This is a genomic window from Sulfurimonas marina, assembly GCF_014905095.1.
GTDB classification, from domain to species: Bacteria; Campylobacterota; Campylobacteria; order Campylobacterales; family Sulfurimonadaceae; genus Sulfurimonas; species Sulfurimonas marina.
Genome location: NZ_CP041165.1, coordinates 634,386 through 749,728, shown reverse-complemented (window position 1 = coordinate 749,728; position 115,343 = coordinate 634,386). Strand labels below are relative to the sequence as shown.

The following is a 115,343-nucleotide window of genomic DNA, read 5'->3' as shown; positions in this document are numbered from 1 at the left end:
CAAGCACTAATTGACAATACACAAAAACATGTTGAAGGTGACGTAAGATTAAAACTTTACAAAGGGAATGTAATTGTTGTTGGTAGAACATCACCAAAAACACTATTCTCTGAAGCACACTCAACTTTTGAAGCTGATGATGTATATAACCAAAAAGATGCAGAAGGTTTCATTAGACTAAATGCACTTCGTTTTATCATCGAAGGTAAAGCAAGAAGAAATAAATAAAACAACTTACGGAAAGGAATAAACATGAGTATAGTTAGAATCGATATGAATTCTCCGGAATTTATCGCAGAGATGGAAAAAACAATCAAATTTACAGATAAAGTTAATGCTCAATTTGGTTGGGTTTATAACCCTCAAGAAGAAGTAAATGAAGGTGTGCAAATGGGTCTTGCACGTAATAAAATGATGTACGGAAAAAGATTCTGTCCATGTTTTATGGTTGAAGAAGTTGACGGAAAAGCAAGAAGTGTAGATGATCGTATCTGTCCTTGTAAACCGGCAATTGAAAAAGAGATCCCTGAAGATGGAAAATGTCACTGTGGAATTTTCTGTACACCTGAATTTGCAGCTCAACAAAGAATCGAACTGGGAATGGAGGAAGCTGCTCACACTCACTCGAGAGGCCTAACGGCTGAAGAATGTGAAGCACTGGTTAATAAAAGTGAATTAGATGGTGATGAACTAGTTGCACTTTTAGAAGCTCGTGATCTTGGTATGGTTAATTTTAAAATTGTTGACGTACGTGAACATATGGAATGGCAAATGGGTCACATCAAAGGTGCTGACAAATTAGTTCCAACAAGTAGCTTTTTCCAAACTTTAGATGAAGCAAAACTTGATAAAAATGAAAACATCATCCTTTACTGCCATGTTGGTAGCCGTTCAGCTCACGTTGCTAGAATTTTAACAGACATGGGATATACAAAAATAGGAAACTTAACACACGGTATCGTTTCATACCCTGGTGACATAGAAAGATAATCGGATGAAAGTATTACTTATCAAAGATGTAAAAAGCTTAGGAAAAGCGGGTGAAGTAAAAGAAGTAAAAGACGGTTACGGTAAAAACTTTCTTGTAGGGAAAGGGTTTGCAAAACCGGCTACACCTGAGATCTTAGCTGAACATGAAGCTGAACAAAAAAGATTAGCTGCTGAAGAAGCTGCAGAGATCGCACGTCTTAAAGAGATGGCTGTAAAACTTGATAAAGCAGAGATCATCATAACAAAGAAAATGGGTGAAAACGGTCACCTTTTTGGAGCCGTTACAAAAGATGAGATTGCTGATGCACTTCTTAAACAGCACTCTATCGAAATTGACAAAAAACACATTACAGACAAAACTGCGATCAAGAGTGTTGGTGAGCACTCACTTGATCTAAAGCTTGGTCACGGTATCCATGCTACATTACATGTAGATGTTCAAGGGGAATAACTAAACAATGTTTGATGCTACAACAATACTTGCCTATAAAGGAAAAGATAAAGCTGTTATCGGTGGTGACGGTCAAGTAACTTTTGGCGACAGTGTATTAAAAGGGAATGCGACAAAAATTCGTACACTCCATCATGGTAAAATTCTTGCCGGTTTTGCCGGAAGTACTGCTGATGCCTTTAACCTTTTTGATATGTTTGAAGAGTTTTTAGAGAATAAAAAAGGTGATATTTTAAAATCTGTTATTGAGTTCTCTAAAGCTTGGAGAAAAGACAAAGTTCTACGTCGTTTAGAAGCGATGATGATCGTTTTAAATACTGAACATATCTTCATTTTAACAGGAAACGGTGATGTTGTTGAACCTGAAGACGGTGAGATCGCTTCTATTGGAAGCGGTGGCAACTATGCCATCTCAGCTGCTCGTGCACTTAAAAAACATTCAGATCTTGATGAAGAGGAACTAGTAAAAGAATCTTTATCAATTGCTGCTGATCTATGTATCTATACAAACCACAATATTAAAACACTCATTCTAGAGGATAATAAATAATGGATATGACTCCTAAACAGATAGTCGAATATCTTGACAACTATGTTATTGGTCAAAAAAACGCGAAAAAAACTATTGCTTTAGCACTTCGTACAAGATACAGAAGAATGCAACTTGATGGTGAAATGCGTCAAGAGATTAAACCGAAAAATATTCTGATGATCGGTTCAACCGGTGTTGGGAAAACTGAAATTTCCCGCAGACTTGCAAAAATGATGAAAGTTCCTTTTATCAAAGTAGAAGCTTCAAAATACACTGAAGTAGGATTTGTCGGTCGTGACGTTGAATCTATGATCAGAGATCTGGTAGTAAATTCAATCAGTATTGTTAAAGCAGAACAAGAATCAGAGAATAAAGAAAAAATTGAAAACTATGTCCTTAACCGCATAGTTGAAAAACTCTTACCACCACTTCCAGAGGGTGCAAGTGAATCAAAAAAAGATGATTACCAAAGACTTTTAGAAGCTATGGAAAAAAGAGTTGAATCAGGTGAGATGGATGATAAAACAATAGAAATCGAACTTGACACTGCCTCACTTCAAGTAGAGTTTGCAGATACAAATCTACCACCGGAAATGATTAAAGCACAAGAATCGATTACTAAACTTTTTACATCGATCAATAAAGAGGAAAAGAAGAAAGAGCTCAAAGTAAAAGATGCAAAAATTTTACTTCGTCAGGAAGCTTCTTCAAAACTTTTAGATATGAATGCAGTTAATGCTGAAGCTCTTCGCCGTGCCGAAAACGGTGGAATTATTTTCTTAGACGAGATCGATAAAATTGCTCTTAATGAAAAGTCGCAAGGAAGAAACGATCCTTCTAAAGAGGGTGTGCAACGTGATCTGCTTCCAATCGTAGAGGGCAGCAGCGTTTCAACAAAATACGGGACTATTAATACTGACCATATTCTTTTTATTGCTGCAGGTGCTTTTCATGTAAGTAAACCGAGTGATCTTATCCCTGAACTTCAAGGACGTTTTCCTTTAAGAGTTGAATTAGAGAGTTTAGATGAAGATACACTTTATCAAATACTGACACAGACACAAAACTCACTTCTTAAACAATACCAGGCACTTCTCGGTGTAGAAGATATGGAACTGATTTTTGAAGATGAAGCTATTAAAGCAATTGCAAAACTTTCACACCGTGCTAATGAAACTGCAGAGGATATCGGAGCAAGACGTCTTCACACTGTTTTAGAGAGAATTCTCGAAGATATCAGTTTTGAAGCAGATCAATACGCAGGAAAAGAGTTTAGAGTAACTAGTGACCTAGTGCATGAAAAACTTGACATCGTTGTAGAAGACGATGATCTTTCTCGATATATTCTTTAAAGGAAACAGATGACAAAAGCGGGCTTTGTTTCACTCATCGGTAGACCGAATGCGGGTAAAAGTACCTTAATGAATTCACTTTTAGGTGAAAAAATAGCGATGGTAAGTCAAAAAGCCAACGCTACAAGAAAGCGTTCCAATGCTATAGTTATGCATGGTGATACGCAAATAATCTTTATTGACACACCCGGTTTACACGAAAAAGAGAAGATCTTAAATCAGTATATGCTGGATGAAGCATTAAAAGCGATGGGAGATTGTGATCTAATAGTGTATCTTGCACCTGTAACAGATTCGTTAGAACATTATGAAAAATTCTTAACACTCAACAAAAAAAACATTAAACATATTGTAGCTCTGAGTAAAATAGATCAAGTATCACAAGAGAAACTTTTTAAAAAGATTGCTCAGTACAATCAATTTGCAGATAAATTTGAAGCTCTCATCCCTGTTGCTATTCCTCGTCAGGTTGGTCATAAAGATCTACTAGATACAATTAGTAAAAACTTGCCGGAATCACCTTTCTTATTTGACCCGGAAGATCTTACAAGTGAACTTGTTCGTGATATCTATGCCGGTTTTATCCGTGAAGCTATTTTTGAGAATATCAGTGACGAAGTCCCTTATGAATCAGATGTAATTATAGACAAGATCTATGAAAATGAGGGTATCGATAAAATCTATGCAACAATCATCTTAGAGAAAAATTCTCAAAAAGGGATTATTATAGGTAAAGGTGGAGAGGCTATCAAGCGTATCGGTAAAGCAGCACGTGCAAAGATCGAAAAACTGAGCGGTCAACAAGCCTATTTAAACCTTCAAGTTGTAGTGAAAAAGGGATGGTCTAAAAATAAAAACTTTTTAAAAGAAATAGGATATGACGATGAAAAATAGATCTTTTTTTAGTGCTATTGTACTATTAATACTTTCTATTAATACCTTTGCATCTGATACTGACATTGTAACTAACTATAGAATTCATGGTATACAAGATATACAAAAAAGACTTGATGAAAAACTTGCTACAACACAATACTGGAAAGAGTATTTAGAAAATAAAGATACAAAATTCGGTTATTTAGAATCATACTGCAATGTACTCACTTGTAATAAAAAGAATTCAAAACTTTATATCTATATGAAAGATAAAAATTCCTCTACATATAAACTACAAAAAGAGTATGGTGCTTTTACAGGAAAAGCAAAAGGTGATAAAGTTAAAGAGGGAGATTTAAGAACTCCTGTTGGGATCTATAGATTAACAAAAAAAATAGATAAAGTTGATCCTTTTTATGGTCCATTGGCATTTGTAACATCATACCCAAATACATATGATAAGTATCGTAACAAGACAGGTCAAGGGATATGGATCCACGGGCTACCTATTGATCAGGAACGTGATGAGTTTACAAAAGGTTGTATAGCAATAAACAACCAAAATATTGAATGTTTAGATAAACATATAGATATAAAAAAAACAATACTACTTATTGATGAGTCTGATGTAAAAACAGATATACAAAAAAAGAACTTATCAATCATACTTTCTCAACTCTATGCATGGAGACTGGCATGGATATATAATGATTTAGAAAACTATCTAAATTTTTATGATCCTAGTTTTAAACGTTTTGATGGAATGGATAAAGAAAGATTTACAAAGTACAAAACTAGAATATTTAATAAACAAGAGGATAAAACAATTATTTTTACAAATTTAAATGTTATCCCTTATCCAGATACACAAAATGTTTACCAGATAACTTTTAAAGAAGATTACAAATCAAGCTCTTTCTCTTTTACTGGAGATAAGACACTAATTATAAAACTACAAGATCAAAAAATATCTATTATTACAGAGAGATAGATGAAACAGCTTTTTATCATCTATCTTTTGAGCTTTTCTTTTCTCTTTGGCTCAAATATACAACTTATAAAACAAGAGAATCCCGACTCAAATGCGACACTCTTAGTAATTGGCGGTATTCACGGGAATGAACCCGGTGGCTACTTCGCAGCTTCTTTGCTTGCTACACACTATAAAATAACTTCCCAAAATTTATGGATTGTACCAAACCTCAATCAAGAAAGTATTATCAATAACTCACGCGGTATTAATGGAGATATGAATAGAAAATTCTCATATATTCGTCCACATGATAAAGATACAGAGATAGTTAAAGAGATCAAAAAAATAATCTTGTCGCAAAATGTTTCTCTAGTACTAAACTTACACGATGGCCATGGGTTTTATAGAAAAGAGGATAAAGGAAGTATTTTTAATCCTAATGCATGGGGACAGACGTGTGTTATAGATCAATGTCAACTTAAACAAAATCAGCCTTTTGGTAATCTTAACGAGATAGCTATGCAGGTTAAAAACAACGTCAACCGAAAGTTACTAGCAAAGCATCATCGGTTTGATGTTAAAAATACAAAAACAAAATATGAAGATGAAGCTATGCAGCTTTCCCTTACCTACTTTGCAGTAACACATAACAAACCCGCATTTGCTATTGAAACAAGTAAAAACTTATCTTCTCTAGCACAAAAAGTATTTTATCAGCTCCTAGCAATTGAAGAATATATGAAAATAATGGGCATAACCTATCAAAGAAACTTTGAACTCACTATAGAGAATATAGAAAAAATCATTCAAAACTATGGTGTTTTAGCAATAAATAACAACTTTTTGTTAGATTTAAATAATATAAAAAAAATTTTAAGGTTTATTCCGATAAAATCAAGGAGTAACGATTTTAGTTTTTCCCATCCATTGGGAAAGATTAAAAGCTCAAAAGGGGTTTATCAAGTTTATATAGGTAACAAACTTATCACTAAACTTAAACCACAGTACTTTAAGGTTTGCCAAGAGAGTCCAGAAGGTTTTGAGGTTATAATAGATGGAAAGTCATCTTTTATTAAAAAAACTTCAAAATTTTTTGTATCTGACGATTTTAAGGTTGTAAAGATTAAAGGATATCGTGTAAATGTTATTGGTTACTCATCTAAACACAAAAAAGATGAAACTGATATCGTTATTACTAAAAAAGATATGAATAAGCTTTATTCTATCGATAAAAGTAATAATATTTACAGGATAGAATTTTATAAAAAAGATGAATTTTGTGCCATGATACTGGCACAATTTAGATAGGATTATAGTTTATGAGCACATCAGAACAACACACTTTCTCAAGTGTATTATCAGTTAATCCATATAAGGAAACTTACTTTAAAGGAGTTTCTAGTTTTCTAAGTGAAGAGAAAGCACCAGAATACTCGAAAGAGCAGTTGGTAATCTCTTACTTAAATACAAAAGAGTTCATCAATGCGCAAATTGAAATTAGTAAAAATATACCTGATGAAGATTTATATGATGCATTAAGCAACAAAGCGTATGATGAGTTAGCGCTTGATCAAGCTGTTGAGTATAAAATTCAGTATGTTGAGTCTTTTAGCAGTTTAGATGAGGAAAATCGTCACTTTCATGTTTTCATTGTTGATCCGCTAGATATAACAAACACATTTGCACCTGTTGTTGAGAGTGTTAAGTATATTGATGTAATTATTCCTGTTCCACTACTTATAAAATCTTTATATGTTAAAGAGATTGTTAACAATACAGGTGTCCATGGTTACATTTATTTTCAAGAAAATGATGCATTCTTAACAATATACTCAGAAAAAGAGTTTATATATACAAAATCTATAAAGTATTCATTTGTAGATATGCATGAAAGATTCTGTGAGCTCTATGGAGAGAGAATCGATTATGATGAATTCCTAAAGTTCTTTACACAGACAAATCTTAAAGAGTCAGAGAGTGAATATAAAACTTATATTATTAAACTCTATAAAGAGCTTTTTGCAAATATCAATGATATATTAACATATACAAAAAGAGCTTTCGAAATTGACAAAATTGATCATATCTATATAGGTTCTCAAATCCAAACAGTTACACAACTTGATGAGATGATAGAAGCTGAACTGAATATCCAGTCAAGTCAATTTAACTTTGATTACGGTTTTGAAAACAATGATACATATGTAGATCAACTTCATGCATTAATGCATCTATATTCAAACCTTTCACAAGAAGATAGATACAAATGTAACTTTACAGAGTATAAACGCCCTCCTCGTTTTATCCAAAGAGATAGTGGTAGACTGATCACAGTTATTGCTGCTTCTTTAGCACTAGCTTTTGCATATCCAATTACTTATTGGGTTTTAACATATGCTCAAAGTTTACAAAAAGATCTTTTACAGCAAAAGTACAATGAACTGCATAACACAAGAGTTACAAGAGAAGCAACTATTAAGAATAGACTAGCTGATAAAGAGAAATCTCTGCAACTATTAACAAAAGAGGAAACTGAATATAATGAGAAAAAGAATACCTTAATTAAGATACATGAAGTAAAAGTTGATTATCCAATGAAAGCTAAACTTTTAGCTACTTTTACAAAGGAGATGTCTAAGTTTTATGTTAAAGCAACTAAAACTTATTATCATGAAAAGGATTCTAAACAAATATTGACTATTGATTTGGCTGCAAAAACAGATAGACGTATCACTAGACTAGTTGAACATTTGACAAAAGTCTATGAGGGTAAATATACATTTGAATTAGAGGAAATTTTATTAAATACTGATTCTAAAATGTATCTTAGTGAACTAAAGGTGAAACTGCCATGAAGATAAATATTGAAGATTACTTACATAAAATAGACACTGCTTTTAAAGATAAGCCAAAAAGAGACATACAGATGATCTACGTAATGTTAGTTGTTGGTATTTTTGCTTTTTCTTATCTTTTATTTTGGGATAGTTCTTTTAAAGGCTTTGAGAAAACAAGAGCTAAGGTTGTGAGTTTAGAAAAGAAGATTAATACGGATGAAATGTATTTACAAAGAAATCCTGAATCGATTATTGTTAACCTTAATAATGAAATTAAAAGAATTGATCAAAAAACAGCACTTACAAAAGAGAGTAATAACTATATTAAAAGTAAAATTGAGACTATCTCTTTTTTAATATATGATGAACAACGTTGGGGTGAATATCTGGACTCTATTACAACTAATGCACAAAAGTACAATATGAAACTTAGTGAATTCACTAATAAGTACGCAAAAACAGGAAAGTCTTTTGGTCATGTATTAGATATATCTGTAAAAGGGACAGGAAGTTATACTAATAGCTTAAAGTTTATTAATGCACTGGAACAGAGTGAATTAGTAGTTGATTTACATGACTTTAGTATAACAGCCGAAGATAGAAAGCTCTATTCAGATTTAAATCTATCAGTTTGGGGGATTGCATACTAATGAAAAAGTCAATAATTACAGTCATCTCATTGTTTGTATCAACTGGACTTGCAGCAGATAATGTAATGATGAATACAAGTGAACTATCATGGGTAGATGAGCAAGTTGAAGCGATTAAACCTGCCCGTGTTGGAGCTAGAAATTCTTATCTTGGTTCGATGACAAATCCATTTGTTTTTTTAAAAAAAGGGAAAAAAGGGAAAACAATCAGTAGATCACGTTCATATAGAACTCCTACAAGAACCTCTACTCGAACAAGTTCTGAGATTTCAGCAAAAAGTTCTAAGGGGAAACTAGCCTTAGAAGCCATTATTAATAAATCTGCTTTAATTGGTGGTAAATGGTATAAAGAGGGACAGAGTGTTGGTGGTTATAAAATAGAAAGAGTGAACGATAAAGTAGTATTCTTGAAACAAGGTAAAAAGAGTATTGTGTTATCAACAAAAAGTAAACATAAAAGTTTAAAATTTAATAATAATTAGGGATTGGACATGAAACATATAAAAACATCAATTTGCGCAGCTTTATTAACAGCAGCATTATCAACAAGTAGTTTTGCTGATTGTTCGTATGAACTTTTTAGTATTAGCTCAGCTAAAAATACTAAAATAATGGATTTTGTTGAACAATTAAGTGATGAGTGTGGATTTAGTATAGTAGTTACCGATCCCTATGCAGAAAAGTTTCTAGAGACAAGTCTCAACAAAACAAATCTAAAAAACTTAACTATTGATGAAGTTTTAAATATCATACTTCATGAAAACAATCTTTCATATACACTTGAAAATAATCTGTTAAAAATCTCTTATCTAACGACGGAAGTTTTTAATATAGATTATATTCTGTCCCAAAGAAAAAGTAGTGGTAGTACAGATGTTACTTTAAGCTCTTCTTCTGCATCTTCAAGTTCAACAGGAACTACAAGTACGTCAACGAGTGGTTCTGGGGGCACATCTGCTACTGCTGATACAGGTATTAAAATCGAAAGTAGTGATGAAGTTAAATTTTGGGATCAATTAGATGAAGAATTTGTAAAAGTACTTAATCGTCCACATGACAAGTATCAAGCATCACATCCTGTTATTAATAAAAATGCCGGATTAATTACTGTCACTGCAACAAATAAACAGATGAAGCGTTTTAAATCATATTTAAAAAAGCTTCAAGACAAAGTACAACTACAAGTTTTAATTGATGTACAACTCTTAGCTGTTACAATGAATAAAGGGAAAACTACCGGTATAGACTGGAAACAACTTTATGCACTTCAAAATGTTGAATTAGGTGTACATCACCTTAATAACCGAAATGTTTCTGCATGGGATAGTGTAGATGGTACAAAACTCAATATTGAAGAGTCTGCTATTCCTGGTCCAGGTGTTGCAGACACAATTAAAGGAGCAGCAAGTTTAGTTAGTATTAAAGCTGGTGGTACTTTAAATGAAGTAGTTAAATTTTTACAAACACAAGGTGATGTTAATTCAATCTCGAATCCAAAAGTTTTAACACTAAATAACCAGCCGGCTTTAATTACTGCTGGTACTGAATTTTTCTATAAAATCAAATCAGCAACTAGTACAACAACCACTTCTACTACTACTGCTGAAGATGAGCAAGTTAATTCTGTTTTTGCTGGTGTACTTTTAACAATTACACCTGAGATTTCTAATGACAACACAATAACATTAAAAATCAATCCATCTTTATCAGAAACTACACAAGATATATCGATGACACCAAATACTGGTAGAGAGATGCCACCTGATTTAAATCGTCGTCAATTATCTTCAGTTGTCACTGTAAAAGATGGAAATAGAATTATTCTTGGTGGTCTAATTAATACAAAAAATACTCAGGAGTCTAATAAAGTTCCTATTTTAGGTGATATTCCTGTTATTAACTATCTTTTTAAATATGAAGAAACAATTAAACAAACTCAAGAGTTAGTTATTATTATTGAACCGCATATTATCCATAAAGATAAACAAAATATTTCTTTATCAGATTTAGGGTATGAAGGTTTAAGTAATGAGCTTTTAACTGCTCCAAGAACTTCAGCTATTACTAAAACAGGTAATTCTACAAAAAAATCTTCATCATCAAATGATGTAAAATAGTTAAGGTTTTAGATATATGAGTAGTATCTATGTTAAGTCAAGAAATGTTTTTCTAGATACTGTCAATGCAAATGATTACATACAACTTGATAGAGTCTCAACAATTTACCAATCATTAAAAGACTCTATCAAAAAACCTCTTAAAATGATTTTACTATTTGGTAAACCAGGCACTGGTAAAAGTATGTTTTTAACAAAACTTTATAAAGACCTCCTTGAATCACAAAATATCTATTTATATCAAACACCTATTATAGATGAAAGTGAATTTTATAAAACTCTTGCTCAAGATATTTTTGATACAAAATATAACGGTGAATTAAACTTTACTCAGTTTATGAAAATAGTAGCTTCAAAAGAGCTGAAGCATGTCCCTGTAGTATTATTGGATGAAGCACAACTTTATTCTGAAACTTTAATGGAAAAGATCAGACTTCTTTCTGATAGTAGAACTATAAAGTTTGTTATAACACTGCATAAGACAGAAAAAGAAGATTTAATTGCAAAGGAACATTTTCAAACTAGAATATGGGAAACTATTGAGCTTGAAAATGCTTCAAATGTAGAATTAAAAATTTATATTCAAAAAAAGCTGATGAAAGCCAACTGTTTTGACAGTGCAAATATGTTTACTCAAAAAGCAGTAAATAAAATTAGTTCATTAACTCATGGTAACTATAGAGATACAAATAAACTCATTTATGCCTTATTTGACATATATAGCACTTATGAAAAAAACAATCAACTTCAAGATATAAAAACAGACCAAATCTCTAATAAACTCATTGAAATGGCTGCAATTCATACAGGACTAATAGATGCTTAATACAAGAGATTTAGAAAGAAGGTGGTTAAAGTATAAAATCAAATCTTTTTTACCTCATACTGTAATTACAGTAAGTATTGTGATTATTACAATATCTGTTAGTGTATATATCTCTTCTGATCATCAAGAAAAATTAGCATCAAAAGAGCAAAAAAACATAACTAATACAACAGGTAAAACAATAGTTGACCCTATAAATGAAATAAAACCTAAAGTACAACAAACCATACCTGCAATAACTAGTGTTATAGATACAAAAGTTGAACCTATTGTGCAAATAGTTCCAAAAGAGAATAAAAAAGTTGTACTACAACCATCTTTAGACTTTATAAAAAATATGCAAGAGTCAACTGGTGGTTATTATAAAAGCACACCTCAAGAGCAGACGTTTAATACATCTTATGTTACTGAAAGTCCTAAAAAGAAAGTTATAAAGAAAAAAACAGAAACAACTACTGTAAACGTTGAAAAAATTGATATTGAAGAGAGTAATAGTGTTTCTAAAGAAGAAAATAAAATTGTTATAGCTAGAAAAACCAGTTTACAAGATATTAAGGATGCTGAAACAAGATTCAAGAAAAACAACAGTCCTGCCTTGAGTCTATTTTTAGCAAAACAGTATTATTCTCTTGGTGATTATTCAAAATCTTATAACTATGCGCTAGTAACAAATCAGCTTGATAAAGAGAATGAAGACAGTTGGCTTATTTTTTCAAAATCACTTGTTAAACTAGGTAAGGTACAGTTAGCAAAAAAAGCGTTAAAAGAATATATTAAATTTTCACACTCTAGTAATGCTGAACTTTTACTAGATGATATTACAACGGGAGAATTTAGATGAAAATACTTTTAATTATGTTTTTATCAATAAATATTTTTGCAAGTGTAAAGCAAGATATTTTAAATTTATATCAAAATCAAAAGTATGAGTCTGCGTGTAATATTGGTTTTAGTAATTTTAGAAATCACAATAGAGATGAAGAGTTTTTATCACTTTATGCTTTTTCATGTTTAAAAGCAGATTATATAGACAGGTTAGCTTTACCTATTGCTAAATTAAAGTTTTCAGCTGAATCAAGAGCTAACTCCGCTTATTTTTCGATAATACTAATGCAAAAAAAACTTTTGTATCATGCACTTGTAGATGATTACGAACTTTCAGAACTTAATCTTCCAACAACAGATTATATTCTTTCAAAAGTTTTTGAATTTTATGTAAATCTTGGTAAACATGATAGAAGAACACTCTATATTTTTGATGATCCAGATAATAAAAAAGTTTCTTACAAACTTTACTTACAAAAAGATTATAAAACATCAAAAATGGTCATAGAAGAGTATTATGATACGATGCTTGTAAAGCGTCATATATATTGGTAGAGGCTGAATATGGATAGAATTACAACCGACTTACTTGCCAACGGTTCAATAATGAAAGGGCAAGTAGATAGATTACTTGCAAAGGGTGTTAGTGAAAACTTAGTCCTTAGAGATATCACCCTTTCAGGGTTTATGACAATGGATAGACTTGTTCGTTTCATTGTCCAACAAGTGAGAGATGGAGTTTATGATCTTTCAATTATAGACAACTATGATTATATTCAAGAGTCTGTAGTCCTTGAAAAGTTAGCTCATGAACTTGACCTTATATTTGTGGATCTTGATTCAATTGATATGGATTATTATCTTACAGAACAAGTTTCACTCTCTCAACTACAAAAACATAATGCCATACCAATTTCACAAGATGAGATGAGTGTAACAATTGCTATTAGCGATCCTTTAAATATTGAAGCACAAGAAGCTATGCAAAGACTTTTTCCTCGTAAAGTTGTTAAAATTGCTCTTGCAACAAAAAAGCAGATCTCTTCATATCTTTATAAAATCGGTCTAAAAGATAGCGTTAAAGGGCTTGTTAAAAGAATTCGTGAAGAGTTGAACTCTATTAGTTCTTTAGAAGAGCAACAAGAAGCATCTTCGATCTTACAACTTATTGATGTTATTTTAAAAACCTGTATTAATGGTCGTGCAAGTGATATTCATATTGAACCTACTGAGAAAAACTGTGTAGTTCGTGGTCGTGTAGATGGTAGACTTTCTGAGATGTTTATTTTTGAAAAAGATATCTATCCACCATTAGCATCAAGACTAAAACTCCTTTCAAACTTAGATATTGCAGAAAAACGTAAACCTCAAGATGGTCGTTTTTCAACAGCTGTTGGTTCAAGAGAATACGATTTCCGTATATCAACATTACCAATTCTGTATGGTGAATCGATTGTTATGAGGGTTTTAGATAAACAAAAAGCTCTTGTACGACTTGAAGATGCAGGTATGGATCCTGTAAGTTATAATAAACTAATTAAAGGACTTAAAGCTCCATATGGAATTATTCTCGTTACAGGACCGACAGGTTCCGGTAAAACGACAACACTTTACGGTGCATTAAATGAATTAAGAAATGTAGAGGATAAAGTAATTACAGTTGAGGACCCGGTTGAGTATAGAATGAACCTTATCCAACAAGTTCAAGTAAATGCTAAAGTTGGTCTGAGTTTCGCCGATGCTCTTCGTTCAATCCTTCGTCAAGACCCTGATAAAATCATGATTGGGGAGATTCGTGACCAGGAAACACTGGAGATCGCTATTAAAGCTGCACTTACTGGTCACTTGGTTATCTCTACACTTCACACAAATGACTCAATTAGTGCTATTCCTCGTATGGCAGATATGGGAATCGAGCATTACCTCATCAGTGGTGCTTTAGTTGCTATCCAAGCACAAAGGCTAGTAAGAAAAATATGTCCACATTGTAAAATTGAAGATGAACTTTCCGCTTCTGTACTTGAGGAGATTGATGGAGTTGTACCTCAAGGAACAAGATTTTTTAAAGGGCAAGGTTGTAGAGAGTGTAATGATTCTGGCTATATAGGTAGGGAGATGATTGCTGAAGTTTTAAACATCTCAGAAGAAATCTCAACACTTATTGCAAAAGGGGCGTCAAAAGATGCTATACTTGAACAAGCAAAAAAAGAGGGATTTGTTAATATTTTCCAAAATGGTATACAAAAAGCTATTGATGGCATTACAAGTATTGAAGAAGTATTAAAGGTGGCAAAAGAATGAAGTACTTTGAAGCAACAGTATTAAAACACGGGAAAAAAGAGATTATAGGTTTATATGCAGAAGACAAGAAAGAGGCTATGAACTATGCTAAACTGAAGTTTACCGGTATTATTATAAAAATTTCGGAAGCTGATGAACCATTTGAAGATAAGTTTAGAAGACTTAAAAATGATTTTCTAAAAAACTATAGAAAAAAGAAAATCAAACCAGATTCTTTAATAGCTGCAATTCGTCAACTTGCCGTTATGACAAATGCTGGTATCTCTATCCATGACTCCCTTTCAGAAATTGCCAATGCTACTGCAGATGAAGCTTTAGAAACTGTTTTTTCAAAAGTAGCTGATGATATTAACTCTGGACAATCTTTATCAAAATCTATGCAGAACTTCCGTTTCGAATTAGGTAACCTTACCATTGCAATGGTACAACTTGGTGAAAAAACAGGTAATTTAGATGAAGCACTTTATGCATTAGCAGATATGCTTGAGGAGATTCGTTCTAATGTTGTCAAATTTAAAAAAGCGATGGCATATCCTAGAAATGTAATGATTGCGATGGCAATTGCATTTACTATCCTTATCTCATATGTTGTTCCTAAATTTAAAGAGATGTTTGAACAATTACATGCAGAACTACCATTACCAACACAAATTTTATTAAAACTTGAATATTTATTTAATAATTTTGGTCCATATATTCTACTTGGTCTATTTATTGGATTTGTTATATTTAGATATATGGTTAATAACTATGAACATATACGATTTAAATGGCATAAATTATTATTACGTACATATTTAGTTAAAAACCTTATTATGTTTTCAACATTAAGTAGATTTACACTTGTTTTTTCTGAACTAGTACGTGCAGGTATCCCTATTGCTGAGGCACTCGACACTGCAATTAGTATGATTGATAATCTTCCACTTAAACAAAAACTTTTATCAGTAAGAGTAACTGTTGAAAAGGGGGGTGCACTCAATAAAGGTCTTGAAGAAACTGGTCTATTTGAAAATATGATTATACAAATGGTTAGAGCCGGTGAAGATAGTGGTACATTAGATTCTATGATTAAAAAAGTAGCTGAATATTATAAAATGCGTTTTGATGCTATTATTGAAGGTCTAAGTGAAGCAATTGAGCCTATTATGCTCTTTATGATTGCCGGCATGGTAATACTTCTTGCTCTAGGTATCTTTTTACCAATGTGGGATATGGGAAGAGCTGTATCAGGAGGATAGAACTTTTACTACTCTTTTTAATTTTTCTAAGAGAGTCTTTAGATTCTCTTGAGAAGCTTTCAAAATATATTCTGCATCTGTCGTAAAATTTTTATCTACAATCTTAATATCTGCAGTTTCACACTCATACTCCAGCAGTCTTATATCTGCATAATCAACAGAAACTTTTTGTGTAAACTCTTTTTCATAAGGAGATAATTCTGCTTCGTTAATAACTTGATTTACAGCATCACTATACGCCCGAACCAATCCACCTGTTCCTAGCTTTGTTCCACCAAAATATCTCACAACAATAACAGCAATATTTATTAGTTCTTGTCCTTGGAGTACCATTAAAGAAGGCTTTCCAGATGTCCCTTTTGGTTCGCCGTCATCACTTGAGTGTTCAACCACTTGATCGTATTCATTTAAATAACGAAACGCCGTTACAAAATGTCTTGCTTTGGGATGTTCAACTTTGAGTTGTTCTAATGTAGTTTCATAAAGTTCGTAGGGAATAAGGTGAGCAATAAACTTTGATTGCTTCACCTCTAATGTGGAAGTAAAATGTTTTTGTATATACTGCATTAAGCGATATTTGTATATACCTTTTGAACATCTTCATCATCTTCAAGTCTTTCCAGAATCTTGTCGATATCAGCTTGTTGCTCTTCAGTTAATTCAACAGGAGTATTTGCCATACGCTCTAAAGTCGCTTTTGAAAGTTCAACACCCATACCTTCTAACGCTTCATTCATAGTACCGAAACTTGTATAATCAGCAGTAGCTAATACTACACCCTCTTCCTCTTCAAGTTCTTCTAAACCAGCATCAATTAGTTCCAGTTCTAATTCTTCAAGATCCATATCTTCTTTCATAGAAAACTCAAAAATTGCTTTACGAGAAAACATAAACTCCAGTGAACCGTTAGTTAAAAGTTCACCGTTATTTTTATTAAAGATTGATTTTACATTGGCAACAGTTCTTGTATTGTTATCTGTTGCACATTCAATAAAAATTAAAACACCATGTGGTGCTTTTCCTTCAAAATTAACCTCTTTCATATCTGCAAGGTCTTTTGCACTTGCACGTTTAATCGCCGCTTCAATATTATCTTTTGGCATATTTTCAGATTTTGCATTCAAAATAGCCGTACGTAGTTTTGGATTTAGGTCAGGATCGCTACCACCCTCTTTAGCTGCCATCGTAATAACTTTACCAAGTTTAGGAAACAATTTTGACATTGCTCCCCAACGTTTTAGTTTTGATGCTTTTCTATATTCAAAGGCTCTACCCATTTCTTTCCTTTTTTAAATCCAAATTATTTTTTGAAATTATATCAAATAATGTATAATATCACCTAAGGAATACGTATGAATTTTGCTTTTAAATTTAAATATCGTTTTTTTAATGCTTTTAGGGAACTTTTTGTCCATCATCATGGATCGTTAGAATTTCGGGCAAAAGTTTTTGCCCTACTTATTGCAGCGAATGAACAGGCACCGGATGAGAGTTTTGTAATTGTAAAAGATCTAGGGATGGATATTTATGAACAAGATGAGGCCCGTGCAAATCTTCTCATGCTGACAACAAGAGAGATTGTACAAAAAGTACAGAACAACAATGGCTTAGATATTGACAAACTTGTTTATCATATTCAAAAAGAGTTACACATTGTCCCAAGATATGCGAAAAAAATTGACATCAAAGCCCTTAAACCATTAGTAATTTTAACAAAAGATGAAGATACTCTGAGCTACCAAGAGAGAATATTAGAATTTCTCAGTAATTTAAAACAACAATACAAAGAAGAACATTAAAGGATATTTTATGGATATACAAACTAAAGCATTACATGTAGGATACGACAAAGATACGCAAGGAACCATGGCTGTTCCGATCTATCAAACAACAGCATATGAATTTCGTGATGTTGAGCATGCTGCTGATCTTTTTGCTTTAAAAGAACTCGGTAATATCTATACACGCCTAAACAATCCTACAACCGATGTTTTTGAAAAACGTTTTGCCGAACTTGAAGGTGGAGCTGCTGCGATCGCAACATCTAGTGGTATGAGCGCTATTTTTTACGCTTTTGCAAATGCTGCTGAAGCGGGAGATAACATTGTTTGTGCTAAACAACTTTACGGTGGCAGTTTAACACAAACAGCACATACTCTCAAACGTTTCGGTATAGAAGCACGTTTTTTCAATGTCCATAATCCAGAAGAGATCGAAGCCCTTGTCGATGACAAAACTAAAGTGATATTTTTCGAGTCTTTAACAAATCCAAGTATAGATGTAGCCGATATTGAAGCGATTGTTGCTATTGCAAACAAACACAATATTTTAACTGTTGTGGATAATACTGTTGCAACACCGATTCTTTGTCAACCACTTTCATATGGTGTAGATGTTGTAGTACATAGTGCTTCAAAATATACAACGGGTCAAGGACTCGCTATCGGGGGTATTATGGTTGAAAGTAAAAATATCCTGGAAAAACTAAAAGACAATTCAAGATACTACCATTTTAATGAACCGGATGAATCATACCACGGTTTAGTCTATACTGATGTTGGACTACCTCCGTTTTCACTACGTGCAAGACTCTCGCTACTACGTGATCTTGGAGCTGTATCTTCACCTTTTAACTCATGGCTATTTATTCAAGGGATGGAAACACTAGCAATTAGAATGAAAGAGCACTCTAACAATGCACAAAAGCTAGCAGAGTTTTTAGAGTCACATCCAAAAGTAAAAAAAGTGAACTATCCAGGACTAAAAAGCAATCCTAACTATGAGATGGCACAAAAATATTTCAAAGATGGACGTTCTAGCGGACTACTCAGTTTTGAAGTAGGTTCTTTAGAGGAAGCTACAAAAATAGTAAATGCTACAGAACTTTATTCGTTAGTAGTAAACATTGGTGATAGCAAATCGATTATCACTCACCCTGCTTCAACGACACACCAACAACTTAGCGCTGAAGAGTTAATTGCTTGCGGTGTACCGTCAGGACTTATCCGTATCAGTTGTGGACTTGAGAATGCAGATGATTTAATAGCAGACATGAAGCAGGCGTTAGAGGTTTAATTAAGTGACTTTTGATAGAATTACAGAAACAATTTTTTAAAGAGCGCAAAATTTGAGTTTAAACCTACAAACACATACGGAACATTTTACTAACCCTTTATACTTAGAAAGTGGCCGTATTTTAGAACCTTATGACATAACATACGAGACATATGGAACTCTTAATGAAGAGAAAACAAATGTAATTGTAGTTTGTCACGCGCTTACAGGTTCACACCATGCTGCCGGAATTTATGAAGGTGAAAGTAAAGCCGGTTGGTGGGATGGACTTATCGGTCCAGATAAAGCGATCGATACTAACAAATATTTTGTAATTTGCTCAAACGTGATCGGGAGTTGTTTTGGCTCAACAGGACCGATAAGTACACAACATCCTCACCACGAACCATACCGTTATAAGTTTCCGGTAATCAGCGTAAAAGATATGGTCAAAGCACAAAGAATCTTATTTGATCGCCTTGATATCCATAGAGTTGAAGCAATAATCGGTGGGAGTATGGGTGGTATGCAAGCTCTTCAGTTTGCTATTCACTACCCTAACTTTGCAAACAAGGTAATAGCTCTTGCAACGACTCATGCTACACAGCCATGGGCTATTGCTTTTAATAAAGTCGCCCAAGAAGCTATTTTAAAAGATCCCGAATTTCAACAAGGGTATTACGATCCGGAAGTTATCAAAGAACAAGGTCTTTCAGGTATGGCTGTAGGACGTATGGCCGGGCATATCAGCTTTTTATCTCATGAATCAATGAATAAAAAATTTGGCCGTGACTATAAACGTACAGATGGTCTTTATGAGCTTTTTGGAAAGTTTCAAGTTGAATCGTACTTAGAGTACAACGGCTATAACTTTACAAAGTGGTTTGACCCGCTCTCGTACCTTTACATCACAAAAGCGATTAATATCTACGATCTATCCCGTGGATTTGATTCCCTTAGTGATGCCCTTGATAAAGTGAGTGCAGACCTTCATCTGATCAGCTTTAAAAATGATCTTTTATTTAGAGATTTTGAGATGAAAGAGATTGCAGATGAGATGACAAAACTGGGCAAAAAGAATTTTGACTACTTTTGTGTTGAGAGTGATTACGGGCACGATGCATTTTTAGTTGAACTAGAAAAATTTGATAGATATATAACAGAGGTTTTAGATGGATAACGAACAACAAAGCTTTGAACTTAAATTGGAAAATGCAAAAAAAACTCTTGAAAAACTTATGAACCCCGAGATTACATTAGAGGATAGTGTAAAAGAGTATGAAGCAGGTATGAAAGAGTTAAGTGAAGCACAAAAGATGCTTGAAGATGCACAAATCAAGATCCAAGAGATCAAAAACAAATAATGAAAGCTGCCGTTTTACAACTAAGCTCGCAAGGACTTAGTTCTACAAAACTTTTAAACTACATCAGAATTGCCAATAAAAAGGGGGTAAAACTCCTTTTACTCGGTGAATATATATTAAATCCTTTCTTCAAAGAACTTTGCGATATGTCTGTAAGCATGATCAAAGAGCAATCTGAACAACAGATCAAGATCTTAAAAGATCTCTCAAGTACTTATGAGATCACAATTATTGCTCCGATTGTCTTGGTAAAGAAAAAACAGCTCTACAAAACAATCGCAAAATTTGCACCGAATTCCACTTCCTATTATCAACAACAGATACTTATCAACTATTCTCATTGGAATGAAGAGAAGTTTTTTGCAAATGAGATAGAGACAATAAAAGCTCCATTAACATTTAAAGTGGAAAACCTCAAGTTTGCTGTTATAAGTGGATTTGAACTTCATTTTGATGAGATATTTAAAAAAATAAAAAATAAAAATATTGACTGTATCTTGATGCCTAGTGTATCTACATTTGAATCGTATGAGCGCTGGAAAGCACTTATTCAGACACGTGCTTTTACAAATAACTGTTATGTTTTACGAGCTAATAGGATTGGAGAATACCAAGAAAAAGATTTCACATGGAAATTTTACGGAGATTCTGTTTTAGCATCCCCGGATGGTGAGATACTGACTCACTTGGGGAACAAAGAGGAACTAATGCTTGTAAAACTCTCCCACAAAGAAGTGGTTGCCTCTCGTAGAATGTGGGGTTTTCGTGATGCGGTCAAACGAAGAGAAGTTAAGATATAACTTTTTATGATATAATCACTTTTTTATGATAAAGGCTCAATTATGATGAAATACTTCCATCGCCAAGTACAACTATGGGGTGAAGAGACACAACAAAATCTACAATCAAAAAGAATCGCTATTATAGGTTCGGGAGGTCTTGGTTCCTCTTTAGCATTTGCACTAGGTGCAAGCGGTATTGGAGAGATCCATATGGTTGATTTTGATGAAGTAAGTTTACATAATATCCATAGACAAATCGCTTTTAAAACGGGTGATGAAGGAAAAAACAAAGCCCAAATCAACGCACAAATAATAGAGCAAAGATGCCCTTTCACAAAAGCTATTGCACATGATTGCGATTTTGCCGGCTGGGCAGCTAAAAATATAGAAGTGGACCTCATTATAGATGCGACGGATAACCTCCCTACTCGCGGAGAGATTAACACATATGCAAAAGAGAAAAATCTTCCATGGGTTTACGGAAGTGTTGAAGCGTTTCACGGACAGGTTTGTTTTATAGATGAGTCTTCATTTTCCGATGCATTCAAAATTATCCAAAAAACACCTGCAGGGATTGCAGCTCCAATAGTGATGCATATAGCTTCCCTTCAAGCAAATTTAGCACTACGCTTTTTAGCGGGCCTTTCAGTAAAAAAAGATATGTTATACTATCTTTACTTTAATGATGAAGGTGAGTTAATAACACAAAAGTTCACCCTGCCAAAATAAATTTTAAAAAGGCTCTTCTATGCCATTTACACCCAAAACTCCATATCTTACAGTTGACGGTATCGTTGAAATTTATAACGGTCTATCGGAGTTTCAAGGTATAGTTCTTATAAAGCGTAAATATGAACCTATCGGTTTAGCGATACCGGGTGGCTTTGTCGATATTGGTGAAACGGTAGAGGAGGCAGTAGTTCGCGAGATGAAAGAGGAGATCTCTTTGGATGTTGAGATCGATAAACTTTTAGGTGTATACTCAGACCCTGCAAGAGACAAAAGGTTTCACACCGTATCTATTGTTTTTGTATGCAAAGCTTACGGTATCCCTCAAGGTGCAGATGATGCAAAAGAAGCACATATCTATAAACTAGATGAACTACAACTAGATCAACTTGTCTTTGATCATGGGCAAATTTTAAAAGATTATCTCAAAGAGCATCATCATGAATAAAGAGACAGACACCCTTAAAGGTTTAACATCTCAAGAGGTTCAAGAAAAACTTGAACACTACGGCTACAATCAGCTAAATGAGAAAGAAGAGAGCTGGTATAAAAGACTGTTTAAAAGATTTTGGGGGCCTATCCCATGGATGATTGAAATCGCCGCCCTCCTCTCCTACTTTGCCCACAAATACGAAGACTTTATCATCATTATGATTTTACTATTTGTCAATGCCTTTGTTGACTTTTTTCAAGAATCAAAAGCGTTAAGTGCCATTTCCGTACTGAAACAAAAACTTCAACATCATGCCCTTGTTTTTCGTGATGATCATTGGCAGACAGTAGAAGCAAAAGAGTTGGTTCCCGATGATCTTATCAAAGTAAAGATCGGCGATATTGCTCCAGCTGATTTAAAACTGCTTGATAATGAGGAGTTTTTACTTGTCGATCAGTCTGCTTTAACCGGGGAATCTTTACCTGTAACAAAAAAAGGCGGTGAAGAGATCTATGCAAATGCAGTCATCAAACAAGGAGAGATGTTAGCAAGAGTAACCAATACCGGCTCAAACACCTACTTTGGTAAAACTGTTGGTTTAGTCGCTAAAGCACAACATGAACAAAAAAGCCATTTTCAAAAAATGGTTTTAAATGTAGGAAACTTTTTAATTGCCCTAACGATAGTGATGATCTTAGTCATCTTAGGTGTTGGATATTTTAGAGATGAGAGTATGAGTGAACTATTGATCTTTTCACTTGTACTTACCATCTCTGCTATCCCAGTTGCAATGCCTGCTGTTTTAACAGTAACTATGGCAGTCGGAGCCAGAGTTTTAGCAAAAAAGAAAGCGATTGTCAGCAGACTCTCGGCTATTGAAGAGTTAGCTGGCATGGATATACTATGCTCCGATAAAACAGGAACTCTTACCAAAAATGAGATGAGCCTCTCTCAACCATTTACTCTCCACGGTTTTACGGCAAATGAACTCTACTATTATGCAGCATTGGCAAGTATTAAAGAGAATGAAGACCCAATAGAAAAACCTATCTTTGCATATATTGATGATCATCACCTCAACGATAAGTTATATAATGCAGAGTTCATTAAACATATCCCTTTTGATCCCGTAAGAAAACGTATAGAAGCGACATATAAAATTGACGATAATACAATCAACATTATCAAAGGGGCGCCACAGGTCATCCTATCTTTAAGCGATATCTCCGGACATGCCAGAGACGCAGTAGAGGAACAGATACACCAGTATGCGTTAAAAGGTTTTAGAACATTAGGTGTTGCTTTTAAAAATAACGAGGATGAGAAATATACCTTTGTTGGAATGGTTCCTCTCTACGATCCACCACGTGATGACTCATTGGATGCTATAGCCCAAGCACTCGATCAAGGAATAACAGTTAAAATAGTTACAGGGGACAATATTGCCGTAGCACAATACATATCTTCAATACTTAGAATAGGTGAAGATATAGAAAACATCCGCGATCTAAAAGGTGAAAGTACAAAAGAGTACCTTTATCTATCTGAGCTTTTATCTCGATCGTTTATAAAAGTTCTTGAACCGAAAATATCAAATGCAAAGTTAGAGCACTTAGTACAAACTGTTGTCAATGACGTCAAAGATCAACTCCATCATCAGCTTCCTGCAGGAACAGTACAAAAACACGAATCCGAGATCATATCGCTCATTGAAAGTGCAAACGGCTTTGCTGAAGTTTTCCCTGAAGATAAGTACTTTATAGTTGAAGAGCTTCAAAAAGCAAACCATATTGTGGGAATGACAGGTGATGGTGTAAACGATGCGCCGGCACTTAAAAAAGCAGATTGTGGGATTGCCGTAAGTAATGCAACAGATGCTGCAAGAGCCGCTGCAGATATTGTCCTTACTGTACCTGGACTTAGTGTAATTGTAGATGCAATAAAACAGGCAAGAATCACTTTTGAAAGGATGAAAAGCTACACTATCTTTAGAATAGCAGAAACGATAAGAATTATACTTTTTATGACTTTAGCTATCGTTGCTTTTCAATTTTATCCCGTTACTGCCTTGATGATCATAGTGCTTGCCCTGCTTAATGATATACCAATTTTAGCAATAGCCTATGACAATACCAAGATTCAAAAAAAACCGATTCGTTGGGATATGAAAGAGTTACTAGTCCTATCTTCTTGGCTAGGGATCGCAGGTGTACTCTCTTCATTTTTACTGTTTTGGTATACAGTAACGGTTTTAAAACTTCCATTAGAACTGGTGCAAAGTATCTTTTTTGCAAAGCTGGTTGTTGCCGGACACGGGACAATATACAATACCCGTACAGATACATGGTTTTTTAAAAAACCCTACCCTTCATTAACGCTCTTTGGTGCTACGTTCTTAAGTAGAATTGTAGGAACCATCATAGCTGTATACGGCTTTGGACTCATGGAACCTATAGGATGGGAATGGGCTTTAGGTATGTGGGCATATGCAATGGCATGGTTTGTATTTAACGATATGGTAAAACTATCAGTACTCGATTTTTACCGTAAAAAGACTTTCCATAGTTCTCACACTTAACTATTTAAACTGTACGACGCTGTTACGACCTTTATTTTTAGCTTCATACAATGCTTTATCTGCACGTAACATTAAGTCATCTATTTTCTTGTCATTTGTAAAGTCAAGTGTGCTAACACCTGCACTTACTGTAAAAAAGAGAGCAGTATCCTCTGTTACGACTGCAAGTTCTTCTGTTCTTGTTCTAATCTGCTGAGCCAATATAGTTGCCGATTCCAAGTCTGTATTTGGACAAAATAGAATGAATTCTTCTCCACCTATTCTAGCTGCTATATCTGACTCCCTAACATGTCGAAGTTGTTCTGCAAAAGCTTTTAATACTTCATCTCCAACTGCATGCCCGTAAGTATCGTTAATATTTTTAAAGTTATCAAGGTCAAACATAATGAGACTCAGTGGTTGAGATTCTCTCTTAGCCAGTTGTATAAACTTGCTGCTCTCGTTAAAAAGTGCCCTTCTATTGTGCAATCCTGTCAATGAATCCTTATTTGCAAGTTTTTCAAGCTTATCTTTTGCTATCTGTAACTCTTGTGTTCGACTCTGAACCTTTTGATCTAATTCTTTGTTTGTCAGTTCAATAAACTCCAGTTTTTCCGTTTCTAATACTTTAATGCGGTAAGCCAAGGCTAAAGCAAAAAAGATCATCTCACCAAATGACCCTACTATAATGCCGTAACGGGTAAAAATATTAAACTCTAAAAGACCGTAAGCTGCAAGTGCAAAGAGTGTCCCCATAGATAAAAAACAAAATTGTGCTATTAAAAAATACTTAGCAATTTTGTTTCCGATCTTATAACTTTCATATCCTACAAAAAGTAAAAGAGGCAAGATAAAAGTTGAAAATGTATTCATAACAAACAAGCTACGAGCAGGATCAAACAACATACTAATTGAAAAAACTATATACAGATAGGCAACTACTTTTAGCAATTTTGCATATTGAGGTAACTGATGCTTTAGGTCTAAAAGAGAACGGGTAAAAAGCATTAAAAAAGCTTGAAAAAGCGGTATTGCCATCGAAAAAGCATAAAAACTAAATGTGGATTGAAAACTATCAAACGGAAAGACACCTATAGAGATCATCTGCCAGATAGCAAAACCACTGATAAAAAAGATGTAATAGAGATAGGAAATATCTCGAATAAAGAAAAAGATCCCTAAGTTATATAATACTAAGGCAAGAACAGCACCCAAGAAAAAGATATGAAACAACTTTACTAAATAGGAAAAATCATCAACACCCTCTTCATCAAAAAGGTGTATAGCTGTAAACATAGGATATTTTGAAAACATTCTTATGTAGACGGTTTTCTTCTCTTGAGGATTTAGCTCTATTGCCATCGTAGGTTTGACTATATCTTTTCGCTGACTTTGAGTTAAATACCATACTCCATAATGAAACTCAGTAAAACTGTTATCTGCATTGATAATGTACCCATCTACTTTATTTAGGTATGTCTCTGTGAAAAAAATGAAGTAGTTAAGTTTCTCTATTGAACTATTTTTTACCGTGAAACGGATCCAAAAAGCAGAGTCACTGTACCCCTTGCTAATATTACTTGTATATGATTGAAAAGTTGTTAAATTCTGAACATCAGAAAATGTCATCCCCCTTGATTTATCTTCATAGATCTCTAAAGGAAAATTACTAATCTTTTGCCCATTAGCAGTAATAGAAATATCTTGTGCATATATACTTATGATCGTAAAAAGAAGCAAAAAGAAAATACGCATTACCACTCTTTCTGAATTATATAGTAGTTATATACTTGATTATAGTAGGATTGAACTTAAAATTTTCTGCCCTATAAATAATCTTCAATATCATTTTTCAAAGGAACGGAATATGTATAAAGATAATTATTACTGCAAGGAGCGAAAAATGTATAGTAATTGTTCAGAAGAATATAATATGGTTGAGTTTGAAGATGAAAGAGTAAATCATTTTCTACATCATTTTGACGAATGCGATCTTGATACTTTAGAGTATAACTTTGAGTTTGATTGTATAGAATCTAGTACTGATTTTATCGAGGAGATTATATGGGAATAAACAAAAACATATAGTACTCTTTTCTTCAGGTTGATATAAAGGAGTACCTTTTCTTGAAGTTTTAACTCTTAAAAAGAGTGTTGAAATAAGAAACCTACATATTTTCCTTCAGTTGAAGACTCTTTAACTACAGGAGATAATATATACTGATCCGTCACATAAGCACCAAGTGCTGAACCTACAATATGCCACCCAGCATCTAACAACTGCCCTTTAGCATTTCTATACTCTGCATAATCTATAGCCTGTTGTATAACTACAATAATACTGCTACCGACAAATCCTATCATAGCTCTGTCTTCACGATACTCAGGGTAAAAACCATCAACAACAGCAACGATCCCACCAGCTGTAACTACTCCACCTACCGCATGACTAAATTCGCTATTGAAACTATCAGTAGCTTTTAGTTGTGTTATTAATAAAAATGAAGAAATAAAAATAAGTATTTTTTTCATGGAAAGCCTTTTTTCCAGAATTATACTCATCCTAACTAATAAGAAATTAAATTTTGAACTTCTAAGTCTTTTATTTAACCATCCAGTTAACAGACTTATTCTTTTTTAATTTTTTTAACTTCAATCTATCTAATGTACTGAGCTTTACCTTTTTCATTGTTGTGTCCTTTTTATTTTATGACATCACCATTTTAAAAAATATTCATTACTTAATTATTACAAAACATCTTTGCACCTTGACTGCTAACACTCCGCTAACGTAAATAACTTATACTTTCTCCACCAAATAAAGGAGAAAATTATGAAAAAAGTTTTAATGACACTAATGATTCTTGGAGCTATGGCTTCTAATGCATTTGCTCACCATATGGCGGAGTATGATGATGCTGGAATCTATATTCCAGAGTGGTCACCGCATTTATTGATGGAGTTCTAAGTTATAGACCTAGCGTCTTTTAAAATTTCATGGGGGATACTGCCATAAGTAGTATCTTCCTTATTCCCTCGAAAAACTTCTACATCTCGATACTTTACTTTTCTATTGCCGTAAAAAAAGCTAATTTATTAGATAACTAATTGCACATTTTGGCACAAATATGACACATCTGAATTTTTTATGTTGAAAAAATATTTATTTTATGGATTTTTAGTAGTGGTGGTGGACAGAGAGGGATTCGAACCCTCGGTACAGTTACCCATACGCATCCTTAGCAGGGATGTGGTTTCAGCCAGCTCACCCATCTGTCCTTTGGAGGTCGACATTATAATAAGGTTTATATAATATTTTGCTTAAAACTCGAAAGTTTTAAGCATTAAAGTTGTTCTAGTATTTTTTCAACTACTTCAGCAGGATTTTCGGCTTTATAGATCGGACGTCCAACTACTATGAAATCCACTCCGGCACGTTGTGCGTAAGCTACATCTGCGACACGTTTTTGGTCACCTGCATCTTCACCAAATGGACGGATTCCAGGTGTTAGTGTCATAAACTCTTTTGAAGTGATGTTTTTGATCGATGCACTCTCAAATGCAGAACAAACAACACCGTCAAGTCCACATTCATAAGCATCTTTTGCAAACTGGTCAGCTTTTGTCGCAATAGAGTTTTCATATACTGCTTGAAATTCATCTTCAGCAAATGAAGTTAATGCCGTTACTGCGAGTACGATCGGACGTTCATTATAAGATGAAAGTCTATCCATTACCTCTTTCATAGCACGACGCCCTGCACTTGCATGAACGTTAAACATATCAACACCCAGCCCCATAATCGACTCGGCAGCATCTGCCATAGTATTTGGGATATCGTAAAGCTTTAAATCTAAAAAGATTTTAAAATTTGGGTTGATATCTTTGAGTGCTTTTAAAAACTCTTCACCGTCACGAATGTAAGTTCTAAGCCCTACTTTGAGCCAAACATTGTAATTTTTGATTTTTTCAACTAAAGCGAGATTCTCTTCTTTAGAAGGAAGGTCTAGTGCTACACATAATTCCATTATTATTCTCATCGTCATAAATTTTATAAAATTATAACACTTTGGAGTTTTGTTACGCCTTATTTTGCTACAACCAATTAAGGATAGATTACTATAATGTCATCTATATATTTAAAACAAGGCTTCCAGATAACAATGAAACTTCTATATCAAAACAGCGATTTTGCAATTGTCTCAAAGCCTGCAGGAATGAATTTTCACTCGGAAGACGAGGCAGGTTTTGTTGTACTTGCCTCTGAGATGCTCGGATGTAAACTTTTTCCTGTTCACCGTTTAGACAAAATGACATCTGGACTTGTGATCCTTGCAAAAAGTAGTGAAGTTGCAAATAGTTTTTTAAAGCTCTTTGAATCACGCGAAATTGAAAAATATTATCTCGCTATCAGCCTTAGAAAACCTAAAAAAAAGATGGGAAAAGTTGTCGGCGATATGCAAAAGTCAAGACGCGGAAGCTGGAAACTACTTCATACTAAAGAAAATCCAGCGATCACCCGTTTCATCTCAGCCTCTTTAAATCCGGGTGAGAAACTTTTCTTGGTAAAACCATATACAGGAAAAACACATCAGATCAGAGTAGCTCTGAAATCTGTCGGCTCACCAATTGCAGGAGATGAGAGATATGCAGCTGCCGAAGAAGCTAAGAAACTCGATCGCGGCTACCTACACGCATATGCTTTGAGATTTGTTTTTAAGGGAGAATCTTATAGTTTCAAGCTACCTCCCGATGAAGGGGAGCTATTTTTAACTAAAGAGTGCAAAGAGCAGATAGAGTTATGGGATAACCCCGAAGAGTTATTTAAATAGTCGTTTTCAATCTTTTTGATAACTCTTGTTTTTGTTCAGGAGTTAAAACATTGTACATATTTTCTCGGAGTTGACTCCAACTATTTTTTCTTTCCATTTTGTGTCTCATTAACATTGCTCTGAGTTTATCTCTTTGCATACTATTTAGTTCTAAGTTCATCATCTCTGCTATAATTTTTTGATCATTTTTAGTTTGACAGCTTTTTTGATTTCCACATCCACCTTGTGAACTACAACATGTTGAAGATCCGAATACAGAAGATGTTAAAAATATGGTTAGAGCTAAAGCGATTATTTTATTCATGAAACTATTCCTTTACAAAATAGTACACAAAAAATTGTAAATAAGAGAGGGAAAAAGAGGAGTTTGGTTAAGTCTTATTTAGACTTAACCATAGTTTCGATTTTTTCAACTACTGAAGGATCTTCAAGTGTTGAGATATCTTGAGTGATCTCTTCACCTTTAGCAATTGAGCGAAGGATACGACGCATAATTTTTCCAGAACGAGTTTTTGGAAGTCCCGGAGCAAATACGATATCGTCACATACTGCGATGTTACCAATCTCTTGTTTAATGTGAGAGTTGATGATTTTCATCTCTTCAATTTCATCAGCTACACCGTTATCAGATTTTAATACAACATAAGCGAAGATACCCTCACCCTTAATCTCGTGTGGTTTACCAACAACAGCAACCTCTGCAACATTCCAGTGTTTTTTGATCGCAGCTTCAACTTCTGCAGTACCCATTCTGTGACCACTTACGTTGATAACGTCATCCGTACGACCAGTGATCGTAATATAACCGTCTTCATCGTAGATAGCACCGTCACCAGTAAAGTAAACAGCTTTGTCGTCTTTTTTAACGTCACCGAAGTAAGATTTGATAAATCTTTCAGGGTCACCCCATACACCACGGATCATTGATGGCCAAGGACGAGTTACACACATATAACCTTTTTCATTTACACCAACTTTTTTACCAGTTTCAGGATCTAAGATCTCACCCATAATACCCGGTAGTGGTAATGTAGCACAAGCCGGTTTAATAGGAGTAGCACCCGGTAATGGAGAAACGATGTGACCACCTGTTTCAGTTTGCCAGTAAGTATCCACGATAGCACACTTAGATTGACCAACTTCTTCATAGTACCATTTCCATGCCGGTGGATCGATTGGCTCACCAACTGTTCCAAGAACTTTAAGAGATGAGATGTCATATTTTTTAGGCTCATCTTCACCAGTTTTGTGTAATACACGGATAGCTGTAGGAGCTGTATAGAATTGGTTAATTTTATACTCTTCAACCATTTTCCATGGACGACCAGCATCAGGGTATGTAATAACCCCCTCAAACATTACAGTTGTCGCACCCATTGCAAGTGGACCGTAAACAATGTAAGTATGACCTGTAATCCAACCGATATCTGCTGTACACCAGTAAGTATCGTTCTCTTTTACGTCAAATACCCATTCCATAGTCATTTGTGCCCAAAGAATGTATCCAGCAGAGTTATGTTGTACACCTTTTGGTTTACCAGTTGAACCTGATGTATAAAGTAAAAATAATGGGTCTTCAGCATCCATAGGCTCAGCTTCACATACAGCAGACTTGTCTTTGATAAGTTCATTATAAGAGTAGTCACGTCCAGCAACCCATTCAACATCTTCGTTGTTTCTTTCAACAACTAGAACTTTCTCAACTACCTCACACCCTTCAAGAGCAGCATCAACAACAGGTTTTAGCATATACGGCTTAGTTTTTCTAAACGCACCGTCAGCTGTAATTACAACTTTTGCTTCAGCATCTTCGATTCTATCACGTAGAGCCTCTGCAGAGAAACCACCAAATACGATCGAGTGGATTGCACCAAGTCTAGCACAAGCCAGCATAGCAAATGCAGCTTCTGGAATCATCGGCATGTAGATAACAACACGGTCACCTTTTTTAACGCCAAAGTCTTCTTTTAAAAGATTTGCAAATTTATTTACTTGATAGTAAAGTTCAAGATAAGTGATGATTTGTTTGTCACCTCTATCACCCTCAAAAATGATAGCAGCTTTATTTTTACGAGACTCTAAATGGCGGTCAATACATTGGCTAGCAACGTTCAGTTTACCACCATTGAACCATTTTACAAATGGGAAGTTTGATTCATCTAGTACCTCATTAAAAGGTTCCATCCAATCCAGTTTCTCTTCTGCATAACGTCCCCAAAAACCTTCATAGTTTTCCATAGCCTCATCTTGAAGTGCTTGGTACTCACACATGTTTTTTATTCTTGCCGTTTTAGCGAACTCTTTGTTTGGTTTAAAAACCGGTTTAGTTTGAATCTCTGACATTTACAGTCTCCTTTATTTAGTTTGTTAATTTTAAATAAATCATTGCAGTCATGATCGCGTCATTAACTGCATTATGGGCTCCCATACTTGGTAAATCATAGTTTTGCATGATTGTATCGAAGCGTAAATCAATATTTCCTTGAGGTATTAAAGTAATTGTTTTATCAAAATATAATTCAGAAATCTCAACCATCTCGTTTGGTAGTTCTATACCTAAAAGCGGTCTTGTGTATCTGTTTATCATAGCGACATCAAACTCTAAATAATACCCAACTAATTTTGAACTTCCTATAAATTTTAAAAACTCTTTTATGGCTTCATCGCTCTCTTTAGCGTTGACTAAATCACAGGGACGAATACCATGAATTTCTATACTTTTTGCATCTATCTCCTTAGAATTTTTCAAGTAAACTTCAAATGTTTGCGATGTTAATATTTTATTGTTTTTTACTTTTACCGCGCCTATTGAAAGTATCTCATCTTTTTTTGGATCAAGCCCTGTAGTTTCAGTGTCGATAACAACAACTTCATCGTCGTTACTTTCACAAAATAAAAATGCAAAATCTTTATCTTTTAAGCGTTTAAAGTCTCTATATTTTTTAAAAGATCGCACTAAAGAGGTAAACATCAGCTCACCATCTCCAAATGAAAGTGGAATGAGATAAATTTTTTAAATTTGTTAACTATTTTCAAACTATCTTTTAACAGATCTTTTTGTACTTTGTCTAAAGAGTTTGGATCAAGGAAGTTATCCTCTTCCAAGTTTTTTGCATTTAGCATTGTTTTTAATCTAATAGAAGATAGTGTGTCAAAACTCTCAATCAGTTCAGATGCAAAATTTTTATCTATCACGCCTTTATTGTTTAATTGTTTAATTCTCTCTACTGTATTCGTATCTCTAATATGGTACTGCAACGACAAACATCGTATACCGTGTACCAATGCAAACAACCCTCCTTTCTTAATATCAAGTTTATTCGCATGATTTTTTTGCACAACAAAATTTGAAAATACCGATAATGGTGTTTCAAAATGGATTACCGCTTTTGCCATATGGGCAAGTACGTCGTCTCTTGCTTCAAATCTATGTCCTAAAAACTCTGTAAGCTGATCTAAAAGATCACAATTTCCCGCAACACATTTTGCATCTACAAAAATACTCATATTTTGTAAAGTAGCTTCATCTAAAGAGGAAGACCATGTATCTATTTGTTCTTTATATGCGTTTAGATCTTTTCTCCAAAAAGGGTTGCTAACCATCACATCCCCTTTACACGGAGGAAAACCTATACGAAGCAAATAAGAATTTAGTTTTAACATAGGCTCTTCAAACAGTTCAGCTTCAACATTTGAATCGATAATCAAAGCATTATCCTGATCACTTTTAAGCCCTTGTTCTTCACGCCCTTCACTTCCCATAACGATTAATGCACATTTTTCCCTTAACTCTTCTTCAACGCACATTTCAAAAACTTTTTTGTATATCTTTTCATTGAGAGCAGATACAAGTTTTGTAATGTAACGAACCTTTACACCTTTAGTTGTAAGAGCTAAGATGAGATTGCGTAAGTCTTTTTGAATATCTGTAAGATCCTCGATCGAGTTAGCACGATCGATCTGTACAGCTACAAGGTGTGAATGGTTTGCAAAGAAGCTTAATAGATCAAGTTGCTCCAGCACACCTACTATAGTGTTGTTCTCTTTTACTATGACACGTCTTACCTCTTCATGTGTCATAACCAAAAGAACGTTGAATAAAAAATCGTTTATATCTACACATACCATTTTCGATGATGCTATTGAGCGTATCGGCGCATCTACAGTTACGTCACCAAGAAGCACCTGCTCTTTTAAATCTGCATCAGTAACTACACGAGAAAGCTCTTCAACAATGATAATACTAGATTGTAATTTTTTTTGTTTTTGGAGTGCGTCGTGGATCGAAATATCTGGAGTAACTATGCATGCAGTATGGAGGTATATATCTGAAACTTTGGAAACTAAAAATGGGGTAAATTCACTGCTGCTATGATACTCTTTGAGTTGTTTATGGCGTGAGATAAAGTCTTGTAGAAAGTAGCCTTGGATCTTTTTGTTTTGCATGAGATCGAGGAAGTCCTCTTTTTTGATCTCATAGCATATGAGATCCTCGGTGACAACGAAGCGGGAGTTGGTTTTATTATAGATCAAGGAGTCGGCATCAAAGCTATCCCCCTTATTATAAATATTGTACAGTTCATTATCTATGTATTCTGCGACCTGCCCTTTTATAATAATATAAAAAGCGATACTCTCTAAATCCCGAGAGATTAGTAAGGTTTCTTTTGGATAATATGCAATATCTATCTTGGACATCAAATTGTCAAGTTCAAAGGAACTTAACAATTCGAAAGGATGGATAGACTCGATTAAACGTCTTTGATCTAATATACTCATTTTTTAATGCTCTACTGCACCCTCTGCACCAATTCCAGTTTGGCTTCTAATATATTGCGCTTCGAACATCTCTTGTTCATTTTTCGCATTTTCAGAATTATCTGTGATTGAGAAGAACCAGATACCAACAAACGATACTAACACTGAGAAAAGTGCCGGATATTTATATGGGAAAATTGCTTCTGCATTTCCTAAGATTTGTACCCAAACAATCGGACCAAGGATAACTAGGATAACTGCCGTAGCAAGACCTAAACTACCACCGATTACCGCACCGCGAGTTGTTAATTTTCTCCAGTACATTGAAAGGAAAAGTACAGGGAAGTTAGCCGATGCTGCAATAGCAAAAGCAAGACCCACAACGAATGCGATGTTTTGTTTCTCAAACGCGATACCCATAATGATAGCTACGATTCCAAGAACGATAGTTGCAATTTTAGAAACTCTCATCTCTTTCATAGAATCAACTTCACCTTTTTTAAACACAGATGCGTAAAGGTCGTGTGAAATTGCCGAAGCACCTGCAAGTGTTAAACCTGAAACAACCGCTAAGATAGTAGCGAATGCAACTGCCGAGATAAATCCTAAGAAGAAATCTCCGCCTACCGCATGACTTAAGTGAATTGCCGCCATGTTGTTACCGCCAAGGATCGGGCTTCCACCAGAGATCGCTTGTTTTGCTAAATCTAAATATTGTGGATTTTGGAATACCATTACAATCGCACCGAAACCGATGATGAACGTAAGAATATAGAAATATCCAATAAATCCAGTTGCAAAGAAAACAGATTTACGTGCTTCTTTTGCATCACTTACAGTAAAAAATCTCATTAAGATATGTGGTAAACCAGCTGTACCAAACATTAATGCGATCGCAAGTGAAATAGCTGAAATAGGATCACTTACAAGACCACCCGGACTCATAATAGCCTCACCTTTTACTTCAACAGCTTTTGCAAATAACGAACCAAATGAGAAATCGTAATGTGCCATAACAGCGATTGCCATAAATGTAGCACCAGATAATAATAGGAACGCTTTAATGATCTGTACCCAAGTAGTTGCAAGCATACCACCGAATGTTACGTAAAGTACCATTAGTACACCAACAAGAATTACCGCTACTTCATAGTTAAGACCGAATAAAAGCTGAATTAACTTTCCAGAACCAACCATTTGTGCGATCAGGTAAAGAATAACTGTTGCAATTGAACCAAATGCCGCCAATGTACGGATAGGTGTTTGACGTAATCTGTACGACGCAACGTCTGCAAACGTATATTTACCAAGATTTCTTAAAGGCTCAGCAATTAAGAAAAGGATGATTGGCCAACCAACTAAAAAACCGATAGAGTAGATAAGTCCATCGTATCCTTTTAAGTAAACAAGACCTGAAATCCCTAGGAAAGATGCCGCTGACATATAGTCACCCGCGATCGCCATACCGTTTTGAAAACCAGTAATTCCACCACCTGCAGTATAGAAATCTTTTGCAGATTTTGTACGTTTAGCAGCCCAGTAAGTAATACCTAAAGTACCACTTACAAAGATTAAGAACATTACGATTGCAGAAACATTTAAACCTTGTTTTGCTACCTCACCTTCAATTGCACCGCTTGCAAATACAGCGATAGACCCTAAAATTAAAAATAAAAAAGCTCTATTCATTACTTATCCCCTTTAACAGAGTTTTTCACTCTGTTTGCAAGTTCATCAAACTCACCGTTTGCTCTTACTGTGTAAATACCTGTAAGTATAAATGCAATCACAATTACAGTGATTCCAACAGGAATACCGATAGTTGTTACGCTATCACTACTTAACGGTTGTCCAAGTAATGACGGTTCAAATGCTATTGTTAAAATAAATGCAAAGTAAACTATTAACATTACAATTGTTAAAACGATTGCAAAAGATGTTCTTTTCTTTACCAATGTTTGGTAGTCCGGATTAGACTTAATCTGTTCAATTAATTCTTTATTCATCTTCTCTCCTTTTTTCTAGAAATTATAGTTTACTATAAATCTATATTCATTCCAACCAACAGTACCTATAAAATCTCTTGGAAAGTTTCCACGTAAACGTAACTGAAGGTTTTTCACTGCTTCTGGATAGTAAATAGCATCAAAACCGCTTTCAGTAGCTGTACGTGCAGTACCGTATCCACTATTGTCATCCATATCAAAAGATGCATAGTATGCAGTTGTTGATAAATTTACACCCATATCTTTAAAACTATATGTTCCAGCAACTTTTGTCGCTTTTGTTCCAGCTAAAAATTGGTGACGAGTTACCATACCTTGTGTATAAGCAGGCATACCACCCCATGGAGTGATAATAGATTTTAGTAATGCATTACCATTGGATTCTGTTGTTTGTGAATATGCAGCATATACATTAAATCCACCGAATTTAACACCGGCTTTTGCAGCACCATACATAGATGAAACTTCACCAAGTAGTTTATCGCCTATAGCATCTTCTCTAATAAACTGTGCTGCAACATATGGAGAATAACCATCAAGTTTCACACCATAATTAGCATCAGCATAGATAGCATTTAAAATATCATGAGCATAGTAATCCCATACTTGTACTTTAAGGTTTTCAACACCTGTATAAACAGCTGCAGCTACAGTTACACCTGCAGTTTTTTCATCGATAGCATATGTACCCATATTTACAAAACTACCAGCTTGGTTACGCGTATCTACAGCTGAGTAACCTGCCGTTACAGCTAAAAGTGCATTTGCTTCGTCTGCCGATGCATCATATACACGACCAAATGTACCCTGAGCAAACTTTGTAATATGTCCAGCTACGATTGTAGTATCTTTAATATCTGTATTTGTAACAATATATGCTTCAAACAAGTTTGGTAATGTTCTAGCATCATCACTGCCAGCTAAAGGAGTATCAAGTTTTTGACGACCACCTTTAAATGTAGTATTTCCACGAGTATATTGTAAATATGCTTCACCTAAAAGGTCATAACTACCATCATTAGGACCAAATATAGCTGGTTCTGCAACATCTGTCCATGTATCTAGTCTATTTACTGTATAAAATGCTGCACCGAAACTTAATCCTGTATAATCAGCTGTTTCATACTTTAGATGTCCACCTAAAGATAGACCACTACGATGTAAATCTTTATTTACATAATCACGATCGATTGCAAACATACGAATCTGTCCCCTTGCTTTCCCCTCAGAAAACATAGTGCTAAGATTCTCAGCCGCATCTAAACTTACACTTGAAAGAAGTCCAAGACTTACAAGTGATGTTGTTACTACTTTTTTCATTTAGTTTCTCCCCGTTAAACTATTCAACTCTAATGCTAAAGAAGAAAAATAGCATGAACGTAGCAAAAGGAAAATATTGGGAGATTTTTGGTTTTGTTTTTGTAGGTGTGTAAAAAAGTAACTAGTTTTTTTCGATCATGTAACCCATACCGCGAACATTTGTGACTATATCCTCTTTAAGAATCTTTTTTAGTCTGTTTACCTCGGCACGAATCGTAGCATTGTCAACTATTGTATCACTCCAAACATACTCTTGAAACTGTTCAAAGTCCACTACCAAGCCCCTGTTTCTCGCCAGTAGATCGATAATCTGAGTTTGTTTCTTTGTAAGTGTTTGCGGTTCTTGTTGAAAAAACAACGTTTTGTGTTTCTGATCGTAACTATAGTTTTTCGAAAGTACAAGATGTACATTCGGTGTTTTGGATGTTGCAACTATTCTATCAATTCTCAGTGCTAATTCTTTTAGATGGAAAGGTTTTTTAAGATAATCGTAACACCCTAAGTTGTATGCACGGGATATATCTTCTATATCTACCAGTGCACTTATATAGATAGTAGGGACATGAATCTTTAAAGCATGTAACTGTTCAAGAATAGTGAGTCCGTCAATTTGAGGGACGTTAATATCTAGGATGAAAAGGTCATAGCTGTTTTTCTGCATAGCATCAAATGCTTCCTGTCCGTCAAAAAAAGGCTCTACGACATGACCGAATGATTCTAAATACTCACAGATAGATTCATTTAACATCACCTCATCTTCTAATAAGAGTATTTTCATTATTCACCCATCACTTTAAATCTGAACTTAAAAGTATTTTGTTTTTCGTTTGAATCAATTACGATCTCAACTCCCTCTTCATCACATATATTTTTCACCAGCCTCAAACCTATTCCAAACCCTTTTTCACTTGCTATACTTTTGTTCTCTTCTCTGTAATACTCATCAAAGATCTTATCTACATCTTTTATAGGTTGAGAATGACTGCCTATAGAAAACTCCACATACTGAATCGTTTTAGTAAGTTTTATATCGACAACCTCGTTTTGAAAAGTATACTTGATCGCATTTGTAATAGAGTTATCTATAATACGTTGCAGTTTTGTCTTATTAAAAAAGATATACACATCTTCCACTTCACTCACGAATGAAAATGAAACTTTGGATAGGTGTGCGACTTCGGTAAAGAACTCTACCCTGCTTTTTACAAACTTATTTATGTCGATCGAAGCTTTCGGATAATCAACATGCTCTTTTTTTACCAGATAACTCAGATCATCATAGATATTAAAGATATTTTTTGCCGCTGCTTCCACTTTAGAGAGGTGTCTGTCTTTCTCATGTTCCATCTCATAAAGTTCTAAAGATGTAAGTATAACACTAAGTGGCGTATTTGTTTCATGTACCGTGTAACGTAAGAACTCTTTTTGTGCATTTAGGATGCGTTCTAAGTCTTGCGTTTTTGCTTTTACTTTATCTTCAAGGTTCAGATTTAGCTCTTTAAGTGATCTCTTTTGTTCATTGATAGTATCTACCATCTCATTCACATGCGTTCCCATTGTTTTAAACTCTTTAAAAAGAATCGTATTGGGATTAAGCACCTGATCGGTATGTGCGGCATCTTTAAAAAATGCCAGAAACGATTCCATATCGCGTTGCAGCAAGGTGTTAAAAATTTTATAAAATCCCAGCATGATCGCAAAAAGTATAAAAGCGAGGGTTGCAATTGCCAAGGTATTTTTGATCAAAAGTGATTTTAACTTCTCTTGAGCCAGTTCATAGTTGTATTCTTGTTCTATTCCCACAACTTGATCGTGGTGTTGTTTTGAAAGTGTTTTTTCGTAATCGTGGTAATTTTCTTTGATCAGCAAATATGCAAATACAATTGTAAAAAGCAATATAACCAGAGTTGTAATAATATTTGCTTGACGAATTGTTATGGCATTAAAGCGAAGTATCAGGTAGTTCTGAAACTTAATTAATAGTTCTTTCATAAAAGAATTATACAAAATTTATCAACTTTCACTATAATTTCAAAAAAATAAAAAGGCAATAATATGTTCGGAAGACAACTAAAAGAGTACGACTTAACAAACGTTAATGAGTTCCAATGGGCAAAAGTATCTACAAATAAAGGTGATATCTGGATCAAACTTTACCCAGAAGAGACACCAAACACTGTTGCAAACTTTGCACACTTAGCAAGTACAGGTTTTTACAACAACTTAAACTTCCACAGAGTTATTCCAGGTTTCATGGCACAAGGTGGATGTCCACACGGAACTGGTACAGGTGGACCTGACTGGGCTATCGCTTGTGAAACTGACAAAAACACTCACAAACACGTAAAAGGAACATTATCTATGGCTCACGCTGGACCAAACACAGGTGGTAGCCAGTTCTTTATCTGTTTCGTTCCTTGTCCACACTTAGACGGTGTTCACACTGTGTTCGGTGGTATCGAAGAAGATGACACTGCATCTATGTCTGTTCTTGACGATATTCGTATGCAAGACGAGATCAACTCAATTGAGATCTTCAAAGAAAGAGCGTAAGCTTTACTTCTTTTTAATGGGGCTTTTATAGCTCCATTTTTCTCCTCTTAATAATTTTCTACTTAAAATATTTTTTAAAACAATTCATCATCTTTCTTTATTATAAGATTTCAACTATAATTTCATAAATAGTTTGAAAGGTAATAATGCTAGTTCATATCTGCTGTTCGGTTGACTCTCACTTTTTCTTAGAGAAGCTCCAACATGATTTCCCGGAGGAAAAGTTAACCGGTTTTTTTTACGATCCTAACATCCATCCATATTCAGAGTATCAGCTGCGCTACCTTGATGTTCAGCGTTCATGTAAAAAGCTTGGCATCGATCTGCTTGAAGGTGAATACGACTTTGAAAACTGGATCGATGCTGTACGCGGACTAGAAAAAGAGCCTGAAAAAGGTGCCCGTTGTGAGGTATGTTTTGACAAACGCTTCATCACAAGTGCAAAAAAAGCGCTTGAACTCGGCGAAAAAAAGATCACTACAACTTTACTTGTCAGCCCGCTAAAATCCCAAGAACAGCTCAAACGTGTAGGCGATGATTTTCATGAAAAACACGGTGTTGAATTTATTGCCGTAGATTACAGAAGCGGAGGCGGTACGCAGGATCAATCCCGCGTGACAAAAGAGGAACAGCTTTATCGTCAAGACTACTGCGGTTGTCTTTTTGGTTTAACAATGCAAAGAGAGCAACAAGACAAACTGATGGATGAGATGTTCTCTCCAATTTCGGGACAAACTCTGCCTGCTTCGATCGAAGAGCGCTTAGAGATGTACAGTTACCGTAACGAACTCGAAGACAAAAGTATAGAATATAAAATCATCAAACAAAAGTTTTTAAACTATAGACAGTTCAACTTCAAGCTTATCAGTGGTAAAAAAGATGTTCTTGATGCTTATGCCCTCTCCTACTCTACACTTCCTAGAAAAAAAGCACAAGGGCGCATAGAGTTTGCAGCTCACAACATCCACTACTTTAACCGTGAAGAGATAAAACTAATCACTTTGGAGTTTTTCAATAAGCAAAATTCTACTAACTATAAAAGTGTAAAAGAGCTTATCTACAACCCTTTATCGTATGAACAAGAGTTAACTTTTAGAAAAGAAATAAACAATACCGACTACGATCTGAGTCCTATCATAGTGGTTGAAAACATCCCCGATACAAAACTCACCATACAACTTGATGCGACAACTTATGAGGACACAAAAGAAAAGATAATAATTTTATAATGAATTTTTAGGTAAAATATCCAAAATTATTATCTAAGGCTATAAAACTATGATTATGGATGTTGTAGAGATTCAAAACATATTACCTCACCGTTACCCTTTCTTACTTGTTGACAGAATTACAGAGATCGTAAAAAACGAATCACTTGTAGGTTACAAAAACGTATCTATTTCTGAACCGGTATTTGAAGGACACTTTCCTGGTCACCCGATCTACCCAGGTGTTATGATCCTAGAAGGTATGGCACAAGCAGGCGGTGTTTTAGCTTTCAAAAGTATGGACGATTTAAGTGAAGAGGAAGTAAAAAACAAAGTTGTTTACTTCATGAGTATCGATAAAGCAAAATTTAGAAACCCTGTAAAACCTGGTGACAGACTTGAATACAGAATCTCTGTTATCAAACACAAAGGTGCTATCTGGTTACTAAAAGGTGAAGCTTATGTTGATGGTAAGTTAACAAGTGAAGCTGAACTAAAAGCTATGATCGTAGATAAATAAGGTTAAAAATTGAGTAATATTTCCAAACTAGCAATCATCGAAGATGGTGCAGTTATCGGTGAAAATGTTGAGATTGGACCATTTTGCCACGTATCTAGCGAAGCTGTAATCGGAGATGGTACAAAAATAGCACAAGGTGCTTGTATCTATGGTAAAACGACAATTGGAAAAAACAATGAGATTTTTTCACACGCTGTTATCGGTTCAATCCCTCAAGATTTAAAGTTCGAAGGTGAAGATGTTGAACTAATCATCGGTGATAACAATACAATTAGAGAGTTTACACTTTTCAATCCGGGGACAAAAGGTGGCGGTGGTAAAACTATCATTGGAAACCATAACCTTTTTATGGGGTATGTACACCTTGGTCACGATGTAATCATTGGTAACCACTGTATCTTGGCAAATGCTGCAACATTAGCTGGCCACGTAGAGTTAGGTGACTATGTAGTAGTTGGCGGTATGACACCTATCCATCAGTTTGTTCACATAGGTGACTATGCAATGGTTGGCGGAGCATCAGCACTTGCACAAGATGTACCTCCATTTTGTATGGCTGAAGGGAATCGTGCAAGTTTAAGAGGACTAAACCTTACAGGTCTTCGTCGCCATATTGAACGTGATGATATTAATGCACTTAAATCTGCATATCGTGAACTTTTTGAATCTGGGAAACCGTTAAAAGACACTGCAAGTGAATTACTTGAAAGTACAGAGAACCATTATGTTACAGATCTATGTAACTTTGTTATCAAAACAAAACGTGGTATTCCATTCGAAAGGAAAAATTAATTATGATTCATAGACATTGTAGCTTTTGTGATGCAAGTGAGAGTGAAACAAATCCACTTATTGCCGGAAACGGTGTATATATCTGTAAAAACTGTGTAATCTCTGCATATAAAATAATGTTCGGTGATGAAAAAGAGTCTCTAGAGCATGAACAAAGTGAAGAGCTTGTAGAGGCTGTAGAAAAACTAATGACACCAAAAGAGTTAGATAACTTCTTAGGTGATTACATCATTGGTCAAGAGCGTGCACGTAAACTTTTAAGTGTAGCCGTTTACAACCACTATAAAAGAATCTTCAAAACAACAAATGTTGAAGATGACGATACTGAAATCGCAAAATCAAACATCTTGCTTATTGGACCGACAGGTAGCGGTAAAACATTAATGGCACAAACAATTGCCAGAGTTTTAAATGTTCCTATTGCTATCGCTGATGCTACAAGTTTAACAGAAGCAGGTTATGTTGGTGAAGATGTTGAAAATATCTTAACTAAACTAATCCAAGCAGCAGACGGCGATGTTGAACGTGCTCAAAAAGGGATCATCTTTTTAGATGAGATAGATAAAGTTTCACGTATGAGTGAAAACCGTTCGATTACTCGTGATGTTTCTGGTGAAGGTGTACAACAAGCACTTCTTAAAATCATCGAAGGTTCATCTGTAAACATTCCGCCAAAAGGTGGTAGAAAACATCCAAACCAAGAGTTTACAGCAGTGGATACGTCAAATATCCTCTTTATTTGTGGTGGTGCATTTGATGGACTTGAAGAGATACTCAAACGTAAACAAGGTGAGAATGTACTCGGTTTTGGACACGATAAAAAAACAAAAGATGAGAAAAAACCAACTTTTGATATGGTGGAACCTGACGATCTAGTTCAATACGGACTAATTCCTGAACTTATAGGTCGTCTTCCAATTATTGCATCGTTAAATGAGATCAGTGAAGATGATATGGTTCGTATTTTAACTGAGCCTAAAAACTCACTTATTAAACAATATATAAAACTTTTCTCAATCGATAATGTTGAACTTAACTTTGAAGATGATGCTCTTCGCGCTATTGCACAAAAAGCGATCAAACGTAAAACAGGTGCTCGCGGTCTTCGTGCCATTTTAGAAGAGGCTATGATCGATATCATGTACGAACTTCCTGAATATAGCGGGTATGAAGTACTTGTAACTAAAGAAGTTATCGAAAACGGTGAACAACCGGCATATATCAAAAAAACAACAGAAATATCAGCATAAGGTAAGAGAATGATTTTTAACAAATTTATTGGGCTTTTTTCAAACGATCTTTCAATCGACTTAGGAACTGCAAATACTATCGTTATAGCAAAGGGAAGAGGTATTATTATTAATGAGCCTTCAGTTGTTGCTGTAAAATCTGAGAAATATGGACAAAGCAGAGTTTTAGCTGTTGGACATGAAGCAAAAGAGATGGTTGGTAAAACTCCGGGGAACATCAGAGCTATCCGCCCTATGCGTGACGGTGTTATTGCAGACTTCGATATGACTGAAAAGATGATCAGAAAGTTTATCGAAAAAGCTCACGGAAGAAGTTCACTTATCTCTCCACGTATCATTATCTGTGTACCGTACGGACTTACTCAGGTTGAGAGAAAAGCTGTACGTGAATCTGCTATGAGTGCAGGTGCTAGAGAAGTTTACCTGATTGAAGAGCCAATGGCTGCAGCAATCGGTGCAGGTGTTGACATTCGTGAACCGCAAGGTAACTTAGTTGTTGACATCGGTGGCGGTACTACTGAAATCGGTGTTGTTTCACTAGGTGGTCTTGTACTTTCTAAGTCAATCCGTACTGCAGGTGATAAAATCGATCAAGGGATCATCAACTACGTAAGAAAAAAGTACAACTTACTTATCGGTGAGCGTGTAGCTGAAGAGATTAAAATCACTATCGGTACAGCGGTTACTTTAGATGAACCACTTTCAATGATCATCAACGGTCGTGACCAAGTTGAAGGGCTTTTAAGCTCAGTAGAACTTACATCTGACGATGCAAGAGATGCTATGAAAGAGCCTCTTAAAGAGATTGCAGAAGCACTTCGTGATGTCCTTGAAATCATGCCTCCGGACCTTGCAGGTGACATTGTAAATCACGGTATTATCTTAACAGGTGGTGGAGCACTTATCCGTCAACTAGACAAATATCTTTCAGATATTGTAAAAATTCCTGTTTTTGTAGCAGATGAGCCACTTTTAGCAGTTGCTCGCGGAACTGGTCGCGCATTAGAAGAGATCGATATCCTCCAAGAACTATTTGAGAATGAATAAATCTTCGATTGTATATTTTTTCATACTTATTGCACTCTTTGTGGGTGCATTAAACTACTCTTCAACTGTTCAAAAACCTTTTATTAGTTCACTCAACTTTATTAAAACATCTTACCACAATACAATCTCTTACATCGATAATAGTATAGACAGACACTTTTTTCAAGCGGATACGATTGATGAGTTAAAAGAGCAACTGCAACAATATGAGAACAACCATCTCGTTATGCAGGAACTTGCATCGGAGATCGATGACCTTTATAAAGCAAATGACTTTAATATGAGTGTAAATCCACAAGTACAACTTGTGCGTAGTATCTCTTACCAAAAACTTGGGAATCTTAACCGTTTATGGTTGGATGTTGAGGATTATAACAGTTCTAAGATCTATGGGCTTACTTATAAAGAGATGGTTGCAGGAATCGTCATTGAGCATGATTCTAAGCCTTTAGCACTTTTAAATAATGATATAAAAAGTGCTTACTCAGTCTATATCGGAGATGTAAAAGCTCCAGGTATTGCACATGGAAATAATGATGAATATATAGTAGTAAATTTCATCCCTGCATGGTTTATTATCAATGAGGGGGATGAAGTTGTAACATCAGGACTTGATAACATATTTTTCAAAGGTCTTAAAGTTGGAAAAGTTATCTCTATCAACCAATCTGAAGGGTATCAAACTGCAATTATTGACCCATATTACGATCCAAATGAACCAAACTATTTTTATATGATCAAGGTTGTAAAATGAGACACCTCTTCTTAGGCTTACTTTTATTTGTAAATATACTTTTTGCTGAAAAAGAAAAACAGAATGTAAGTATCGGCTTTGGTCCTTATGTACAGTCACAACCATATAAAAGTACATCAAATATTATTTTACCCTCACCTGTTATTTTCTTTGACAACTCACTCTTTTATGTAAGATGGTCAAGAGCAGGTATCTACTTTTTAGGTGATAAAGGTGAAGATTTTAAATGGGCATTTTCACTCACTGCACAGCCGAGAACTCTAGGATATAAACCAAGCGATTCTGAGATCCTCTCAGGGATGGATGAGAGAAAAAGCACTATTGAGGGCGGTTTGGCATTTAGTGCTAAATATAAAGACACTTATATAGAAAACATGCTTCTTCATGACCTACTCGGATACAATAAATCTTGGGTTAACAGAACAGAGATCGGGACAAAATACTCTGTAGCAAATATCAACTTTTATCCGAGTATTGTAATGTTATATATGAGTGATAAATTTGTAGATTACTATTACGGTGTAAAAGAGAATGAAGTAAATTTATCATTAAACAGACCTGCATATAAAGCTGGAAATGGTTTCGAATTTGGTGTTCAAACTTACATTGGATTTCCTATCGCAAAAAACTTTTCCGCACTTTTTAACTTCAGATACGATCTCCTTCCAAAAAGTGCCAAAAACTCACCTCTTGTGGCAGAAAATTACATCTATTCAGGTCTCGCATCTATTTTATACAACTTTGAGTACTAAAACTTCAAACCAGTTCATCAAATATTAAGTGCATATTGGCTATAATCTCTAAATTTTATATAGACTATTTTATGGGGTTAAAGAATGCCAAAACGCACCGACATTAAAACTATTTTACTTATAGGATCTGGACCGATCATTATCGGTCAGGCTTGTGAGTTTGACTACTCTGGAACACAAGCAGTTAAGACTCTTAAAGAGCTTGGGTATCGTGTAGTACTGATCAACTCAAATCCAGCAACTATTATGACTGACCCTGAGTTCGCAGATAGAACATACATTGAACCAATCAAAGAAGATATCATCGCAAAAATCATCAAAGATGAGAATGTTGATGCAGTACTGCCTACTATGGGTGGACAAACTGCGCTTAACGTTGCAATGAGTATGTATGAAAAAGGGATGCTTGAGGGTGTAGAATTTTTAGGTGCAGACCCTAAAGCGATCAGTAAAGGTGAGGATAGACACCTTTTTAATGAAGCTATGATTAAAATTGGTATGGATTTACCAAAAAGTAAAAATGCTTACAGTGTTGAAGAAGCAATTGAAGTAGCTAAAGAGATTGGATTTCCTGTAATCTCTAGAGCTTCATTTACACTTGCCGGTGGTGGTTCAGGTGTAGCATACAATATGGAAGAGTTTGAGAAGCTTGCTCAAGAAGGTATTTCAGCATCTCCAATCAATGAGATCGAAATTATGGAATCTATGCTTGGTTGGAAAGAGTATGAGATGGAAGTTATCCGTGACAAAGCGGACAACTGTATCATCGTATGTTCAATCGAAAACTTCGATCCAATGGGTGTACACACAGGTGATAGTATCACGGTAGCACCTGCACTTACACTTACAGATAAAGAGTACCAAAGAATGCGTGATGCTTCTTTCGCTATTTTACGTGAGATCGGTGTTGATACAGGTGGTTCAAACGTTCAGTTCTCAATTGACCCTAAAACTGGTCGTATGATCGTAATTGAAATGAACCCTCGTGTATCTCGTTCATCAGCACTTGCTTCAAAAGCAACTGGTTATCCGATCGCAAAAGTGGCAACACTTCTTGCAGTTGGTTTTACACTAGATGAGATCACAAATGACATTACAGGTACTCCGGCAGCATTTGAGCCAGTAATTGACTACGTTGTAACAAAAGTACCACGTTTTACGTTCGAGAAATTCCCAGAAGCACAAAGTACACTTTCAACTTCAATGAAGTCTGTTGGTGAAGCTATGGCAATCGGTCGTACATTTAAAGAATCTTTACAAAAAGCACTTTGTTCACTAGAAACTGGACTATGCGGTTTTGATCCTATTGATGCTGACGATGATTTTGTTAAACATGAAATCCGTCGTCCAAATGCAGACAGAATTCTTTACGTTGCAGAAGGTTTCCGTCGCGGTATGAGTGTTGAAGAGATGTTTGATACTTGTGCGATTGATCCATGGTTCTTATACCAACTTCAAGAACTGATTGAGTCTGAAAAAACTATGACTGATAAAGTTCTTTTTGAAGAAGAGGCTATGAGAATCGCTAAAGTTGACGGTTTCTCAGACAAAAGAATTGCTCAACTAGTTTCTCAAAACACTGATAACAAAGTTAGTGAAAACGATGTATTTGAAGCAAGAAAAAAACTTGGTATTAGACAAGAATACAATGAAGTTGATACTTGTGCAGCTGAATTTGAAGCATTAACACCGTATCTTTATTCGACAACAAACATTACAAAACTGCCTGCAACTACAAGAAAATCAGATAAGAAAAAAGTACTTATCCTTGGTGGTGGACCAAACAGAATCGGTCAAGGTATCGAGTTTGACTACTGTTGTGTTCACGCTGCATTTGCTCTTAAAGAGATGGATATTGAAACAATTATGTACAACTGTAATCCTGAAACAGTTTCAACTGACTATGATACATCAGATGTACTTTACTTTGAGCCAATTGATTTTGAACACGTTAGAGAAGTTATTGAGCATGAGAATCCAGATGGTATTATTGTACACTTCGGTGGACAAACACCACTTAAACTTGCTGATGGTCTTACAAAAATCGGTGCAAAAATCTCTGGTACACCTTCGGCTGTAATTGACTTGGCTGAAGATAGAGAACAGTTCTCTGACTTTGTAACCAAACACGGTCTTAAACAACCTGCTAACGGTTTAGCTAGTGCAAAAGAGCAAGCACCTGCAATTGCTGAAAAAATTGGTTATCCAGTTCTTGTTCGTCCATCATTCGTTCTCGGTGGTCGTGGTATGAAAATAGTTTATTCTGAAGCTGAATTAAACGAATATATGGAATTAGCTATTTCAGTTTCAAATGAAGCTCCGGTTCTAATTGACAAGTTCTTAGATCAAGCAATTGAGTTAGATGTTGACTGTATCTCTGACGGTAAAGAAGTTTATATCGGTTCTGTAATGCAACACATTGAAGAAGCTGGTATCCACTCTGGAGACTCTGCTTGTTCTTTACCACCTGTAAATTTATCAGAGGAAATGATCGAGAAAGTTGAAGCGCAAACAAAAACAATCGCACTTGGACTTGGTGTGTGTGGACTGATGAATGTTCAGTACGCTATCTACGAAGGTGAAATTTACTTAATTGAAGTAAATCCTAGAGCTTCTCGTACAGTTCCGTTTGTATCTAAAGCGACTGGTATGCCACTTGCAAAAGTAGCAACTCGTGTAATGATGGGTGAGACTTTAAGAAACTCACTTAACTACTATGACAAATACAACATTGTTGAAGAAGCAAACGGACTTCTTAGACCAAAACTTAAAGGGCATATCTCTGTTAAAGAAGCGGTATTCCCATTCCATAAACTTTACGGTGCAGACTTAGTTCTTTCTCCAGAGATGAAATCAACTGGTGAGGTTATGGGAATTAGTTCTAACTTCGGTATCTCATTTGCAAAAGCACAATTAAGTGCAGGAAATAAAATCCCGACTCAGGGGACATGTTTCTTATCTTTTGTAGATGCAGATAAAAAACAGGGTGCTGAGATTGCAAAAGGGCTTGTTCGCCATGGCTTTAAACTCGTAGCTACTAAAGGGACTCAACAAGTTCTTGAAGAAGCGGGAGTTGAGTGTGAAGTAGTTCTAAAAATTTCTGAGGGTCGTCCTAACATCGAAGATGCTATGAAAAATGATGAAATTGCAATGGCTATCAACACTTCAGATAATAACACAAGTAAAAAAGATGCAGTTGTAATTCGTCAAGAAGTTCTTAAAAGAAATATCCCGTATTTCACAACTTTAAGTGCTGCTCGTGCTGCAGTACTTGCACTTGACGAAATGAAAGATGATTCATGGTCAAAAGCAACAGCGCTTCAAGACTTTTTAGTTTAAATACAAAAGTTATACTGACACAAACCGACACTACCGTCGGTTTGTTATCTCAAGATTCTAATCGACTCGCTCATATCAAATCACGCCCAAATAATAAACCCTTTATAAAAGTCTACAACTCTTTAGAGAGTCTCAAGAAAGATGGAAAACGGGTTCCAAAAAAACAAAAAAAGTTGGTTCGCTTAGCAAAACAGACTACTTTTATTGTAAAAAATGAGGCGTTTAGAGTCGCTTCTTATCCTCTAAATTCAAATATTTTGCGACAACTCACTTGGACATTTTCCACTTCTGCAAATGAGAGCGGGAAAAACTTTGATCGGGAATTTTGTCAAGCAAAAGCTGATATAATAATAGAAGATCGAAACTCTTTAGAGGAAAAAACAGCCTCTAAACTGTTACGTATCAACAATAAAAAAATAAAGAGATTAAGATGAGTAAACTATTGCAAGCTTTGTTATCTGGAATGTTTTTTACATTTATTTTAGACTTTTTCCTCTTCTTAGGAATAAAACTTAATTACATAGATTATTATGAAATTGATCTATATTACAATATACTTTTTGCAGACAATCAAAGTGCAATACTTTTTTTTCTTTTTAGCCTTATTATCGGCTATATCACGCTTTATACAAATATAAAACTTGCTTTATACAGTGTCGGTTTTTTATTTGTACTGAGTTTTTCAACTTTGATTGCACCTATCGGTAAAAGTGTAGGAACATTTTTATTGGCAAAAGAGGATGTAACACTACAAACATCAAGGTTTTCATACCATGGAGATATTCTTTACAACGGAAGAGAGAAAGTTACATTTTTTGATAAAGAGCTCAATAAAATAATTATCTTAAACAAAAACAAAATAAAAGGAAAAATTTAATGAAACATATTTCATCTTTGGCCGGCGGTGTGGCACTTGGAAGTGCCGGAATACTTATGATGAGTGTCCTTAGTGGATGTTCACAACAACAAGAACAAGCACAAAATAAATTTTTAGTAATTGAACAACAAACTAACGGAAAATATATAGTTGTAGAGGAGATGCCGACAGATGGTCCATCTCGTGCAATTATACGCGAACGTAATGAAAATGGAAATGTTACAGAGCGCTTTATGAATGAAGCTGAAATGAAAGCACTTGCTGAACAAGAATATAATAAAGTACAAAACGGTACAAGTGAAACACTTCAAGATGGAGCCGGTAGTGCAGGAATGGGCTTAGCAGGAACTATCCTTGCAGTTGCAGCGGGTAGTCTGCTCGGAAATATGATTGGTAATGCTCTTATGAATAACAAAAGCTTTTCAAGAAATGCAGCTACAGCTAACAGAAGTGCTTACTCAAGATCAGCAACATCTAGTGCTACAAAATCGTCAAGTTCAAAAAAAAGCTTCTTCGGTTCATCATCTAAAACTTCTAGCTATAGTAAAACTAGCGGCGGATTTTTTGGAGGATAATTAATGGTACAACTTCAAAATGTACAACCGCTTGACGATACAAGCCTAGAAGAGCTTGGTTTCTCTTGGCATACTGATGTTGACGGTTCTAAATATGTAAGTGATAAACTTGTTGCAATTTCTCAAGAAGATGCAGAAAGTTACTATACAGCTGTTAATGAGATCTATGATATGTTTGTAGAAGCTGCTGAGTATGTAATTGAAAATGATCTCTTTTTTGAACTCGGTATTCCATTTAATTTAATAGATGTTATTAAAAAATCTTGGGAAAATGATGTACATTGGCATATCTACGGAAGATTTGATCTCGCAGGTGGAATTGACGGTAAGCCGATTAAATTAATTGAGTTTAATGCTGACACTCCAACTGCACTGTTTGAAACTGCACTGATTCAATGGGCCCTTTTAAAACAAAATAATCTTGATGAAGCAAAGCAGTTTAACAATGTCTATGAATCTATACAAGAGAATTTTAAGCGTCTAATTACACTTTTTGATGAACCTGAAAAGTTTGAAGAGTTTTATGATGGTTGGAAGATCCTTTTTTCATCGATAGAGGGGAATGACGAAGAGGAAGCTACTACTAAACTACTGCAGCAAATAGCAACAGATGCAGGGTTTGCAACATCTTTTGAATACCTTCAAAATGTAAAGTTTGATGAGAGTGGTATCTATGATGCAGATGAAAATAAATATGAGTACTGGTTTAAACTCTATCCGTGGGAAGATATAGCTATAGATGAACCGGAATTAGCTACTACACTTACATCAATTATGCTTAACCAAGAAGCTATTATATTAAATCCGGCATATACTCTAATCTTTCAGTCAAAAGGGATTATGAAAATATTGTGTGACCTTTTCCCTGATTCACCATATCTTCTAAAAACCTCTTTTGAACCATTAGGTGTTAAACAGGTTGAAAAACCGGTTTTTGGACGAGAGGGAGCAAATACAAGAGTTTTAGATAGTAATACAGAAGCTATTACACAAACAGAAGGACCTTATGGGAACTATAAAAAAGTTTACCAAGAATATGTTGAGTTCGCTCAAGACTCTCAAGGGGATAAATACCAAGCTGGAGTATTCTTTGCGTATGAGGCATGCGGCCTTAGCTTTAGAAAAGGTGGAGAGATACTTGACAATATGTCAAAATTTGTCGGACATATCATCAAATAATATACTTAATCCAGAGAAACTCTCTGGATAGTATTTACTTTTTACAAGCACCTACTGAAATGTTGTCCTTGTTTTTTTCTATAAACTTTTTACCAATACCTTTCACTTTTTCAAGTTCGCTAATATTTGTAAAACAATGAGCTTTTCTATAAGCAATAATTGAATCAGCTTTCTTTGAGCCTATCCCTTTTAACTGCATCAATTGAGACTTATCTGCATTGTTAATATCAACAGACGAAAATAAGAAACTAACCATAACTAGTAAACTAAGTAAAACCTTCATTTCATTCCTTTTAATTAAGATCGGTTTATTATAACTTAATTTACGAAATTTAACAAAAATAATTATTTATGTTAAATATTTTTTATCAATTTTTCTTTTAAGATCTTTTTTCCACTCTCAACACCCGGTTGATTGTAAGCATCAATATACATAAACTTCGCACATAATGATGTTAAAAGTTCATACTCATACATTAAAGCTGCAATTGCACTCTCACACATCCCGTCTATTGTAATCACATCACAAGGGATATCATTTACATTATTTATTGACTCTATTGTTGCATCAGCTTGTTTATTAATAAGTTTTGAAAACTCTAAATTATCAATATAATCTAATTCCTCTAAACCCTCTAGCTTAACAGGAGGAATTTTTAGATGGTTATAAAAATTTTCTACTTTTATAACTGTTACCGTTTTATCACGCTTACCTTCTATAATAAGCTGTAAAAATGAGTGTTGATCTATCGGTCCTATAATTCCGATAGGTGTTAAACCTTGTCTTGTGGAATTAATATCTACTTTTCCTAGAGATTCACCCCAAAGCTGGATATACCACTTGTTAAAACCTTCAAGTCTTGATGAGTAAGAGAACACTACATTGACGTTAAAACTGTTTTTATACTCAACTAAAAACCTTGCTTTGTTAATTAAACGCTTATAGAAGTTTCTTTTGTTAAAAAATGATTGGTGCACCATTTTTGCACCTTTTAAGAGATCGTCTATATTGATACCGACAATCGCCAATGGTAAAAGTCCAACAGCAGAGAAAACAGAAAATCTGCCACCTACATTTTTAGGAATCTCAAAACTTTTCATCCCGTTTGCATCAGCATATGTTTTTAGTTTTGAGTCATGCTCTGTAACTACAACACAGTTATTTTTATCGATAGATACAAGTGAATGGATATATTTAAAGATAGAGATAGTTTCAATAGTAGTACCAGATTTAGAGATAACAATAAAAAGAGTATCGTTGAGATCAACGTTTTCTAGTTTTGATTCTATGTCAATTGGATCGGTTGTTTCTAAAAAATAGAGTTTTTTAGTAAGCTCCTTAGAGTGTTTGAGGTACTTATAGATCGCATAAGTACCGAGTGTACTTCCCCCAATCCCAATCACTACAATATTTTTTTGTTTTACACCTTTAGCATACTCTTTATAAATACTAGGATCTTGCAGAGGAAGAGAATAATACCCTATCAATTCTTGTTCGTCTAATATATTATCAAAAATCTCTTCATCCGATATAGTGGGATTAAAATTGTGTCTATAATGCATCTTAGAGACCTTCTTTCTCTTTATTGTAAAAGTAGTTAGTAGCTTCGACAAAACCTTCTACACTTCCACAGTCAAACCTCTTTCCTTTAAATCTATATGCAATAACCATCCCTTTTTTAGCTTGTTCGCAAAGGGCATCTGTTATCTGTATCTCACCGTTTTTACCAGGCTTTGTATTTTGAATCATCTCAAAAATATCAGGTGTTAAAATATAGCGTCCTATTACAGCTTGATTTGAAGGTGCTTTATCATTATCTGGTTTTTCAACCATATTTGAAACCATAAAGACACCATCTTCAATCTCATTCCCTTCAATAACACCATATTTATGTACCTCTTCATTAGGTACCTCCATAGTAGCGACTATGCAACACTTATATTTATTGTAAAGGTCAACCATCTGTTTAAGAACTCCGTCACCATCAGGATTTACACAAAGATCATCTGCAAGAATAACTGCAAAAGGGTTTTGGAAACCTACTAGTACATTTCCTTTATAAATTGCATCACCCAAACCTTTCATCTCATTTTGACGAGTATATGTAAATGTACAATTTTTAATTATGTTACGAATCTCATCCAACATCTTCTCTTTAGATGAACCTTTGATCTGATGTTCTAATTCATAAGATATATCAAAATGATCTGTAATAGCACGTTTACCACGTCCTGTAATAATTGCCATTACATCACATCCAGCCTCCATAGCTTCCTCGACACCATACTGAATAAGCGGTTTTGTCAAGATTGGCAGCATCTCTTTTGGCATCGCTTTTGTCGCAGGTAAAAATCTTGTCCCGTAGCCTGCCGCCGGAAATAAACACTTTCTTATTTGATTCATATATACTACCTTTTTTCTAAATTTTTAGTTTAAATACTTTTGCACTTGGAGTGTTAATTACCATCTCATATAGCTCTTTATCATAGTTTTCCAGAACAAACAATTGTATGAATGTAGAGTTATATGTTGCTTCATCTACAATTAAAAACATGTTATATGATGCCATAAAAATAAGACTTATGTTTGATGTAAAATTAACCAATTTCGATTCTACATGTAATTTCTTATCTTGAGTATATGTAGTTTTTATAAATCTTCGAATAGGTAGGGTTTTATTTCCCAAAGTAAGTGTCAAGTTTGTTTTATTTAAAGAAATATTTTTTCCTAATAAAAGTTTCTCTCCACTATCCTTAAAATTGCTACTAGAATAAAAAAGAGGATGTTGCCCTTGTAAACCGTTCATTAAGTTAATATTCGAAAAATAAGTTACCGTTGGATAGATATTAATCATTCTAAACGGTAAATATAGATAAATATCTGTTGTTCTCTTTGGTAGTTTGATATCTTTTTCAAGCTCACTTAAAAAGAGATTTGTATTGTTAAATCCATAATCTATTGTCATTTGTTCAATATTTGAAAAGCGTGTTTGATTTTTATCACCTAAAAGTTTTTTCTCCGTATATTCTACATCTAAACGAGCCATCTTTGCAGCCACATCTTGAGGATTTGTTAATATAAAACTAACTGGGAAATTCACACTGCCACTATGTTTCGCACCATCAATAAGTGTCTGTGTATCTCCATAATATCTTATAGGGTACCCATAATCCCACCATGCTACAGTATAATCATTTGGAGATGTTAAACTATTTAGCTTCTCTAGTACCTTCACCTCAGCACTATTAAACACTGTTGGAATTTTATAGTTCTCTATATGTTTATAGTTTGGATATAAAATGGCCAATGTAAATGCAACTATAGAGAGATATTTTAATTTTTTTGTCGGCATTTTTGCAGCAAGTTCAGTAATTAAAAATGCTATACCAAATGCTAAAACAGGGACTGCATATACAGTAAACCTAAGCCCTCCAACATATGCTAAAAATCCAAGTCCTACAAGCGGTAATGAAAGAAGCATAATTCTGTGTTTAAAAAGCAGATATCCATATCCTAAAAAAGATACAATAAATACAATTACATTACCGCTTATACGATTAGCAAATGTTTCAAAAGGGATCTGTCCTGCTTCTCGAATTGTTTGTACAACAGTAAAAAAATGAAGTTGTAATCCTTTGTTTGCTACACTCACACTCTCTTTAAAAATATATCCTTTTAATTGTACCCATATAGGATTGAATCCCCCTGTTACAAAAAAAGTTGTAATAGCAGCTGCTAAAATATAATATACATATTTATCAAACTTTTCTTGTGTGAAGATATAAAACGATATTAATACTAAAGCAAGTCGTGTATAACCGTCTAGCCCCATCATAGCAAACATCATAATAGCAAGAAGTTTATAGTTAAAAATATTTTTTCGATCAAATACAAGTGTATATACAAGGATTAGACCAAAAAATGCAAACTCTAAAGAATAGCTTTGAGGATACCACCATCTATACACTAATATATCTAAGGCGGTTAAAAGCAGATAGATATTTTGGTCTGTCTTTACAGCCCAAATAATTGACCATAATAGAAACATAGGAAGAACAATATTTAGCATATCGGTATCATAATATCCTGCCATTGTACGGTTATAGTAACTCCATGCAATCGATGCTAAAAGTGCAGCTATTAGCCCCATTTCTAAATTTTTAAGTAGTTTTGCTATTAAAATAATAGGAATAACAATTAATGACGAGAGAAAAACAGGTAGATAAAAAATAATACTTTCAAAAGAGAATGGCAATATCTTAACAAAAAATGCAGTTAAAACTGCTGGTGCTTCTGTAACAGGGGTTTGATCAACATCTCTATAAGTTCCCCCAACTATATCTCTTGCACCTTCAGCCCATAAATAACCGTCATTTGTATTGATCATAAACTGTCCGTTAAAATGAAACGGTTCATACCCGTCAAACTGATATACCCAAATAAATCTCATAGCAATTGAGAATATATATGCTAAAACAATATAAAATATTGTTAACTTAGTCTCTTTTGATAATGTTTGCAATCTTATCCCTGTATGTAGAAATCTCTTGTATTCTATCATATTTGATAGCACCTTTGAGTAACAATTCATACTTTTTTACAAGTTCCTCTTTAATTTTTTCAATTTTTTCTTGTGTTTTTATTATTTGCAAAAGTTTTTCTAAAGTGATTATCCTAAACCTATCCATACCCCAATGTTTAAAGCTCAGCTGATCATCATGTCCTGCATATTTTGTTATAAGTTTTTTCTTAATTAAGACCACTTCATACTCTAATAAAATACGAAGCCAAAGATCGTAATCTTCACATACTTCTAAAGAAGTATCAAACAGACCTACCTTCTCAAACACTTGTTCATGAATAAGTACTGAAGATGGAGCAATATTACAATAAGACAAGTTTTCTGTAAAAATATCTTTTCCTATTTTTTGAAATTTTTTAGGAATCTTTATCTCTTGGTTATCTCTAATCCAAATCTCATCAGTATAACTCATCAATATTTCAGAATTTTGTTTGTGAAAATCAACTTGTCTTTGCAATTTTTCTTTCACAAAGAGATCGTCAGAATCTAAAAATGCGATCCATTCACACTTTGCATTTTTTATTCCTGTATTTCTTGCTGAAGAGACACCTTGGTTTTTTTGATAGATATACTTAATTTGTGGGAAGTCATTCTTTATTTGGGAAGTTTCATCGGCAGAGCCATCATCTACAACTATAATCTCTTTAGGCTGATATGTTTGTTCAAGAACAGAAGTTATTGCCCTTTTTAAAAAATTATAGCGGTTATAAGTTGGAATAACGACCGTTATATCCAACTACCAAACCTTAATCTCGTTATAGATACTGTCTCTCTCAACCGGTGTAAAACCGCTGTCTTTAATAAGCCCTACGAAATCATCAAGCTCAATCCCGTTTGCACTCTTCGCACCCGCAGCAGAGTTAATAGACTCTTTTTGGATAGTACCGTCAAGGTCATTTGCACCAAACTCTTGAGCAACAAGTGCCAAGTTCACCGTTGAAGTCACCCAGTACGCTTTTAAATTCGGTACATTGTCTAATACTAAACGAGAGATCGCCATAGTACGGAGCACTTCATCGGCAGTGATCGGATGCTCAATTTTCAGATAATTGTTTTCAGTCTGATATACAAGCGGAATAAAACAGTTAAATCCACCTGTTTGATCCTGCAGCTCACGAATACGCATCATATGATCGATTCTGTGTTCGCGATTTTCTACATGACCGAACAGCATAGTCACGTTTGATTTTTTACCGCGTTCATGCCATTTTTTATGGATTTCAATCCACTGATCGGAAGTTACTTTCCCTTTACAGATATAATCGCGTACCTTTTCATCAAAAATCTCGGCTCCACCACCAGGCATAGAGTCCACACCCGCTTCTACCATCATATCTAAGATCTCATCGTAAGTTTTACCATAATGGCGAGATAAAAAGTCAACTTCTGCGGCTGTCAATGCTTTTACATGAAGCTGTGGATATTTATCTTTAATCTTTCTAAAAATATCAAGGTACCACTCTATACCAGTATCCGGATTATGAGCTGAGACGATATGCACCTCTTTCACACCATCTTCAACGATCTTGTCTACGATTTCCATAATCTCTTCATGAGTCATAGTATAAGGGTTAGGATTTTTTCTATTTGCGGCATAAGCACAAAATTTACATACATCTGCACAAATATTTGTTGGATTTATATGACGGTTAATATTGAAGTATGTTTTATTGCCATGAAGTTCTTTACGTTTCTTATCTGCCATCTCACCGAGTATAAACAAATCTTCATCGTAAAGTTTTAGTGCTGTATCGAAATCTATTCTATCCATTTTTTTCCTTACCATTTTCTACTTTTTCTTCAAGTGTATTTCAAAATTTTTTTATTCTTTTAAGCCTATCTCGTGAGACTCAGACCGAAGGGAGGATTCGTCCTCTAAGAGATAGGGTTAAAAGAACTCCCGAGCAAGTATTTAAACTCCCGGAGCCTTCCACATTGAAGTCGTGATATTATCATCAACTAGCTTTAATTGTACTTCATAAGCACTTTGCCATTTTTCTTTTAGCTCGTCATAAACTTTTTTGTTCTCAAAATTCGGTGTCAAAGTTTTATCCCACTCTACTAACTTCTCAGACGCTTCCACCAAAGAGCTATAAATTCCCGCTCCAACACCTGCAGCCATAGCAGCACCAAGAGCAGTAGCTTCAGTCACTTTTGGGATTTTTACCGTATATCCCGTTACATCAGCGAGTATCTGTGACCAAAGAGACCCCTTACTCGCTCCACCTGCAAATACGATCTCTTTAAACTCAACACCGCTGAATTTTTTAATATTTTCCAAGTTAATGCTTGAAACTATCGCCGCATTTTCTTCTAATGATCGAAACATAGAGTACTTGTTTGATTTTTCACTATCAAGAGAAAGATTTAAAAAACTCGGAGATGCATGGTACCATTTTCCATATTTCATTTCATCTGAAAAGATAGGTAATATTCCATATGAACCCGCAGGGATCTCCATCGCTTTTTCTTCCATAATCGCATACACATCTTTTCTGCTTTTTTCAGCTTCCAGTTTTTCAAGATCGCAAAAAGCATCCCGAAACCATCGCATAATAAGCCCTGAAAAAAAAGTGATTCCCTCAGCTTGTGAAAGACCATTTACAACATGAGGATTGACACGTAATCCCATATCTTTAGGTGGTTTAACAGATGAACTAATGTTCACTACCTGCTGCCAAAAACTCCCGCCTAGAACTGCTACATCCCCCTTTTTCACTACGCCAAGTCCAGCTGTTCCAAGCTGCACATCACCCCCACCCATTACTACTTTAGTAGATTGGTCAAGTCGTGTTTGCTTTGAAGCTTCCAGTGTTACAGTGCCAACCACTTCACCAACTTCTAATACATGAGGAAAGATTGTATCTTTTAGACCAATTTCACTCGCCATATTGGCATCCCAAGTGCGATCTTGTAAACTAAAAATCCCTGTAGTCCCACCGTTACTTGGATCAGATGCGATCACACCTGAGAGTTTTGCAAGTATCCAATCTCCAATCATAGAGATAGAGGCAACTTTTTCATAAACTTCAGCTCTATTATTTTTCAGCCACAGAAGACGTGGCAAGGCACCGAGAGCAAAAGTTTGTCCACTTTCCTGGTAAAACTTCTCCTCTAAACCCTCGAAATTATTTTTCAGATACTCCACCTCTTTTGAAGCACGTGCATCAACATTTGCCACACCCCAAAGTTCATTACCTTCTTTATCATAAAGAACAATCCCCTCGCGCATACTTGTAGCACTAAGGGCTAATATATCTTTTGGATCAATAGATGAACAAGTGATCACATCTGAAATACACTCACACGTAAGCTGCCAGTTCGTTTGAAAATCAAAACTCATAGAGTTAGGTACACCTTCCTCTTCAAGATGTGTCCATTCTCTTTGAGAAACTGCGATCTGATTTCCTAAAGTATCAAAAAGTACTGCACGGACACTTCCTGTTCCGGCATCTATTGCAAGTAAGTATTTGTCCATATTATTATCCATTTTAGACTTTTTCCGTAATTTTTAGAATTATATTTAATAGGACAAATCCTCCCTTTGGTCTGAGCCTACGAAATACAATTCTAAAAACTACTACTGCTAGAGTTCTTAAATGATTACAATATAGCATTGAAAGAGATTTTTTTACAGACTCAGACCAACGGGAGGATTTGCTCTGTAAAAAAGTCTCTTTTAATGCGGCAAGAGTAAAAAAGCAAACTAGTTTTTTAGTTTAGCCTGCTCTAATTCCCAATACTCCATAGCAAAACTATCTTTTTCGCTAATGCTTACATAACCGCCTAACTTGTCAGCTTGTAATACCGCTTTCATAGTATGTTCAACTATATCATTAACGATATCAGCCTCTTTTTTCGTTGCTCCAAAAGAGATCACCGCTAAATTTTTGATAATCATATAATTTGGTGCAGGATTTAGCATCATCTCGCCATCTTCATAGCGCATATAATACTCTTCATACTCTTTTATGTAATTCTCAATTCCCGCTTCAAGATTTGTATCTTCCATCACAAGTGGGACACGTTTTGTACGAATTATATGCTCAGGTGTCAATACTCCACGAGATGCAAACTCTTTTAAATTCGGCTGTGAAGCGTAAAAAGATGCTAATGGTGATTGATTGATATTAAGATGAACTTCATACCCTTTGTATTTCGAAAATACTTTAGTAATTTTTGCAATATCACAACCACTGTGTTCGTAACTTCTTTGAATATCGAGTTCTGCATTTTCATCTAAAAATTCTTCCGCTTTTGTGACAGCTTCGATCATTTTATCGTAAGATTTTTTAGCATCGTTATCAAATGTAAAGATCCCGTGATTATGTAAAATAATCCCTTCAATCGAATCCCAGTCAAGTTCTTTTGTCATCTCATAAATCTGATGCGCTAACTCAAATCCTGGCATCACATAATCGACGATCAAAAAATTTGGATACAACTTTTCAATATACTCTTTACCTTTAACAGAGTTAGAGATAGTTACAACTGCATCTGCATGTGTGTGATCAACAAATTTGTAAGGGATAAGTGCATGTAAAATTGCCTCAACCGATGGGTTTGGCGCATCTTGATCCGTCATAGCTCTGCGTTGCAGGGTAACCATATCACTATCACTTAAACTCTCCAACTTCGCCATATCTAAAAGTGCGTCCATCTTAACAGGAGAAAAACCTTCTCTTTCAATATCCACAAGGTTCCAACCACTCCCTTTTACATATAACAGATCGTCCACTTTAACTGAAGTATTTCCACCGCCATGGAGTACAAGAGTGTCGTTTTTTCCTAAAAGGTTTGATGTATAAACTCTAAAATCTAAATCATCTTTACAATTTGAAGCGTTCTTTTCATTCCATAAATTTTTCATTTTTTATCCTAAAACCTCTAATTCATCTGTATATTTTTTTTCACAATACGGTTCATACGATGATTTGTACACAGCATAATGTGCAGAGGCTCTGTGCCCGTCAAGTGCTGCTTCATCCGCCCATGTTTCTATCGCCATAAATTTTCTTCTATTATTTTCATATTGTACGATCTCGTAAAAAACACAACCTTTTTCAGCTTTACTAGGTACTACCATTGCAGAGAGCAGTTCTTTCATTTTCTCTTCACAACCCTCTTTTGCTATAAATGTCACTCTTTTTGTAATTGCCATCTTTTTGTCCAATTTTTTAGATGATTATAGCAAAATTTGGTATATAATTAAAACCATGGATATATTATTACAGATTGAAAACATTATAGAAAACAATGGTTCAGACTTCGAACTTTCAAAACTTTTTAAACAGTACATAAAAGAATATAAGGACTCTTTAGATCAGCTTTTTGAAAAAAACCAAGGGAAAGATTTTCTTGTACGACATACAAAGAAACTTGATTCTATTATCGAACTAATGTACAAAACCGTACTCAGACGTACATTTGGAAACTATCTCCCTATGAAAAGTTCTATCCCTATTGCCGTTGTTGCACTGGGAAGTTACGGGCGGGAACAACTATGTGTCCACAGCGATATCGATCTTTTGATCGTCTATGAAGATGTTCATGGCTACAACACTGAACTTATCATTGAAAAACTTTTCTATTTGGCTCTTGATGCAGGGCTTAAACTCGGACACCGTGTACATGAGGTACAAGATCTTTTCAAAGCTTCAAATGAAGATATTACAATCAGAACTTCTTTAATGGAATCACGCTTTATCTGTGGTTCCTCTTTTACTTGGCATGCGACAACGCGCGAACTTCAGAAGATGAGACTCTACCAGCAAAAAGAGTTTATATTAAATAAGATAGAAGAAGCACAGGCTAGAAGAAAAAGGTTCTCAATCTCAATGGAACCGAATATCAAAGAGGGTGTCGGCGGACTTCGTGATTCACAGCTGATCTATTGGGTAGCTAAAACCATTTACGGAGTCGAATCTATAAAAGAGTTAAGCGGTGAGCTATTTACCGAGGAAGAGTATAGAGAGTATCGAATCGCTATTGAACTGCTTTTTAGAGTAAGAAGTGCCCTGCACCTTATAACAGGGAAACAAGAAGACACACTTAGACTTGAACATATACCACAAGTGACAAAACTTTTAGGATTTTCAAATCAGAAAAAACTTTCAACTAAAGTGCTTGAAGCAGGTTGGCGTGTCAATAACTTTACTCAAATATTTGTGAAAAAAATGGTACGTAGTTTTATCTACGATAAGCATAACATTACAGAGTTCCGAAAATGTAGAATTCAAAAAGGTATCTATAAACGTGAAGATAGAATTTTTGCATCATACAATCTCAAACCGAGACCTATAAATGAACTTTTAGAGTTACTCATTAATTTAGAGGATCAAGACTATAAATTTGATGCCGGTTTTTTAAATCAGTTTACCTATACTACTATTTCCCATCCACTCAGACAAAAAACATATACCCTGATTAAAAAGCTTTTGAAAAAAGAGCATATCTATTCATTTTTAAAACTTTTTTATGATGCGGGAATACTGCATGAACTGTTTCCTAATTTTAAAAAAGTACTGCATCTTCCGCAATTTGACGGCTATCATCATTACCCTGTAGATCTACACTCTGTAAAATGTATAGAAGCACTTGAAAATATTAAAGAGCCTTTTATCAAAGGTTTATATGATGCAATGGATGAAAAAGAGAAGTTTTTACTTAAAATAGTTGTCTTTTTACACGATAGCGGGAAAGGGAGAAAACAAGACCATAGTGAAGTGGGAGCGAAGCTTGTAGCACAATTTGCAAAAAAAATGCAGCTTGACGGAGAAGACACTTCACGTGCTATTACACTTGTGAAACACCATATACTTATGAGTTCCGTTGCTTTTAAAGACAATATCCATAATGAAAAAACACTTTATAAATTTATGTCAAATGTAGGTGATGAAAAGAACCTCAAACTTCTTTATGTGCTTACATATGCAGATATAAACGGAGTTGACGGAGTTGGAGGAAAAACATATACGGCTTTTAGTGCAAAACTCCTTTATGAACTCTACACGAGTGCTTTAGAGGTTGCACAGAACAAAGAGCGTATTACAGATGCGAAAAAACGTATTAGTATAGAGAAAAAGGTAAAAAATCTCGAAGAGTTTAAAACACTTCCAAGAGTGTTGCAAAATAAAATCCTGTCTGTTGTTTCTAACCTGTTTTTCTTTAAAAATACACCGCAAAATATTATAAAAATAGCACAGCAAGCACAAGAAACAAAAGAGTATACATATAATATTAAAAATGAGAACTCTTTAACTATCGAGATATTTAGAAGAATTCCTTTGAATGTAGGCTATTTACTCTCAACACTTTCACATCTTGATGTTGCTTCAATGGAGATTTTCACCCTTTTTGATAATGTCAAATATTTTAAAATTGATTTTAAATACAATGTTGATCCAACCATAATTGAAGATATAAAAACGATGGTTGAGGATGCTTTCGATATGTCTAAAGAGGTAAAACTACGCGATATAGAGATTAAAAAAAGTGATATTACTATCGATTTTGATCATTCTCTAACCGATGCTGAAATCAATATACAAACCAAAAATCAGATCGGACTTCTTGCCTACGTGATGCATAAATTTGAGCAACTAAACATTAATATCGTCAGTGCAAAAATACATTCGAGTAAATTTAAAGTTAGAGATAGTTTTTTAATGGAAAAACAAAATAATATATGTAATAATGCTGATGAAATTTACAAATTTTTAACAAAATAAGTTTTTTAGGGTTGTACATATGTGTGGAATAGTTGGATATATAGGAAAAAATAATACTAAAGAGATTTTATTAGACGGTTTAAGAGAACTTGAATACAGAGGGTATGACTCAGCAGGAATAGCAGTTTTAAGCGATGGTGAATTTAATAACTTCAAAGCGGTAGGCAAGCTTGTCAATCTTGAAGAGAAAACAAAAGATTTTAAGACGGAACATTTTGCAGTTGGAATTGGACACACAAGATGGGCTACACACGGGAAACCGACAGAGTTAAATGCACACCCCCATTTAGGTGAATGTTCTTATGTCGTTCATAACGGTATTATTGAAAATTACGCAGAGCTCAAAAAAGAGTTAGAAGCTGAAGGTGTAAACTTTTTAAGTCAAACAGATACGGAAGTGATCGTACACCAGTTTGAAAAAAACCTCAAAACTGCCTCATCAGAATTTGAAGCGTTTGAGACAACAATTTCACAGCTTCAGGGTGCTTATGCTATTTTGCTTGTAACAAAATCAAAAGAAGATACTATATTTTTTGCAAAACTAGGCTCACCTATGCTTGTAGGAAAAAATAAAGATCATGAAAAATATTTTGCATCTTCAGATACTCCTTTAATTGGCCATTGTGATGATGTAAACTATTTTGATGACGGTGATTATGGGTATGTAACACCTGATGAGATCAAGATTTTTAATAAGAATAAAGAAGAAAAACAACCCCATTTTACTAAACTACCAACAAATAAACTCTCAGCCCAAAAAGACGGCTATCGCTTTTTTATGGAAAAAGAGATCTATGAACAAAGTAATGTTATTACAGATACTTTACTTGGAAGACTTGGGACTGATGACATTATCTTTGAAGAGTTAGACCCGGAACTCTTTAATGGAATTAATGAAATCAAGCTCTGTGCTTGTGGAACAAGTTACCATGCTGCTCTTTCAGCATCATATCTTTTTGAGCGCTATGCAAGAGTGAAAACTTCTGTAGAGATAGCTAGTGAATTTAGATACCGTGAACCTATCATGACAAAAGACACTCTTTTTGTTGTAATCTCTCAAAGCGGTGAAACTGCAGACACGTTAGAAACATTAAAAATGGCGAAAAATGCCGGTTTAAAAACACTTACTATATGTAATGTTGACAACTCTTCTATGGTAAGACTTTCAGATGCAACAATTTTAACACGTGCCGGTGTTGAAAAAGGGGTTGCATCAACAAAAGCATTTGCTACACAAGTTACAATTTTTTGGATGCTCTCACTTCATTTGGCAAAACTTAGAAGCACTATGGATAATGGGGAGATAATAAAACAGATTGAGCTTATTCGTCAAATCCCTGGTGCAGTAAAAGTTCGCGACGAGATTCATGAAAAGATCAAAAGACTTTCAAAAAGGTATCTGCATGGACACGGATTCTTCTTTATAGGAAGAGATATTTTCTATCCATTAGCGCTTGAAGGTGCTTTAAAATTAAAAGAGATCTCATATCTTCATGCAGAAGGTTACCCAAGCGGAGAGATGAAACACGGTCCAATTGCCCTTGCAGACCCTGAACTTTTTACAATTGCGCTACTACCTGAACATATGTTATATGAAAAATCAAAAAGCAATGTTGAAGAACTCAGTGCACGAGATTCAACAATTTGTGCTATCAGTCCGTTACAATTTGAAAAGGCTGATGACTTTATTGCCACAAAAAACCACGAATCTTATATGTTAGAGTTTTTTGAGATGATGGTTGTGGTACAATTGCTTTCATTAGAGGTTTCTATAAGATTAGGTAATGATGTAGACATGCCTAGAAACCTCGCAAAAAGTGTTACAGTGGAGTAAATTGTATGGGAACAAAGTTTAAGTTATTATTTATAGTTACAATCATGTTGCTGGCATTAGCTATTGCTACAATAGTAAATGTATCTCTGAACTTCAGAGAATACAGTATTAAAGGTGCTACCGAAAAAGCCACTATGACAGCTGCTATTGTTAAAGACGGTTTGACTGCTCATATGGTAAACGATATGATGGATAAACGTCAATATTTCTTAGACCAAATCTCCAATAACCATAGTGAAGTAAAATCACTCTGGATTGTACGTTCACCTCAAGTAACAAAACAATATGGTGCAGGCTTCCAGAGTGAAACACTTCGTGACGATATAGATAAAGAGGTTTTACAAAGCGGTAAAATAGTTCAAACTATTCAAGAGGGAACGGATTCTATTATCTTAAGAGTTTCAGTTCCATATGTAGCAACCACATCTCAACCAAACTGTTTACAATGTCACAATGTACAAAGAGGTGAGACACTGGGTGCTATCAGTATGGAATTTGACATTACAAACATGCGTAATGCAGGTATGGTAACTATCCTAAAAATTCTTGCTATTAACCTTGGATTTATTGTAATCGTACTCTTTTTACTAAATCATTACGTATCTCCGTATATGAAACTTTTCTCAAGTATGCAAGAGGGTATTACAAAAGCTTACAGCGGTGACTTTACACACAAGTTTTTTACAAATGTAAAAGGGGATGCAAGACATATTGCAGAGCAGCTCAATACTCTATTTAGCAAAATGCAAGAAACATTTGGAAATATCAAGTACAATCTTTCTACATTTATCCCTCAAGGGTGTGTAGCTTCAAAAGATCCTCTGCAGGAAGCAAAATCTATTATAGGTGAGCTTTCTGATATATATAAGTTTAAAAAGACCATAGAGTTGGATATTGATAAAGAAACTGTATATAAAAGAATTATTGATGCTCTAGAGTATAAATTTGATATTCATGAATTTGCATTTTATCAGGTTAATCAATCTTCTCACGAGAGAAAGCTGATCTATTCATCAACTGATAAAGCGATGTGTAGTGATCATGTAAATCATAATGCGAACCTATGTCGTGCATTTAGAACACAATCAGATGTAATTTCTACAGAGTATATAGATCTTTGTCAAGCATGTCATAAACAAGATGGTTTTTATGTTTGTATCCCATTTAGTATTAATGATGAGTACAGTATTGTACTTAACATTGCTGCAAAAAATGAGAGTGAAGTAAGTCAAATAAATGCAATGACACCAAGTATTAAAAACTACTTTGAAGCTGCAAAACCTGTAATTGAAAGTAGAATTCTTACAGCTAAACTACGTGATACCTCTTTAAGAGATGGGATGACAGGTTTATACAATAGAAGATTTTTAGAAGAGTTTATCGATCAGGTAATCTCTCAAGCAAACCGTAAAGATGAAACATATACGGTACTAATGCTTGATGTTGACTTCTTTAAAATGGTAAATGACACATACGGACATGATCTAGGTGATAAAGTTATTGTAGAGCTTGCTAATGTTCTCAAAAAAAGTATTAGAGAAGCTGATTTAGCGATACGTTATGGTGGGGAAGAGTTTTTAATACTACTTCACAACGCAACGTCTGAAGGTGCTTTAAATGTTGCCCAAAAGATCCACCAGTCGTTTGCTGCACTTACTTTTGAAGTTGGTATGGGTGAAACAATGAAAAAAACAATTAGTATCGGTATTGCAAAATATCCTAGTGATGCTGACAGTATATGGAAAACAATCAAGTTTGCAGATACTGCCCTTTATGAAGCAAAAAATACAGGTAGAAATAAAATAGTAGAGTTCCAAGCAGATATGTTTAAAGGGGAAGATTTTTAATCTCTCTCCTCTCTCTTTCTCTAACTGCTTTAAAACAGTTTACCATCTCCCATAAACAAAAGTCATTTACTAACTTCCTACCCATACAAAGTATTACAGAAGTATTGTTTTAGAAAATTAAAAAGTTGTGATTTCAATATTTTGATTTATATATAAAAGAAGAAAAAAGTAGTAGCATGTAGCTGTCACCTTAGTGACAACCACATCCTGTTCCGCAGCTTCCGCCACTTGATTGTTGTGGTGCAGCTTGTGAAGCTCCGCCAGTTGAACATGCACTTACACCTGGAGGTGTAGTTGGTTGAACAGCAGCGTTATCTACACCGCCTTTTTCATTGATATCTTCAATGAAAGCCCAGATAGACTCAGCAGCTTTCATATAACGTTTTGCACTTTCACTCTCAGGTGCTACAAAACTTACAGGTTTCCCTTCATCACCACCAGTTCTAATAGCTGGCTCGATTGGTACTTCAGTAATTACTTCAGTATCGAACTCTTTTGCCATTGGCTCAGAAGTCCCTTTACCGAAAATATCGTACTCAACACCAGTATCAGGTGCAATGAATCCACTCATATTCTCAACGATTCCCGCTATTGGAATGTTAAGTTTTTTGAACATATCAAGTGAACGACGAGAGTCATCTAATGATACAGTCTGTGGAGTTGTTACAGTTAAACCGGCTGTTACAGGTACACTTTGCGCTAAAGTAAGCTGTGCATCACCTGTTCCCGGTGGCATATCGATAACTAATACATCCAGTTCTGACCATAAAATGTCACGTAAGAATTGCTCGATAGCCTTCATAATCATAGCACCACGCCAGATTAAAGACTGTCCCTCTTCCATAAGTGAACCCATAGACATCATCTCGATACCATAAGCTTTAATTGGAAGAACTTTATTCCCGTTTACTTCAGGTTTCACATCAGATACACCAAGCATACGAGGAACGTTTGGACCATAGATATCTGCATCTAAAAGGCCAACTTTTTTACCCATTTTTGCTAATGATACAGCAATGTTTACAGATGAAGTAGATTTACCCACACCACCTTTACCAGAACTTACCATTAGGAAGTTTTTCACTTGTGGAGCGATGTTTTTACCACGAGATGAAGACTCTCTTGGCATTACAGGCGCTTTAATGTTTACATTTACATTTGCTGCACCTGCTCTTTTTAGCTCTGTAGTAGCTTCATCAGTAATTTGTTGTGCTACTTCAGGAGCTGATGAAGTGATATCAACAGTAAAGCTAACATCACTTCCGTTAATTACAATATCTTTTACAAAACCAAAAGTCACGATATCCTTAGTAAAACCCGGATACATAACTTTTGAAAGTGCTGATTTTACAATTTCTTCAGTCATTCTATTTTCCTTTAATTTAATTTCATTAAATTTAAGGGAACCTTTTTATTCCCTTTTATACGCCAAAGGAAGTAATTCCTTTGCCTACGCTAACGCTGAGTTCTCCTCGGCGGAGAGCCCTCGGCACTTTGTGCCTTTGTGCCACGTTTGTGGCAGATATTTTAGTTACCTAGTGAGCTTCCGCTAATTTCGCTTCCTCAGCAATTTTTGCGATCGCTTCAGGATTATCCATAATATCTTGTGTGATTTTATAAGAACAGAATTTCGGTCCACACATTGAACAGAATTCTGCTTCTTTAAACACATCCTGAGGAAGAGTTTCATCGTGGTACTCACGAGCTCTTTCAGAGTCAAGCGCTAATTCAAACTGTTTTTCCCAGTCAAACGTATAACGTGCATCACTCATCTCATCATCAACATCTCTCGCACCTTTACGTCCGCGAGCAATATCAGCAGCATGAGCTGCAATTTTATAAGCGATAATACCTTCACGAACATCATCCGCATTTGGAAGACCTAAGTGCTCTTTTGGAGTTACATAACATAACATAGAAGCACCGTGCCATCCACCAACAGCAGCACCGATTGCAGATGAGATATGGTCATATCCAGCAGCAATATCAGTTACAAGCGGTCCAAGAATATAGAAAGGTGCCTCATGACAAAGCTCTCTTTGAATCTTCATATTACGTTCAATTTGGTTGAGTGGAACGTGTCCAGGACCCTCGATCATAACTTGAACATTTTTCTCCCAAGCACGAAGTGTAAGCTCACCAAGAACTTTTAACTCCCCTAACTGTGCATCATCAGAAGCATCAGCTAAACAACCCGGGCGAAGTGAATCACCAAGAGAAAGAGACACATCATATTTAGCACAGATATCTAAGATATCATCAAATGCTGTATAGAAAGGATTCTCTCTATGGTAGTGCATCATCCAAGCAGCCATAAGTGAACCACCGCGAGATACGATACCCATCTTACGTTTTGCAACTTTCGGCATAGTTTCAAGTAAGAAACCAGCGTGAATAGTAAAGTAAGATACACCTTGTTTTGCTTGACGCTCTAATACTTCAAGCATAACTTCAATTGAAAGGTCTTCAATCTTATTATTAACATCGTGTAAAATTTGATAGATAGGTACTGTTCCGATAGGAATCTTAGAGTTCTCAATAACCGCTTTTCTGATCTCATCAAGATCCCCACCAGTTGAGAGGTCCATTGCAGTATCTGCTTTATAGTGCTGTGATACTTGAACTTTTTCTATCTCACCCTGAACATCTGATGCTATTGCAGATGAACCTATGTTTGCATTGATCTTACATTTAGCTGCAAGACCGATAGCCATTGGTTCTAGTGCAGTGTGATTCACATTAGCCGGGATAATAAGCCTTCCACGAGCTATCTCACTACGAACTAGTTCAGGAGACAAGTCTTCGATTTTTGCGACATATTCCATCTCTTGTGTAATAATGCCTTTTTTAGCGTAATACATCTGTGTACGAACAGAATCATTCTCACGCTCTTTTACCCATGAAGATCTCATAACTTCTCCTAAAAATTTTTATATATAGTGGAAATATAGTCAAATAAAGTTAATTTAACCTAAAAAAAAATGTAAAAACCATCGAATAATCTTCTACTTTAAGATTTAAAAAGTTTTTGATCTGTATAATTTCGTAACACTTTTAAACATCAGGAGACTTTTTGTCTAACTTGACACTTGTATTACTTGCTGCTGGAAACTCGACCAGATTTGAGATGGAAGTTAAAAAGCAATGGCTGCGTATTGAAGATAAACCGTTATGGTACTATGTTGCACAAAATTTTGAAAAAACACAAAATTTTTCAAAGATAATTATCGTTGCTTCAGATGAAGATATTACATTTATGAAAAATTATGCTTCATACCATTTTGTAGTAGGTGGTACAACAAGACAACAATCACTAAAGAATGCGTTATCTCATGTTGATAGTGAATATGTTTTAGTAAGTGATATTGCTAGAGCATGTGTAAGTGAAGAACTTTTAAACAACATTATTAAGAATCATACTGACGCAGATTGTATTGTTCCCTATCTTAAAGCGACAGATACTATAGTATATGATAATGCTACTATAGATAGAGATAAAGTTAAACGCTTACAAACACCGCAACTCTCAAAAACAGAAGTTTTACGAAGTGCTCTTGAAACAGAAGAGGAGTTTACTGATGAAAGTAGTGCTATCGTTGCACACGGAGGTTCAAGAAAACTCATTTTAGGTGATGAACAAACACATAAGATCACTTATATTGAGGACTTGAACAAAATACCGTGTTTAGAAGCACCATCAAATGATATTTTAACTGGAAATGGGTTTGATGTTCATGCTTTTGATGATAAAGGTGAAATGTGGCTAGGCGGAGTAAAAATCGATTCCGATTTTGGATTCAAAGCACATAGTGATGGAGATGTAGCGATACATTCCCTTATAGATGCCCTGCTAGGTGCTGCCGGAATGGGAGATATCGGAATGATGTTTCCAGATAATGATGATCAATATAAAGGGATAGACTCTAAAGAGTTACTCAGAAGAGTTGTGACAAAAATAAATAATTTTGGCTATGTAATAGTCAATGTTGATCTCACTATTGCGGCACAAAAGCCACGTATAGGTTCATATAAAGATAAGATGAGAGAAACTCTTGCATCTGTTATGAAAATTGAAAAGTCTAAGATCAATGTAAAAGCGACAACGACTGAAAAGCTTGGATTTATAGGAAGAGCTGAAGGTGTTGGCGTTTGGTCAAATGCAAATTTAAAATATTTTAATTGGAAGATATAAAGTGAAGATATTAATTATAGAGAATGAAGTATATTTAGCACAAAGTATAGCGACAAAGCTAGGTGAACTTGGACATGTATGTGAAATGTGTACATCAACAAAAGATGCGATTCGTGGCAATAATTACGATGTAGTCCTTTTATCTACCAATATCAATGGTCAAGATTTTAACCCTGTTATTGAAACATTTAAAAACTCTATCGTTATTTTAATGGTTTCATACATTAGTAACGATACAGTTTCTAAACCGTTAAGTGCAGGAGCAAAAGATTATATTTTAAAACCTTTTATGATCGAAGAGCTTGTAAGAAAGATAGACCATTATCAAGATTATGAAAGATTGAAAAAGCGTAATTTAGCATATGAAAAATATCTTGACTATACATTTGCAAATGCTAAAAATGAAATCTCTTTGGAAAATGTGGAACTTCCGCTCTTTATCTCTTCAAATTTTCAAAAATATGCAGATGCTTTTGCATTTGAATATGCTAAACAACAGAACCTACCTATACATTTTGTAACACTTAGTGATCCAAAAGCGTTAACAGAGATCGAAAACCTCCCACAAAACAGTATAATTTATCTTATAGATTATCAGGCTTTGAAGAAAACTGATAAGAAAAACTTTTGTGAACTGATAGCGGATAAAAAAGCGATCATATCTTCAACAGATAAGATCGATGAAGTTGAGCACAGAATTATTGAGATAAAAAGTGAGAGTAACGTATTTGATAAGAATGAGATACTCCCAATTGAAGACTATGTAAAATATATAGTATTAAATTATCAAGATAAGTACCCTGACACTGAACTTTCTAAAAAACTAGGCATCAGTCGTAAAAGCTTATGGGAGAAACGTAAGAAATATGACATCATCAAGAAAAAATAAAACCCTATATATTGATAAAGAGGCTGCTTCAGCATTAGAGTTGGTAAAAGACGGTTTATTACTACCGGTTACAAAACTAATGAATGAAGCTGAATCTAAAGAGGTTCTGCGTACAGGACTTATTGATGGTAAAACTTTCCCTTTCCCATTTATTTTAGCTCCATCAGGGAAAAAAAATGAAGAGGTGATCAAGTCACTAAAAAAAGGTGAAGAGGTCCTAATACTTTGTGACGGTGAAGAGTATGCAACATTAATAGTTGAAGAGTTCTTTGCGATCGATCCAAAAGAGCGTGTTAAACAAATCTATGGTACAGATGATCCTTCACATCCTGGTGTTATGACTACATTTAAAAGACTTGGAAATTTTGCTTTATGCGGTGAGTATGAAATCATTAACAAAAAACCGAATGAATCTAAAGAGAGTATTGAAAAAGCAAAAGAGTTACTCGGTGCAAAACATGTAACTTCACTGGTTATGGGAGCTAACCCACTTCACCGTGCACATGAGAAACTGATTCGTCAAACATTAGAGAATACAGATCTTTTGGTTATATTCTTACTGAAGCCTTACGATAATGCAAACCTTAGTTTTGATATTAGAAAAGAGGCACTTGAGTACTTTATAAACAACTATCTTCCAAAAAGTAAGGTTATCATCGTACCTTTAGAAAACAGTTATATTTTTGCAGGCTATAATGAGATCATCATTGATGCTATTGTTGCAAAAAATTATGGATGTAATAGACTAACAATCGGGCGTAACCATGCCGGACTTGGAATGTTTTATGATTGTAATTCAAATAAATCTATTGTAGACAGAGTAATGGGAATCGATATAGATATTACTGTTGCAAGTGAATATGTTTACTGCGATCAATGTAGAACACTTGTAAGTAAAAACACATGTCCTCACGGACAGCATCACCAGATCTCTTACCATGCAGATTCGATTTTAGAGATACTTGAGTATGGACTTTTACCGCCTGCGGTACTTATAAGAAAAGAGATCTCTTCGTTTATATTATCGAAACTGTTTGTCAACCGATTTAAAAATCTTGAAAAACTCTACTACGATACATTCCCTGTAACAGGGCTTCTTGAAGAGCATACGGAAAAAGATTTTTATCTTGAACTGATGAAACTTTATCAAACAACTTCACTTACATAAGGAATTTAATGAATTGGTTTTTTTTAACCTTAGGTTACAGTGGACTCTCTCCTAAAGCACCCGGGACTGTCGGTACACTGGTATCACTCCCGTTAGGTATGCTCATACTTATCTATTTTGGAGCAAGTACACTCTTTTTAGCTACTCTTTTAATCTCAGTAATAGCAATTAAAGCGATTAACAGTTATGAGGAAAAATCGGGTATACATGACAATCAAAAGATTGTAATCGATGAACTTGCAGGGATGTGGTTTGCACTCTCAGTAGCACCGGCTATGAGTGTAGCTATGCCGGAAGTTATAAACCTTGAAAACGGTTTTCTAATCCAGTCACTACTTTCATTCGTACTCTTTAGATATTTCGATATTACAAAGCCTTCAATTATAGGTAAAATCGATAGAGAAGCAAAAGGCGGTATTGGAGTTATGGGTGATGATATTATCGCAGGATTCGCAGCAGGAATCACTTCTGCTCTGCTTTGGCAGGGATGGCTACAAGTAGCAACTCTTTTCTAGAGTTGTTACTTATATAAACATTGGATCGTCAGTCGGTTCGATCTCTTCAAAATCTTCTATAATTTGCTCAAACATCTTTTTTGTTTTTTCAGCTTTTACAACATTCTCTTCAAATACAGTTTTTGATGCAGGGAACGCTTCTGCAAGTTGATTATAGATTAAAATACGTCCGTTGATATGTTTATTGATCTCATCAAACGCTTGTCTTAAATAATCTTTTGACGTAGTATGTCTAAAAAGAGCTCTTACCATTTTTAAACGCTCTTTGATTGGAAGAGATTCATCAATCCCTTCTGCAACTCTTTTGATATCTAAACGTGAAAGATATACACCGCTAATTACAGGTGCTAACAGTTTTTCAGTTAATGCATCAACAAACTGTGGAACAGGTTCTTCATCCTCTTTATCTCCGATATCGGGATTTTGAGCACCATTTTGTTCAGGTTCAAGTGAACACTTCTCTTGTACAAACTTGTCAAATTCTGCTCTTAAATCAGCTAAATCTTCATGATTCATGTTTTTTCCTTTACTTAATTAAACTATACGCTTTTTTTGTTAATTTATCTAACAAATCATCATAACTTGTATATGAACCATTAAGTTCATCCGCACGTTTTTTAAGTGCCGAGAACTGCTTTGTATTTTTCATATCAAAATTATTTTTTCCAAGTTGCTTGATCATAGAGAGATCATTCATACTTGAAAAATCCAATACTGCATCAAAATCTGAAAAATCAACTTCTAAATCAGATGCAATTCTATTTATATCAGCATCACTAATATCAACCTCTTGTGTAAAAGCTAAAAGCTCTTCAAGACTATCGTTAAAATAGCTCACGTTAAATCCGCATGCTAAAAAAGAAAATGCTTTTGCATAATGGTTTGTACCGATAATTGCAATTTTTGAAGCATATAAATCTTTAAGATGTTCCGTTAGCACGCGCATAGAGAAAACATCACCTCTAAGTGTTTCACCTTCACGGTAGATAATGTCACACATTCCACTACGTTTTGCAATCGATGATGCATTATCGACTATCTCTACGACATCTGTAACATATTCGCTTGAGATTACGGCACCGTTTACATGAGATTGCTTCATATTACTCACAGTAAAATAAAGATCATCCTCGCGAATATTCATAGGGATCATCATCACATCATCGTTGTTCTCTTTGAACATCTTGTTGATGATTGCAGAAAATCTACTTACCCCTGCATGTTCACCGATATAACCAAACAATTTTGTTTGGTTAGATATTTTATTGTCATTATTCATCATAATTCTAATACTTCTCCGTAATTCCCCATAATTCTCGGGCTTCTTCATCTTCACATTTACATCTGTAACACAGTTTTTCATCACCTGTCGTACTAAAGATCACATTACATTCATTACATCTTTTTACATTAAAACCGATAAGGTTTACCACTTCAGGTTCAAAAAACTCTTTTACTTTATAAGAGCTTGAAAGTGTTATTGCATCAGGGGCACATACATCATGACATATATGACACTTAATACACAAAAATGGATCAAAGTCGATCTTAGAGTTTTTAACATCAGAACTCAGTGCACCCGTAGGACAAACTCTATAACACATTTGACATGCTGTACAAGCCTCTTCATCCATCAACTTCTGAGAAGTAAAACTAACTTCTGTTGCATCGATTATATGAAACTGTGAAGGTTTTGGCGCTCTTTTAATCGCAGTAAAAAAGATCTTTCTTTTTTCCGGAATGATTTTTTTCTTTAAAAGTGCAATATCTGTTTTTTGCAGATTATGCTCCACTAGTTCATCAGTTGCTTTTTGCACCTCATCTTCAAAAGACTTTCTTGCCTTAGCAACATTTTTCAGGTTTAACGAGTTTAAAAACTCTCTACGATCAGCTGTATTTTGTTCAGCATTTTCATACTTAACATCTTCCATGGAGATGAGGGCATCACTCTCCATCGCTTCTAGGATATATGTAGCTTCTTCAAAGTTTGCTTCTATCTGTGCCTTACATGTAGAGGCAATTTCACATTCACTACAATGCCCCATATCAAATACAAGTTCTTTTTTAAGCACTGCTAGAGAGATGATATGCTCAACACTCAGTGCTGCTATACATGGAACGTTTTTACGACACGATAAAAGAGGATCTTTTTCCTGTACAAAATCAAAGAAAAAATCCGTTGGAGAAAACTCATCTAATGTAAGTGCTTCACTTGGACATACTGCCCCGCAAGCTCCACACGTTACACATTCTGAAAAGTTGATCGCAGGAAGTGCCTTGCCCTTTTGTACAACTATAGCATTAGTCGGACATACCACTTCACATCTATCGCACTCACTATCTATACTCAGCGAGCGAACACATAAACCTGCATTTAAGTTAATCATACTATGCGTGCGTCTCTTTTGTTAAGTATTCGTTATCACTTAAGATAAACTCTAAAGCCATATCTGCAGCTTCATAATAAAGCGGTGTTCTTGATTCATACTTCATATTGATTAAGTACATCGGTGCCCATTTAATAAGGTGCTTGTTTAAAAAGTCATGCTGTACACGTCTAAGCTCAGCTACTGCTTCTTCATCACCCTCTTCAATCGCTTTTAGTTCTGCTTTTGCAAGATGATGCATAAACTCTAACTCTACACCGATATGATCAGATGAAACAGTACGTGCAGTTTCATAGTCAACCATAAAGTCATAAGCACTATACATATCAGTTACCGGGTTTGCACCGCCCGTTTCTATCATTTGATCTTCACGTGTGTAAAACGTTTCATAAGGGATCAAGTGTAAAATAGACAGGTTTACAAAATCAGGATTAATATGCTCATCCAGAAGCGTTTTTTCATCCATAGTATTGAATGGTTCCCACTCTTTTAAAACCGGGAAAAACTCTAAAATATTTTCATCATTTTTGATGATGTTAAGAGTCTCAAGATCTAATTCTTGTAGTAATATACGTGATAATAAAGCATAAATATTTATTCTTGCTTGTGTTTCTTCCATAAATTCTCTTTAGCTAATAAATTTTCGAATTGGAGATTTTATCATAAAATACTAAAATAAAGATTATTTATTTTTCTTGATATACAGAGAGCGATGGAAACGCGAATTCTAAGGAGTTTTCCTCAAGTATCTTCATAATTTTATGCATCACATCTTCTTTAGTTTTCAACCAATCTTCCCACATTACAGACTTAGAAAAACAATATATTAAGATATCTATACTCGAAGCTGAAAACTGATCCAAATAGACGAGTAGATTAGTTTTCACACCTTCTAAATCATCTTTAGAAACAAGCTTTGTCATATCCTCTTTTTTGTATTCATACTTTGTATTTGGCGTAGCTATATCTGGATGTGCTAACAGCATCTCTTTAATCTGTGCAACTGCCCTTTTAATATCATCTGATTTTGAACTGTACTTCACACCGATATTCATCTTTATTCGTCTTCCAACTTTACGCTTATTCCAGTTTTTAACATCCTTTGAAGCAAATGTGCCGTTTGGTATAGCGATAAGTGCATTGTCAAATGTTCTGAGCGTAGTAACTCTAAGACCAATCTCAACAACAACACCCTCTTTATTGTCTACAGCGATCCAGTCCCCTTGTGAGAACACATCTGAGAATAAAATCGATACAGTTCCAAAAAAGTTAGATATTGTATCTTTAGCTGCAAATGCTAATGCAAAACCACCGATACCTAGTCCTGAAAGAACAGTTGTTAAGTCAACTCCGGCAAAATAGAGTGCAAGCAAGATACCTATAATTAGGATTACGAAGTTAATAATCTTAATACTTACGTTAATTATGTCTTTTTTGATATTTTTACTTGTCGTATCTATAGAACGGAGTTTAATCGTTGCAACCCTGTTTACTATTATATAGAGGATGTAGGTTGCATAAAAACTATAGATAATATTAAACCCTCTTGTTAAATAATCAATCGAACTAAAATTATTATAAAGGTATATTAATAAGTTGATGTTGATAACAATAAAGAGACTATCGATAGGTTTAATAAGTTTTACAACAATACGTTCAGAGTACTCTTTCAAATATTCAATATGTAACATAATATTTCGCAGTGCAAATAAAGCAACTTTTCGTAAAGTATATACAAAAATGCTCAAAACAATCATCATGAATAGTTTAGTAACATCTAAACCATATTTTTCAAGTAGCTCATTTACAGGTTGAAAAAATTCTAAAGAGTCTAAAGTATATACCACTTCTATTAAATGATATTTCTCATATTTATTCAATCCGTACATTTTCTCTTTAAGACGGTAAAGATAAACTATAATATCTCTATTTAACTCTAAAAGTGCATAATACTCTTTAACATTTGCCTGAAGATCGACAACCACATTTGAATCTGCTGTCCAAGATAAATACTCTTTATAGTTGGTATCGTCAATTTTTAAGATCTCTGCTTGATTTTGATTAACCAGTGTAGTTAATTGATTTTCAAACGACTCAAGGTCTGGTTTATTTAAAGCGTACAGAATATCTTTTAACATTTTGCCTTGAGAGCGTAAGATCTGATACGATTTTAACCGTACTTCATCTCTGAGAACTGCTGTGCTATTTCCAGCACGCTTATTAATTGTAATGATCTTTTGTAATGAAAAAATCTTTTGCTCATATTTCGCGAACTCTTTTATATATTTGTTTCTATCAACCAGCAACGTTGTTAAAACATTGTTATAAAGTCTATTTTCATCTTGTAATACCTGTTGTATTTCCTCTTCAGATATATTGTGCTCATTCATTTTATAATAGTTTTGTAGTTGTGCATCTATAAAATTAGAATAAGATGTAGCAAATAAACTACTCGAAAAAATGACTAAAAATAAAAACAGTGTTTTCTTCATTCGCTCTACCTAGATCCCCTCTGCGATCATCGCATCAGCAACTTTTTTAAACCCTGCGATGTTAGCACCGTCAACATAGTTCCCCTCAACGCCGTAATCTTTAGCAGTAAGAGCTACCCTTTTACAGATCATCTGCATCGTATCTTTGAGTTTGTTATCCACTTTTTCAAAACTCCATTTACTCATTGAGGCGTTTTGACTCATCTCAAATTCACTTACAACTACTCCGCCGGCATTTGCAGCTTTTGCAGGAGCAAAACAAAGTTTATGTGACTGTAAAAGCTCTATAGCTTCGGGAGTCGAAGGCATATTTGCGCCTTCTGTAACACTTATACAACCATTTTCTATCAGGTTTTTAGCATCAACTGCAGTAAGTTCATTTTGTGTAGCACAAGGGAATGCCGCATAACAAGGGATATCCCAAACTGCATGACCACCTTCCGGATATTCATCAACAGGAATATATTTCGCTTCAGAGTGCGTTTCTAAATATTTTTCTAAAGAGAGACGTTTCTCCAATTTAATCTCTTTTAAAAGCTCTAGATCAACCCCTCTAGAATCGTAAATAGTTCCGCTTGAATCTGAACAACTTACAGGAACTGCACCGATGTCATATAGCTTCTCAATTGCGTGCAGTGCAACATTTCCTGCTCCGCTCACTGTACATATTTGACCTTTTAAAGGCTCTTTATTCTCCATCTCTAACATTGTTTCCGTAAAGTAAACTGCACCGTAACCCGTTGCTTCTGGACGCATTAAAGAACCTCCGAAAAAGAACGGTTTCCCTGTTAGTACACCTTCATATGTAGAGGTGATCTTTTTATACTCTCCAAAAAGATAACCAATTTCACGAGTACCTACACCGATATCTCCTGCCGGTACATCCATACGCGGTCCAATATATTTATGAAGCTCAATCATAAATGATTTACAAAACTTCATAATTTCAGAGTCGCTTTTTCCTTTTGGATCAAAGTCACTTCCACCTTTAGCTCCACCTATCGGTAAACCTGTTAAAGAGTTTTTTAAAATCTGCTCAAATCCCAAGAACTTTAAAACATCTTCATTCACCGTTGGATGAAAACGAAGTCCCCCTTTATAAGGCCCTAATGCATTATTAAATTGCACACGATAACCTGTGTTTACCCGAACTTGATTATTATCATCAAGCCATGTTACTTTAAACTGTATGATTCTATCTGGGACTACCAAACGTTCCAAAATTGCATGTTGTGAGTATCTGCCATCAGACTCCAATAACGGAGCTATAGAGTATATAACCTCCTCCATAGCTTGATAAAAGACATTATTTCCCGTACTGTTAGACTTTTTAAATTTGTTTATCTCTGTCTCAGCAAAGCTCATTATTCCACCCTTGAATTAGTAAATGTTTATTAATATTTTTTATGCTGGTAATTGTATCACAAAAGAGATTTTTTTTTGAAAATTAAAGCTCTTTTAATCTAAGAATCGACCTCTATGTGATAGAATAGCGACAATAAACGTAAAAAGGTGGAATTAATATGTTCAAAAGTTTAAGTATTAATCAGAAAATGAACTACCTTATTGCTATAGCAACATTTGCAATTTTAGCTGCAACAGCATTTGTATTTTTTGCTATGAGCGATATAGACAGTGACTATGAAAAACTACACAAGAGTTCTTTAAAAGCTGGTTTATTAACACTTAAAATAGAAAAAAACATGAACTATGTAAGTAGAACAGATAGAGCTGTTATGCTTGGAGGTGATCGTGAAAAAGATCTGGAAAAACTACGTACGACTATCGATAATATCAAAAAAGATTTTGAAGAACTAGATACACTTTTAGAAAATGACAGTTCTTATGAGTTATCTGTAAAAGCAAAAGATTCAACACTTTTATTTTTAAACAATGCATATAAGATGGTTTCTTCACTGACTCCTGAAGAGATTAAAAATTCTAAAGCTGAAATCTATGAAAAATATAGACAAAATTTAACACCTTATGCAGAAAAATCTAGAAAATATTTTAAAGAGCTTGCAAAACTCAGACAAGATGCATTAGATAAAGATTCAACAGATATGCAGACAAAAATATCTTTTTACAAATATTTTGTCTTTATCGCAGGGATTTTTGTCGGTTTAGTTGTACTGGTTGCAGCTGTATTTATAAGAAAATCGATCACTTCTGGTATAGAAACATTTACCGATTTAATTACATATTCGGCAAACGGTGATTTCTCACACAAGTGTAACATTGCTGCAGACGACAAAACAGAACTGGGTATTATGGGAAGTCATCTGGCTGAACTGTTAGATCATGTTGAGAAACTTATCAGTGAAATCAATATAACAATCACAAATGCATCAAAAGGTGATTTCTCAAAACCTATCTCTTCTGAAGGTCTTAAAGGTGAGTTTATTTTAGCTATAGACAGTGTTTCGCAAAGTATCGACTTTATGAAAGAACAGCACCAAAAAGGAAAACGTGATGCTCTGAACTCTAAACTAAGTGTGAAAAGTACTCAGGTTACAGAGTCATTAAGTCTTATCCAAACAAACCTACAAACAAATATAGAGAACTTAAAAGCTGTAACTTCATCAACGAAAAACGCATCTAATTTAGCAAATGATTCACGTGACAATATCACTGCAGTAGTTGAAGACTTACATACACTTCATCAACAAGTTACTACAAATAACGGAAGTATCGAAGAGTTAGCTTCTCAAACAAGCAGTATTACTACAGTTATTGACCTTATTACAGATATTGCAGATCAGACAAATCTTCTTGCACTTAATGCAGCTATTGAAGCTGCTCGTGCGGGGGAACACGGTCGTGGATTCGCAGTTGTTGCCGATGAAGTAAGAAAACTGGCTGAACGTACTCATAAAGCTACTAGCGAGATCTCAGTATCTATCAAATCTTTACAACAAGGTATGAATGAGATTCAGGAAAGCTCTGAAGCTATGAAAGTAACAGTAGATGAGTCAACTGAAAAAATCGAACAGTTTGAAGATACATTAGTAGAGTTAAGCTCTAACTCTTCAAAAATTGTTGATCAGTCTTACCATATGGAAAATAGTATCTTTATAGTACTTGCTAAAATCGATCATATCCTTTATAAAGCACGTGCTTACAACTCTCTAATGACACTGACCAAAACTCTGAACCCTACAACACATCATGAATGTAACTTAGGTAAATGGCATGATAATGAAGGAAAACGTAGATTTAACTATACGGCGTCTTACAAAAAATCTGAACCTGTTCATGCAATAGTTCACGATAAAGCGAATGTAAACCTTCACTATGTTGAGATGCCAAATCCAGAAAAAGCAGTGCTAGATCACGAACAAACTATTATAGAGAACTTTGAGAAAATGGAAAGTGCATCGCATGAACTATTTGATCTACTCGATAGCATGCTTATCGAAGCACATGGGAAAGATGTAAATGAGATAGAGGCGTAAACCTCAAATTTTTTCTCTATTCCCAGTCTTTATATTTTGACTGGGAATGCTTATCTTTTTTATAACGTCTGGCATTTTTACTTTTATCTAACTGATTTGAAGCATAGGTAATCTCTTCTTTAATTTTTTCAATATCTGCATCACTATCTTTATAGGCAATTATCTTTTTTACCAATGTTTGCAGATCTTGCAGTTCACCTTTATAAAGCTGTACCTCTTCAACTCGATTTAAAAGCTTGAGTCCGTTATCAACTTTTTTTACAAACTTCTCTTTTGATAAATCATCAGAGTTTGCAAGATATGAATTGATACTTTTATGAAATCGTTCCAATGCTCTTATATACCGTAGTCTATTTGCATTGTCTATCGCTTTTTTAGAGGCTGCCATTGTATTCCTATTTGTGTTAAGTAGTTATAATTATACAATTTTATTTTGGAGAAAAAAATTGAAAAGAATTTTCTTATTTATAGCTCTTCTTACACTCCCTTTATTTGCTGAGTACAAAAGTGAGTACATTACTAAAAAATTACTTGATTCTAAAACACCTATCGTAGATATCAGAACTCCACCTGAATGGAGAGAAACAGGTCTATTAAAAGGTGCTATTCCTATTATGTTTTTCGATCAGCGTGGGGGATATAATATAGACAAGTTTTTAAAAGAGCTCAATGCTAAAGTTGATACGTCAAAACCTTTTGCAATTATTTGCCATACGGGAAGCCGTACATCAATAGTAGGTCCATGGATGTCTCAAAAATTAGGCTATAAAGTGATCAACCTTCAAGGTGGGATGGATTATGCTACAAGAGGGTTAAAACTTATAACATATCCATATAAAAAATGAAAAACTTTTTTAAGTTCTTATTTCATTTTACACTGCGCGTAGTGATTACTTTTGCAGTGTTGGGTTTCCTTATCTTCTTATTATGGGGATTTTTGTATCTCATCTTTTATTAACAACTCAAGAAGAGGTCTCTTCTTGATGTTGTAATTCATCCAAATAATCAGACATAGGGTCATCAGGATCGTTATTTACAACCCCTGCAAGACCAATCACATTCAAATGCTCTTTATCTGCATATACTTTTGAAACGTTATCCCAATTTATATGTTCCCAAAAACCTTCAAGGTACTTTAGACGTTCATTTTTATAATCAAGATAATATGCATGTTCCCATACATCACAAGTTAGAAGCGGGGTTTGGGAATGAACGATAGGTGTGTTGGCATTGGACGTATTTACGATTCTTAAATGTTCATGCTGGTCCATGATCAACCATGTCCATCCCGAGCCGAAATTTCCAACTGCAGCATTTAAAAATTCCTCTTTAAACTTTTGCATACTGCCAAAAACATCAGATATCTTTTTAGCAAGTGGATCTGAAGGTGTTGTTTTTACGGGAGAAAGACAATTCCAATAAAAGTTATGGTTGAATATCTGTGCCGCATTATTAAAAACGGCACCCTCAGACTGCAAAATAATATGCTCTAAACTCATCGTTTCGTACTCAGTACCCTCGATCAAACTATTTAGCTTATTGACATATCCTGCATGATGTTTTTTATGATGGAAAAGAAGTGTTTGCTCCGATAAAAAAGGTTCTAGAGCATCTGATTTATACGGTAAAGCCGGTAGTGAATGTTTCATAATAGACCTCCACAATGTATCTCTTAGAATCATTATAGCCTATTTTGTACAAACTTCAAAAAAGGGGAGTAAACTCTCCCTATAGTAATGATTTTATAACGTTACTCACACCTTGGTGTAGGTTGTAGTTCGCTATTGGAAAATCAAGTGCTTCATTTTCTAAGTTCACACTATATTTACTCAAGTAAGTTCCAAGTGTTTCAAGATCGATTGGAATATATTTTTTACAATCCTCTTCACTTAGTTTTGTTCTAAGTAGTTGATTCGCTTCATTTGATTTTGCTATAGTAAATACCAACATCTTTAATGACACAAAGTCACTCCATTCTAAAAACAATTCAGGTGTTAAGACCTCTTTTTTTGCACCTTGCGGATCAAATAAAATCCCCTTATCTCTTAAAGGAATAAGTACCGATAAAACCGCACTTGTAAACGGTCCAACCTTCTCTTTCCAAAAAGGAGACTCATTTCTTGTATCTAACTCTGCAATGATCGCAGATACGATCTCCTCAAGTGTAGCTGCTTCAAATAATCTATATGTTTCCTCTTTCATATCAGCCTCATTTTTTTTGTAATAATACTATTTTTATATATAATTACCCAAAAATTTGGAGAATAATTTGATATTAAATAAAAGTTTTATAACCAACATCTCTGCAATAGTATTAATCGCATTATCATTTGCCCCGGGTTTAGAACCTCTTCTCTCTTCAGGTTTACTCTTTACGGGTCTTTTTGCACTCTCAGGTGCCGTTACCAATCAACTGGCAGTTCATATGCTTTTTGAAAAGGTACCTTTTCTCTATGGTTCAGGGGTAATTCCACTCCATTTTGAAGCATTCAAACTTGCTATAAAAGAGCTTTTAATGGAGCAGTTCTTTACAAAAGAGCAGTTAGAAAACTTTTTTCAAAATGAGGAAAAGAAGATTGATTTAACTCCAATCATTGAGGAGAGTGATTTTTCACCTGCATATGATGCACTCACAAAGACTGTAATGGACTCACCTTTTGGCGGTATGCTTGGTATGTTTGGAGGAGAAAAAGCCTTGGAGGGGCTTCGTGAACCTTTTACAAACAAACTAAAATCGGCAATAATTACGATTGTCTCTTCTGAGAGTTTTGCACAAACACTTGATAAACATCTTCAAAATTCATCGTTAAACGAAGATATTTTAAACTCTATTGAAATAGTGATCGATACAAGGCTCAATGAACTTACACCGCAAATGGTAAAAGAGCTTGTTCAAAAGCTGATACGTGAACATCTTGAGTGGCTTGTTGTATGGGGTGGAGTTTTTGGAGGAGTTATAGGGCTTATCAGTTCTTTTGTACTATAAAAGTTTATACAACTTTTATAGTCACTTCATCACCGATCGTTAAAATATCACCTTTAACAATCTTCGCTCTTTTTCTTGTTTCAAGCTCACCGTTTCTAAATACATACTCATGAGCTACGAGTTGTTTAGCTTCAGCTCCGCTGTCTACCAAGTCTAAAAGTTTGATCAGTTTATACAATTCTATATACTCATCCATTAAAACATATTCTATCAATTATTCTACCTTTTAAAATCTTTTTACATAACCGTGACAATACGGTTTTTTCCCTTTTCTGTCATAATAGTCTTGATGATACTTTTCAGCCTCATAAAACTCTTTTTTATCTCGAATAGTTGTAGCGACATCATACCCTTTTAACTCTAAAAGATTGATCAATTTTTGCACTATTTTTCTCTCCTTTTTATTTGAGACAAAAATAGCCGAACGGTACTGCTTGCCAATATCTGGTCCTTGCCCATCTTTTTGTGTCGGATCGTGGATCTCAAAAAATAGTCTTGCCAAGGTCTCATAGTCAACCTGAGTTGAATCATAAGTAACTTCTACGATCTCAAGATAGCCGCTATCTCCACGAGAAACGTCTCTATAGCTTGGATTGGGCTTTTCTCCACCCATATAACCGGACACTACACTAAGTACCCCTTTTTGTTTTTCAAGATAATACTCTACTCCCCAGAAACACCCTCCGGCAAAATATACTTTTTTGATCGTACTCTGAGTAGCTTTTTGAAAATCTAAAGAGATAGAATTAACACAATATCTTCTGTTTTTCTCTGTAAACCCTTCCCCTTCAAAAACATGTCCAAGATGTGCTCCACATCTTGCACATAAGATCTCCACTCTTCTACCGTCAGCATCTTTTACTTTTTTAACAGCTCCTTCGATCGCATCGTCAAAGCTTGGCCAACCGCATCCACTGTGAAACTTATCTGTAGAGTCAAAAAGTTTTGCACCGCATTGTTTGCAATAATATGTTCCATTTTGATCAAAATTATAATATTTTCCACTAAAAGGTCTCTCCGTACCCTTATAAATTATTATTGATTTTTCTTTTTGTGTTAAAGGTTTTAGTTGTAATTTCGGTAATTTTTCTACTTCGTTTGCAGCTGCAATACTTGTATATACTACCAATAAAAACGTCATAAAAAGGCGCATTATCAATCCTTTTGAGAATATATTATAATCTGTTAGTATCATTTTGTAACAAATTTTACACTTATTTAGATTAAGTATTGTAAATAAAAAAAAGTTATATTATAATTTTATAAATTGTGTTATCACATAATAATCATTTTTTTTTGATATAGGAAGTGTAAAGATGAATACTAAAGATAAAATACTAGTTGTTGAAGATGATGAAATAACTTCACTTAATCTCAACATATCTTTACAAAAGCATGGCTACAGTGTAGTCGGTGTATGTGATAACATTGAACAGGCAAAAATTAAAATTTCTACTCATCGTCCTAGTGTAGTTATTATTGATATCTCTCTACAAGAGAGCGATGATGGAATTGAACTTGCCAAATATATAAAAGAAAATTACAACATTCCATTTATCTACCTCACTTCTTACACGGATGATGAAATCATTACAAGAGCAAAGGTTACAGAACCTTATGGATATATAGTAAAACCTTTTGACCCAAATTCACTTCATGCTACCATTCAAATGGCTCTGTTTAAATTCCAGGTAGAGAATGAGAGAAAAAACGATATCGATACACTTAAAGTCGATAAAATGAATCTCGAAAAGATGCTTTATGCAAAACGCTCTTCTGATGAGCCTATTGTCCCTTTTGGAGACAACTATCACCTTGATATTAGTATCTGTGAAACATTTTATCAAGGCAAAAAATTAAAGCTTACAAAAAAAGAAAACGCATTTTTAAGACTTTTAGTTGCACAGCTCGGTTCTGTTGTAACGTTTGAACAAGCTGTTAACTATGTATGGGAAGATAAAGGTGCTACAGAAAACAGTGTCCGTACGCTTGTCTGGAGACTAAGAAACAAGCTTGAAACTGATATCATTAAAAATGCTTCCGGAATCGGCTATTATATTGAAGAGTAAAACAATTTTATAAAATTTTTATCGCTTCTATGGCTTCTTTTATTTTTATGAAATTCTCTTCATAATCATATGAAGCATCTTCCTTTTTTGCCATCTCTTCCATTTCACTTGCTGTCTTTTGTAAGAACTCTATTCTAAAGTTACCACTAGAACCTTTAATATTATGCGCTTTTTTTGCTATCGTATAAAAATCTTTGTCTTTTATAGCCTCTTGTAGTTCCGGGAGAACCTGCTGCATTTTACTAACAAAGAGATCGAGTAACATTGTTAATTCATCAATACTTAACATCAACTCTTTTGTCAGCGCTTTGGAGTCTAAACCAACTATCTTGACATCAGGTACCCTATTGCTTGTCTCTGATGATAAATGAGTATAATCGGGTTCTAAAAATGTATCAAAAAGATTTTCTAAATCTTTTAATACTATAGGTTTTCCTAAAAATGCATCATATCCATGGAGAAGCCCTTTTTCTCTTGCACCTTTTAAAACATTTGCCGTAAGTGCTGATATAGGTGTATGCTCTAAAGAGTTTTCTTTTTCAAACTCTCTTATCTTTTCAACCGCTTGCGTGCCATCCATTTTTGGCATCTGCTCATCCATCAAAATAAGGTCATAATGATTGATTTTGTACAACTCTATAGCATCAAGCCCATTATTTACAATATCAAACTCTAGTCCGTATTTTGAAAGTATTATTTTGATGAGTTCCTGATTAGCCTCATTATCCTCAGCTACTAAAATTTTCCCTTTAAAGTGTTTAGAGATTTTCTTTCTGTGTTCTAGGTATTCCTGAGGATATAAGAGCTCCTCAAAAGCGACTTTTAGTTTTTCACAATATAGAGGGAAAGAGATAGTATTTACATGCATATAATTATCATATATGTCACACTCTTGAGAAACGATACTAATAAACTTTTTATCAGACTTTATAATCTTACTCATCTCTTCTGAAATTAACTCTTCATGTAAAAATATACATATGTCGTATTCCAGGTCTAAAGAGTTAACTATAGCGATATCCATATTAAAAACCTCGGCATAGTTAATAAATGATTTGTGTTTATAGTTAAGAGAATAATTTTTTGCATATACAGCAATTTTAAAGTTTTTAAGTTTCTCCACCTCTTCAAAAAAGAGGTGCTGGTCAGTATGAATGTCAACCGGGATCTCCATCCAAAAACGACTTCCCTCGTCCATTTCCGATTCTACTCCGACATCTCCACCCATAAGCTCTGCTAACTGACATGATATGGAGAGTCCAAGTCCTGTTCCGTCACTTCTACTCTCTTTTGCAAACTGAGCCTGTCCAAAGGCTAAAAAGATATTCTCTTTATCCTCTTGAGAGATTCCTATACCGTTATCTTCAACAGAAATTTTTAAGACCTTGTCTCTACAGTTCGCTTCTATATGAATATGTCCGTCTACAGGTGTAAACTTAATAGCATTACTTAAAAAGTTAGAGAGTATTTGTTTTATTCTTAATATATCCCCTTCTAACTGAAGTGGTATTTTTGGATCTATAAATGAAGTGATCGTAATATTTTTCATCTTCGCACTTGCAACAAACAACTCCATTGTATGCGAGATCTCATCATGCAAAAAGAACACTTTTGGTTCAATATGGAACTCTCCACTTCTAAGTTTTGAAAAGTCCAAAATATCGTTAATAATACTTAAAAGGTTCTCTCCGCTGTTTAATATAATGTCTAAATAGTTTCTATGTTTTTTGGGAAGCTCATCCTCTAAGAGCAAATTTACAAAGCCGAGGACTGCGTTTAACGGTGTTCGTATCTCATGTGACATGTTCGATAAGAAATACTCTTTTGCCTGTGAAGCGACAAGAGCTTCTTGCCTTGCATCAACAAGTTTTTGAAAAATCACATCTGTATAGTATTTTAATATACCGCGGAAGTTTTGGTCAAAAATATAAGAGATTGAATCGAAAACCTCTTTCGAATTAATCTTAGCATCGTAAGAGAAATCGATCATTGAGCGTCTAAAGTGACTGCACAGCTCAAAAAGCTCATCAGCACTGATCTCTCTGTTTTTTAAGTAAGCTAAGAAATCCTGCATAACAGGACAGTTTCCTATTTGTACTTCTCCGGAGATTACACCCATAAAGTAGTCAAATACACCACTCCCGTATGTTTCAATAAAATAGTCTTTATCTATTTCGTGAAGTTGTAAAATCTCTGTAGGAGTTTCATATGCAACCCATTGTTGCAATATATTATACTTTGACTCAGAAAACTTGTCTTTACATTTATGTAGTGATTGAATATTTTCAGGCATATCCATTTCTTTAATATCTTTATTTTACGAAGATATAAGAAAGTGTCATCACTGCAGATAGTTTTACCATTGCGATAAATGCCGTTCCTAAAATATTACCTATTTGACAACTTGTACATGTTTTATATTTTAACCCTTCATATCTACCGTAAACGATGTATATAAGAGTAACTATCCCTATAAAATAAGATGTATATAGTTCATATTGCCAAACATCAGATAATATTTTCTTATCTTCTATAAAGAATGATATTAAAAAAACGAAAAAAAGTAAAGCGATAGTAATATTAATAAATTTTATAATTTTATCTTTGAAAAACGTTGTAGGACAATAGTTCTCATACCCTATATCAGAACCAAATTCCAAACTTTCTTCAAATCTTTTCTTTTCCTCTTTTGAGAGCTTATTTAAAAAAGTCGAACCAAAAGTATAGTCAATTTTTCTCTGCAGTGTAATTGCTAAATCATCTTCAGCTTTTAAAACTTGGTTTTCACCTGCTCTGTTTTGATATATAACACTTATCTTTTCATGGCGCACTACATTGGCACTTAAATCATCATAATATGTTGTTTTCTCTTGAGTAGTAACTTCACCGCTGTGAGCGATCACTTTAGGATTTATAAGTTCTAAAAAACTACCATCTTCATTTTTTAAAACGATTACATTTAAATAACTTCCTATTTGAAAAGCAGATAACGCCTTTAAATTATTTTCATTTATAGTATCTTTAAGATCATCTATTAAGGAAAATAATTTCTCATCAAATACACGTACATTGATTCCATACTCAACACTCAGCGGAGTTGGATATTTTATTAACTCTTTTACCATCTTTAACTTTTAAATTTTCAACTGCTATCTAAGCCAAATATAGCTTAGATAGCAAATATTTAGTGACTTTTGCTCACTACAATTAGCATCTTAATATTGATAACTAAAAACCTAAGAAACTGATAAATAACACATGTTCTCATAGCTCTTGCAAACTTACCGGGAATCATAGTTAAGTTAAAGTCTCTACTTTTTCCAAAGTTTTTTTCTTCATGTTTCATTCTATACTCCTTCTATTATTCTGGGATCATTGTCCAGCCCGGATTGAGCTTCGCTTTGTAAATAAACATATAGTGAAGAATATGTTTAATCCAGTGACCTGCAAGACCAATTTCACCAAACGTATAGTCTGTATCACGTCCTGTTCCAGGATATTTTTCAAAGTCAGGAACAACAGGATAAACAGTCATAGCAGCTGCTTGTCCGTCAAACCAACCTTTACCAGCTGATGCAACACAAGCTGCACCCATTTCAGCCATAGAAGCTTCATGTAAGTGAGCACCTTCACCTTTAGTGATAAGGTCACATACAGAGTGTGCTACCGCTTTACCGATGATACCTGCAGGCATACCAGTTCTTGGTGGAGTTGGATTGATCGGAGTTCCATTTGGAGAACTCATAGGCTGAGAAATAAGGTGTGGTGGCGCAAATGCGATACCAGCAGCAAACATATTTGGATATGTAGGGTTTTGGTAAGTTCTTGGCCAGTCACTTGCTTTCCACTCAGCATAAGGCTTAGCAGTATAATCAGCATCAACTTTCATAAATCCGTTTGGAGCAAATACTACATCTGTAATATCTTCACCAGCTTTGTTGTATGCTTTTAGTCCTACACCTGCAAACGGTGGGATAAGCATTGCAAAGTCAAACTCTTCTTCACCAGTGCTTCCATCAAGAAGTTCATAGTCAAGTTTTCCACTTTCAATGTTTGATACGTGTGCACCAATTAACCATTCAACACCTCTTTCAGCATATAATGATTCAGCGAAAAGTTTAGAACTTACTACATAACCGCCAACTTTCATATGAAGTCCACCCATTCCAAAGTCACCTAAGAATGACTCGTTTGAGATCCACTTCATATCTGCCATATCACGAACACCGGCTTTATTTAACTCATGCTCAATATTGAAAATATATTCAAATGCAGCACCTTGACATGTACATAAACCGTGACCTGTTCCGATTAAGAACTTTTGACGCTCACCGTTTTTCATCTTTTCGATACATTTTGCCAGTTCTTCAGATGCATGAACTGCATGATCTGCCGTACATACAGATACTGTATGCTCTCCAATCTCACTTCCCTCACCAAGACCCGGAGTTGCTCCAAAGTTAAGTTTTGGACCAGTAGCATTGATTATATAATCATACTCTACATCTTCAGACTGACCAACTTTATCTTGTCCTGTATATTCAACAGTTACAAATGGCTTATCACTTGTTTCGCTTCCTTCAGGGTTGATAGAAACAGCTTTTGCTTGCTTATATGTGATACCCGCCTTTGCATAAACCGGTGCTAATTCAAAAGTTACTTCCTCTTTTGACATCTCACCAACACCAACCCAAATGTTTGACGGAATCCAGTTCCATTTTGCATTTGGAGTCACAACCACAACCTCGTGTGCTGAACCTAACCATTTTGCGGCGAATGTAGCTGCAGTATGACCTGAAACACCACCACCTAGTACGACTAATCTTGCCATAAACCTTCCCTTTTAATAAGTTCTAATACAACTTTAACAGAATAAAATCACATTATTATCACAATAAAAAGCTTAATTTTTTCTATATCGTAAAGTTATACTCTACATAATTTTTTTTAAATTCCGAAAGTATGGCACTGATGAAGTATTATTAATTTGAAAAACTTATTTTACTTTAAAATTTTACTCACAATCTCAAATGTATTTTTTGATATTCCTTGTGTAGAAACGATACATTCTAACGTCGCTTTCATCAATTTTTTGTTAGATTCAATCATTTTTGGGTAGATTTTAAATGCACCTGAAAGAGCTGAGGCCATCTGAGGATTAATTTTATCTATCTCAATAATCTTATCACTTAAAAATTTATACCCATATCCGTCTTTAGCATGAAAGTATTTATAGTTTCTTGCAAAAACACCTATTAATGAGCGTACAAGATTTGGAACTTTTTCATCATACACCTCATCATTTTGCAGTGCCATCACTCGATCAAGTACACCCTCTCTCGGTGAAGCTGCTAAAAGTGCAAAATATTTATTCATTACAAGTGTGTTGTTTTTGTACCTGTTATAAAAGTCATTAAAAGCTATTTCACTTAACTCTGCATCAATTGACTCTAAAACATCAAGTGCTGTAATTCTATCTGTCATGGTTAACGAGTGTTCATACTGTTCTTTAGCTACAGCAGCTATCTCTTTTGACTCTAAAGCACTTAAAAGAGATAGCACTCTGTTTTTCAATGCACGTTTAGCAATGCTTTTACTATCGAGAGCGCTATTTAGAGGTTCATGGTTTTGAAAATAAAGTTTTAACAATTTCGCCTCATACTTTTTAGCAACTTCATAAGAGAGTTTATCTTTTGCCTTATATAATGGTTCAAAATCTACCACATCTTGTTTTTGCATCAGTGTAGAGATTGATGGAAGCTCAAGTAAAAGTGCTTTATATGAAAGATCAGTATCTAACTCCAACAGAGCTCCAAAAGCTTCTAAGTATTCACTTATGTCACTCTCAATATCTTCCATAAGTTTAAAAAGTATAGAGATAGCAAACTCTTGTGCAGCTTCATACTTTGTAAAACTGTTTGTATCATGCTGCATTAAAAATGCGAAATCAACATCTTGGTGTTTGATGATAACAGGTGCTGAGAAATCTCTGTTAATTGAGAGAACCGGTTTCTCTTCAAAACCCTCGAACATAAAAGACTCACTCTCTTTTGAGATAATAAGCATTTTCTCCTCGGCTACTGCACCTGTTTTGTCCATAAGAGCAATCTTTAATGGAAAGTACATAGCTTTTTGCAAAGAACCATCTACTTTATTTGGAACGTTTTGTGTCAATGTTAAAGTATATTTGCCATCTGCATAGTTCTCTTCCACTTCCAAACTTGGTGTCCCGCTTTGATCGTACCATAGTTTAAAATGCTCCAGATCAAACTCTCCATATTCTTTCATAGCCCATAAAAAGTCATCTGTCCTTACCGCTTGACCGTCAAACGTTTCAAAATAAAGGTCTGTCGCTTTTCTATAGTTCTCTTCACCTAAAAGAGTATGAAGCATTCTGATAACTTCAGCACCTTTTTCGTATACCGTTGCAGTATAGAAGTTATTCATAGAGATATATGACTTTGGCTGAATCGGATGAGCCGTAGGAGATGCATCTTCTACAAACTGACGCTCTCTTAACGCTTTCACATCTTGTATGCGTTGTACTTCACTAGAGTTCATATCTGCCGAGAAACACTGATCACGAAATACAGTAAGTCCCTCTTTTAGTGTAAGCTGAAACCAGTTTCTACACGTAATTCTGTTTCCGGTCCAGTTATGAAAATACTCATGTGCGATCACCGATTCAATTCCCATAAAGTTTGCATCTGTTGCAGTATCTGCATCTGCAAGTACATATGCAGAATTAAATATATTTAACCCTTTATTCTCCATAGCTCCCATATTAAAACTATCTACGGCAACGATATTATAGATATCAAGGTCATACTCACGACCGTATTTTTCCTCATCCCACTTCATAGCATTGATTAAACTTTTCATTGCGTGGTCTGCTTTATCGCTATTGCCTTTATCTACATAAATATTTAGCTCAACATCATTCCCGCTGGCAGTTACAAAACTGTCTGTTATAAAGTCTAAATCTCCTGCTACAAGGGCAAAAAGATATGAAGGTTTTGGATGTGGATCGTGCCAAGTTACCCCGTGACGTGTGTTAAAACTTTCATGACAATGGACCTTGTTTCCATTTGCTAAAAGGATCGGGTACTTCTTCTGATCTGCAATTACAGTCGTTGTAAAAATACTCATTACATCGGGACGATCGAGGTACGGTGTAATTCTACGGAACCCTTCAGGCTCACACTGTGTACAGAAGATATCTCCAGATTTATAAAGACCTTCTAGTTCCGTATTTTTTTGCGGATAGATTCTGTTTCTGATCTCTAGAGTAAACTCCTGTGGTACATTTGAAATAGTAAGCGTTTCCTCATCATGTGTATAACGATCACTTCCAAGTACCTCACCGTCAAGAACCACCTCTTTAAGCTCCAGTTCCTGTGCATCTAAAACAAGGTCTGCACTTTCATCAAGCTTTTCAAACTTCATAATATTTGTTACATTAGTTTCCTCTTCAAAAAGCTCAAATGTAAGATTTACACTCTCAATAGTAAAACTCGGTTTTTTATAATCTTTTAAAAATATCTCTTGTACTTCGTTACTCATTTATACTCCAATTAAATTCTTTTAGTAAATTTGTAAATGTATCATCTAAATCTGCTTTTAAAGTGATTACTTCTCCACTATAAGGGTGCACAAATTGCAAAGAGCAGCAATGCAATAATAATCTATGCACATTGTATTCTTTTCGGATAAACTTGTTATGCTCACCTCGTCCATATTTCGTATCTCCCAAAATATGATGAGAAATATGTTTCATATGGCGACGGAGTTGATGTTTTCGACCTGTTTGTGGATGTAGTTCTACTAAAGAGTAGCGAACAGTATCATACTTCCCGACACTAACTTGCAGCTCTATTTGATCAAGAGCTTTATACTCCGTAATCGCCTCTTGTGCCTCTTTATCCTCTTTTGCATCCTTATCTGCAATCTTATCCAGCTTCTCTTTGAGCGGATAGTCGATAACACCGTCTTCTAGATAACCACGGACTACTGCTATGTAAGTTTTTTGAGGAGAACGTTCTCGGAACTGTTCATTTAAAAGGCGAGCACTCTCTTTATCTAAGGCAAAGAGTAGTACTCCGCTTGTAGGTTTATCAAGACGGTGGATCGGATAAACCCATTGCCCTATTTGATCACGTAACATCTTCATCGCGTAATAGATCTCGTGTCTATCGATCATAGACTTGTGAACCAAAAGCCCGCTGGGCTTATTTATAGCTACAAGATGCTCATCTTGATATAAAATCTCTAAAGTATAGTCTTTAAACAATTAGCGTGGATCTCTTTTTGTAGTTTTTCTTTTCTTTGCACGTTTAAGAGATGTAGCTGTTGTTTTTACAGCCTCTTTTTTTGTTTTTACAAAACGTTTCTCTTGCTTTTTATGCTCAGATTTTAGTTTGACTTCATCAATATCTTTTCTTCTAATGTTTGGGTCAGGCTCAAAACCTTCAACTGTCTCTTTATCAATCTTTTGACCGATCAGCTTTTCAATATCACGAATTTCATACTTTTCATATACATCAAGTAAAGATATAGCCTCCCCTTCACGCCCTGCACGACCTGTACGACCTACACGGTGTACATAATCTTCCGGAATAGATGGCAGTTCATAGTTAATTACATATGGGAGTTCTTCAATATCAAGCCCACGAGAAGCTATATCTGTGGCAACCAGTACACGGAACTTCCCTTCCATAAACTGCTTTAAAGTTTTAAGACGGTTTGCTTTTGTTTTATCGCCGTGAATTACACCAGTTTTGAGACCATCTTTTTCAAGCTCTTCGCCTAAAATATCTGCACTTGCTTTTGTTCTTGTAAATACAAGTACTTGAGGATAGTTTCTTGAGCCTATCAAGTACGCTAACAGTTCGGCTTTTCTATTTGCATCAACAAGATAAGCAACCTGATTGATCGTATCTACCGTTGTATTTTTCTTAGCCGTTTCAATAAAAGCGGGAGATGTAAGAATCAGTTTTGATAATTTTCTTACTTTTTCTGAAAATGTTGCCGAGAACAGAAGTGTCTGATGTCTTTTAGGAAGCAGTGGATGGATAGCTTTAATATCTTTGCTAAAACCCATATCCAGCATACGATCGGCTTCATCAAGAACAAAAACTTCAACATCATCGAGTTTAAGACCGTTTTGTGTTAACTCCAACAAACGTCCCGGAGTTGCCACGATCACTTCAGCCCCACCTTTTAGTTTTGCAATCTGCTTAACGATATCTTTTCCACTAATGATAGCTTCACATTTAATATCCATATATTTTGAATACGCTGTAATATCTTCATAAATCTGTACACTTAACTCTCTTGTCGGAGAGACGATAACTGCGCGGACACCCTTGCTTGTATCTTTTTTTCTTAATTTTTGGAGCAATGGAAGTGCAAATGCTGCCGTTTTTCCAGTTCCCGTTTGTGCTGTTGCAAAAAGATCTTTCTTTTGTAAAACTAATGGGATAGCTCTTTGTTGTATTATTGTTGGTTCAGTATACCCAAGATCGTTTATAGCATCTAACAGAGGCTTAAAAACTCCTAGTTTTTCAAATGACATTTTTTACCTTTTTTATTGACATGACATAGATATATCTTTTATAATATTTTAACATAATAATACTTTAGTATCTTCTAACAAGTAAAAAGTGATAGATTTGTGATATAATTTACAAGATATAAGTTCCAATAAAAAGGTAATACAATTTTAAACACTCATCATAATATTTCTATCATCACTCTTATAAAATTTATATTACCGTTTGCTTTGATCTGGTCGATTGTCAATTTATATTTTGATCAAGTTTTTGCAGCTAGTATTACACTGTTTTATCTCATTGCCTCAGTTGTAACTCTTTTAATTTACAAAAAAACTCGTAAAGAAAATACCCTTATAAGAGTCCAAATGATTTTAATGCTCTTACTTCCATTCATTATGATGTGGAATTTAGGCGGCTTTGAAAATGGTAGTAATACTATGATTTGGGCATTTTTATCACCTATTATGGCCTTACTCTATACAGAGAAAAAAGAGCCCTTTTACTGGCTCATGGCATTTTTAGTTCTTCTAAGCCTTTCTGTTTTACTTGAACCTATTCTGGCAAAGCGAACTATTACTTACACTTTAAAAGAGTTTCTATTTCTAATAAATACTTCTGCTGTACTCTCAGGAATATATATACTTTTAAAATATTTTATAAATCAAACAAAAACCGATGTAAATAACAATATCTCTTTTTTACAAAGTTATAAAACAACAATCGATACAAACCTTGTTGTTACCAAGACTGACCTTGATGGAAACATCACTTTTGCAAATGAGAACTTTTACAAAATTTCAAAATACAATGCAGATGAAGCACTAGGTGCTAAACACAATATAGTACGCCATCCGGAAACTGATCCAAGTGTATATAAAGAGATTTGGAATACTATTTTAGAGAAGCGTACGTGGCACGGCCAACTCAGAAATCAAGCAAAAGATGGTTCAACATACTGGGTAGAGACTGCTATTTCACCGATATTGGATAAAGATAACAATATAGTAGAGTTTATTGCAATCCGTTACGATATTACAGAGATTATACAAAAGCAGGAAACACTCACAAAACTACTTTACACAGACACTTTAACAGGTCTCAAAAACAGAAAAGCACTTTTTAGAGATAAAAATGAGAATGTTCAACACTCATTGGTGCTTATAAATTTAGATAAATTCAGCCAGATCAACAATCTTTACGGCGAGGCTTTTGGAGATAAAGTACTTATAAAGTTTAGCAAGTTTTTACTTGAAGTACTCGAACAACGAGAGAGCTGTGATCTTTACAGACTCGGTGGCGATGAATTTGTTATTCTCTCCGAAGAGCGTGATCCTGTAGTTTTACAGAACAATATCACAAATCTTATCCAATACCTTCATGAAAGACCTATAACAATAGAAGGACAGGAGATAAGCCTTGGTATCTCTGTAGGAATTTCCCTGGAAGACAATAAGTCTCTTTTAGAATCATCAAGTATGGCTTTAAAATCTGCAAAACGAAACGGAAAGCACATTGTACTTTATTCAGATTCTATCTCTCTCAATAAAGAGTATGAGAACAATCTTAAATGGGTCAAAGAGATAAAAGAGGCTATAAAACACAATAGAGTGGTTTTATATTATCAAGCGATCAAAGACAATAAAACAGATACCATATTCAAGTATGAAACACTTATTAGACTACTTGATGAGAAGGGGAATGTTGTCCCTCCACAACAATTTTTAGAGATTGCCAAAAAGTCAAAACTCTATAAAGACTTAACAAAGATCGTGATTAATAAAAGTTTTGAGTATTTCAAAGATAAAAAGTTTCACTTTTCAGTAAATATTACAATAGAAGATATACTCGATCCTGAAATTAACAAGTTTATTATCAATGCACTGCAAAAATACAACGTAGGACCGCAAGTCTCATTTGAAATAGTTGAGACTGAAAGTATTGAAAAATTTGAAGTAATTGAACAGTTTATAAATGATGTAAAATCATATGGAGCGAAAATCTCTATAGATGACTTCGGTACAGGATACTCGAACTTTGAGTACCTTATGAAACTGCAAGCCGACTACATAAAAATTGATGGTAGCATCATTAAAAATATAGTCCATGACAAAAAGTCGGCACTTATCACTTCTATCATAGTTTCGTTTGCAAAAGAGATGAATATCAAGACGATTGGTGAGTTTGTTGAAAATGAAGATATTGAAAGAAAACTTAAAGAGTTAGGCGTTGATAAATCTCAAGGTTATTTTATAGAAAAACCTAAAGAAAAATTATAAAAATCTGAGTATAATTAAACAAAAATTATAAGTTTAACTATATGCTCAGAAAAACGCTCAAAAAAACAACGAAAAATAAAAAATTAAACGACTTTATAAAAAAATATAAAATCCCGCCTGAATACCTTTCAGGCAATAGAAAAATGATCTCCCGAGGAGTTTTTCTAGGACTGTTTATAGCCTTTATCCCCATGCCTATGCAGATGGCTGCCGTGCTTTTATTTGTCCCTTTCTTTCGCTTTAATGTCCCAATTGCACTTGCAATGTGTTGGTTAAGTAATCCTTTTACAATGCCCCCAATGTACTATATAGAGTATTTAACAGGTTCATATATTTTAGGGATAGAACCAAAGCCTGTTGAGCTGACACTTGAATGGTTTTCAGAAAATATAGACGATATCTTTATCCCTCTTTATTTCGGGACTGCTCTGTATTCTGTTATCGGTTCAACAGTTGGATATTTTGTAGTGAACCATTTCTGGAGAAGTTCGGTTCATAAAGAGAAAAGCTCTCGTAAGAAAAAGTAACCAACTCCACTAATCCACACTAACATTATAGTTATGTGTTTATATAAAAATGTGTTTTTACTCACTTTGTGTCGAAAAAGGGCCATTGCGAGCGTAGCGCCCAAGAAACCGCCCAACAATGAAAAGACATGAAGTTCTCTCTCGCTTATTCGGGATGCTTTCGTTTTTATAGAGCGATACTTATCAAAACTATAGATCAAAAAAGCGAGTATATTTATAAAGATAAAGTAGACAAAGAGTACCTCTTTGATCACTTTTTACAACTTCTCAGCATCAGGTAAACTCCCAATACAATAAACGGTATACTTAAGAGTTGTCCGGTTGAAAGTAGCATATCTGCAGCATAATCAGCTTGTCTCTCTTTTACAAATTCCACTAAAAATCTTACAATAAAAACAAGTGTTAAAAACAGACCAAATAAAAATCCATCTTTCAACTTATCGCGAAATTTTATATATATGCTAAAGAGTACAAGTCCGATCAAAAGATAAGAGAGTGCTTCGTATAGTTGTGCAGGATGGCGAGGAAGCTTATCAACTCTGCTAAATACGATTGCCCAAGATACATCACTCACTTTTCCCAAAATTTCAGAGTTCATCAAATTACCCATACGGACGAAAAATGCAAAGAAAGCCGTAGGGATGGCAATTTTATCTAAAAACCATAAGAGGTTTAGTGAGTGTTTTCTCTTGTAAAGATAGATACCTAAAAGCGCACCAAGACCTCCACCGTGAGAAGCTAAACCGCCTTTCCAAACATAAAGTATCTCTATTGGATGTGCTAAATAGTAATCAGGTTCATAAAACAGACAGTGACCGAGTCTCGCACCAATTACGATCCCAATCACTACATACAAAAACATACTATCAAGCTCTTGAAGCTCTTTATTCTCTTTTTTGTATATCCATTTCATTATCTCTAGACCGACAAGGATTGCAGCGGCAAAAAGTATCCCGTACCAATATACCTGCATCCCTCCAAGAGAGAGTGCTACCGGATCAACACTCCAGATGAGATGTTCCATTATTTTTTCAGAGCCTCAGCGATCAGTTCAATAGGGTTTTTAAATACAGTTTTTTCATTTCCTGAATAATCCATAGAGGCATTGATCTGCATACGACATGCACTACACTCGGCACTAACAACATCTGCACCCGTTTTTTCAATCATAGCAGCTTTTGGAGCACCCGCAGCTTTTGCAAAATGATGTTTTTCAGTCTGCATCGTAATACCACCGAAACCACAACATGCATTTGGATCACTCATCTCCACAATTTTATAATTTTTAGAGATCAGGTTTCTAGGTTCTTGATACACACCCTGCATCTTTCTCGCATGACACGGATCGTGATAAGTTACAATTCTTGTATTTTGTTTTTTCTCTTCTAAAATTTTCTCTAGATCTGTATGATTTTGGAGCCATTCAGTAGCCATATATACTTTAGACATTACAGATTTAGCACGTGCTTTCCAATCAGGCTGATCGTGAAAAAAGTGCTCGTAGTCAATTTTTAGCATTGCACTACAAGTAGCTTCAGGAACGATGATAGCTTCTATATCATCACCTAAAGACTCAAAGTATCTGATATTGTGTTTTGCATTATAATCGACCGTATCGAAATCTCCAGTGAAGTATGCAGGAGCTCCACAGCACTTCTGATCTTTGGCCAAGAATGCATCGATCTCTAACACATCTAAAATCTCTAAAAGTGAATCCCCTATAGATCTATAGTTATAGTTTGCTAGACACCCGATAAATATAGCTACTTTTCTTTTACCGCCGTTATCGATGTTTTCAGGGTACGCGTTTAAAAATGATGTTTTTCGTAAACTAGGTAAAAGTCTATCAACTTTTAACATCGGTAGATTGAAACGCGACTTCATAGAGTCTATATCTGATTTGATTTTAAACCCACATGTTTGAAATGCCCAACCGAGTTTAAAAGCGAGATCGTTTAACCAACGGTGACGTAACAGTAAAAAGAAAAGTTTTTTATACCATGCAATACCAAATTTTTGTGCTATATCTGCACGAGCTTGTTCGATCACCATATCAGTTGGAAGTGATTTTGGACAAACATCTACACAGTTTGTACAAAGAAAACAACTCTCAAATATATCTTTTGCAGTTTTATCAAGTTCTAAATGCCCGCGTTTATACGCACCTAAAAGATCGATGAAACCACGAGGTGATGTTACCTCATCAGCATTTACTTTATGGATTGTACAAACAGGGATACACTTCCCGCACTTAACACAATCATCAGCAGTTTTGTCGAAATTAAATATCTCGTCTAATTTTTTATCTACACTCACACTCTACACCGTTTTTGAAAAAGTTTTTTTACTGCCCGCATGTTGATGCATATATGCATCAAACGGCATTGCAATATTTCTGATCAGTAATGTTCCCGTTTGAGAACATGCAATTTTATCATCATCTATCGTTATAAGATCTTCAGAAGCAAATCTTTGTAGTTCTTCTAAGGCATCTTTAAAATACTCTTTGAAGTTGATATTGAACTCAGATTCAAAGCGTTTTATATCAAGTTTAAAGTTACTCATAAGCTCCATGATCACGTACTGGCGGATCATATCATCTTCATTTAACATTACACCGCGTTCAAAAGGAAGTTTTCCTGCATCGATCGCTTCTTCATAAAGTTTCATATCTTTATGATTCTGTGCGTAATAATCAACCCCTTCACCGATAGATGTTAATCCAACACCTATTAAATCTGCCCCACCTTTAGTAGTGTAGCCCTGGAAGTTTCTATGAAGCTCCCCTTTCTCAATAGCCTGGAAAAGCTCATCTTCAGGTTTTGCGAAGTGATCCATTCCAACCATTTTATAGCCGTGACTTGTCAGGTAATCGATCGTATATTGCATAATTTGAAGTTTTTCATCCGGCTGAGGGAGTGTCGTTTCATCTATTTTACGCATAGTCTTTTTCAGCCAAGGCACATGAGCATAGTTAAATACCGCGAATCTATCCGGATTTAATGTAAGTGAAAGTTCCAATGTCTCTTTGAAAGTCTCTAAGTTTTGAAAAGGTAGTCCATAGATTAGGTCTACATTTACAGAGACCATATTGTATTTACGTGCCAAATCCATTGCATTTTTCGTAATATTATAGGGCTGAACACGGTGTACGGCTACTTGCACTTTTTCGTTGAAATCCTGAATACCGAAACTCACACGGTTAAATCCAGCTTCACTCATTACACGCATCTGATCTTCATCGATATGGCGAGGGTCTATCTCACATGAGATCTCGGCATCATCTGTAAAATTTGGAAAGTATGATTTAATCTCGTCGATTACTACTTTTAATTGTTCCGCAGAGAAAAATGTAGGCGTACCGCCTCCAAAGTGCATCTGAATCACTTCACGTTTCATATTAAGATGCTTTGAGAGGATCTGTAGTTCACGCTTTAAGTACTCGATGTAGCGCAGCATCTTCTCCTCTTTAGAAGTAAAGACAACATTACATCCACAAAAATAACATGCATTTTTACAAAACGGGAGGTGGAAGTACAAACTTAAAGGGCGAGAGTCATCTTGATTTTCCAACTTTTTAATATACTCATCGTAACCAAAACTATCGCTAAACTCCAAAGCTGTCGGATACGAAGTATATCTCGGTCCCGGTTTTGAGTATTTTATAAATTTTGCAAAGTCTAATGACATTTCTTCCCCTCTAGTTTCATCTTTGTATAAGTTTTTGGAAGGTAAAAATAAGAGGCTCAGACCGCAGGGAGGATTTGTCCTCTTATTTTTGCCTTTCGAAAACGGTAATTTATCCGCGATTATCTCCAAAAAAGACTAATAAACCTATTAAATAAAACTCTACCCTTCTATAATCTTCTCAAATTGCTGCATCATCTGCTTTAACTCTTCGATCTCAAACAACTCAACTTTTTCACGTAAATCTTTTGCAAACTCTTCCATAAAACTCATTTCAAGTTTATGTGCTTCCTCCTCTAAACGCTTAGCAAAACTTTCTATTAAAGAGAGGTCGTTTGTAGTTTTTGCATCTTCAAATAACTTTATAACTTCTTTAGGAACTTTTTTAATAAAACTTGCGATCTCCTGCTCATTTTGCGATGAAGAAACCTCTATCTCTTTTTCTTTTGAAAGTTGATTCGTATGACTCAAATATTTAGAAACTACCAAATATAGCTCTTTTTTTGCTACCGGTTTTCTTAAATAATCATCGAAACGCTGCTCTTTTAATTTCTCTATATCACTTTGCATAATAGATGCAGTGAGTGCGACAACTGGAATATCAAACTCCTCTTTGATCATCCGTGTAGCGCTGTAGCCGTCAAGTTTCGGCATGCGAATATCCATAAAAATTAAATCGATTTTATTCTCTTTTACTTTTTGCAAGGCATCTTCACCATCAACTGCTTCAACTATCTTAATCTTAGTCCCTGAGAAACTCTCTTTTACCAGCAGTCTGTTTTCGGCTACGTCATCGGCAACTAATATTGTCGCTTCATTAAACTCAATATTACCTATATTTAAATCTTCTTCATCTTCAAGTTCTTCATTTCCCATAGATGCAATTGGAATGTTTTTTAGTATCAAAATAAAAGTTGAGCCTTTGCCAACTTCACTCTCAACCTCTAAAGTTCCATCCATTAAAAGTGCAAGTTTTCTACAAATGGAAAGACCTAATCCGGTACCACCGTACTTTTTAACATCTTGATTCTCCTGCTGTTCAAACAGATTGAAGATCTTTTCCTGAGCCTCTTTTTTAATGCCAACTCCACTATCACTCACTCGAATAATAAGATTAATTTTACTTAAATGTCCCTCTACTGGCTCTACATCTGCATTTACTTTTACAAAGCCATTATCGGTAAACTTCATAGCATTTCCGAGCAAATTGATTAGAACCTGCTTTAAACGGACTCCATCAACTATAAGTGCTTCAGGAAACTCTTTCTCTAGCTGAAGCTCTAGAGCGAGTCCCTTTTGTTCCGCCTGTAATCTGAAAAGCCCCACACTCTCTTGTAGCACTTGATGCAGATCTGTTTTTTTCTTTACAATCTCCATTTTCCCAGACTCTATTTTCGAGAGGTCTAAAATATCGTTAATGAGTACCAGTAAAGTTTGTCCAGATGTACGGATTGTTTTAATAAATGATTTTAGTTTTTTATCTTCGATCTGCTCATCTAAAAGTTCAGTAAAACCTAAGATAGAGTTCATTGGAGTTCGGATCTCATGACTCATGTTTGAGAGAAAACTCGATTTTGCTTCATTTGCACTATTTGCTTCATTCATCGCTTCTATCAGTTTTTTATTGAGTTCTTTTAACTTCTCTTGTGCTTCTCTTCTCTTTCCTACCTCCAAAGAGAGCTTTCTATTCCAAAACAATGATGCAAGGATCAGAACTAACAGAACTCCGACTATCTCTAAAATAGTGGTATAATCGATCTGTTTATCATACTTTACATCTACCCATTTGTTATATATTCTGTTTTTCTCTTCAGGTGTAATAGAGTCTATTGCCTTATTAAAGATCTCTATTCCTAAAGGATCCCAGTCATTTCGTAAAGCCATACGGAACTTAAGATTGTACGGAGTAATCCCTGATATTTTTAAGTTTGAAAAACCTTTTTTTTGTATATAGTTGCTTGCTATGGGCAAGAGATCGATATAGACATTTGCTTTAGAGTTTACAATGGCTTTAAAAGCTTGTGTAAGATTATCAACCTCAACATAGGTGATCTGGGGATGTTCTTTTCTCAAAAGTTCATTTATGGCATACCCTTTCACCAGAACAACTTTTTTATCGTTTAACTGCTGTATATCCGTAATAAACTCACTATTTTGCTTTGCTACAAAAACCAAAGGCATATCGATATAAGGCTTTGTAAAGTTTACTACCTTTTCTCTTGAAGGTGTTTTGGCTACACATGTGTAGAGATCAGCTTTTCTTGAGTTGATAGCCTCAACACTTTGTGACCACTCTTTTGTAGGGATTCTAACAAAATTTAAACCTGTTTTTTGTACGATTAGTTCCATATAACTACTTGCTATCCCTGAATATTTTTGATCATTTTTTGAAAGAAACTCTACAGGTTCCCAAAAATTATCAATTACATAATGGATAGTACTGTGCTCTTTGATCCATGCTTGTTCTTTTTTTGTTAAGTTCAGTAAACTTCTTCCCGTAAAATCAGCACTTTTGCTCCATTTTGATTTTATAGCCTGCATCTCATTTTCTTCTACATCTGCAACAGATTTTTGGATAATGTTAAACAAGGTTACGTTGTCTTTATCAATAGCAATACTTACAGAAGTACTAAACTCTTTGAGCTTCTCGACAATGTGTAAATTGTTTAAAATATTTTTATTGATTATGTAAGTTCCAACTGCAAGATTACCTATATAAGCATCAGCTTTACCTAGTGAAACCCATTCTAAGGACTCCTCATTTGAAGAGGATGGAATAATTTTAATTTGCGGATATTTTTCTTGTAGCCATTCATGTATATAAGAAGATCTATTTATCGAGACTGTTTTTCCTTTAAGGTCCTTAATCGTATGGATATTTTTACCGTTCTGTGTAATAACAACCATAGGTACATTCAAATAGGGTGTTGTAAATTTAAAATACTTTTTTCTATCTTCTGTTTTTACGGCACATACAAGTCCATCATATTTTTTTTCTTTTGCATTTTGAAGTGTTTTTGCCCATACCTCAGACTTTATACGAAACTTTAAACCGCTTTTCTTCTCTATCAGACGAATAAAGTCTTCAGATAAACCGCTATGCCGATTGTGTGCATCAACAAAATCAAAAGGGGGCCATCTATAATCACTCCCCAATATTACGATCGGATGTTCTTTTATATACTCTTTCTCTTCTTGGGTAAAAACTACATTAGCCCATATTTGTGTAGATAATACAACAAACAGAATGTAAATTTGAAAGAACAGCTTCATTACTCTTCTTCTACAATTGCTCTGAAACTTTCTATGTTATTTTCAAACAGTTCGGTCAGATACGGATCAAACTGTTTTCCTTTACGATCTGTAATATATTTAACTACCTCTTCAAAACTCCAGGCATCTTTGTAAACCCGCTTATGTGTCAAAGCATCCAATACATCGGCAATAGCAACAATCCTTGCATAGATATGAATTTTCTCCCCTACAAGACCTTGGGGATACCCTGTTCCATCCCATTTTTCATGGTGTTGGTGGGCAATAATGTCCCCTGCTTTGATCAATCTTCTTTGAGAATGTTGTAAAAATTTATGCGCATTCGTGGTGTGTTCCTGCATAATTTTAAACTCTTCTTCAGTGTAACGACCAGGCTTATTCAATACTTCATGGGGGATAGTTACTTTTCCGATATCGTGAAGCGGTGAAGCGAAGTAAACATCATTTATCTCCTCTTCACTGAGTGCACCGTGAAGCGTTGCTAAAAGTTTTGAAGCATCTGCAACTCTTTTAATGTGCCTTCCTGTTTCATCTGAAGTTGATTCCATGAGTTCCGTTAAAAGATAGATTATCTCTTTTTGTGTTTGTTCAAGTTCACTCAAATATCTTTTTTCACGTTCTACAATTTTTACGTTAAGGTCAAGGTTATTTTGTTTTAAAACTTCTTTTGCATGATACAACTCTAAATGGGTTGTAACTCTTGCGATTAGTTCTTCTGAATGGAAAGGTTTTGTAATATAATCTACAGCACCGAGTTTTAGCCCTTCAGTAATAGAATCGACATCAGCTTTTGCAGTAAGAAAGATAACGGGAATATCTTGTGTACGAGGATCAGCCTTTAATTGTTTACATACTTCATATCCATTCATTTCAGGCATCATAATATCTAACAAAATAAGGTCAAACTTTTTAGTTGTTACAACATCCAAAGCTTCTTTGCCATTTAGAGCGAAGGAGAAATTATAGTTATTCTCTTTGAGAATATTCATAGCTACTTTAATATTATCGCTGATATCGTCTACAATTAAAATATTATAAACTAACTCCATTAGATCACCTCTTATTGCCATAAATTATAGCAAAAAAACATATAAAGTATATATTTATTAACTACTGTTTCATCTCTCCAGACAACCTCTGATAAACATCTGAGTTTTCTAAAAGTTCCTGATGTGTACCGTGCGCTACAATTTTTCCTTTTTGCATCACTAAAATTTTATCGGCATGCTCAATTGTAGAGAGTCTGTGAGCAATTGTGATCGTAATTTTATCTTTCGTATACTCATTCAGTGCAGCTTGAATTCTTTTTTCCGTTTCATTATCAAGTGCCGATGTTGCTTCATCGAAAAGAATTAAAGATGAATGTTTATAGATTGCACGAGCTATCGCTATACGCTGACGCTGTCCACCAGAAAGGTTAGTTCCAGCTTCACTCATCATAGTGTGTATCCCATCTTCAAGCTCATTTACAAAAGTAAGAGCATCAGCTAATTCTAACGCTTTTAAAACTTTTTTCTCATCGATATTTTCTTCACCGTAAGCAACATTTGCCGCTAAGCTGTCTTGAAAAATATAGATTCTTTGAGTTACAAAAGATATGTGGTGTTTTAAAGATTTCAGATCATAGTTTTTAATATCTTCACCATTAATTTTTACAATACCGTTATCCGGATCGTAAAAACGGAGCAGCATAGAGATAAAAGTAGATTTTCCGCCACCGCTGTCACCTACAAGAGCAATGTTTTCACCCTCTTTGATCGTAATATTGACACTATCAAGTGCATAAGAGCCCTCATACATAAGTGAAACATCTTTAAATTCAACCGTATGGATATCATCTTCTAAGATTTTTGTACCGTTTACAATTTTAGTATCTTCATCCAATACCTCAAAAACACGCTCACTTGCCGCTAGTGCATCCTGAATCTTCGAATAGGTCCCACCAAGTTTGCGGATCGGTTCAAATACTAAAATAATAGCAGTGATAAATGCAGTAAACTCCCCTACTGTCATATTGCCATCATACACTTCACGTCCACCGATATAAATAACTGCCGCTAGTCCACAAACACCGACAATTTCTAAAATAGGTGAGACTATTGCACCGACATAAATAGCTTTCATATTGATCTTAAAAAACTGCCAGTTATGTTCACTAAAACGCCCCACTTCAAATTTCTCCGTTGCATTTGCTTTAATCACTTCAGAGTTATTAAAAACCTCTGTTAAACGAGTTACTACGTCGGCATTTTTTGCCTGTGAACGGTGAGAATACTTTTTAAGTTTTTTAGCGAGTGACATAATAGGAAGAATAACAACCGGGACAACTACAAGTGCATAAAATGCGAGCATAGGATTTAGCCATATCACATAGCCAACAAGTGCGATCACAGCTAAAAGATCACGGAACATATCAGGTAGCATATTGGAGACAAAGAATTGAATACGGGCAATATCATTGGTAATTCTAGAGATTAGTTCACCGCTTCTATTTCGATAGAGATATGCCATATCCATAGATATCATCTTCTCTAAAAGGATCTCACGGAATCGCGTGATGATACTTTGCCCGATATACTCCATAAATACAGTTTGAATATATTTTCCAACCGCTTTTGTAAGATAAATTCCTATAAGTCCAAGAGGAATAAGATAAAGCATCTCCTCTTTTTTCTCAATAAACATATCATCCATTAAAGGTTTCATAATATGTGCATTTCCAGCAGTTGCACCAATAATCAACAATCCTGCAAAAAACACCATAATATAATGAAATTTATACTCTTTTATATAGGGCCAAAATCTTTTAATAATCTCTTTCAAATATTTTCTCCGTAACTAATAACGATATTTTACACTAACTATCCAAGTTAAAAGTTAATTTGTTATAATTGCACAAAAAAGCGAACTATGAAATACCCTTTACACGTAATAATAAGAAAGAAAATCTCAAGTATTCTCAACGGTTTCTTATCACTCTTTTCCTCAAAGAAAAACCAACAGACAACTGTAAATAAAGATGAAATCAAAAATATTTTGATCATCCGTCCAAACTACCGTATCGGTAATCTTCTGTTTTTAACACCTTTAATCAATGAGCTTAATAAACAAATTCCAGATGCAAAAATAGATATTATCGTAGGGATGAAACTTGCAGGTAAAATTCTTGAACCACTTCCTAATGTAGATCAGGTGATCGATATTCCAAGAAAACTCTTACTACATCCATTAGAGCTGTTTAGATACATCAAACAAACACGTAAAAAAAACTACGATATCACTTTAAATATTTCAGGGGGCTCAACAAGTTCTCAAATCGTTTCAGCCCTTGTCAAATCAAAAGCAAAGGCAAGTTTTTACAGTGATAAACTCTGGGCTGACTTTACACACGTCCAAGAAAGAGGAGAAAAAGCTTATAAACATATGGGCTTAGAAACTTTAGAGTTTTTACGCTTTTTTAATATTCCTATTCCAACTCTTCAACCAAATCTGGATATCAAGCTGACAGAAAATGAGCTCAATCTAGCAGACAATGATCTTCAAACACTTTTGCAAGAAAATAATATTGCAAAAGATAGAAAAATCATTACAATTTTTAGAAATGCAAGATTTGATAAAAAAATCAGTGATGCTTGGTGGAGTGAGTGGATTGATAAAGTATCAGAACTTGACAACAACATCACATTTATAGATATTCTTTCACCAGATATTCCTGAAAAACTCAATGACAAAGTTCTAGCTTATGGGAATAGGGATCTAAGAGTACTAGGTGCATTCTTTCAAAAATGTAATCTTTATGTAAGTGCAGATACAGGACCTATGCACCTTGCAGTTGCCGCACAAGCAAAAGTACTTGCATTTTTCAATAAAACAAGTGTAGAAGTGTACGGTGCTTTAGGTGAAGAAAATAAAACAATAGATATTGAAAACCTATCTATTGACGATGTGGCAAAAATCACGAAGGATTTTTTATAGTCTTTGCCACATACTCTTTAACATCATTTGCATAATCTTTCTCTATTGAGAACTTTCTACTGTCAATCGCTCCGATGAAATTTACAACAATAAAGTATATCGTGATGAAAATCACAAACTTATTTAAATACTTTTCACTGTATGATTTAAAATAAACTAAAAACGGCATAATCGCAAATGGAAATACAATAATAAGATGCCAATACCCAAATACAATCGGTGAGAGGATCGCACTTATAAACACACCAAAAAGTGCACCAAAGACATAAAGTAAAAGCCATTCCTCTTTTGAATCAACAGACAAACTTCGTTTAAATACTTTTGATTTCATCGTTTTATAAAACAGTTGATTCGCTTTAAAAGCTATGTAGATACTCGCAGCCCCAATTGTAAAAACAATCGCTTTATACAAATACACGAGTACTGTTTGTAATGTTGCAGAGATACCAAGCCAGTCAAAATGGGCACTGTTTATCAATTTATTTGGGAAGATGAAAGAATCATATCTTAGCCAATAAAGTATAGCTTTGAGAACGGGGTATACATGAACACCGCCCCAACCTATGTAACGTCCCGAATCTTTTGCATTTTGATTCACCCGGATCTCTTTGTTGTCCAGGTACTCGATCGCATAAGGGATAAGAGATATTATGATTATTGCTCCGCCAAAAAATACTCCATACCAATTTACTTTCACAATATTTCTATACACTAAATAAAGAGAAAGAATTGAGAGAATAAGCCACGAGTAATGAAACTGTAATGCCAATCCTATTGCGATCACATGTAAAGCAGAATAAAGAAACGAACTCTGATCTTTTTGTTTATATGCACTCCAGATATGTAATGCCGAGAAGAAGAATAGATACGATGGATTATAGAGAATATTTTCAAATAAAAACCAAGGATTGAGCCAATAGATCACCAAAAATACTAAACGGATATCTGTTTTAAAAACATCTTTGATCACATTGTCTAAAAGAAAATAAGAAGCCAAATGTAAAAGAATTAAAAACACCATCGGAGACCAAGGTGAATCATACAGCAATACAGGAAGTCCGACAACATAAGAGATCATAGACCCGGGAACGTTTCCAACAACACTCGCAGCATTTCCATAAGAGATCCACTCACCCATATACGCACCCATATACCCTTTATAGAGCATCTGCGTCTGATCACCTGTTAATATTTGGTGCTGGGCATAAAAAAATGAAAGAAATAATCCTAATGCCAACAGTAAAAACTGTACAGTATGAAATTTTTTTTCTAAATACAAATCTACTCCTATAACTCTTTAAAAGTCCAAAATTTATGTATGATGAAAGTCACTAATGGCATTATAACTACTATCAATGCAGTATGTAAATAAGCATTTGAAAGTTCTATAATATTTGAGAGTATATATGAAAATAAAAATGTTCCATACTGTACGAGGAAAAAACGAAAAAGCTTTTTGAGTTGAAAACTTGTAGTAAAAACAAATAAAGTTTGAAAAATATATGAGAACATAAAAGCAGTAAAAAATGCTATTGAATTAGCTATAAATACACCGGCTTGAAAAAAGTATATGACTCCAGATGCAACACCTAAATGAATAAGCGTTGCAATAATACCGAAGATACCGTATTTACTTAGCTGAATAATATGAGATTTAATACTCGTTCTCCACAATGTAAATAGGTCTGTTTTTAGATTCAAGATAGATTCTTCCAATATACTCGCCTAAAATACCGATCCCCATCAACTGAATACCGCCTAAGAAAAGGACAACTGTAATCATTGATGCATACCCTGGAGTGTCAATACCAAAAATCAATGTTTTTAAAATTATCCACGAACCGTATAAGAATGCGATAAATGCCAGCACTATCCCAACATAAAGCCAAACACGAAGCGGTGCAGTTGAAAAACTTGTAATACCGTCAAGTGCAAAGTTCCATAACTTCCAACCGTTAAAGCTTGTTTCACCGGCTGCACGAGATTCTCTTTTATACTCTACAACGGCAGTTTTAAACCCAAGCCAAGCGAAGATCCCTTTCATAAAACGTTGCGTTTCCGGAAGTTTTTTCAACTCATCCACAACTCGTCTTGACATAAGTCTATAATCACCGACATTGTGAGGGATCTCGATGTGTGAGATTTTATTATGCATCTTATAAAAAAGCTCTGCACTCACTCTTTTTGCTGCAGAATCAGTTGTACGATCAGCACGTTTACCAACTACCACATCGTACCCCTCTTCATATTTTTTTACAAAGTCTAAAATAAGTTCCGGCGGGTCCTGAAGATCAACATCGATTGGTACAACCGTCTCTCCAAGACTTGCATCTATCCCTGCAGTAAGAGCTGCTTCTTTCCCAAAGTTTCTAGAAAGGTTAATAACTCTTACTTCTGAATACTCTTTTGATTTCGCTTTTAAAACTTCTAATGTATTGTCTTTACTTCCATCATTTACAAAAACAATTTCAAATGTTTTATCTAACTTTTCTAAAATATAAAACATTTTTTCTAAAAATATATCAACAACAGCTTCTTCATTGTAACAAGGAGCAACTATAGATAAAAACGGTACTTTTTTCTCTTCCATACGTATACCAATACTAAAATATTTTTAAGAAATTATATCCTCTTAATCTTATTTTTTATATATTAACAACAATTAAATAATATTATAATCATATTCTATTTAAAAAATAATTCTATTCAAAATTCTCAATAACAACACCTGCATTTTCCAAAAGGCTATAACTTCTATTAATAGTTTCTAATCTATCATTCTGCACTTTTAAATCATTTCTATCAATCTTGACCGCAAGTACTGTTGATTCATGAAAAATTTTCTTTAAATTAAACAATGCAGATGAAAAAAAAGAAACTATTACTGATGGATATATCCCATTTTTAAGAAGAAAGATCTCAATAGGACCTTCTGAAATGTCATTCTTTATCGAAAAGCGTTCATTCTCTAACTCTTTATAATCGTCTGTTATTATTTCAGCTCTATGAGGTATATATATAATATTTCCCGTATATTCTATCAATAATCTCTTAATTATTTTTTCCAAATACTCTAGATATTTTTCTTTTTCGATAAAACCAACCTCAACTAGTTTCTGACCTAAGATATAAATATCGTTACTTTGTTCACATAACTTCAGTTTAGCATTCTTTAAATGAGAAAAATCATGTTTTTTAATGCTTATATGAGGTAAAGGTTCTAAATTATAAATAGTAAAGAAATTGATATCT

General features: G+C 34.7%; 109 protein-coding genes and 1 tRNA gene (2 of these 110 cut by a window edge). 55 read left to right on the top strand and 55 right to left on the bottom strand.

Translation table 11 applies throughout. From position 1 onward, the window contains the following. From FJR03_RS03915 to FJR03_RS03835, 17 genes are all read left to right on the top strand, one after another. Nucleotides 1-228: the 3' portion of an argininosuccinate synthase gene (locus FJR03_RS03915; protein WP_193114350.1), read on the top strand. The gene continues 1,011 nt to the left of window position 1, outside the view; 228 of the gene's 1,239 nt are visible here — the last part of the coding sequence; its start codon lies off the left edge, out of view; its stop codon occupies nucleotides 226-228. A gap of 24 nt (nucleotides 229-252) precedes the next feature. Beyond that, on the top strand, nucleotides 253-990 hold the full coding sequence (locus tag FJR03_RS03910) for a ferredoxin-thioredoxin reductase catalytic domain-containing protein (RefSeq protein WP_193114349.1): 738 nt from the start codon (nucleotides 253-255) through the stop codon (nucleotides 988-990). A gap of 4 nt (nucleotides 991-994) precedes the next feature. After that, nucleotides 995-1,441, top strand: coding sequence for a 50S ribosomal protein L9 (rplI, locus tag FJR03_RS03905; protein ID WP_193114348.1), 447 nt, complete (start codon nucleotides 995-997; stop codon nucleotides 1,439-1,441). A 7-nt stretch (nucleotides 1,442-1,448) separates the two neighbouring features. Next, nucleotides 1,449-1,991 (top strand): ATP-dependent protease subunit HslV, encoded by a 543-nt coding sequence (gene hslV / locus FJR03_RS03900; protein ID WP_193114347.1) that lies wholly within the window; start codon nucleotides 1,449-1,451, stop codon nucleotides 1,989-1,991. Next, nucleotides 1,991-3,325 carry an ATP-dependent protease ATPase subunit HslU gene (hslU, locus tag FJR03_RS03895; protein WP_193114346.1) on the top strand — a complete coding sequence of 445 codons (1,335 nt, stop codon included), beginning with the start codon at nucleotides 1,991-1,993 and terminating at the stop codon, nucleotides 3,323-3,325. Before hslV ends, hslU begins: the two co-directional genes overlap by 1 nt. 9 nt (nucleotides 3,326-3,334) lie before the next feature. Continuing rightward, nucleotides 3,335-4,219 carry a GTPase Era gene (era, locus tag FJR03_RS03890; RefSeq protein ID WP_193114345.1) on the top strand — a complete coding sequence of 295 codons (885 nt, stop codon included), beginning with the start codon at nucleotides 3,335-3,337 and terminating at the stop codon, nucleotides 4,217-4,219. Continuing rightward, a complete protein-coding gene (locus tag FJR03_RS03885; protein ID WP_193114344.1) occupies nucleotides 4,209-5,192 on the top strand; it encodes a L,D-transpeptidase family protein in 984 nt (327 codons plus the stop codon). Before era ends, FJR03_RS03885 begins: the two co-directional genes overlap by 11 nt. Continuing rightward, on the top strand, nucleotides 5,193-6,482 hold the full coding sequence (locus tag FJR03_RS03880) for a M99 family carboxypeptidase catalytic domain-containing protein (RefSeq protein ID WP_193114343.1): 1,290 nt from the start codon (nucleotides 5,193-5,195) through the stop codon (nucleotides 6,480-6,482). It abuts the gene before it with no gap. Nucleotides 6,483-6,493: 11 nt separating this feature from the next. Next, nucleotides 6,494-8,029, top strand: a complete 1,536-nt coding sequence (locus tag FJR03_RS03875) for a hypothetical protein (RefSeq protein WP_193114342.1) — start codon at nucleotides 6,494-6,496, stop codon at nucleotides 8,027-8,029. Next, nucleotides 8,026-8,661, top strand: coding sequence for a hypothetical protein (locus FJR03_RS03870; RefSeq protein ID WP_193114341.1), 636 nt, complete (start codon nucleotides 8,026-8,028; stop codon nucleotides 8,659-8,661). The genes FJR03_RS03875 and FJR03_RS03870 overlap by 4 nt, the downstream gene beginning before the upstream one ends. Further along, nucleotides 8,661-9,143: a hypothetical protein gene (locus FJR03_RS03865; RefSeq protein ID WP_193114340.1), complete on the top strand. Its 483-nt coding sequence runs from the start codon at nucleotides 8,661-8,663 to the stop codon at nucleotides 9,141-9,143. The genes FJR03_RS03870 and FJR03_RS03865 overlap by 1 nt, the downstream gene beginning before the upstream one ends. A 129-nt stretch (nucleotides 9,144-9,272) precedes the next feature. After that, nucleotides 9,273-10,778, top strand: coding sequence for a pilus (MSHA type) biogenesis protein MshL (gene mshL / locus FJR03_RS03860; RefSeq protein WP_226962175.1), 1,506 nt, complete (start codon nucleotides 9,273-9,275; stop codon nucleotides 10,776-10,778). A 16-nt stretch (nucleotides 10,779-10,794) separates the two neighbouring features. Continuing rightward, nucleotides 10,795-11,604 carry an ATP-binding protein gene (locus FJR03_RS03855; protein WP_193114338.1) on the top strand — a complete coding sequence of 270 codons (810 nt, stop codon included), beginning with the start codon at nucleotides 10,795-10,797 and terminating at the stop codon, nucleotides 11,602-11,604. Continuing rightward, nucleotides 11,597-12,445, top strand: a complete 849-nt coding sequence (locus tag FJR03_RS03850; protein ID WP_193114337.1) for a CDC27 family protein — start codon at nucleotides 11,597-11,599, stop codon at nucleotides 12,443-12,445. Before FJR03_RS03855 ends, FJR03_RS03850 begins: the two co-directional genes overlap by 8 nt. Nucleotides 12,446-12,459: 14 nt before the next feature. Beyond that, nucleotides 12,460-12,984, top strand: a complete 525-nt coding sequence (locus FJR03_RS03845; RefSeq protein WP_226962174.1) for a hypothetical protein — start codon at nucleotides 12,460-12,462, stop codon at nucleotides 12,982-12,984. A 9-nt stretch (nucleotides 12,985-12,993) separates the two neighbouring features. After that, nucleotides 12,994-14,730 carry a GspE/PulE family protein gene (locus FJR03_RS03840; RefSeq protein WP_193114335.1) on the top strand — a complete coding sequence of 579 codons (1,737 nt, stop codon included), beginning with the start codon at nucleotides 12,994-12,996 and terminating at the stop codon, nucleotides 14,728-14,730. Continuing rightward, on the top strand, nucleotides 14,727-15,971 hold the full coding sequence (locus tag FJR03_RS03835; RefSeq protein ID WP_193114334.1) for a type II secretion system F family protein: 1,245 nt from the start codon (nucleotides 14,727-14,729) through the stop codon (nucleotides 15,969-15,971). Before FJR03_RS03840 ends, FJR03_RS03835 begins: the two co-directional genes overlap by 4 nt. Here the strand turns inward: FJR03_RS03835 and FJR03_RS03830 are convergent. Together FJR03_RS03830 and FJR03_RS03825 are read right to left on the bottom strand one after the other, a co-directional pair. Next, nucleotides 15,960-16,538, bottom strand: a complete 579-nt coding sequence (locus FJR03_RS03830; protein ID WP_193114333.1) for a YigZ family protein — start codon at nucleotides 16,536-16,538, stop codon at nucleotides 15,960-15,962. The genes FJR03_RS03835 and FJR03_RS03830 overlap by 12 nt on opposite strands. Further along, nucleotides 16,538-17,248 carry a YebC/PmpR family DNA-binding transcriptional regulator gene (locus tag FJR03_RS03825; RefSeq protein ID WP_193114332.1) on the bottom strand — a complete coding sequence of 237 codons (711 nt, stop codon included), beginning with the start codon at nucleotides 17,246-17,248 and terminating at the stop codon, nucleotides 16,538-16,540. Before FJR03_RS03825 ends, FJR03_RS03830 begins: the two co-directional genes overlap by 1 nt. A 75-nt stretch (nucleotides 17,249-17,323) precedes the next feature. On the opposite strand from FJR03_RS03825, the gene FJR03_RS03820 reads away from it, so the two are divergent. The 8 genes from FJR03_RS03820 to FJR03_RS03785 are packed head-to-tail and all read left to right on the top strand — an operon-like array spanning nucleotide 17,324 to nucleotide 24,911. Further along, nucleotides 17,324-17,770: a hypothetical protein gene (locus FJR03_RS03820; RefSeq protein WP_193114331.1), complete on the top strand. Its 447-nt coding sequence runs from the start codon at nucleotides 17,324-17,326 to the stop codon at nucleotides 17,768-17,770. A 10-nt stretch (nucleotides 17,771-17,780) separates the two neighbouring features. Continuing rightward, on the top strand, nucleotides 17,781-19,046 hold the full coding sequence (locus FJR03_RS03815; protein ID WP_193114330.1) for an O-acetylhomoserine aminocarboxypropyltransferase/cysteine synthase family protein: 1,266 nt from the start codon (nucleotides 17,781-17,783) through the stop codon (nucleotides 19,044-19,046). 52 nt (nucleotides 19,047-19,098) lie between these two features. Beyond that, complete coding sequence (gene metX, locus FJR03_RS03810; protein ID WP_193114329.1) at nucleotides 19,099-20,205, top strand: homoserine O-acetyltransferase MetX; 1,107 nt, start codon at nucleotides 19,099-19,101, stop codon at nucleotides 20,203-20,205. Then, nucleotides 20,198-20,389 (top strand): exodeoxyribonuclease VII small subunit, encoded by a 192-nt coding sequence (xseB, locus tag FJR03_RS03805; RefSeq protein ID WP_193114328.1) that lies wholly within the window; start codon nucleotides 20,198-20,200, stop codon nucleotides 20,387-20,389. Before metX ends, xseB begins: the two co-directional genes overlap by 8 nt. Continuing rightward, nucleotides 20,389-21,189: a carbon-nitrogen hydrolase family protein gene (locus FJR03_RS03800; protein WP_193114327.1), complete on the top strand. Its 801-nt coding sequence runs from the start codon at nucleotides 20,389-20,391 to the stop codon at nucleotides 21,187-21,189. Before xseB ends, FJR03_RS03800 begins: the two co-directional genes overlap by 1 nt. Nucleotides 21,190-21,231: 42 nt before the next feature. Then, on the top strand, nucleotides 21,232-21,900 hold the full coding sequence (locus FJR03_RS03795; RefSeq protein ID WP_193114326.1) for a HesA/MoeB/ThiF family protein: 669 nt from the start codon (nucleotides 21,232-21,234) through the stop codon (nucleotides 21,898-21,900). Between the two features lie 19 nt (nucleotides 21,901-21,919). Then, the gene (locus FJR03_RS03790; protein ID WP_193114325.1) at nucleotides 21,920-22,348 is read left to right on the top strand and encodes an NUDIX domain-containing protein; all 429 of its coding nucleotides are present in this window, start codon (nucleotides 21,920-21,922) and stop codon (nucleotides 22,346-22,348) included. Next, nucleotides 22,341-24,911 (top strand): plasma-membrane proton-efflux P-type ATPase, encoded by a 2,571-nt coding sequence (locus FJR03_RS03785; RefSeq protein WP_193114324.1) that lies wholly within the window; start codon nucleotides 22,341-22,343, stop codon nucleotides 24,909-24,911. The genes FJR03_RS03790 and FJR03_RS03785 overlap by 8 nt, the downstream gene beginning before the upstream one ends. Here FJR03_RS03785 and FJR03_RS03780 read toward each other — a convergent pair whose 3' ends face one another. After that, entirely contained in the window at nucleotides 24,912-26,645 is a 1,734-nt protein-coding gene (locus tag FJR03_RS03780) for a sensor domain-containing diguanylate cyclase (protein ID WP_193114323.1), read from the bottom strand. It abuts the gene before it with no gap. 148 nt (nucleotides 26,646-26,793) lie between these two features. Between FJR03_RS03780 and FJR03_RS03775 the strand changes: the two genes are divergently transcribed. Next, nucleotides 26,794-26,964 (top strand): hypothetical protein, encoded by a 171-nt coding sequence (locus FJR03_RS03775; RefSeq protein WP_193114322.1) that lies wholly within the window; start codon nucleotides 26,794-26,796, stop codon nucleotides 26,962-26,964. Between the two features lie 68 nt (nucleotides 26,965-27,032). Here FJR03_RS03775 and FJR03_RS03770 read toward each other — a convergent pair whose 3' ends face one another. Then, a complete protein-coding gene (locus FJR03_RS03770; protein ID WP_193114321.1) occupies nucleotides 27,033-27,422 on the bottom strand; it encodes a hypothetical protein in 390 nt (129 codons plus the stop codon). Nucleotides 27,423-27,723: 301 nt separating this feature from the next. Between FJR03_RS03770 and FJR03_RS11715 the strand changes: the two genes are divergently transcribed. After that, nucleotides 27,724-27,858: a hypothetical protein gene (locus tag FJR03_RS11715; protein WP_255524254.1), complete on the top strand. Its 135-nt coding sequence runs from the start codon at nucleotides 27,724-27,726 to the stop codon at nucleotides 27,856-27,858. 220 nt (nucleotides 27,859-28,078) lie between these two features. On the opposite strand, the gene FJR03_RS03765 is transcribed toward FJR03_RS11715, so the two are convergent. Next, nucleotides 28,079-28,169: transfer RNA gene (locus FJR03_RS03765), tRNA-Ser, on the bottom strand. Between the two features lie 65 nt (nucleotides 28,170-28,234). Beyond that, a complete protein-coding gene (gene pyrF / locus FJR03_RS03760; protein ID WP_193114750.1) occupies nucleotides 28,235-28,918 on the bottom strand; it encodes an orotidine-5'-phosphate decarboxylase in 684 nt (227 codons plus the stop codon). Between the two features lie 135 nt (nucleotides 28,919-29,053). Between pyrF and FJR03_RS03755 the strand changes: the two genes are divergently transcribed. Next, a complete protein-coding gene (locus tag FJR03_RS03755; RefSeq protein ID WP_226962173.1) occupies nucleotides 29,054-29,722 on the top strand; it encodes a TIGR01621 family pseudouridine synthase in 669 nt (222 codons plus the stop codon). Here the strand turns inward: FJR03_RS03755 and FJR03_RS03750 are convergent. The 9 genes from FJR03_RS03750 to FJR03_RS03710 all read right to left on the bottom strand — a co-directional run bounded on the left by FJR03_RS03750 (nucleotide 29,715) and on the right by FJR03_RS03710 (nucleotide 39,798). Then, nucleotides 29,715-30,026, bottom strand: coding sequence for a hypothetical protein (locus tag FJR03_RS03750; protein WP_193114319.1), 312 nt, complete (start codon nucleotides 30,024-30,026; stop codon nucleotides 29,715-29,717). The genes FJR03_RS03755 and FJR03_RS03750 overlap by 8 nt on opposite strands. Nucleotides 30,027-30,100: 74 nt before the next feature. Next, entirely contained in the window at nucleotides 30,101-32,065 is a 1,965-nt protein-coding gene (acs, locus tag FJR03_RS03745) for an acetate--CoA ligase (protein WP_193114318.1), read from the bottom strand. 16 nt (nucleotides 32,066-32,081) lie between these two features. Further along, nucleotides 32,082-32,693 carry a 3'-5' exonuclease gene (locus tag FJR03_RS03740; RefSeq protein ID WP_193114317.1) on the bottom strand — a complete coding sequence of 204 codons (612 nt, stop codon included), beginning with the start codon at nucleotides 32,691-32,693 and terminating at the stop codon, nucleotides 32,082-32,084. Continuing rightward, nucleotides 32,693-34,501: a putative nucleotidyltransferase substrate binding domain-containing protein gene (locus FJR03_RS03735; protein WP_193114316.1), complete on the bottom strand. Its 1,809-nt coding sequence runs from the start codon at nucleotides 34,499-34,501 to the stop codon at nucleotides 32,693-32,695. Before FJR03_RS03735 ends, FJR03_RS03740 begins: the two co-directional genes overlap by 1 nt. 3 nt (nucleotides 34,502-34,504) lie before the next feature. Continuing rightward, nucleotides 34,505-36,169, bottom strand: coding sequence for a cation acetate symporter (locus FJR03_RS03730; protein WP_193114315.1), 1,665 nt, complete (start codon nucleotides 36,167-36,169; stop codon nucleotides 34,505-34,507). Further along, nucleotides 36,169-36,486 carry a DUF485 domain-containing protein gene (locus FJR03_RS03725; RefSeq protein WP_193114314.1) on the bottom strand — a complete coding sequence of 106 codons (318 nt, stop codon included), beginning with the start codon at nucleotides 36,484-36,486 and terminating at the stop codon, nucleotides 36,169-36,171. The genes FJR03_RS03730 and FJR03_RS03725 overlap by 1 nt, the downstream gene beginning before the upstream one ends. 15 nt (nucleotides 36,487-36,501) lie before the next feature. Beyond that, entirely contained in the window at nucleotides 36,502-37,806 is a 1,305-nt protein-coding gene (locus FJR03_RS03720) for an OprD family outer membrane porin (RefSeq protein WP_193114313.1), read from the bottom strand. A gap of 121 nt (nucleotides 37,807-37,927) precedes the next feature. Continuing rightward, the gene (locus tag FJR03_RS03715) at nucleotides 37,928-38,584 is read right to left on the bottom strand and encodes a response regulator transcription factor (RefSeq protein WP_193114312.1); all 657 of its coding nucleotides are present in this window, start codon (nucleotides 38,582-38,584) and stop codon (nucleotides 37,928-37,930) included. Continuing rightward, a complete protein-coding gene (locus FJR03_RS03710; protein ID WP_193114311.1) occupies nucleotides 38,584-39,798 on the bottom strand; it encodes a sensor histidine kinase in 1,215 nt (404 codons plus the stop codon). The genes FJR03_RS03715 and FJR03_RS03710 overlap by 1 nt, the downstream gene beginning before the upstream one ends. Nucleotides 39,799-39,861: 63 nt before the next feature. On the opposite strand from FJR03_RS03710, the gene FJR03_RS03705 reads away from it, so the two are divergent. From FJR03_RS03705 to FJR03_RS03645, 13 genes are all read left to right on the top strand, one after another. Further along, on the top strand, nucleotides 39,862-40,359 hold the full coding sequence (locus FJR03_RS03705) for a peptidylprolyl isomerase (protein ID WP_193114310.1): 498 nt from the start codon (nucleotides 39,862-39,864) through the stop codon (nucleotides 40,357-40,359). Nucleotides 40,360-40,505: 146 nt separating this feature from the next. After that, a complete protein-coding gene (locus FJR03_RS03700) occupies nucleotides 40,506-41,588 on the top strand; it encodes an epoxyqueuosine reductase QueH (RefSeq protein ID WP_193114309.1) in 1,083 nt (360 codons plus the stop codon). A 52-nt stretch (nucleotides 41,589-41,640) separates the two neighbouring features. Next, nucleotides 41,641-42,087 (top strand): 3-hydroxyacyl-ACP dehydratase FabZ, encoded by a 447-nt coding sequence (gene fabZ / locus FJR03_RS03695; protein ID WP_193114749.1) that lies wholly within the window; start codon nucleotides 41,641-41,643, stop codon nucleotides 42,085-42,087. Between the two features lie 9 nt (nucleotides 42,088-42,096). Then, complete coding sequence (gene lpxA, locus FJR03_RS03690) at nucleotides 42,097-42,879, top strand: acyl-ACP--UDP-N-acetylglucosamine O-acyltransferase (protein ID WP_193114308.1); 783 nt, start codon at nucleotides 42,097-42,099, stop codon at nucleotides 42,877-42,879. A gap of 2 nt (nucleotides 42,880-42,881) precedes the next feature. Beyond that, nucleotides 42,882-44,129 carry an ATP-dependent Clp protease ATP-binding subunit ClpX gene (gene clpX / locus FJR03_RS03685; RefSeq protein WP_193114307.1) on the top strand — a complete coding sequence of 416 codons (1,248 nt, stop codon included), beginning with the start codon at nucleotides 42,882-42,884 and terminating at the stop codon, nucleotides 44,127-44,129. 9 nt (nucleotides 44,130-44,138) lie between these two features. Next, complete coding sequence (locus FJR03_RS03680) at nucleotides 44,139-45,176, top strand: rod shape-determining protein (protein ID WP_283949395.1); 1,038 nt, start codon at nucleotides 44,139-44,141, stop codon at nucleotides 45,174-45,176. Next, nucleotides 45,169-45,930, top strand: a complete 762-nt coding sequence (gene mreC / locus FJR03_RS03675) for a rod shape-determining protein MreC (protein WP_193114306.1) — start codon at nucleotides 45,169-45,171, stop codon at nucleotides 45,928-45,930. Before FJR03_RS03680 ends, mreC begins: the two co-directional genes overlap by 8 nt. Beyond that, entirely contained in the window at nucleotides 45,927-46,682 is a 756-nt protein-coding gene (locus FJR03_RS03670; RefSeq protein WP_193114305.1) for a MipA/OmpV family protein, read from the top strand. Before mreC ends, FJR03_RS03670 begins: the two co-directional genes overlap by 4 nt. 84 nt (nucleotides 46,683-46,766) lie before the next feature. Beyond that, nucleotides 46,767-50,021: a carbamoyl-phosphate synthase large subunit gene (gene carB, locus FJR03_RS03665; RefSeq protein ID WP_193114304.1), complete on the top strand. Its 3,255-nt coding sequence runs from the start codon at nucleotides 46,767-46,769 to the stop codon at nucleotides 50,019-50,021. Continuing rightward, nucleotides 49,982-50,455, top strand: a complete 474-nt coding sequence (locus tag FJR03_RS03660) for a Sua5/YciO/YrdC/YwlC family protein (protein ID WP_193114303.1) — start codon at nucleotides 49,982-49,984, stop codon at nucleotides 50,453-50,455. The genes carB and FJR03_RS03660 overlap by 40 nt, the downstream gene beginning before the upstream one ends. Then, nucleotides 50,452-50,898, top strand: coding sequence for a hypothetical protein (locus FJR03_RS03655; protein WP_193114302.1), 447 nt, complete (start codon nucleotides 50,452-50,454; stop codon nucleotides 50,896-50,898). The genes FJR03_RS03660 and FJR03_RS03655 overlap by 4 nt, the downstream gene beginning before the upstream one ends. Then, nucleotides 50,898-51,473, top strand: a complete 576-nt coding sequence (locus FJR03_RS03650) for a Cj0371 family chemotaxis-regulating polar lipoprotein (protein ID WP_193114301.1) — start codon at nucleotides 50,898-50,900, stop codon at nucleotides 51,471-51,473. Before FJR03_RS03655 ends, FJR03_RS03650 begins: the two co-directional genes overlap by 1 nt. Before the next feature lie 3 nt (nucleotides 51,474-51,476). Then, a complete protein-coding gene (locus FJR03_RS03645) occupies nucleotides 51,477-52,652 on the top strand; it encodes a glutathionylspermidine synthase family protein (RefSeq protein WP_193114300.1) in 1,176 nt (391 codons plus the stop codon). A gap of 34 nt (nucleotides 52,653-52,686) precedes the next feature. On the opposite strand, the gene FJR03_RS03640 is transcribed toward FJR03_RS03645, so the two are convergent. From FJR03_RS03640 to FJR03_RS03600, 9 genes are all read right to left on the bottom strand, one after another. Beyond that, nucleotides 52,687-52,935: a ComEA family DNA-binding protein gene (locus FJR03_RS03640; RefSeq protein WP_193114299.1), complete on the bottom strand. Its 249-nt coding sequence runs from the start codon at nucleotides 52,933-52,935 to the stop codon at nucleotides 52,687-52,689. Between the two features lie 71 nt (nucleotides 52,936-53,006). Continuing rightward, nucleotides 53,007-54,215 (bottom strand): glucose-6-phosphate isomerase, encoded by a 1,209-nt coding sequence (locus FJR03_RS03635; RefSeq protein WP_193114298.1) that lies wholly within the window; start codon nucleotides 54,213-54,215, stop codon nucleotides 53,007-53,009. A gap of 1 nt (nucleotide 54,216) precedes the next feature. After that, nucleotides 54,217-55,056 carry a UTP--glucose-1-phosphate uridylyltransferase GalU gene (gene galU, locus FJR03_RS03630; RefSeq protein WP_193114297.1) on the bottom strand — a complete coding sequence of 280 codons (840 nt, stop codon included), beginning with the start codon at nucleotides 55,054-55,056 and terminating at the stop codon, nucleotides 54,217-54,219. Between the two features lie 16 nt (nucleotides 55,057-55,072). Beyond that, on the bottom strand, nucleotides 55,073-57,175 hold the full coding sequence (locus tag FJR03_RS03625) for an STT3 domain-containing protein (RefSeq protein WP_193114296.1): 2,103 nt from the start codon (nucleotides 57,173-57,175) through the stop codon (nucleotides 55,073-55,075). Continuing rightward, the gene (locus FJR03_RS03620; protein WP_193114295.1) at nucleotides 57,150-57,971 is read right to left on the bottom strand and encodes a glycosyltransferase; all 822 of its coding nucleotides are present in this window, start codon (nucleotides 57,969-57,971) and stop codon (nucleotides 57,150-57,152) included. The genes FJR03_RS03625 and FJR03_RS03620 overlap by 26 nt, the downstream gene beginning before the upstream one ends. Beyond that, a complete protein-coding gene (mqnE, locus tag FJR03_RS03615) occupies nucleotides 57,972-59,006 on the bottom strand; it encodes an aminofutalosine synthase MqnE (protein WP_226962172.1) in 1,035 nt (344 codons plus the stop codon). A gap of 141 nt (nucleotides 59,007-59,147) precedes the next feature. Then, entirely contained in the window at nucleotides 59,148-60,713 is a 1,566-nt protein-coding gene (gene lsrK, locus FJR03_RS03610; RefSeq protein WP_193114293.1) for an autoinducer-2 kinase, read from the bottom strand. 228 nt (nucleotides 60,714-60,941) lie between these two features. Then, entirely contained in the window at nucleotides 60,942-62,105 is a 1,164-nt protein-coding gene (locus tag FJR03_RS03605; protein WP_193114292.1) for a class II aldolase/adducin family protein, read from the bottom strand. Between the two features lie 3 nt (nucleotides 62,106-62,108). Continuing rightward, nucleotides 62,109-62,396 carry a putative quinol monooxygenase gene (locus tag FJR03_RS03600; protein ID WP_193114291.1) on the bottom strand — a complete coding sequence of 96 codons (288 nt, stop codon included), beginning with the start codon at nucleotides 62,394-62,396 and terminating at the stop codon, nucleotides 62,109-62,111. 55 nt (nucleotides 62,397-62,451) lie between these two features. Here FJR03_RS03600 and FJR03_RS03595 point away from each other — a divergent pair, with 55 nt between their 5' ends. From FJR03_RS03595 to FJR03_RS03585, 3 genes are read left to right on the top strand one after another with little or no spacing between them, the layout of a single operon-like run. Further along, nucleotides 62,452-64,965 carry a [protein-PII] uridylyltransferase family protein gene (locus tag FJR03_RS03595; protein WP_193114290.1) on the top strand — a complete coding sequence of 838 codons (2,514 nt, stop codon included), beginning with the start codon at nucleotides 62,452-62,454 and terminating at the stop codon, nucleotides 64,963-64,965. Between the two features lie 19 nt (nucleotides 64,966-64,984). Then, nucleotides 64,985-66,799, top strand: coding sequence for a glutamine--fructose-6-phosphate transaminase (isomerizing) (gene glmS / locus FJR03_RS03590; RefSeq protein WP_193114289.1), 1,815 nt, complete (start codon nucleotides 64,985-64,987; stop codon nucleotides 66,797-66,799). A 5-nt stretch (nucleotides 66,800-66,804) separates the two neighbouring features. Continuing rightward, on the top strand, nucleotides 66,805-68,646 hold the full coding sequence (locus FJR03_RS03585) for a GGDEF domain-containing protein (protein WP_193114288.1): 1,842 nt from the start codon (nucleotides 66,805-66,807) through the stop codon (nucleotides 68,644-68,646). A 190-nt stretch (nucleotides 68,647-68,836) separates the two neighbouring features. Here FJR03_RS03585 and FJR03_RS03580 read toward each other — a convergent pair whose 3' ends face one another. Together FJR03_RS03580 and thiC are read right to left on the bottom strand one after the other, a co-directional pair. Continuing rightward, nucleotides 68,837-70,012, bottom strand: a complete 1,176-nt coding sequence (locus tag FJR03_RS03580; protein ID WP_193114287.1) for an Mrp/NBP35 family ATP-binding protein — start codon at nucleotides 70,010-70,012, stop codon at nucleotides 68,837-68,839. Between the two features lie 169 nt (nucleotides 70,013-70,181). Then, nucleotides 70,182-71,558 carry a phosphomethylpyrimidine synthase ThiC gene (gene thiC, locus FJR03_RS03575; RefSeq protein WP_193114286.1) on the bottom strand — a complete coding sequence of 459 codons (1,377 nt, stop codon included), beginning with the start codon at nucleotides 71,556-71,558 and terminating at the stop codon, nucleotides 70,182-70,184. 161 nt (nucleotides 71,559-71,719) lie between these two features. Between thiC and FJR03_RS03570 the strand changes: the two genes are divergently transcribed. From FJR03_RS03570 to FJR03_RS03555, 4 genes are read left to right on the top strand one after another with little or no spacing between them, the layout of a single operon-like run. Continuing rightward, on the top strand, nucleotides 71,720-72,838 hold the full coding sequence (locus FJR03_RS03570; RefSeq protein ID WP_193114285.1) for a bifunctional 2-C-methyl-D-erythritol 4-phosphate cytidylyltransferase/2-C-methyl-D-erythritol 2,4-cyclodiphosphate synthase: 1,119 nt from the start codon (nucleotides 71,720-71,722) through the stop codon (nucleotides 72,836-72,838). A 1-nt stretch (nucleotide 72,839) separates the two neighbouring features. Next, entirely contained in the window at nucleotides 72,840-73,727 is an 888-nt protein-coding gene (locus FJR03_RS03565; protein WP_193114284.1) for a response regulator, read from the top strand. Beyond that, nucleotides 73,705-74,895, top strand: a complete 1,191-nt coding sequence (locus FJR03_RS03560) for a sulfate adenylyltransferase (protein WP_193114283.1) — start codon at nucleotides 73,705-73,707, stop codon at nucleotides 74,893-74,895. Before FJR03_RS03565 ends, FJR03_RS03560 begins: the two co-directional genes overlap by 23 nt. 8 nt (nucleotides 74,896-74,903) lie before the next feature. After that, entirely contained in the window at nucleotides 74,904-75,410 is a 507-nt protein-coding gene (locus FJR03_RS03555; RefSeq protein ID WP_193114282.1) for a phosphatidylglycerophosphatase A family protein, read from the top strand. Between the two features lie 9 nt (nucleotides 75,411-75,419). On the opposite strand, the gene FJR03_RS03550 is transcribed toward FJR03_RS03555, so the two are convergent. The 6 genes from FJR03_RS03550 to gdhA form a co-directional block, all read right to left on the bottom strand. Then, nucleotides 75,420-75,926 carry a hypothetical protein gene (locus FJR03_RS03550; RefSeq protein ID WP_193114281.1) on the bottom strand — a complete coding sequence of 169 codons (507 nt, stop codon included), beginning with the start codon at nucleotides 75,924-75,926 and terminating at the stop codon, nucleotides 75,420-75,422. 10 nt (nucleotides 75,927-75,936) lie between these two features. Continuing rightward, a complete protein-coding gene (locus tag FJR03_RS03545; RefSeq protein ID WP_193114280.1) occupies nucleotides 75,937-76,692 on the bottom strand; it encodes a hypothetical protein in 756 nt (251 codons plus the stop codon). Nucleotides 76,693-76,696: 4 nt separating this feature from the next. Beyond that, on the bottom strand, nucleotides 76,697-77,797 hold the full coding sequence (locus FJR03_RS03540; RefSeq protein ID WP_193114279.1) for a 4Fe-4S dicluster domain-containing protein: 1,101 nt from the start codon (nucleotides 77,795-77,797) through the stop codon (nucleotides 76,697-76,699). 1 nt (nucleotide 77,798) lies between these two features. Further along, nucleotides 77,799-78,416 (bottom strand): TorD/DmsD family molecular chaperone, encoded by a 618-nt coding sequence (locus FJR03_RS03535; RefSeq protein WP_193114278.1) that lies wholly within the window; start codon nucleotides 78,414-78,416, stop codon nucleotides 77,799-77,801. A 67-nt stretch (nucleotides 78,417-78,483) separates the two neighbouring features. Then, nucleotides 78,484-80,289, bottom strand: coding sequence for a mechanosensitive ion channel family protein (locus FJR03_RS03530; protein WP_193114277.1), 1,806 nt, complete (start codon nucleotides 80,287-80,289; stop codon nucleotides 78,484-78,486). Nucleotides 80,290-80,298: 9 nt separating this feature from the next. Beyond that, the gene (gene gdhA / locus FJR03_RS03525; RefSeq protein WP_193114276.1) at nucleotides 80,299-81,654 is read right to left on the bottom strand and encodes an NADP-specific glutamate dehydrogenase; all 1,356 of its coding nucleotides are present in this window, start codon (nucleotides 81,652-81,654) and stop codon (nucleotides 80,299-80,301) included. 158 nt (nucleotides 81,655-81,812) lie between these two features. Here gdhA and FJR03_RS03520 point away from each other — a divergent pair, with 158 nt between their 5' ends. Continuing rightward, nucleotides 81,813-83,744, top strand: a complete 1,932-nt coding sequence (locus tag FJR03_RS03520; protein WP_193114275.1) for a methyl-accepting chemotaxis protein — start codon at nucleotides 81,813-81,815, stop codon at nucleotides 83,742-83,744. A gap of 16 nt (nucleotides 83,745-83,760) precedes the next feature. Here the strand turns inward: FJR03_RS03520 and FJR03_RS03515 are convergent, their stop codons facing one another. Further along, the gene (locus tag FJR03_RS03515; RefSeq protein WP_193114274.1) at nucleotides 83,761-84,132 is read right to left on the bottom strand and encodes a hypothetical protein; all 372 of its coding nucleotides are present in this window, start codon (nucleotides 84,130-84,132) and stop codon (nucleotides 83,761-83,763) included. 58 nt (nucleotides 84,133-84,190) lie between these two features. Here FJR03_RS03515 and FJR03_RS03510 point away from each other — a divergent pair, with 58 nt between their 5' ends. Beyond that, the gene (locus FJR03_RS03510) at nucleotides 84,191-84,589 is read left to right on the top strand and encodes a rhodanese-like domain-containing protein (protein WP_193114273.1); all 399 of its coding nucleotides are present in this window, start codon (nucleotides 84,191-84,193) and stop codon (nucleotides 84,587-84,589) included. Between the two features lie 117 nt (nucleotides 84,590-84,706). On the opposite strand, the gene FJR03_RS03505 is transcribed toward FJR03_RS03510, so the two are convergent. Then, nucleotides 84,707-85,393 (bottom strand): superoxide dismutase, encoded by a 687-nt coding sequence (locus FJR03_RS03505; RefSeq protein ID WP_193114272.1) that lies wholly within the window; start codon nucleotides 85,391-85,393, stop codon nucleotides 84,707-84,709. Between the two features lie 79 nt (nucleotides 85,394-85,472). Next, on the bottom strand, nucleotides 85,473-85,946 hold the full coding sequence (locus FJR03_RS03500) for a hypothetical protein (RefSeq protein WP_193114271.1): 474 nt from the start codon (nucleotides 85,944-85,946) through the stop codon (nucleotides 85,473-85,475). A gap of 67 nt (nucleotides 85,947-86,013) precedes the next feature. On the opposite strand from FJR03_RS03500, the gene FJR03_RS03495 reads away from it, so the two are divergent. Beyond that, the gene (locus FJR03_RS03495; protein WP_193114270.1) at nucleotides 86,014-86,730 is read left to right on the top strand and encodes a DUF445 domain-containing protein; all 717 of its coding nucleotides are present in this window, start codon (nucleotides 86,014-86,016) and stop codon (nucleotides 86,728-86,730) included. Nucleotides 86,731-86,734: 4 nt separating this feature from the next. Here FJR03_RS03495 and FJR03_RS03490 read toward each other — a convergent pair whose 3' ends face one another. Both FJR03_RS03490 and FJR03_RS03485 read right to left on the bottom strand, forming a co-directional pair. Further along, nucleotides 86,735-86,944, bottom strand: a complete 210-nt coding sequence (locus tag FJR03_RS03490) for an RNA-binding S4 domain-containing protein (RefSeq protein ID WP_226962171.1) — start codon at nucleotides 86,942-86,944, stop codon at nucleotides 86,735-86,737. Between the two features lie 12 nt (nucleotides 86,945-86,956). Further along, nucleotides 86,957-87,883, bottom strand: coding sequence for a bifunctional methionine sulfoxide reductase B/A protein (locus FJR03_RS03485; RefSeq protein ID WP_193114269.1), 927 nt, complete (start codon nucleotides 87,881-87,883; stop codon nucleotides 86,957-86,959). Nucleotides 87,884-88,046: 163 nt separating this feature from the next. Here FJR03_RS03485 and FJR03_RS03480 point away from each other — a divergent pair, with 163 nt between their 5' ends. Further along, nucleotides 88,047-88,799 (top strand): response regulator transcription factor, encoded by a 753-nt coding sequence (locus FJR03_RS03480; protein ID WP_193114268.1) that lies wholly within the window; start codon nucleotides 88,047-88,049, stop codon nucleotides 88,797-88,799. A gap of 7 nt (nucleotides 88,800-88,806) precedes the next feature. On the opposite strand, the gene FJR03_RS03475 is transcribed toward FJR03_RS03480, so the two are convergent. From FJR03_RS03475 to FJR03_RS03445, 7 genes are all read right to left on the bottom strand, one after another. Beyond that, complete coding sequence (locus FJR03_RS03475; RefSeq protein WP_193114267.1) at nucleotides 88,807-91,092, bottom strand: hybrid sensor histidine kinase/response regulator; 2,286 nt, start codon at nucleotides 91,090-91,092, stop codon at nucleotides 88,807-88,809. A 19-nt stretch (nucleotides 91,093-91,111) separates the two neighbouring features. Next, a complete protein-coding gene (locus tag FJR03_RS03470) occupies nucleotides 91,112-91,924 on the bottom strand; it encodes a peptide deformylase (RefSeq protein WP_193114266.1) in 813 nt (270 codons plus the stop codon). Between the two features lie 59 nt (nucleotides 91,925-91,983). Next, nucleotides 91,984-92,145, bottom strand: a complete 162-nt coding sequence (locus tag FJR03_RS03465; protein WP_193114265.1) for a hypothetical protein — start codon at nucleotides 92,143-92,145, stop codon at nucleotides 91,984-91,986. A 15-nt stretch (nucleotides 92,146-92,160) separates the two neighbouring features. Next, complete coding sequence (locus FJR03_RS03460; RefSeq protein ID WP_193114264.1) at nucleotides 92,161-93,630, bottom strand: NAD(P)/FAD-dependent oxidoreductase; 1,470 nt, start codon at nucleotides 93,628-93,630, stop codon at nucleotides 92,161-92,163. Between the two features lie 170 nt (nucleotides 93,631-93,800). Then, nucleotides 93,801-96,362: an aminopeptidase N gene (gene pepN / locus FJR03_RS03455; RefSeq protein ID WP_193114263.1), complete on the bottom strand. Its 2,562-nt coding sequence runs from the start codon at nucleotides 96,360-96,362 to the stop codon at nucleotides 93,801-93,803. Further along, nucleotides 96,355-97,089: a tRNA pseudouridine(65) synthase TruC gene (gene truC, locus FJR03_RS03450; protein WP_193114262.1), complete on the bottom strand. Its 735-nt coding sequence runs from the start codon at nucleotides 97,087-97,089 to the stop codon at nucleotides 96,355-96,357. Before truC ends, pepN begins: the two co-directional genes overlap by 8 nt. Continuing rightward, a complete protein-coding gene (locus FJR03_RS03445) occupies nucleotides 97,090-98,373 on the bottom strand; it encodes a DEAD/DEAH box helicase (protein ID WP_193114261.1) in 1,284 nt (427 codons plus the stop codon). A gap of 345 nt (nucleotides 98,374-98,718) precedes the next feature. On the opposite strand from FJR03_RS03445, the gene FJR03_RS03440 reads away from it, so the two are divergent. After that, nucleotides 98,719-100,629 carry an EAL domain-containing protein gene (locus tag FJR03_RS03440; RefSeq protein WP_193114260.1) on the top strand — a complete coding sequence of 637 codons (1,911 nt, stop codon included), beginning with the start codon at nucleotides 98,719-98,721 and terminating at the stop codon, nucleotides 100,627-100,629. Nucleotides 100,630-100,670: 41 nt separating this feature from the next. Next, the gene (locus tag FJR03_RS03435; protein WP_193114259.1) at nucleotides 100,671-101,156 is read left to right on the top strand and encodes a DUF2062 domain-containing protein; all 486 of its coding nucleotides are present in this window, start codon (nucleotides 100,671-100,673) and stop codon (nucleotides 101,154-101,156) included. Here FJR03_RS03435 and FJR03_RS11890 read toward each other — a convergent pair. The 7 genes from FJR03_RS11890 to FJR03_RS03400 all read right to left on the bottom strand — a co-directional run bounded on the left by FJR03_RS11890 (nucleotide 101,123) and on the right by FJR03_RS03400 (nucleotide 110,939). Further along, nucleotides 101,123-101,410 (bottom strand): DUF1294 domain-containing protein, encoded by a 288-nt coding sequence (locus FJR03_RS11890; RefSeq protein WP_226962170.1) that lies wholly within the window; start codon nucleotides 101,408-101,410, stop codon nucleotides 101,123-101,125. The genes FJR03_RS03435 and FJR03_RS11890 overlap by 34 nt on opposite strands. Next, nucleotides 101,407-102,180, bottom strand: coding sequence for a prolipoprotein diacylglyceryl transferase (gene lgt / locus FJR03_RS03425; RefSeq protein WP_193114258.1), 774 nt, complete (start codon nucleotides 102,178-102,180; stop codon nucleotides 101,407-101,409). Before lgt ends, FJR03_RS11890 begins: the two co-directional genes overlap by 4 nt. Continuing rightward, nucleotides 102,180-103,472, bottom strand: a complete 1,293-nt coding sequence (locus tag FJR03_RS03420) for a (Fe-S)-binding protein (protein WP_193114257.1) — start codon at nucleotides 103,470-103,472, stop codon at nucleotides 102,180-102,182. Before FJR03_RS03420 ends, lgt begins: the two co-directional genes overlap by 1 nt. A 3-nt stretch (nucleotides 103,473-103,475) precedes the next feature. Continuing rightward, nucleotides 103,476-104,846, bottom strand: a complete 1,371-nt coding sequence (gene hemN / locus FJR03_RS03415) for an oxygen-independent coproporphyrinogen III oxidase (RefSeq protein WP_193114256.1) — start codon at nucleotides 104,844-104,846, stop codon at nucleotides 103,476-103,478. A gap of 159 nt (nucleotides 104,847-105,005) precedes the next feature. Then, the gene (locus FJR03_RS03410) at nucleotides 105,006-108,116 is read right to left on the bottom strand and encodes a transporter substrate-binding domain-containing protein (RefSeq protein ID WP_193114255.1); all 3,111 of its coding nucleotides are present in this window, start codon (nucleotides 108,114-108,116) and stop codon (nucleotides 105,006-105,008) included. Then, the gene (locus tag FJR03_RS03405; RefSeq protein ID WP_193114254.1) at nucleotides 108,116-109,165 is read right to left on the bottom strand and encodes a response regulator; all 1,050 of its coding nucleotides are present in this window, start codon (nucleotides 109,163-109,165) and stop codon (nucleotides 108,116-108,118) included. Before FJR03_RS03405 ends, FJR03_RS03410 begins: the two co-directional genes overlap by 1 nt. Nucleotides 109,166-109,226: 61 nt before the next feature. After that, complete coding sequence (locus tag FJR03_RS03400) at nucleotides 109,227-110,939, bottom strand: ABC transporter ATP-binding protein (protein ID WP_226962169.1); 1,713 nt, start codon at nucleotides 110,937-110,939, stop codon at nucleotides 109,227-109,229. Between the two features lie 87 nt (nucleotides 110,940-111,026). Here FJR03_RS03400 and FJR03_RS03395 point away from each other — a divergent pair, with 87 nt between their 5' ends. Next, the gene (locus FJR03_RS03395; protein ID WP_193114253.1) at nucleotides 111,027-112,091 is read left to right on the top strand and encodes a glycosyltransferase family 9 protein; all 1,065 of its coding nucleotides are present in this window, start codon (nucleotides 111,027-111,029) and stop codon (nucleotides 112,089-112,091) included. On the opposite strand, the gene FJR03_RS03390 is transcribed toward FJR03_RS03395, so the two are convergent. The 4 genes from FJR03_RS03390 to FJR03_RS03375 all read right to left on the bottom strand — a co-directional run. Then, nucleotides 112,072-113,370 (bottom strand): 3-deoxy-D-manno-octulosonic acid transferase, encoded by a 1,299-nt coding sequence (locus tag FJR03_RS03390; RefSeq protein ID WP_193114252.1) that lies wholly within the window; start codon nucleotides 113,368-113,370, stop codon nucleotides 112,072-112,074. The genes FJR03_RS03395 and FJR03_RS03390 overlap by 20 nt on opposite strands. A gap of 8 nt (nucleotides 113,371-113,378) precedes the next feature. Further along, nucleotides 113,379-113,807: a GtrA family protein gene (locus FJR03_RS03385; protein WP_193114251.1), complete on the bottom strand. Its 429-nt coding sequence runs from the start codon at nucleotides 113,805-113,807 to the stop codon at nucleotides 113,379-113,381. Continuing rightward, a complete protein-coding gene (locus FJR03_RS03380; RefSeq protein WP_193114250.1) occupies nucleotides 113,746-114,681 on the bottom strand; it encodes a glycosyltransferase family 2 protein in 936 nt (311 codons plus the stop codon). Before FJR03_RS03380 ends, FJR03_RS03385 begins: the two co-directional genes overlap by 62 nt. 112 nt (nucleotides 114,682-114,793) lie before the next feature. After that, a protein-coding gene (locus FJR03_RS03375; RefSeq protein WP_193114249.1) for a polysialyltransferase family glycosyltransferase crosses the window boundary here: on the bottom strand, nucleotides 114,794-115,343 show its 3' portion. Its footprint extends 479 nt past the window's final position; the window shows 550 of its 1,029 coding nt (coding positions 480-1,029); its start codon lies off the right edge, out of view — the gene reads right to left on this strand; the stop codon is at nucleotides 114,794-114,796.

Excerpts from the sequence above, each read along its gene's own strand:
- FJR03_RS03910 (WP_193114349.1), top strand. The coding sequence starts at position 253 with ATGAGTATAGTTAGAATCGATATGAATTCTCCGGAATTTATCGCAGAG.
- rplI (WP_193114348.1), top strand. The coding sequence starts at position 995 with ATGAAAGTATTACTTATCAAAGATGTAAAAAGCTTAGGAAAAGCGGGT.
- hslV (WP_193114347.1), top strand. The coding sequence starts at position 1,449 with ATGTTTGATGCTACAACAATACTTGCCTATAAAGGAAAAGATAAAGCT.
- hslU (WP_193114346.1), top strand. The coding sequence starts at position 1,991 with ATGGATATGACTCCTAAACAGATAGTCGAATATCTTGACAACTATGTT.
- era (WP_193114345.1), top strand. The coding sequence starts at position 3,335 with ATGACAAAAGCGGGCTTTGTTTCACTCATCGGTAGACCGAATGCGGGT.
- FJR03_RS03885 (WP_193114344.1), top strand. The coding sequence starts at position 4,209 with ATGAAAAATAGATCTTTTTTTAGTGCTATTGTACTATTAATACTTTCT.
- FJR03_RS03880 (WP_193114343.1), top strand. The coding sequence starts at position 5,193 with ATGAAACAGCTTTTTATCATCTATCTTTTGAGCTTTTCTTTTCTCTTT.
- FJR03_RS03875 (WP_193114342.1), top strand. The coding sequence starts at position 6,494 with ATGAGCACATCAGAACAACACACTTTCTCAAGTGTATTATCAGTTAAT.
- FJR03_RS03870 (WP_193114341.1), top strand. The coding sequence starts at position 8,026 with ATGAAGATAAATATTGAAGATTACTTACATAAAATAGACACTGCTTTT.
- FJR03_RS03865 (WP_193114340.1), top strand. The coding sequence starts at position 8,661 with ATGAAAAAGTCAATAATTACAGTCATCTCATTGTTTGTATCAACTGGA.
- mshL (WP_226962175.1), top strand. The coding sequence starts at position 9,273 with ATGGATTTTGTTGAACAATTAAGTGATGAGTGTGGATTTAGTATAGTA.
- FJR03_RS03855 (WP_193114338.1), top strand. The coding sequence starts at position 10,795 with ATGAGTAGTATCTATGTTAAGTCAAGAAATGTTTTTCTAGATACTGTC.
- FJR03_RS03850 (WP_193114337.1), top strand. The coding sequence starts at position 11,597 with ATGCTTAATACAAGAGATTTAGAAAGAAGGTGGTTAAAGTATAAAATC.
- FJR03_RS03845 (WP_226962174.1), top strand. The coding sequence starts at position 12,460 with ATGTTTTTATCAATAAATATTTTTGCAAGTGTAAAGCAAGATATTTTA.
- FJR03_RS03840 (WP_193114335.1), top strand. The coding sequence starts at position 12,994 with ATGGATAGAATTACAACCGACTTACTTGCCAACGGTTCAATAATGAAA.
- FJR03_RS03835 (WP_193114334.1), top strand. The coding sequence starts at position 14,727 with ATGAAGTACTTTGAAGCAACAGTATTAAAACACGGGAAAAAAGAGATT.
- FJR03_RS03830 (WP_193114333.1), bottom strand. The coding sequence starts at position 16,538 with ATGCAGTATATACAAAAACATTTTACTTCCACATTAGAGGTGAAGCAA.
- FJR03_RS03825 (WP_193114332.1), bottom strand. The coding sequence starts at position 17,248 with ATGGGTAGAGCCTTTGAATATAGAAAAGCATCAAAACTAAAACGTTGG.
- FJR03_RS03820 (WP_193114331.1), top strand. The coding sequence starts at position 17,324 with ATGAATTTTGCTTTTAAATTTAAATATCGTTTTTTTAATGCTTTTAGG.
- FJR03_RS03815 (WP_193114330.1), top strand. The coding sequence starts at position 17,781 with ATGGATATACAAACTAAAGCATTACATGTAGGATACGACAAAGATACG.
- xseB (WP_193114328.1), top strand. The coding sequence starts at position 20,198 with ATGGATAACGAACAACAAAGCTTTGAACTTAAATTGGAAAATGCAAAA.
- FJR03_RS03800 (WP_193114327.1), top strand. The coding sequence starts at position 20,389 with ATGAAAGCTGCCGTTTTACAACTAAGCTCGCAAGGACTTAGTTCTACA.
- FJR03_RS03795 (WP_193114326.1), top strand. The coding sequence starts at position 21,232 with ATGATGAAATACTTCCATCGCCAAGTACAACTATGGGGTGAAGAGACA.
- FJR03_RS03790 (WP_193114325.1), top strand. The coding sequence starts at position 21,920 with ATGCCATTTACACCCAAAACTCCATATCTTACAGTTGACGGTATCGTT.
- FJR03_RS03785 (WP_193114324.1), top strand. The coding sequence starts at position 22,341 with ATGAATAAAGAGACAGACACCCTTAAAGGTTTAACATCTCAAGAGGTT.
- FJR03_RS03780 (WP_193114323.1), bottom strand. The coding sequence starts at position 26,645 with ATGCGTATTTTCTTTTTGCTTCTTTTTACGATCATAAGTATATATGCA.
- FJR03_RS03775 (WP_193114322.1), top strand. The coding sequence starts at position 26,794 with ATGTATAGTAATTGTTCAGAAGAATATAATATGGTTGAGTTTGAAGAT.
- FJR03_RS03770 (WP_193114321.1), bottom strand. The coding sequence starts at position 27,422 with ATGAAAAAAATACTTATTTTTATTTCTTCATTTTTATTAATAACACAA.
- FJR03_RS11715 (WP_255524254.1), top strand. The coding sequence starts at position 27,724 with ATGAAAAAAGTTTTAATGACACTAATGATTCTTGGAGCTATGGCTTCT.
- pyrF (WP_193114750.1), bottom strand. The coding sequence starts at position 28,918 with ATGGAATTATGTGTAGCACTAGACCTTCCTTCTAAAGAAGAGAATCTC.
- FJR03_RS03755 (WP_226962173.1), top strand. The coding sequence starts at position 29,054 with ATGAAACTTCTATATCAAAACAGCGATTTTGCAATTGTCTCAAAGCCT.
- FJR03_RS03750 (WP_193114319.1), bottom strand. The coding sequence starts at position 30,026 with ATGAATAAAATAATCGCTTTAGCTCTAACCATATTTTTAACATCTTCT.
- acs (WP_193114318.1), bottom strand. The coding sequence starts at position 32,065 with ATGTCAGAGATTCAAACTAAACCGGTTTTTAAACCAAACAAAGAGTTC.
- FJR03_RS03740 (WP_193114317.1), bottom strand. The coding sequence starts at position 32,693 with ATGTTTACCTCTTTAGTGCGATCTTTTAAAAAATATAGAGACTTTAAA.
- FJR03_RS03735 (WP_193114316.1), bottom strand. The coding sequence starts at position 34,501 with ATGAGTATATTAGATCAAAGACGTTTAATCGAGTCTATCCATCCTTTC.
- FJR03_RS03730 (WP_193114315.1), bottom strand. The coding sequence starts at position 36,169 with ATGAATAGAGCTTTTTTATTTTTAATTTTAGGGTCTATCGCTGTATTT.
- FJR03_RS03725 (WP_193114314.1), bottom strand. The coding sequence starts at position 36,486 with ATGAATAAAGAATTAATTGAACAGATTAAGTCTAATCCGGACTACCAA.
- FJR03_RS03720 (WP_193114313.1), bottom strand. The coding sequence starts at position 37,806 with ATGAAAAAAGTAGTAACAACATCACTTGTAAGTCTTGGACTTCTTTCA.
- FJR03_RS03715 (WP_193114312.1), bottom strand. The coding sequence starts at position 38,584 with ATGAAAATACTCTTATTAGAAGATGAGGTGATGTTAAATGAATCTATC.
- FJR03_RS03710 (WP_193114311.1), bottom strand. The coding sequence starts at position 39,798 with ATGAAAGAACTATTAATTAAGTTTCAGAACTACCTGATACTTCGCTTT.
- FJR03_RS03705 (WP_193114310.1), top strand. The coding sequence starts at position 39,862 with ATGTTCGGAAGACAACTAAAAGAGTACGACTTAACAAACGTTAATGAG.
- FJR03_RS03700 (WP_193114309.1), top strand. The coding sequence starts at position 40,506 with ATGCTAGTTCATATCTGCTGTTCGGTTGACTCTCACTTTTTCTTAGAG.
- clpX (WP_193114307.1), top strand. The coding sequence starts at position 42,882 with ATGATTCATAGACATTGTAGCTTTTGTGATGCAAGTGAGAGTGAAACA.
- FJR03_RS03680 (WP_283949395.1), top strand. The coding sequence starts at position 44,139 with ATGATTTTTAACAAATTTATTGGGCTTTTTTCAAACGATCTTTCAATC.
- mreC (WP_193114306.1), top strand. The coding sequence starts at position 45,169 with ATGAATAAATCTTCGATTGTATATTTTTTCATACTTATTGCACTCTTT.
- FJR03_RS03670 (WP_193114305.1), top strand. The coding sequence starts at position 45,927 with ATGAGACACCTCTTCTTAGGCTTACTTTTATTTGTAAATATACTTTTT.
- carB (WP_193114304.1), top strand. The coding sequence starts at position 46,767 with ATGCCAAAACGCACCGACATTAAAACTATTTTACTTATAGGATCTGGA.
- FJR03_RS03660 (WP_193114303.1), top strand. The coding sequence starts at position 49,982 with ATGGTCAAAAGCAACAGCGCTTCAAGACTTTTTAGTTTAAATACAAAA.
- FJR03_RS03655 (WP_193114302.1), top strand. The coding sequence starts at position 50,452 with ATGAGTAAACTATTGCAAGCTTTGTTATCTGGAATGTTTTTTACATTT.
- FJR03_RS03650 (WP_193114301.1), top strand. The coding sequence starts at position 50,898 with ATGAAACATATTTCATCTTTGGCCGGCGGTGTGGCACTTGGAAGTGCC.
- FJR03_RS03645 (WP_193114300.1), top strand. The coding sequence starts at position 51,477 with ATGGTACAACTTCAAAATGTACAACCGCTTGACGATACAAGCCTAGAA.
- FJR03_RS03640 (WP_193114299.1), bottom strand. The coding sequence starts at position 52,935 with ATGAAGGTTTTACTTAGTTTACTAGTTATGGTTAGTTTCTTATTTTCG.
- FJR03_RS03635 (WP_193114298.1), bottom strand. The coding sequence starts at position 54,215 with ATGCATTATAGACACAATTTTAATCCCACTATATCGGATGAAGAGATT.
- galU (WP_193114297.1), bottom strand. The coding sequence starts at position 55,056 with ATGAATCAAATAAGAAAGTGTTTATTTCCGGCGGCAGGCTACGGGACA.
- mqnE (WP_226962172.1), bottom strand. The coding sequence starts at position 59,006 with ATGGATAGAATAGATTTCGATACAGCACTAAAACTTTACGATGAAGAT.
- lsrK (WP_193114293.1), bottom strand. The coding sequence starts at position 60,713 with ATGGACAAATACTTACTTGCAATAGATGCCGGAACAGGAAGTGTCCGT.
- FJR03_RS03605 (WP_193114292.1), bottom strand. The coding sequence starts at position 62,105 with ATGAAAAATTTATGGAATGAAAAGAACGCTTCAAATTGTAAAGATGAT.
- FJR03_RS03600 (WP_193114291.1), bottom strand. The coding sequence starts at position 62,396 with ATGGCAATTACAAAAAGAGTGACATTTATAGCAAAAGAGGGTTGTGAA.
- FJR03_RS03595 (WP_193114290.1), top strand. The coding sequence starts at position 62,452 with ATGGATATATTATTACAGATTGAAAACATTATAGAAAACAATGGTTCA.
- glmS (WP_193114289.1), top strand. The coding sequence starts at position 64,985 with ATGTGTGGAATAGTTGGATATATAGGAAAAAATAATACTAAAGAGATT.
- FJR03_RS03585 (WP_193114288.1), top strand. The coding sequence starts at position 66,805 with ATGGGAACAAAGTTTAAGTTATTATTTATAGTTACAATCATGTTGCTG.
- FJR03_RS03580 (WP_193114287.1), bottom strand. The coding sequence starts at position 70,012 with ATGACTGAAGAAATTGTAAAATCAGCACTTTCAAAAGTTATGTATCCG.
- thiC (WP_193114286.1), bottom strand. The coding sequence starts at position 71,558 with ATGAGATCTTCATGGGTAAAAGAGCGTGAGAATGATTCTGTTCGTACA.
- FJR03_RS03560 (WP_193114283.1), top strand. The coding sequence starts at position 73,705 with ATGACATCATCAAGAAAAAATAAAACCCTATATATTGATAAAGAGGCT.
- FJR03_RS03555 (WP_193114282.1), top strand. The coding sequence starts at position 74,904 with ATGAATTGGTTTTTTTTAACCTTAGGTTACAGTGGACTCTCTCCTAAA.
- FJR03_RS03550 (WP_193114281.1), bottom strand. The coding sequence starts at position 75,926 with ATGAATCATGAAGATTTAGCTGATTTAAGAGCAGAATTTGACAAGTTT.
- FJR03_RS03545 (WP_193114280.1), bottom strand. The coding sequence starts at position 76,692 with ATGATGAATAATGACAATAAAATATCTAACCAAACAAAATTGTTTGGT.
- FJR03_RS03540 (WP_193114279.1), bottom strand. The coding sequence starts at position 77,797 with ATGATTAACTTAAATGCAGGTTTATGTGTTCGCTCGCTGAGTATAGAT.
- FJR03_RS03535 (WP_193114278.1), bottom strand. The coding sequence starts at position 78,416 with ATGGAAGAAACACAAGCAAGAATAAATATTTATGCTTTATTATCACGT.
- FJR03_RS03530 (WP_193114277.1), bottom strand. The coding sequence starts at position 80,289 with ATGAAGAAAACACTGTTTTTATTTTTAGTCATTTTTTCGAGTAGTTTA.
- gdhA (WP_193114276.1), bottom strand. The coding sequence starts at position 81,654 with ATGAGCTTTGCTGAGACAGAGATAAACAAATTTAAAAAGTCTAACAGT.
- FJR03_RS03520 (WP_193114275.1), top strand. The coding sequence starts at position 81,813 with ATGTTCAAAAGTTTAAGTATTAATCAGAAAATGAACTACCTTATTGCT.
- FJR03_RS03515 (WP_193114274.1), bottom strand. The coding sequence starts at position 84,132 with ATGGCAGCCTCTAAAAAAGCGATAGACAATGCAAATAGACTACGGTAT.
- FJR03_RS03505 (WP_193114272.1), bottom strand. The coding sequence starts at position 85,393 with ATGAAACATTCACTACCGGCTTTACCGTATAAATCAGATGCTCTAGAA.
- FJR03_RS03500 (WP_193114271.1), bottom strand. The coding sequence starts at position 85,946 with ATGAAAGAGGAAACATATAGATTATTTGAAGCAGCTACACTTGAGGAG.
- FJR03_RS03485 (WP_193114269.1), bottom strand. The coding sequence starts at position 87,883 with ATGCGCCTTTTTATGACGTTTTTATTGGTAGTATATACAAGTATTGCA.
- FJR03_RS03480 (WP_193114268.1), top strand. The coding sequence starts at position 88,047 with ATGAATACTAAAGATAAAATACTAGTTGTTGAAGATGATGAAATAACT.
- FJR03_RS03475 (WP_193114267.1), bottom strand. The coding sequence starts at position 91,092 with ATGCCTGAAAATATTCAATCACTACATAAATGTAAAGACAAGTTTTCT.
- FJR03_RS03470 (WP_193114266.1), bottom strand. The coding sequence starts at position 91,924 with ATGGTAAAAGAGTTAATAAAATATCCAACTCCGCTGAGTGTTGAGTAT.
- FJR03_RS03465 (WP_193114265.1), bottom strand. The coding sequence starts at position 92,145 with ATGAAACATGAAGAAAAAAACTTTGGAAAAAGTAGAGACTTTAACTTA.
- FJR03_RS03460 (WP_193114264.1), bottom strand. The coding sequence starts at position 93,630 with ATGGCAAGATTAGTCGTACTAGGTGGTGGTGTTTCAGGTCATACTGCA.
- pepN (WP_193114263.1), bottom strand. The coding sequence starts at position 96,362 with ATGAGTAACGAAGTACAAGAGATATTTTTAAAAGATTATAAAAAACCG.
- FJR03_RS03445 (WP_193114261.1), bottom strand. The coding sequence starts at position 98,373 with ATGTCATTTGAAAAACTAGGAGTTTTTAAGCCTCTGTTAGATGCTATA.
- FJR03_RS03440 (WP_193114260.1), top strand. The coding sequence starts at position 98,719 with ATGATTTTAATGCTCTTACTTCCATTCATTATGATGTGGAATTTAGGC.
- FJR03_RS03435 (WP_193114259.1), top strand. The coding sequence starts at position 100,671 with ATGCTCAGAAAAACGCTCAAAAAAACAACGAAAAATAAAAAATTAAAC.
- lgt (WP_193114258.1), bottom strand. The coding sequence starts at position 102,180 with ATGGAACATCTCATCTGGAGTGTTGATCCGGTAGCACTCTCTCTTGGA.
- hemN (WP_193114256.1), bottom strand. The coding sequence starts at position 104,846 with ATGTCATTAGACTTTGCAAAATTTATAAAATACTCAAAACCGGGACCG.
- FJR03_RS03410 (WP_193114255.1), bottom strand. The coding sequence starts at position 108,116 with ATGAAGCTGTTCTTTCAAATTTACATTCTGTTTGTTGTATTATCTACA.
- FJR03_RS03405 (WP_193114254.1), bottom strand. The coding sequence starts at position 109,165 with ATGGAGTTAGTTTATAATATTTTAATTGTAGACGATATCAGCGATAAT.
- FJR03_RS03395 (WP_193114253.1), top strand. The coding sequence starts at position 111,027 with ATGAAATACCCTTTACACGTAATAATAAGAAAGAAAATCTCAAGTATT.
- FJR03_RS03380 (WP_193114250.1), bottom strand. The coding sequence starts at position 114,681 with ATGGAAGAGAAAAAAGTACCGTTTTTATCTATAGTTGCTCCTTGTTAC.